The organism is Alloyangia pacifica (assembly GCF_003111685.1).
GTDB lineage: Bacteria > Pseudomonadota > Alphaproteobacteria > Rhodobacterales > Rhodobacteraceae > Salipiger > Salipiger pacificus_A.
Genome location: NZ_CP022189.1, coordinates 1,170,897 through 1,281,269 on the forward strand (window position 1 = coordinate 1,170,897; position 110,373 = coordinate 1,281,269).

Below are 110,373 nucleotides of genomic sequence, written 5' to 3' on the forward strand. Positions count from 1 at the left end.
GCTGACCGAGCTCGCGACGGCCTCGAGCCCCGAGATCGCCGACCGTGCCGAGCGCGATCTCTTCAACGAGTGGTCGAAATCCGGCTCGCCGGCGATGGACCTGCTGCTCAAGCGTGGCCGCGATGCGCTGGAGGTGAGCGACTTCGAGACCGCCATCGAGCATCTCACCGCGCTCACCGACCATGCGCCGGACTTCGCCGAGGGCTGGAGCACGCTGGCGCTGGCCTATTACGCCACCGACTCGCTCGGCCCGGCGATGGATGCGCTGGAGCATACGCTGGCGCTCAACCCCAACCATTTCGGTGCGTTGCAGGGGGTGGGGGCGATCCACGAGGAACTCGGCGATCTTGACCTTGCCTATCGCGCCTATTCCCGGGTAGTTGAACTTCGGCCCTTCGATAGCGATGTTACCGAGGCCATCGAACGGCTCGAAACGCGGGTGAACGGCGTTTCTCTCTGAGGTACCGGAACTGGTCTCCGGCGGGGTGATCCGCCACAGACCAGACGACGGAAGAGGAAAGACAAGGCCCCCCTCCCATGGCCCAACGCGCTCGGATCGCGGCCGTTCTCGGCCCGACCAACACAGGCAAAACCCATTACGCCATCGAACGGATGCTGGCGCACAGGACCGGCATGATCGGCCTGCCGCTGCGGCTTCTGGCGCGCGAGGTCTACGACAAGGTCGTGGCCGCCCGCGGCCCCTCGGTGGCGGCGCTGGTGACCGGCGAAGAGCGGATCGTGCCGCCGCGCGCGCAATACTGGATCTGCACCGTCGAGGCGATGCCCGAAGGCATGGGCTGCGACTTCGTGGCCATCGACGAGATCCAGCTCTGCGCCGACCCCGAGCGCGGCCATGTCTTCACCGACCGGCTGCTGCGCATGCGCGGCCTTCACGAGACGCTGTTCCTCGGCGCGGACACCATGCGCGGGCCGATCTCGCAGCTGGTCAAGGGCGTGGAGTTCATGCGCCGCGACCGGATGAGCCAGCTGATGTACTCGGGCTCGAAAAAGATCAGCCGCATGCAGCCGCGCAGCGCCATCGTCGGCTTCTCGGTGGACAACGTCTATGCCATCGCCGAGCTCTTGCGACGCACCAAGGGCGGGGCGGCGGTGGTGATGGGCGCGCTCAGCCCGCGCACCCGCAACGCGCAGGTCGATCTCTACCAGAACGGCGATGTCGATTACCTCGTGGCCACCGATGCCATCGGCATGGGGCTCAACCTCGATGTCGATCACGTGGCGTTTTCCGCGCTGTGGAAGTTCGACGGGCGGCGGATGCGCGAGCTTCAGCCGAACGAGCTGGCGCAGATCGCCGGCCGCGCGGGGCGGGGCATGCGCGACGGCACCTTCGGCACCACCGGCGAAGCCGGGCAGATCCCGGAGGACTGGGTCGAGGCGATCACCAGCCACAGCTTCACGCCGCTCAGGAAGCTCAACTGGCGGAATCCCCAGCTGAATTTCGGTTCGCCCGAGGCGCTGATCGCCTCTCTCGAGAAGGCGCCGGACGACCCCAGCCTGGTCAAGGCGCGCGAAGCCGACGACCTGATGTCGCTCAAATCGCTCAACTCGCAGGCGGAGGTCCGCGCGCGCGCGTCCGATCCCGCTTCGGTCAAGTTGCTCTGGGACGTCTGCCGTATTCCCGATTTCCGCGGGATCAGCCATAATGAACACGCGGCGCTTTTGCAGGTGATTTACCAGCACCTGCACGAGCGCGGAGAAATCCCGCGAGACTTCATGGCGCGGCAGGTGAAACGCATAGATCGAACCGATGGGGACATTGATGCGTTGTCGAAACGTCTGGCATTTATCCGCACTTGGACTTACGTGGCGCAACGCAAAGGTTGGGTCGATGACGAAAGCCATTGGCGCGAGGCAACCCGCGCGGTAGAAGATGCCCTGTCCGACGCGCTCCACGCGCGTCTTACGCAAAGATTTGTTGACCGGCGCACGTCAGTGCTGATGCGGCGGTTGAAGCAGAAGGAGGCCCTCTTGGCCGAGGTGAACGAGAACGGAGAAGTGACCGTCGAAGGCGAATTCGTCGGTCGGCTCGAAGGGTTCCGCTTCCGGCAGGATGCCGGCGCGACGGGACAGGAAGCGAAGACGCTGAAGACGGCGTCGCTGCAGGCGCTCGCGCCGCATTTCCACCTGCGGGCGGATCGCTTCTATAACGCGCCCGATACCGAGATCGACTTCACCGAGCAGGGTGGCCTCATGTGGGGCGACCAGGCCGTGGGCAAGCTGGTCAAGGGTGACGACGCTCTTAAGCCGCGCGTCGCGGTCTTCGTCGATGACGAGGCCGGTGCGGATGTGGCGCAGAAGGTCGAACGCCGCCTGCAGCATTTCATTGATCGCAAGATCGCCGCGCTCTTCGAGCCGCTGGTGAACATGCAGAACGACGAGGCGCTGACCGGGCTCGCCCGCGGCTTCGCCTTCCGTCTGGTCGAATCGATGGGCGTCATCCCGCGCGGCCAGGTGGCCGACGAGGTGAAGCAGCTCGATCAGGACGCCCGCGGCGCGCTGCGCAAGCACGGCGTGCGCTTCGGTCAGTATACGATCTTCATGCCGCTGCTGCTCAAGCCCGCACCGACGCGCCTGCGTCTGGTGCTGTGGTCGCTGGCCAACGATCTCGACAGCTTCCCCGAGGCGCCGCCGCCGGGTCTGGTGACCGTGCCCAACATGCGCGAAGTGCCGATGGCGCATTACACCCTGTCGGGCTACCGCCCCGCCGGTGAGCGCGCGATCCGCATCGACATGCTCGAGCGTCTCGCCGACATGCTGCGGAGCGAGGACAGCCGCGGTGGCTTCGAGGCCAAGGCCGACATGCTGTCGATCACCGGCATGACGCTCGAACAGTTCTCGGACCTGATGCAGGGCCTCGGATACCGCGCCGAAAAGGGCGAGCGCACCAAGGTGCGCGCGGCCGACAAGGTGGTGACCGAGACATCCGATCCTTCGGGCGTCCCGGGCGAGGATACGCCGGTCTTCGACGCCGCGCAGGAAGAAGAGGCGACCCCCGCCGCGATGGCCGATCCGGCCGAAGCGCCCGAGGCCGCCGATCTTGTTGCCGGTAGCGAGTCGATCGACGACGAGGGCGTGGCACCGATCGCCGAGACGCCGGCGGCGGTGGACGTCGACGACCACATTCCCGAGGCCTCGGAAACCGAGCTGCTGCCGGGCGATGCCCCGGACGCGGCGCTGGCCGGTCCCGAGACCGAGGTGTTCTACACCTTCACATGGGGTGGCAACCGCGGCGCACGCGGCGGCCGTCAGGGTGGCCGCGACGATGCCCGTGAGGGCACTCGCGAGGGTGGTCACGGAGGCCGCGAAGGCGGTCGCCAGGCGCGCGGCAAGGGCGGCCCCAAGGCCGGCGGCAAGCCCCGCGGCAAGGGCGGCCCCAAAGGTGGACCGAAGGGCGCTCCGAAAGGGCCCAAGACCTTCGAGTCGCGCCCCGAGAAGAAGGACCGGATCGATCCGGACAACCCCTTCGCGGCGGCGCTCATGGGCTTCAACAAGGGCAAGTCCTGAGGCGCACCGCGCGTGGCTGATCCGGCTCTGAAGCTCCGTATCGACAAATGGCTCTGGCAGGCCCGCTTCTTCAAGACGCGGGGCCTGTCGGCCAAGGCGGTCTCCGCTGGGGTCCGGGTCAACGGGCTCAACGTGTCGAAGCCGGCCTTCAACGTGGGGCCGGGGGACGTTCTGACCTTCAGCCAGGCGCGTCAGGTGCGCGTGATCAAGGTCGTGGCGCTCGGCGAGCGCCGCGGCCCGGCGCCCGAGGCGCAGCAGCTCTACGAGGATCTTGATCCTCCGCAGCCCAGATCCGAGGATGACGTTCCGCCGGTCCAGCGCCTCGAAGGCAATTCTCGTCCCACCAAGCGCGACCGCAGGAAACTCGATCTTGATCGCGGCCGGGCGCTTGAATGATCGCGTTTGCTGGTCTAGCTAAGCGCCTATCAGCCTTTGAGAGACAGCAATGACCTACGTCGTCACCGAAAATTGTATCGCCTGCAAATACACCGATTGCGTGGAAGTCTGCCCGGTGGACTGTTTCTACGAGGGCGAGAACACGCTGGTGATCCATCCCGACGAATGCATCGACTGCGGCGTCTGCGAGCCGGAGTGCCCGGCTGACGCGATCCGCCCGGACACTGAACCGGACATGGAGAAATGGGTCGAGTTCAACCGCAAGTACGCGGAACTCTGGCCGGTGATCATCACCAAGAAAGACCCGCTGCCGGAAGCCGAAGAGCGCGACGGCGAAGCGGACAAGATGACCAAGTACTTCTCGGAAGCACCCGGCGAGGGCGACTGAGAGGGGCCAAATTCCGCTCGGCGCGGGGCGCGATTCGTGCCTGCCGCGCCGAGAGCCGCTCACAGGGGCGTGTTCGCGCCCGTAACGCATTGTGATAAAACAACTTCTTTCCAGGGCGGGCGCTCCTAGGAAAGACGTTCATTTTGTGCTATGTTCTGCGCCACTCATGTTGAAACCATGCACACTTGACCGGGCCGATCTGCACCCCGGGGGTTAAGCTTTTCGCGTAAAACCAGACGAACGGAATGCACCTCCTAGCATCCCGTCCGTCTTCGTGTCGCGTGTGCGCAAGTTTCGCTGCTAAGGACGCTGTTGGATGACCAAGACCAAGAAGAACGAATTCCGCCCGAATGACTACGTGGTCTACCCGGCCCATGGCGTGGGTCAGATCATGTCGATCGAGGAGCAGGAAATCGCCGGCCTCAAGCTGGAGCTTTTCGTGATCTCCTTTGAGAAGGACAAGATGACGCTGCGGGTCCCGACCCACAAGGCGACCGAGATCGGCATGCGCTCGCTGTCCTCGCCGGATGTCGTGAGCCAGGCGATGAAGACGCTCAAGGGCAAGGCCAAGGTCAAGCGCGCCATGTGGTCCCGCCGTGCGCAGGAATACGAACAGAAGATCAACTCGGGTGACCTGATCGCGATTGCCGAAGTGGTGCGCGACCTGCACCGTGCCGATGACCAGCGCGAGCAGAGCTACTCCGAGCGTCAGCTTTACGAAGCCGCGCTCGAGCGCCTGACCCGCGAAGTGGCCGCCGTCTCGGGCGGCGACGAAGTGGCTGCAGCCCGCCAGGTGGACGAGGTTCTCGGCCTGCGTGCCGCCTGAGCGCGCCTCCTTCCCGACGAATAGGAAAGGGCTGTCCCCGCGGGGACAGCCCTTTTTCATTGGCGCTGTCCGGGCTTGCTCAGTGCAGCTTCAGCTTGGGGCGAATGCGGCTCGAGGCGCCGCCGAGCAGGGAGCCCATGGTGGCGCGCCAGGGGCCCAGCACCGACTTGCGGTGCAGGAAATGCAGCGAACGGTAGGCGCGCCGCGCCAGCCAGCCCTCGATGGTGATCGTGCCGATCGCCTTGCCCATCAGAGAGCCCACTGCGCCCTCGTTGCTGATCGCCACCAGCGAGCCGTGGTCGGCGTAGGAGAAGTCCCTGAGCGGCTTGCCGGCGACCTGCGCGACGATCTGGCGCTCCATGAACTCGGCCTGCTGGGTGGCAACCTGGGCACGTGGCGGCAGCGAGGTCTCCTTTGCGGGCCAGGCGCAATCGGCGCAATCGCCGAGCGCGTAAATGCTCTCGTCAGCGAAGGTCTGCAGGGTGGGGCGCACCTTGAGACGGCCGAGGCTGCCGGTCTCGAATCCGTCGAGTTGTCCGATCACCTCGGGCGCGCGCACCCCCGCTGCCCAGACGGTCAGGTTGGAGCTGAGCGTGGTGCCGTCGGCGAGCGCCACCGAGCCGGGCTCGATCCGGGCCACCCGGGCGCCGGTCATCACGTCGATGTGCAACTCGCGCAGGTGGCGGGCGACCTTGGCCGAGATGGTCTCGGGCAGGGCGCTCAGCACGCGCGGTGCCGCCTCGATCAGGCGGATGGTCACCGCGTCGGGGCGGCGCACCTTGTGGATGCCGTTGCGGGCAAACTGCCCGGCGGCCTCGCGCAGTTCGGCGGCCAGCTCGACGCCGGTTGCCCCCGCGCCGATGATGGTCAGCTCGAGCTTCTCGGCTGTGCCGAGCGCGCCGGTCTGGAAGCGCAGGAAGAGGTTCAGCAGCTCGGCCTGCAGGCGCTTGGCCTGCGCCGGTGTGTCAAGCATCATGCAGTTCTCAGCGACGCCCGGCGTGCGGAAGTCGTTTGAGCGGCTGCCGATGGCGAGCACGAGGATGTCATAGGGCAGGGCGCGCTTGGGGGCGAGTGGGCGGTTGCTGGGGTCGTTCACCGCCTGCAGCTCCACAAGCCGCTTCTCGCGGTCGATGCCGGTGAACCGGCCGAGGCGGAAGTTGTACTCGTTTCGGTGGGAATGCTCGAGCAGGCTGATCTCCTCGTCGAACCCCTTGGTCCCTGCGGCGAACTCGTGCAGCGACGGCTTCCACATGTGCGAGAGGTTCTCGTCGACGAGGGTGATCTCGGCCTTGCCGGCCTGGCCGAGGCGTCGGCTGAGGCGGGTGGCGAGGTTCAGGCCGGCGGTGCCGGCACCGACGATGACGATCTGGGGGGGCTTGGAGGATTGGGGCATGTCGAGGCTATTCGCATCTGAGATACCGAAGGGCGGGACGTGGCCGGCGCCGCGTGCGCGGGTCTTGGTCCACCTCCGGCGCGGCCCGAATAGCCCAATGCTGCAGTTGCAGCATCCGCGAAATGCCTGCAGGCAATGACAATCCCGCGAGCACCGTGTCGCACGCGGCGATGTGCCTCAAATTTCAGCTAATCACCTGTGAGGGAAGGGGAATTTCCGATATCTGTATGCCGTGGAATACCTTTTGGCCAGGTCAGGCCGCGTCGTGCCGCTCGGCCTCGAGCGCGCTGAACAGCGCCGTTTCGAGATCCTTCTCGAGCTCGCGCGCGCGCCGCACGTAGGCCGGGTTCTGCGATGGCGGTGTGCCTGGCTCCCAGAGCGTGGCCAGCTCGCGCATGGTCTCGCGGTCGTGGTGATAGAAGGTTTCCTCGGCGATGGCGGCCTCGTATTCGGTCAGCCCCACCTGCTCGAGCACGTAGCGCCCGGCGCGCAGCGAGCTGTCGAACATCTCGCGCACGATCTTGTCCGCCCCAGCCTGGTAGAGCTCGTAGACATGGGTGCGGTCGCGGGCGCGGGCGATGATGAAGATCTCGGGCCGGATGCGCTTGGCGAAGCGTACGAGCTTGGTGGTGGCCTTGGGATCGTCGAGCGCGGCCACCAGAACCTTGGCCTTGGAGATGCCCGCCGCGTGCAGCAGCTCGGGGCGGGTGGGGTCGCCGAAGAAACCCTTGACACCGAATTGCCGCATCAGCTCGATGGTCTGCATGTCGTGATCGATCACGACCGTCTTGTAGCCCGAACTTTGCACCAGCCGGTTGACGATCTGCCCGAAGCGCCCGATCCCGGCGAGGATGATCGGCCCCTCGCGGTCGATCCTGTCATCCGGGCGGCTGTCTGACTTGTCCTCGAGCTTGGCCGAGAGCTTGTCATAGAGGATAAAGAGCGCCGGGGTGATTAGCATCGACAGCGCCACCACCATCAGCAGGCGCTGGCCGAAGGCCTCGGTCATCACGCTCTGTTGCAGCGCAAAGGAGATCAGCACGAAACCGAACTCGCCTGCCTGCGCCAGCGACAGGGTGAAGAGCATGCGGTCGCGCCCGCGCAGGTGGAAGAGCCCGCCCAGCACGTAGAGGATTGCACCCTTGACGAGGATCAGCCCCAACGTGATGCCCAGCAGCACGAAGGGTTCGCGCAGGAAGTCGGCGAAGCTCAGCCCCGCGCCCACGGTGATGAAGAAGAGCCCCAGAAGCAGCCCCTTGAAGGGCTCGATATCGCTTTCCAGCTGGTGACGGAATTCCGAGTTCGCCAGCACCACGCCGGCAAGGAAGGTGCCGAGCGCCGGCGAGAGGCCGACCTGCCCCATGAGGAAGGCGATGCCGACCACGATCAGCAGTGCCACGGCGGTGAACATCTCGGGCAGGTGCGACGCATTGATGTGCCGGAAGAGCGGCCGCGCGCCATAGATGCCCGCGAGGATGATCAGCGCCACCGCGCCGAGGGTCACAAGCGCCACGGCCCAGCCGGGCAGGCCGGCGACCAACGACATGCCATGCGCGCCATGATCGCCCTCGGGCAGCTGGATCGCGCCGTCGGCGCCGAGCGAGGCCGCCACGGGCGCGCCAAGCAGCGGCAACAGGATCAGCATCGGGATCACCGCGATGTCCTGTGTCAGCAGCACGGAAAAGGCAGAGCGCCCGCCGGCGGTCTGCATCAGCCCTTTTTCCGAGAGCGTCTGCAGCACGATGGCGGTGGACGACAGGGCAAAGACCATGCCCGCTGCGAGGGCGGTGGTCCAGGCCGTGCCAAGCCCCATGACCACCGCCGTGATCGCCGCCATGGTCAGCAGGATCTGCAGCCCGCCGAGCCCGATCAGCCGGTGCCGCATGTCCCAGAGCGCGCGCGGCTCGAGCTCGAGCCCTATGATGAAAAGCATCATGACCACGCCGAACTCGGCGAAATGGCGCAGGTCGTCGGTGTGCGAGACGAGGTGCAGGCCCGGTCCGATGATGATCCCCGCCAGCAGGTAGCCCAGCACCGAGCCGAGCCCCAGGCGCGTTGCGATCGGCACGGCGATCACCGCTGCCGCGAGATAGATGGAGGCCTGAAAAAGCGCGCTTTCCATGTCTGTCCGTGCCTGCTTCGTGACTGCCCTGACATCCGCATGATGCGGGGCGAGCACGGGGAATGACAAGCACCCCTGCGCGGCGACGCGCGGGCCGTGACATTCAATCGCAGCGCGGCCTGCCTTCGCCGCGCTTGACCGAAAGACATCGGCGGCGTATTTCGGCGCCGTGGCGATTTGTTGACGGATTGCGGGCCACGTAAAACATGCCGCTAAAAGGTCGGACGAGAGAGCCCCTTTCGCTTGACCGCGAGTGGGGCTTTTTCATTTCCGGCGCAAAAGGATCGTCCGGGCACAGAAAGGTGGAAGATCATGGCAGAATTCAAGAAGGCATCGCGGACCGAGCTGGTCCATGGCGGCACCAAGCGCAGCCAGTGGGGAGAGTTGAGCGAGGCCATCTTCCTCACCCAGGGCTTTGCCTATGACAGCGCCGAGCAGGCCGAGGCGCGCTTCATCAAGACCGAGCCGGACGAATTTATCTACGCCCGCTACGGCAACCCCACCGTCGCCATGTTCGAAGAGCGCATCGCGCTCTTGGAAGGCGCCGAGGATGCCTTTGCCACTGCCTCGGGCATGGCTGCCGTATCTGGCGCGCTGACGGCGATGTTGAAGGCCGGCGACCGCGTCGTCGCGGCGCGCGCGCTCTTCGGCTCGTGCCTTTACGTGCTCGAAACGATCCTGACCCGCTTCGGCGTCGAGGTGGCCTTTGTCGACGGGGCCGATCTGGAACAATGGCAAGAGGCGCTGAAGCCGGGCGCCGATCTGGTCTTCTTCGAGAGCATGTCCAACCCGACGCTGGAACTGGTCGATATCGAGGCCGTGGCCAAGCTGGCCCATGCGGCCGGCGCCAAGGTGGTTGTCGACAACGTCTTCTCGACCCCGGTCTACAGCCGCGCCATCGAGCAGGGCGCCGATGTGGTGGTCTATTCCGCCACCAAGCACATCGACGGCCAGGGCCGGGCGCTTGGCGGGGTGATCCTCGGCTCGCGCGAGATCATCCGTGGCGTGATCGAGCCCTACATGAAGCACACCGGCGGCTCGATGAGCCCCTTCACCGCCTGGATCATGCTCAAGGGTCTCGAGACGATCGACCTGCGGGTGCGTGCCCAGACGGCCTCTGCCGAGGCGATCGCCAAAGCGGTCATCACCCACCCCAAGGTGGCCCGTGTGAGCTACCCTGGGCTGGAGAGCCACCCGCAGAACGCCCTGGCGCTGCGTCAGCTTGGCGCAGGGGGCACGATGGTCGCCTTTGAGATTGAAGGCGGAAAAGAGGCAGCCTTCCGCTTCTGCAACGCGCTCAAGGTGATCCTGATTTCGAACAACTTGGGGGACGCGAAATCCATCGCCACGCACCCCGCAACGACGACCCACCAGCGCCTGTCCCCCGAGCAGCGTCAAGGACTTGGGATCGCGGACGGGCTGATCCGGCTCTCGGTCGGCATCGAGGATACCGGCGATCTTGTTGCAGATATTCAACAAGCTCTGGATGTTGCGTAAGAATTGTGCGGCCGAGGAAATTAACATTTGCTCGGCCACATTTTTGCCCGCAATAGATGATCCATAAGAATAGGTGCGCCCGTATAAGGGTCGTAAATAGTGGAAATTTCGGTAAAACATCCTAAGTACGTTGGAACGAACCCCCGCCTCGGAGGGCAGGACATGAATGTGTATTCGCCGGTAGTAGACCGCAACCCAAGCCGTGACGACGCAGAAGCCGCACTGGCCCTTCTCCGTCAGTGGACCCAAGTAGCCGACGACAGTGAAATTACCGATCTCGACCCCGCGCTTCTGAAACTCCTCGGCGCCGCGCAGGACTATCCGATCTTCTCGCGCCAGTACCCCGAGGGGTTCTCGGTCGACGACGCATACAAAACGTCCTTGCCTGACCTGCAAAACGGTCCGGCCTCGCTCATTCGTGGCGAAAATGTGCGCATTCAGCACGTCGGCATTTCGAATTTCCGCCTGCCCATCAGTTACCGGCTGAAGAATGGCTCGTCGCTCATGCTCGAGACCTCGGTCACTGGCACGGTCAGCCTCGAGGCCGACAAGAAGGGCATCAACATGTCGCGCATCATGCGCAGCTTCTACATCCACGCCGAAAAGAGCTTCAGCTTCGGCGTGATCGAGGCGGCGCTGAGTGACTACATGTCGGATCTCGAGAGCTTCGACGCGCGCATCCAGATGCGCTTCTCCTTCCCGATGACGGTGACGAGCCTGCGCTCGGGCCTGTCGGGCTACCAATACTACGACCTGGCATTGGAACTGGTGGAGCAGAACGGCGTGCGCCAGCGCATCGCCCATCTCGATTACGTCTACAGCTCGACCTGCCCCTGCTCGCTGGAGCTTTCGGAGCATGCTCGCCAGTTCCGTGGCCAGCTGGCCACGCCGCACTCGCAGCGCTCGGTGGCGCGCGTGTCGGTGGTGCTCGAGGACGACAGCGACGATTGCCTGTGGTTCGAGGACCTCGTGGGCCTGTGCCGCGGCGCGGTGCCGACCGAGACCCAGGTCATGGTCAAGCGCGAAGACGAGCAGGCCTTTGCCGAGCTCAACGCCGCCAACCCGATCTTCGTCGAGGATGCGGCGCGGCTCTTCGCCGAGGCGATGGCCGGGGATGCCCGGATCGGCGATTTCCGCGTTATGTGCAGTCACCAGGAGAGCCTGCACTCGCATGACGCGGTGGCGCTGCTGACTCAGGGGCCGACCTTTGCCCAGACCAGCCTCGATCCGACGCTCTTCCCGAGCCTGATCCACCGGGGGTGATCTTTCCCGCGGCGCTTGCCGCGCTGCCACATGTTTCGGCACTCACGTAATGCCGCCGGTCACTCCGGCGGCATTTTTCTGCGTTGCGGCAATTATCCCGTGACCGGTCATGAATTTCCAAGGCGAAAGGGCGCAAGCTCTTGGCGGGAGGGCAGGCAACCCACCGGAGGTCTCGGCATGGCGACGAGCAGCGGCGCAGACAATGTCACCATCGGACTGGGACGCGGTTCGCTGCGTGCCAAGATCGATGCCTATTTTGCGGGCCTCGGACAGGGCATCAACGCCTATGGGCTGCGCCGGGCAAGGATGCATGAGATCCTCGTGCTGGAAAGCCAGAGCGATGAGCGCCTTGCCGAGATGGGGCTGACGCGCGAGCGAATCCTGCCGCACGTCTTTCGCGACCTTTTCGGCGACTGACCGGCTGCCGTAGCGCGGCGCTTGACAGGCACGCATGGCCGAGCGAAGGCTCGCGCATGTTCGATGTCCGCCCCGTTGCCTACGTTCTCGGCCTGCTCGTCACGACGCTCGGCGGCTGCATGCTGGTTCCGTTCCTCGTCGATGTTGTCGAGGGGCGCGAACATTGGCCCGTCTTTCTCGAAAGTGCGCTGATCACCATGCTTTGCGGCGGGCTGGTGAGCCTTGCCTGCGCCAATGCCGGGCGGCAGGGGTTGACCCTGCAGCAGACCTTCCTGCTGACCGTCGGGGCCTGGGTGGTGCTGCCGCTTTTCGGGGGCATCCCCTTCATGCTGGGGGCGACCGAGGCGCGCATCGTCGATGCCTTTTTCGAGGCCATGTCGGGCATCACCACCACTGGATCGACGGTCTTCACCGGGCTCGACGCGCTGCCCAAGGGAATCCTGCTGTGGCGCGGGATCCTGCAATGGCTGGGAGGCATCGGGATCATCGTTGTCGCCATGGTCTTCCTGCCCGAGCTGCGGGTGGGCGGCATGCAGATCTTCCGGTCCGAGGCCTTTGAGACCATGGGCAAGATCCTGCCCCGCGCCACCGAAATCGCCTCGTCCATCTCCACGATCTACGTTGGAATGACGCTGGCCTGTGCCGCCGCCTACATGTTCTGCGGGATGGATGCCTTTGACGCCACGGTGCACGCGCTGACCACGCTCTCGACCGGGGGCTTCGCCAACTACGATTCCTCTTTCGGCGGTTTCCAGGGGCCGGCGGAATATGTCGCTGCCTTCTTCATGCTCGCCGCCGCGCTGCCCTTTGTGCGCTACGTGCAGATGCTGAACGGTCACCACACGGCGCTGTGGCGCGACAGCCAGGTGCGCGCCTTCTTCGGAACCATCCTCGCGCTGGTGGCGGTGATGAGCGTCACGCTTCTCGCGCTCTTCCCGCACCACCCAGAGCAGGCGATCCGCGAGTCGCTGTTCAACATCAGCTCGATCATCTCGGGCACGGGCTATGCCTCGGTGGACTACATGGGCTGGGGGCCGTTTCTGATCACGCTGTTCTTCTTCATCGGCCTCATCGGCGGCTGTGCCGGCTCGACCGCCTGCTCGGTGAAGATCTTCCGCTATCAGCTGCTCTTTGCCTCGATCCGGGTGCAGCTCAAGCGCATCAGGGCGCCGCATGGCGTCTTCACCCCACGCTTCGACGGCCGCCCGGTGGCCGATGACGTGCTGAGCTCGGTGATGGCCTATTTCGTCTTCTTCGTGGTCTCGCTCGGGGTGCTGTCGGTGGCGCTCGGCTTCACCGGGCTCGACTTCGTGACCTCGGTCTCGGGCGCGGCGACGGCGCTGGCCAATGTCGGGCCGGGGCTGGGCGAGATCATCGGTCCGGCGGGCAACTTCGCGACGCTCAACGACACCGCGAAATGGCTGCTGTCCTTCGCCATGCTGGTCGGTCGGCTCGAGATCATGGCGGTCTTCGTGCTGTTCACCGTGCGGTTCTGGCGCGGCTGAACGCTCCCATCTGCAGCGAAAAGGCCGGGTCCATGGGGAGCCGGCCTTTCGCATTTCAGTTCTGAGGCACCAGCTTTCCGGGGTTCATGATGTTCTGCGGATCGAGCGCGCGCTTGATCTCGCCCATCACGTGCCAGCCGTCCCCGTGCTCCTCTTGCATGTAGGCCAGCTTGCCGTGCCCCACACCGTGCTCGCCGGTGCAGGTGCCGCCCATGCGCAGGGCACGCTCTGCCATGCGGTGCGACAGGCGCTTGGCCTCGGTGAGCTCCTCGGGCGTGTCTGGGTCGACCAGAAGGATGGCGTGGAAGTTGCCGTCGCCGACGTGGCCGAGGATCGGGCCGGGGATGCCGCTTTGCGCGATGTCGGCCTGCGTCTCCTCCACCGCCTCGGCGAGGCGCGAGATCGGCACGCAGATGTCGGTCACCACGGCCCGCGCGCCCTTGCGCGAGGCGAGGATGGCGTAATAGCCGTTGTGGCGCAGCGCCCAGAGCGCGCGCCGCTCCTCTTCGCGGGCGGACCACTCGAAGGGGCTGCCGCCGTTGTCGGCGACGATCTCGGCGAAGCGCTCGGCGTCCTGCTTGACGCTCTCGGGCGAGCCGTTGAACTCCACAAGCAGGTGCGGGTTCTCGGCCATGGCCATGCCCGAATAGCTGGAAAAGGCGCGTGCGGTGGCGGCGTCGACAAATTCTATCCGCGCCATGGGGATGCCCATCTGGATCGTCTCCATCACCGCGGTGACCGCGCTGCCCATGTCGGGGAAGGCGCAGATGCCCGCCGAGACCGCCTCGGGGATGCCGTGCAGCCGCAGCGTCAGCTCGGTGACGAGGCCGAGCGTGCCCTCGGACCCGACGAAGAGCGCGGTGAGGTCATAGCCCGCCGCCGACTTGCGGGCGCGGGTGCCGGTCTCGAGGGTGCGCCCGTCGGCGAGCACCGCCTTCAGACCCAGAACGTTGTCGCGCATGGAGCCGTAGCGCACCGTGGTGGTGCCCGAGGCGCGGGTCATCGCCATGCCGCCGAGCGTCGCATTGGCACCGGGATCGACCGGGAAGAAGAGGCCCGTGGCGCGCAGCTCCTCGTTCAGCGCCTCGCGGGTGACGCCGGGCTGGATGGTCACGTCCATGTCGGCGGGGCGAATTTCCAGCACCTTGTTCATGCGGGTGAAATCGACAACCACGCCGCCCTTCACCGCTTGGCCGTGGCCCTCGAGCGAGCTGCCGGCACCCCAGCCGATCACCGGGCAGGCGTGCTCGGCGCAGATCTGCACGATGCGCTGCACCTCCTCGGCGGTCTCGGGGTAGGCGACACCATCGGGCGGGGTGAGGGGGAAATAGGACTCGGAACGGCCATGCTGCTCCAGTTCGGACTTGGAGCGGGTGAATCGTTCGCCTAGGAAGGCATCAAGAGCCTTCAGGGCTTCGGCGACGGGCATAGAGAAACCTCCGTGGAAAATCGGGGCGACCTTAGCCGCCGCGCGCGCCCTGCGAAAGCCATGGGACCGAGGAATGCCGCAGCAGATTGCCGATCAGTGGCGCGAGACACGCGCGCTTTGCAGCCGGGGCTGGGACACGCTGCGCCACAAGGGGCCGGGGCAGGTCACCTTCTGGGTGATCGCGCTGCTGGTGGGGGTCGCCGCGGGCTTTGCCGCGCTGCTCTTCCGGCTGGCCATCCACCGGCTGCAGGCCTTCGTCTACGGCACCGAGGACGTGAACCTGCTGGCCAGCTTCGCCGAGACGCTGCCTTGGGTCTACGTGCTGCTGATCCCGGTGGCGGGCGGCGCGGTGGTCGGGCTCATCTTGCAGAAGTTCACCCCCGACGGGCGGGTGCGCAGCGTGTCGGACGTGATCGAGGGCGCGGCGCTGAACGACGGGCGGGTCGAGAAGAAGGCGGGCATCGCCTCGGCGCTCTGCTCGTGGATCACGCTCTCGACCGGCGGATCGACCGGCCGAGAGGGTCCGGTGGTGCATATCGCCGCGATGATCGCCTCGTCGGTATCGAACCTCTTGCGCGTCGACGGCATCACCGGGCGCGACCTGCTGGGATGTGCCGTGGCGGCGGCGGTCTCGGCGAGCTTCAACGCGCCTATCGCAGGGGCGCTCTTCGGGCTCGAGGTGATCCTGCGCCACTTCGCCCTGCACGCCTTTGCCCCGATCGTCGTCGCCAGCGCCGCGGGCACGGTGATCAACCGGCTCTACTTCGGCGACGTGACCGAGTTCGTCCTGCCCGGCACGACCACGGTGGAGTTCTACCTCGAACTGCCGGCGTTTTTCCTCATGGGGCTGGTCTGCGGGCTGGTGGCGGTGCTGATGATCAAGGCGCTGTTCTGGTCAGACGAGCTTGGCACGGCGATCCAAAAGCGTCTCGGCCTGCCGCATTGGCTGCGTCCGGCGGTCGCGGGCCTGCTGCTCGGGGCCATCGCCATCGCCTTCCCGCATATCATCGGCGTCGGCTATGAAACTACGTCGCGTGCGCTGTCGGGGCAGCTGACGCTGAGCCAGGCCTTCGTCTTCGCGGCGGTGAAGGTGGCGGCGGTGTCGATCACCATGGCCGGGCGCATGGGCGGCGGGGTGTTTTCACCTTCATTGATGGTGGGCGCGCTGACCGGGCTCACCTTTGGCCACATCGCCACCGGGCTCTTTCCCGAGCAGAGCTCGGTCTTCACGCTCTACGCGCTGGCGGGCATGGGCGCGGTGGCGGCGGCGGTGCTCGGCGCGCCGATCTCGACCACGCTCATCGTCTTCGAACTCACCGGCGACTGGCAGACCGGGCTCGCGGTGATGGTCTCGGTCTCGATGTCCACAGCGGTGGCCTCTCGGCTCGTCGACCGCAGCTTCTTCCTGTCGCAGCTGGCGCGGCGCAACGTCCAGCTAGCTGCCGGGCCGCAAGCCTACCTCTTGGCGATGTTCCGGGTGCAGGGGGTCATGCGCAAGCCCACAGACGAGGGGGCCGCGGACGAGGAAGCCTGCCTGCGGATGATCGAGCAGGGGCTCTACGTGACCGCGCAGGCGACGCTGGAGGCAGCGCTGCCGCTCTTTGACAAGTCGGGCGTGGCCTACCTGCCGGTGGTGACCCGCAGCGGACCCGACGAGGCGCCGGTGCTGCAGGGCGCGCTGTTCCACGTCGATGCGCTCAAGGCCTACAACCGTGCCCTGGCGGCGACGGCGGAGGAAGAGCACAGCTGAGAAGGCGACCCGGAGCAATGCGCTTCGGGCTGCCTGTCCGGGGAGCCGCTTCTCTAGGCCAGCTCGAGGTCAACCTCGATATTGCCGCGCGTGGCGTTCGAATAGGGGCAGACCTCATGCGCGCGCTTGAGGATGCTCTCGGCCACATCCCTTTCCAGCCCCGGCATCTTGGCGACCAGCTTCACGGTCAGGCCGAAGCCGCCCGCGGGCAGGGCGCCGATCCCCACATGCGCATCGACCGTGGTCTCGTCAGGGACGTTGCCCAGCTTCTCGGCCTGCGCGACGAAGCGCATGGCGCTGAGGAAGCAGGCGGCATAGCCCATGGCGAAGAGCTCTTCTGGGTTGTGTCCCTTGCCCGAGCCGCCCAGTTCCTTGGGGCTGTTCATCGTGACCGTGAGCATGCCCGAGGCGAGCTTGGTCACACCGTCGCGACCGCTTCCGGAGGCCTGCGCTTCGGTCCAGTATTTCACGTCGAGATCGGTCTGGGGCATGGGTGACTCCTTTGTTGTCGATTATATCGTGCACGATAGATATGCGGCGCCTAGCAGAAGTCAATCGCTTGAGAATGGATCGTGCGCGATTTATATGGGACAGATGACCGACGCAGCCCAACCCATCGATCCGCAGTCCGAAAGCCAGTCCGAAAGCCAGCGCGATCCGCAGACCTCCGCGCTCTCGCCGCAGGACATGGTCTGCTTTTCGCTCTACTCGGCGGTGCACGCGATGACGCAAGCCTATCGCCCGCATCTCGAGGCTCTTGGGCTGACCTATCCCCAATACCTCGTGATGAGCGCGCTCTGGTCCGCCGCCGATGCGCCGACCGTGGGCACGCTTTCGCGCCAGCTGCAGCTCGAGTCGAGCACGCTGACGCCGCTGTTGAAGCGTCTCGAGACCACGGGCCTGCTGACCCGGCGACGCGATGCCGAGGACGAGCGGCAGGTGCGCATCGCGCTCACCGAGGAAGGGCAGGCGCTCCGGGGCCACACCGCGCATATCGCGAGCTGCATCGCCGAGCAGAGCGGCATGAGCGTCGACGACCTGCTGGCCCTGCGCGATCAGGTCAGCCGTCTGCGGGACAATCTGCGCAAGGGCTGAGGCGCCGTCCCGCATCTGGAAAGCAAAAGGCCGGCCTCTTGGGCCGGCCTTTGTGTCTGCGCGGTTTTCCGGCTCAGACCTGTTCGACAGCCACGCCATCTTGCATGTCGAAGGCCAGGTAGCCCTTGATCCCTGCGGCGTCCGGCTTGGGGTCGAGGTACGAAAACACCGCGTTGGCGTAGGTGCGGCTCTTCGAGGCGATATGGTAATGCTCTGCGTCGCCAAGCGCCGCGCTGGTGCTGCGGTAGGCGCTCGGCTCAAGGAAGGCCATGGCCACGTCCTCGCGCGGGAAGAAGATGGTCAGAGGCTTGTCGCCCTCGGTCAACTCGAGGGCGCGGCTGCTTTCGCCAAGCACGGCGCCACCGGCGCGGATGACCCAAGTGCCCGAGGCCGGGCGGACGGCAATCTGTTTCAACATCATGTCTCTCCCCTTATCCGCCCATCATATATCAACGCCTTTGCGACAGTCCTGTGTCAAAGCGGCGCGCAGGCCGTCTCGAGCCAGTCCCGCACGGCGCCCGTGACAAGCGGAGCGATGCGTTCGAAAACCCCTTCGTGGTAGGCGTTCAGCCAGTCACGTTCCGCAGCGGTCAGCAGCCCCGTCTCGATCAAGCGCCGGTCGATCGGCACCCAGGTCAGTGTTTCGAAACGCAGCATCTTGGCTACGGTCTGGCCGGGAAGGGGGGGCGCGGGTTCCACCGCGATGAGGTTCTCGATGCGGATACCATAGGATCCCTCGCGATAGAAGCCCGGCTCGTTGGACAGGATCATCCCGGCCTCGAGCGGGACGGTGCCGGTGCGGGCGATACGCTGCGGCCCCTCGTGCACCGACAGGTAGGCGCCGACGCCGTGGCCGGTGCCGTGCCCATAGTCGAGCCCCGCCTCCCAGAGCGCAGCACGCGCGAGCACGTCGATGTCGCGTCCGGCGAGCCCCGCCGGAAAACGCAGCCGCGACAGCGCGATCATCCCCTTCAGCACGCGGGTGAAGGCGTCCTTCTCCTCGGAGCCGGCCTCGCCCAGAACCATGGTGCGGGTGATGTCGGTGGTGCCGTCGACATATTGCCCGCCACTATCGATCAGCAGCAGCTCGTTCGGCTGGGTTGTGCGGTTTGTCGCCTCGGTCACCCGGTAGTGCACGATGGCGCCGTTCGGCCCGGCGCCCGAGATGGTTTCGAAGGAAATGTCGCGCAATGCATTGGTGGCGCGGCGCTCCTCTTCGAGGGCGACAACGGCGTCGATCTCGGTAAAGGCGCCCGGCGTCTGGCTGTCGAGCCAATGCAGGAAACGGACCATGGCGGCGCCGTCGCGCAGATGCGCCTCGCGCGCGCCGGCAAGCTCGGCGGCATTCTTGCGGGCCTTGGGCAGCAGGCAGGGATCGGTCGCCTCGACGATCTCGCAGCCCCTGAGCGCGGTCTGCACCGCGACCGGGCAGGTCGCGGGATCAATTTGCACCGTGCCACCCAGGGCTTCCAGCGCGGGCACGAAGTCCTCGGGTGTCTTCACCTCGACCTGCGGGCCGAGATGATCGCCCAGCCCTTCGAGCTTCTGCGCCGCCATGAAAAGCGACACCCGGCCCGTCCCGTGCACGATTGCAAAGCCATGCGGTACCGGGTTGCGGGCCACGTCCGAGCCGCGGATGTTGAGCAGCCAGGCAAGGCTGTCGGGCAGGGTGATCACGCAGGCATCCGCCGCGCCGAGCCCCTTTGCGAGCCGGGCGATCTTGTCGCCATGCGCCTCGCCGGCGAGCTCCACCGGCTGGGCAAAGACCGCGCCCATCGGCGGGGCGGGCTGATCTTTCCAAACGCGGTCCACGAGGTTGTCGCAGAGCCGCAGCGCCACTGCGCCGAGGCCGCGCTCGAGGCCGCGCATCTGTTCGACCGAGAAGAGCCAGGGGTCGAGCCCCACGGTGCCGCCGCCGGGCAGCGCCTCGGCGATCCACTCGGCAAGCCCGACCTCGGGCCAGTCCACCGGTGTGAACTCCTCGGCCACCTGCGACTTGACCTGCACCCGGTAGCGCCCGTCAACGAAAACCCCGGCCTTGTCCATCAGCGCCACGCAATTGCCCGCCGAGCCGGTGAAGCCGGTGAGCCAGGCCAGCCGGTCGTCATGCGGCGCGACGTATTCGCCCTGGTGCGCGTCGGCGCGCGGCACGAGAAAGCCGTCGAGCCCCTCGGTGGCAAGCTCGGCGCGCAGCGCCGCGAGCCGCGGCGGGCCCTGTTCGGGGGAAGCGCTCTGCTCGAATGTCTGGAACATGCGGAGGTCTCCTGAAATCGTGTCGAAGGGGGCAGGGGCGTTGCCCCGCTTGCCGCGTCGCGGCACTGCACCCCGGGGTGTTTACCCCTGGAAATTTGCCCCTGGAAGAAGCGAGGCCAACCTGCGCTCTTCTTCCAGGCCGGACCAACCCGGGGAGCCCGAGGACCTGTCCCTCGGCCCCGTGGTCTTAACCGCTGCGGCGGATGCCCATGACCCGGGCGCGTGCCCGCGGGTCGGAGTCGAAGAGCGCCGCGAGTTGCTCGGTCATTGCGCCCGCCAGCTGCTCGACGTCGGTGATCGTCACCGCGCGCTCGTAGTAGCGGGTCACGTCGTGGCCGATGCCGATCGCCAGCAGCTCGACCTGCTTCTTGCGCTCGACCATGGCGATGACGTCGCGCAGGTGCTTCTCGAGGTAGTTGGCCGGGTTCACCGAGAGCGTGGAATCGTCCACCGGCGCGCCGTCGGAGATCACCATGAGGATCTTGCGGGCCTCGGGGCGGGCGGCCATGCGGCGGTGCGCCCACTCCAGCGCCTCGCCGTCGATGTTCTCCTTCAGCAGGCCCTCTTTCATCATCAGCCCGAGATTGTCGCGCACCCGGCGCCAGGGCGAGTCGGCGCTCTTGTAGATGATGTGGCGCAGATCGTTGAGGCGCCCCGGCTGCTGCTCGCGGCCCTCGGCGAGCCATTTCTCGCGCGCAAGCCCGCCCTTCCAGGCGCGGGTGGTGAAGCCGAGGATCTCGACCTTCACCGAGCAGCGTTCCAGCGTGCGCGCCAGTACGTCGGCGCAGATCGCCGCGATCGAGATCGGCCGGCCGCGCATCGAGCCCGAGTTGTCGATCAGCAGCGTCACCACGGTGTCGCGGAACTCGGTGTCCTTCTCGACCTTGAACGAGAGCGGCGTGGTGGGGTTGGCGACGACCCGGGCGAGGCGGCCGGCATCCAGCACGCCCTCTTCCTTGTCGAATTCCCAGCTGCGGTTTTGCTGCGCCTGCAGGCGGCGCTGCAGCTTGTTGGCAAGCCGCGAGACCGCGCCCTTCAGCGGCTCGAGCTGCTGGTCGAGATAGGCGCGCAGGCGCTCCAGCTCCTGCGGCTCGGCCAGCTCCTCGGCGAGGATTTCCTCGTCGTGGGTGGAATCGTAGACCTTGTAGCCCGGGTCGGCCTCGGAGACGGGGGCGGGGGGCGGCGGGTCCATCGGCGCGTCGCCCTCGGGCAGCTCGGCCTCCTCGCCCATCTCCTGGTCGGCCATGTCGTCGGCCGAGACCTGCGCCTGGCTCTGGTCCTGGGTCTGCTCCTGCGACTGTTCGGGCGAGGCTTCGGCCTCATCCTGGTCCTGGTCGTCCTGGCCGGTCGAATCGGGCTCCTGCTCGTCCTCGGTGCCGGGCTCTGCCTCGTCCTGCGCCTCGTCATCGAGCTGGTCGGGATCCTCGCCCAGCTGGTCGCCGTAGCCGAGGTCGGTGATGATCTGCCGCGCGAAGCGGGCAAAGGCGGACTGGTCCGCCAGTTTCGTCTGCAGATCCTCAAGCGTGCCGCCGGCCTGCTCCTCGATGAAGCCGCGCCAGAGTTCCATCACGTGGGCGGCGTCCTTGGGCAGGTCGCGCCCGGTGGCGAGGTGGCGGATCATGTAGCCCGCGGCCACCGGCAGCGGCGCCTCGGAGGCCTGGGTGATCTGGCCATAACCGCGGCGCGCCGCCTCGTGGCCGATCTTGGCGTCGATGTTGCCGGCGGTGCCGGGCATGTCGCGCGCGCCCATTGCCTCGCAGCGGGCGGTTTCCATGGCCTCGTAGAGTTCGCGCGCCATCTCGCCCTGCGGCGCATAGCGGGCGTGGGTGGCGCCGTCGTGGTAGCGGCGGTATAGGGCCAGCGCGTCGGCGGTGCCGCGGGCCAGCAGCACCTCGTCGCGGGTCATGCGGCGCGACACTTGCGGCAGGCGCATGATGTCACCGGAGACGCCGGAGGGGTCGACGGAATAGTTGACCGTGAGCTCGGAGTCGTCGGCCATGACCTTGGTGGCCTCGGCCAAAGCCTTCTTGAACGGATCTGCGGGGTTGTCGGTGTCGCGTGCCATGGCCACAGGTTTCGCGCCGTGGCGGGGAATTGGCAAGAGGGGATGCGCGTGCCGGACCGAGAGTCTTGCGCGCCGCCGCCGCGGCAGCCGGGATCAGCTTCCGCGCAGCAGGCTCGCGCATTCCGCGGAGCGGCGTTCGAAGAGTGCGCGGCTCTGCGCATCCTCGGCGATGACGCCACGATAGAGCAGCCGGTAATCGGGCAGGGCCTCCAGGATCGCGCTGCGCAGCGGCTGGCCGGTGAGGCCCGCGGCGGCGGCGCCCAGGCTGAACTGCCTGGCGAGCAGGCTGGCGCTGTCCGGCGAGCCCCCGAGGCTGGGGTTGTCCGCGGCCTCGAGCGCGACGCCCTGCCAGAGTGCGGCGCAATCGGCGGCGGCTTCGCCGTCGGCCGTCGCGGTGCCGGCGGCGAGGATCAGGGCGGCGAGCAGCGGGGTCACAGCGAGGCCCTCCCGGTGGCAAGCCGCGCCAGCAGATCGACATGCACGTCGAGCGCGTCGATCACCCGGTAGCCGGGATCATGGGCGCCGTCGAAGGCGAGGTTGAGATCGGTGCCAGCAAGCACGATGGCCTCTGCGCCCATCTGCTCGACCATTCTCCGTCCCGCATCGAAGAAGGCAGCGCGGTCCGCCTCCGAGCAGGTTCCGGCCACCGCCATCTCCTGATAACGCTGGCCCAGGGCCTCGGTCTCGGCATCCAGCGCCACCGCTTCGGTGCGCGCGAGCTGGCCGTAGAGACGCGTGCGCATCACCACGCGGGTGCCGAGCAGGCCGACGCGGCGCAGCCCCTCGGCGGCGAAAAACGCATCGAGGGGGGCCACTGCGGAGACCAGCGGCAGCGCGGCGCGCGCCTCGGTCTCGTCGAAACAGAAATGCCCGCCGAGCGAGGTGATCGCGGCGCAGTCGCAGCCCGCCGCCGCCAGCCGGTCGATCAGCCGGGCGTAGACCTCGGCCTGCGCCTCGCGATTGTCGGCGAGGTTGTTGCGGATCAGCTCCTGCACGTCCGCCTGTACGATCGTCAGCTCAAGCGGCGCGCCAAATGCGCTCACGGCGGCGCAGAGCCGCTGGTAGTAGACCAGCGTCGCCGCGACCCCGATGCCGCCGATCAGCCCGATATGCAGGGACTTAGCCATAGTTGGTCCTCCCGAAACCTATTACCCCACCCCTCTACCCCAAGGGGGCGCGGTCCGTAGCGGACCGCGCCCCCTTGGTCATTTATTCGTTGATACCCCGGGGGCGGCGGTGCTGTCGACGGGCGCGGAGCCCCTCTGGCGTGCCGATGGTGCCGCGCCAGGCTGCGGTCCATCCCGGTCGATCTTCCTGCGCTTGATCAGGCCAGCGACAGCGAGGCGGCGCTTTCCGGCAGTTCCTCGTCGAAGCAACGCTGGTAGAACTCGGCCACGGTCTGCCGCTCGAGCTCGTCGCACTTGTTGAGGAACGACAGGCGGAAGGCATAGCCCACGTTGCGGAAGATCTCGGCGTTGGCGGCCCAGGCGATCACCGTCCGGGGCGACATCACGGTCGAGAGCTCGCCGTTCATGAAGGCGCGGCGGGTGAAGTCCGCGACGGTGACCATCTGGCGGATGGTCTTGCGGCCCTTCTCGTTGTTGTAATGCGGCGCCTTCGACAGGACGATGTTCACCTCGGCGTCGATGCTGAGGTAGTTCAGCGTCGCGACCAGGCTCCAGCGGTCCATCTGGCCTTGGTTGATCTGCTGGGTGCCATGATAGAGACCCGTGGTGTCGCCGAGTCCGACGGTGTTCGCCGTGGCGAAGATGCGGAAGTACTTGTGCGGCGTGATCACCTGGTTCTGGTCGAGCAGGGTCAGCTTGCCGTCGGTCTCCAGCACGCGCTGGATCACGAACATCACGTCGGCGCGGCCCGCGTCGTACTCGTCGAAGACGATGGCGGTGGGGTTGCGCAGCGCCCAGGGCAGGATGCCTTCCTGGAACTGGGTGACTTGCTTGCCGTCGACCAGCTTGATGGCGTCCTTGCCGATCAGGTCGATCCGGGAGATGTGGCTGTCGAGGTTGACGCGCACGCAGGGCCAGTTGAGGCGCGAGGCGACCTGCTCGATGTGGGTCGACTTGCCGGTGCCGTGGTAGCCCTGGATCATCACCCGGCGGTTGTTGCGGAAGCCCGCGAGGATCGCCAGCGTGGTGTCGGGGTCGAACTTGTAGGTGCTGTCGAGATCCGGCACGCGGTCGGTGCGGTCGGGGAAGCCGTGCACCACCATGTCCGTGTCGATGCCGAACACCTCGCGGACCGAGATTTCCTCGGTGGGTTTCGCATTGATGTCGATCGTGCCATCCGCCATGGTCGTGCCCCTGTCCGGTCGTTAGAAATTCTCGTGGACCGTCGTGCCCCATATCGCGGGCAAGGGCAAGGGGGCGGCGGCGGGCTTTGTCGCGGGCCCGGCAGGGCGTCGCGGGCGCCGCGCGGGCGAAGGTGAAATTGCCACGGTTTGTGTTTGCGCCGCCGCCGCATCGGGCACTACTCTATGAACAGTACGGAAAAAAGGCAGGCGCGGTACGTGGCGAGTTCCCCCCATTCCGATCTCGAGGATCTGATCGCGCGCGTCGCCATGGCCGACCGTGCCGCCTTTGCACGGCTCTACGAGCGCACCTCGGCGAAGCTCTTCGGCGTCTGCCTCCGGGTGCTGCAGGATCGGACCCAGGCCGAGGAGGCGCTGCAGGACACCTACGTGAAGCTCTGGAACAATGCCGGCAGCTACCGGGTGAACGGCTATTCGCCGATGACCTGGCTGATCACGATGGCGCGCAACGCCGCCGTCGACCGCCGCCGCCGCAGCGACGTTGAGCGGGCGGTGCAGCCGATCGAGCTTGACGAGCGGCTTGCCAATCCGGCGCCGGGCCCCGCCGAGCAGGCCGAGGCGCGGGCGGAGGCGGCGGCGCTGGCGCTCTGCATGGAGGAACTGCCGCCCGATCGCGCCGAGATGGTCCGCCGCGCTTATCTCGAGGGGGCCACCTATGCCGAGCTGTCCGAGGCCTCCGGGGTCAAGCTCAACACCGTCAGGACCTGGCTGCGGCGCAGTCTGATGGCCCTGCGGGATTGCCTGAGCCGATGAGCGGCCCGCCGCAGCCGGACCCGCCCGAGGGCGTGGAGGCGAGTGCGGCGGAATACGTGCTGGGTCTGCTGCCCGAGCCCGAGCGTCGGGATTTCGAGGGACTGCTGGCGCGCGACGCCGGGCTCCGCCGGGAGGTGGCCAGTTGGCAGGCCTGCTTCGCCGCGCTCACCGCCGATATCGCCGAGGTCACGCCGCCTGAACACCTCTGGCCGCAGATCGAAGCGCGGACCCATGGTCCGCCCCGTGCGGCGCTCTGGCGGCAGGTGCTGCCCTACCTTCTCGGGGCCGTGGCGGCGGCGGGGATCGCCTGGGCGGCGCTGGTTTCGGGCGTATTGACGCCGGGCAGCGCCGGGCCCGAGCTGCAGGCCCGGCTGGTCGCGGAGGCGCAGGGGATCGCGTTGCGGGCCGACTACGCGCCTCGGGACCAGAGCCTGACGGTGACGCGCGAGACCGGCGAGGCTCCATTGGACCGGGCGTTGGAACTGTGGCTCCTGTCGGACAGCGCAGGCGCGCCGGTCTCTCTGGGGGTGCTCGGGGCCGAGGCGGTGACGTCGCTTTCGGTGGCGCCGACGCTTCGGAGCCAGCTCCCCGGGGCCACGATTGCACTCTCCGAGGAGCCCCCGGGGGGGTCTGCCACGGGGCGTCCCACCGGCCCGGTCATCGCGCTGGGGCAGCTCTCGCCCCGGTGAGGGCGGTGTCACGGCGGTGTGACAGCCCGCGGCTTGACCGCGGTCGGGTCGGAGGCGCATCTCTGGAAATGGAGGAAGAGGAGAGGAGACCATGAGACGCAGAGGAGTCCTCGCGGGTCTCGCGGCGACGTTGGCATGGCGCGGGCGGGCCCGCGCCGAAGCGCGTTTCGAGATCACCCGTAGCCCCGAGGAATGGCGCAGCCGCCTGACACGCGCAGAGTACAAGGTGCTGCGCGAGGCGGGCACCGAGCGCGCTTTCAGCTCGCCGCTCGACAAGGAAAAGCGCGCCGGGCTGTTTCACTGCAAGGGCTGCGATCTGCCGCTCTACAGCTCGGAGGCGAAATTCGACAGCGGCACCGGCTGGCCTTCTTTCTACGAGGCGCTGCCGGACGCGGTGGGGCTGAGGGCCGACCGCTCGTTCTTCATGACGCGTACCGAGTGCCACTGCCGCCGCTGCGGCTCGCACATGGGGCATGTCTTCGACGATGGTCCGCCGCCCACGGGAAAACGGCACTGCATCAACGGCATCGCGCTGCATTTCGTGCCGGGTAAGACAGCACAAGGGCAGGGCTAGACACGGCGAACAGGCGGCGTTTCCGTGATGGATCCCGACCCGGCCGGGTGCGCCGGTCGGGTCGGGTGCGGAGGCTGCGGGGACTCGCGTCCCAAGGGGCCTGCACAACCAGGGGGAGCGGTGTGCAGGCCGACTTGGTCCGTGAGTGGACACGACAGGGAGCTCGCGTCGCCTTCAATCGGCCGCGAAAAGCGTCCGACACGAGGAGGCTAGCACAACCTTGGGGCATGTGTCGAGAATTTCACACCAATAGGTTGTGCATTTGGGTTGTGCATTTGGGGGCGGCGTTCGAGGGCTCCTTCGGAGCGCCATCAGCGGCGCAGCGCAGGGTCCGCGACCTTGCAGGGCAGCCCTCGCGAAAACGGGCCCCGCGGGGCCCGTAAATCACTTGAAGTTCCGGCTGTCCTTGATCTGGTCCCAGGCCCAGACCACTTCCTGCAACTGCTCTTCCTGAGAGCGGTCGCCGCCGTTCATGTCCGGGTGCAGCACCTTGATCAGCTTCTTGTACGCCTTGCGCACGTCGGCCTTGGTCTCGGCGCTCTCGACCTCGAGGATCTCGAGCGCGCGCTTCTCGGTCGGCGGCAGTCGCCGGCCGCCGCCCGGCGCCTTGCGGCCGGGGTTGCGCGTGGCATTGGCGCCCAGCACCTGATGCGCGTCCTCGATGCCGAGGCGGGCCCAGGCCCGCTGCTCGGGGTCGCGGTAGTCCTTGGTCTTGCGCTCCCACACCTTGTCCGACGTGGCCTGAGCGTTCATCTCGGCCTCGGTCTTGCCGTGGAAGAAGTTCCACTGGTTGTTGTATTCGCGCACGTGATCCTTGCAGAACCACTTGAATTCATCGAGCACGTCCGGCGCCTTGGGCGCCCGGAACTTGCCCGGTTCCTCACAGCCTTCGTGCTCGCACACGCGGGTGGAGGTCTCCTGTTCGCCGGTCATGCCGCGCCGGCCACGCGGGTTCTTTTTCTTAGCCGACTTAATCGACATGTCGAAACCGAAGGGGTCGGGTCTGCTCATGGTCTCACCTTTTCGACTCGGACGAGGGAGTTTAGACAATCCTGACCGAGTTTGAAGAGGCAGGAGCCAAAAATGTCGCGAGCGAACGAGATCGAAACCCGGCTGCGAGGGGCCTTCCACCCATCGGAACTGGAGGTTCTCGACGAAAGTCAAAAGCATGTGGGCCATGCCGGCTACCAAGAGGGCGGCGAGAGCCATTTTCACGTGCGCATGCGCGCGGCGGAGCTGGCCGACATGAGCCGCATCCAGAGACACCGCGCCGTGCATGCCGCGCTGGGAAGCGACCTGGTGGGCGCGATCCACGCGCTGTCGCTGGACCTGCAGGGCTGAGCCGCGCGCGGCGCGACCGGCCGGGTCGTGTCAGTTCACCTTGTCGGCGTCGCTCTTTGCGGGCCTGTCGGAGGCCTCCTCCTCGGCGAGAGGCTCGGGCGCAACCGGCTCGGGGGCCGTCACCTCGGGCGCGGCGGGCAGGGGCGCGGCCGGCGGCGGCGCGACCGCGGCGACCACCGGCTCGTGCCGGAAGGGCGTGACCGCAGCAGCCTGCGGCACCGGCCGTCGGAAGACCAGCAGCGTGCGCCAGACCGTCTGGGTCGAGGTCAGCCCGCTGCGCTCTTCGCTGGGAAGGATGTCGGCGCGGATGTACTCCCAGCCCTGCTCGGCCATCTCGTTGAGCAGCCGCGACATGGACACGGCGAAGCGGCCCTCGGGGCCCTTGGCGGCCTTGGCCTTTTCTCCCTTGGTGGGGGCGGGGATCACCTTGTACTCATGGGTTTTCATCGTGACGCGCCCCTTTCCCTTTTCGCTGAACCGCAATGTTCAACAATTGGGTAAGGCGCAGGGGGCGGCAAGTAAAGACCGGGTTAAAGACCGGGAGCACGCCGAAGCGCATCTCCCGGTTGCGTCATGAAATCGGGAAGAATAGCCCGAAACAAATGACTTTCCCCGTGACCCCGAACAATGCTGGGGGCGGGATCGCGGCCTCACGGTGCCCCGACAGCGACTCGAGCTAAGCACTTTTCGCGGCATTGAAAGGGGCGGCGCGCATTTTGCAACCGAGGCGATAACCCGCAGCGAATGTTCAGCTTTTCCGATGCCGCACCGCAAGCACGATACCGCCCAGCACCAGCCCCCAGACCGCCGCGCCCAGCCCCCAGAGGGTGATGCCCGAGGCGGTTACGAGGAAGGTCACCGCGGCGCCCTCGCGGCTCTGCTCGGCCTGCAGCGCGCCGCTTGCCGAACTCGCAAAGACCGGCAACAGCGCCACGCCCGCGAGCACCTGTAGCGTCATTGGCGGGGCAAGCGCGGCGACGGCGGTCACCGCCACGGCGAAGAACCCGAAAAGGCTGTAGAAAACCCCGGCCATCACCGCCGACCAATAGCGCCGGGAGGGATCGGGATGGCTGTCGGCATTGGCGCACATGCTGGCAGTGATCGCCGCGAGGCAGGTCGCCGGGTTGCCGAAGGGTGCGGTCAGCAGCGAGATCCCGCCGACCCCCGCCAGCAGGGGGCCCGGGGGCGGCGTGTAGCCGAAGCTGCGCAGCACCGCGACGGCAGGGATGTTCTGCGTGGCCATGGTGACGACGAAGAGCGGGACCCCGAGGCTCAAGACGGCCTCGAGCGAGAAGACAGGGGCGACCCACACCGGGTGGCTCATCCAGCCTCCGGTCATCGGCAACGAGAAGTCATGCGCCCAGAGCGTCACCCCAAACGCCGCCAATACCGCGGCAGGCACTGCGAGGATGCGCTTCACCCGCCCGACGACGAACCAGCTCAACAGGATCGGCAGCGCCACCTCGGGCGCTTCGGCAAGCCCGCGGAAAGGCGCCATGCAGAGCCCTGCCAGCACGCCAGCGAGCATCGCCTGCGCCAGCGCCGTCGGCACCGAGGTCACCAGCCGCGCCAGCGCCGGCCAGAGCCCGGCCAACGTGATCAGCCCGCCCGCCACGATGAAGGCCGCCACCGCCCCGGCGAAACCGTCCGCGAGCGGCTGCGAGACGGCGAGCAGCGCCACGGCAGGGGTCGACCAGGCGCAGGAGACGGGCTCGCGGCGCCACCAGGCCAGCACGATGCCCGCGATCGCCATCGAGATCGCCGCCGCCGCCAGCCCGGCCCCGGCCTGTTCGGGACTCGCGCCCACTGCCGTCAGCCCCTGCAGCACGATCGGGAACGAGCTGAACACCCCGACGATCGCCACCATGGCCCCGGTCGTCACGTTCTGCAGGTCGGGCCCGGGTCGTCCGGAGGGTCGTGCCATGGTCGGTCCTTAACGTTGCGTCTTTAACGCCTTAGGCAGGGCGCCGCCGATTGGCAAGCCGGGGGCAGGGTTGCAAGCGGCGCCGGGGGTGAGGTATTTGAAACGTTATAACGTAACGAATCAGGAGCGCCCGCCCATGTCCACCCCTGCCGTCGATCCGCGCCTTCCCGTCACCGTGCTCTCGGGCTTTCTGGGGGCGGGCAAGACGACGCTGCTGAACCAGGTGCTGAACAACCGCGAGGGCCGCCGCGTCGCGGTCATCGTCAACGACATGTCCGAGGTGAACATCGACGCCGATCTCGTGCGCGAGGGCGGGGCGGATCTGTCGCAGACCGAAGAGACGCTGGTCGAGATGACCAATGGCTGCATCTGCTGCACCCTGCGGGACGACTTGCTGACCGAGGTCCGCCGGCTCGCCGCCGAGAAGCGCTTCGATTACCTCTTGATCGAAAGCACCGGGATTTCCGAGCCGCTGCCTGTCGCCGCCACCTTCGAGTTCCGCGACGAGGCGGGCGAAAGCCTGTCGGACATCGCCCGGCTCGACACGATGGTGACGGTGGTCGATGCCGCCAATCTGCTGCGCGATTATTCCAGCCACGACTTCCTTGCCGACCGCGGCGAGAGCCTCGGCGAGACGGATGAGCGCAGGCTGGTCGATCTGCTGGTCGATCAGATCGAGTTCGCCGACGTGGTGGTGCTCAACAAGGTCGCGACTGCGGGCGAGGATGCGCGGGCTGCGGCGCGGCTCATCATCACCGCGCTCAACCCCGATGCCGAGATCGTCGAGGCCGACTATGGCCGCGTTGACCCCAGCCGCATCATGGGCACCGGGCGTTTCGATTTCGAGACGGCACACGCGCACCCGCTCTGGGCCAAGGAACTCTACGGGTTCGCCGACCACGTGCCCGAGACCGAGGAATACGGCGTGTCCTCCTTCGTCTACAGGGCGCGGCGGCCCTTCGTGCCCGAGAAGATCCACGCGGTGCTGAACGGGCCGCTGCCGGGGGTGATCCGGGCCAAGGGGCATTTCTGGATCGCCACGCGGCCCGACTGGCTGGCGGAATTCTCGCTCGCTGGCGCGCTCAGCTCGGTGCGCCCGATGGGGCGCTGGTGGGCCAGTGTCCCGGCGGAGCGGATGCCCGAACATGCCGCCTTCCGCGACTATCTGGGCCAGCACTGGCAAGAGCCCTACGGCGACCGGCGGCAGGAGCTGGTGTTCATCGGCGCTGGGGTGGACCGGGAGAAGATCACGGAGGCGCTCGATGCGGCGCTGGTGCCCGAGAAGAGCTTTGAGCCCCTCCGCTGGGAAGGGCTGGCCGATCCCTTCCCGCTGTGGCGCGAGGCGCGGGCGGCATGAGCGCGGGCGGACAGCGCAACCTTGGGGCCGCGCCGACCCGTCGCCGCGAAGGGGATGTCATGTCTGCCTACGACCGGCTGCCGCCCGACCTGCGTGCCTGGCTGGCGCAGGCAGCACTGCCCTGGTCGCCGCGCTCGGCCCTGCGCGCCTGGCGCGGGGCGCTTGCCCGGACGGGCTGCGCGGACGCCGCGGCGGCCCGGCTGAGCGCGATCGAGGCCGGGCAGCTCGAGCGGCTGGCAGGCGGGCCGGGGCGCCTCTGACCCCGGCCCGCTACGCCCTCAGGCTGCCGTGGCGCCCTTTTTCTCCCAGGCGAACTTCTGCATCACCTGGTCGACCGGGGTGTTCGCAAGGTGGTTTGTGTAATTCGACATGACCTTCTGTGCGACAGCGAGGATCACCTCGAGGATTTGCCGCTGCGTGTAGCCCGCGTCGAGGAAGGCCTGCACCTGCGGCTCGTCCAGCGCGCCGCGCTGGCGCACCACCTGCAGGGTGAAGTCGCGCAGCGCCTCGAGCCGGGCGTTGGGCAGCGGGGTCTCGTCGCGCAGCGCGTTTGTGATGGCGTCATCCACCTGCATCATCTTGGCGATGCCGGTGTGTGCTGGCACGCAATAGTGGCATGCGTGCTCGACGTTGATCGTCTGCCAGACCACGGTGATCTCGTCCTTGTCGAAGCTGGTTTCCTCGGCAAACAGCCGGTGCAGCTGCTTGTAGCCGTCGAGCAGTGCCGGCGCCTCGGCCATCACCGCGTGCAGGCCGGGCAGGCGGCCGAAGGCTTTCTGCGACTGCTCCAGCAGCGGGCGGCTTGCCTCGGGGGCGGTGTCGAGCGTGTGGCGGGTGAACTCGGTCATCTGGATCTCTCCCTCTGATTCTTGAGCGATTGCTCAATTTGCATATGGAGGGGTAGCTTTACTTGAGTGCTTGCTCAAGTTATATCTCATTGCTTGGTCCAGCCCGGCGAGATCCGGCCGCGACGAACGGCCGGGTGAGACGGGAACGGGAGACGGATACGCGCATGGCCAGACAGGCACGACACGACAGGCAAGACGTGCTGGGCAAGGCGCTCGAGCTCTTTTGGGCCAAGGGCTACCACGCCACCTCGCTCAAGGATCTCGAGGTGGCGCTCGACATGCGGCCGGGCTCGATCTACGCGGCTTTCGGCTCGAAAGAAGCTCTGTTTTCCGAGACCTTGGCGCTTTATGCCGAGCTGTCGCGCACGCAGTTCCTCGAGACCCTCGCGGCTGCGCCGAGCCGCCTTCAGGGGCTCGCAAACCACGTCCGGCGCCTTGGCTGCGCTGGTGACTCCGGTCCGTCGCGCGCCTGCATGCTGGTCAAGACCCTGCTCGAGACACCCGACGACGATGCCACGCTGCGGGTCCAGACCGAGACGCTGATGCGGGGCATGGAGGCGATGTTTGCCCGCGCCTTCCGCGAGGCGCAGGAGCGCGGCGAGATCGCGCCGGAAGCCGACCCGCAGCAGCTCGCCAGCCGGCTGCAGGTCGATATCTTTGGCCTGCGCGCCTATGCGCAGCGCACTGACTCGCGGGCGAGGGTGGCGCAGCTTGCCGAGGAGATCGCCCGCGGTCTCGAGGCCCGCGCGCTGGCGTGAGCCGCAGGGCCCGCGAGTGACGTCCATTTGACGTAACGGCGTCAAATCGGCAAAGCCTCGCCCATCCCGGGAAAATGCAATTGCTGCGACGCGGAAAAGTGCCAAATTTGCTCAGGAATGACAGTTTCTCGGAGACCCGCATGTCCGCTGACCTGCTCGACCGCCGCGCTTTCCTTGCCTCCGCTCTTGCCAGCGGCGCCTTCAGCCTGCTGCCCGAGTTTGCCCGTGCACAGAGCGGCGCCATCGCCTCGGGTATCCCGCTTGGCCCGCCCAAGCCCTTTTCCTTCGACACGCTCCGCGAGCTGGCGGCGAGTCTCGCCAAGGAGGCGTTCACCCCGATGGCGGTGCCCGACGCCGAGATCCTGCAGCAGATCGACTATGACGCCCACGGCGCGATCAGCTTCCGCGAAGATCGCGCGCTCTGGGCCGACCAGGGCACGGCGCAGCCGGTGCGCTTCTTCTTCCCGGGCCGCTACTTCCCCGAGCCGGTACATGTCTACGCGCTCGAGGAAGGCACCGCGCGCGAGGTGCCCTTTTCGCGCGATCTCTTCGAGATCCCGCAGGGCAACCCGGCCAACCGGCTGGAGAAGACCGAGGGCTTCGCCGGTTTTGCCGTGCAGGATCCGCAGACGAGGCTCGACTGGATGGCCTTCCTCGGCGCGTCTTACTGGCGCACGGCGGGGTATTCGGGTCAGTTCGGCCTGTCGGTGCGCGGGCTCGCCATGGACACGGCGATCCCCGACGGCCCCGAGGAATTCCCGCGCTTCACCCGTTTCTGGCTCGAGCAGGGCGAGGGCGGCGAGATGACCACCTACGCGCTGCTGGAGAGCCCGCGCGCCACCGGCGCCTACCGCATCGCTTCGCGGCGCGACAACGGGGTGATCCAGGACGTCTCGGCCGAGATCTTCCTGCGCGGCGACGTCGAACGGCTGGGGATCGCGCCGCTCACCTCGATGTTCTGGTTCGGCAAGCACAACCGCCATGTCGCCGCCGACTGGCGCCCCGAGGTGCATGACAGCGACGGGCTCGAGATCCATACCGGCAGCGGCGAGCGCATCTGGCGCCCGCTCAACAACCCGCCACGGGCGATGGCCAACGCCTTTGGCGCCACCGATCCGGCCGGTTTCGGGCTGATGCAGCGCGAGCGCAACTTCGGCGAATACGAGGATGACGGCGTGTTCTACGAGCGCCGTGCCTCGGCCTGGATCAAGCCGCAGGAGGGCTGGGGAGAGGGCGCCGTGACGCTTGTCGAGCTGCCGACGGATGACGAGATCCACGACAATATCGTCGCCTTCTGGACACCGGCCGAGCCGGCGGCGGCGGGCAGCTCCTACAGCCTGAACTACCAGCTCACCTGGCTCGAGGATTGCCCGGTGCCGCCGCAGGCGGCGCGCTTCATCGCCGTGCGCATGGGCAGGGGGGGCATCCCCGGGCAGCCGCGCCCGGCGGACACCGTCAAGATCGTCTGCGACTTCGACGGGCTGGGCATGGAGGCGCTGGACCGCAGCTCCGGCGCGCTCCCGGTGGTCACCGCCTCGCGCGGGGAAATCTCGGGCGAGGTCGCCTACCCGGTGGTCAGCACCAAGAACTGGCGGGCGATGTTCGATCTCGATTTCTCGGCCATCGCGGCAGAGGACGATGAGCCGATCGACCTGCGGACCTATGTCTCCTACGAGGGCGAGGCGATGTCGGAGACGCTGATCCTGCAGCTCTTCCCGAGCCAGTTGCGCGCGCTGCTCGCGGCGCGGGGGTAGTAGAGGAAGTGAGGCGGTAGCCGGGTGCGCGCCTGCCCGTGGGGTGGCGCTGCCACAATCGTGGTCTGCGCTTTATCCCAGCGAAATCCGGAATACCTACGAGCGCAGTACTATGATGGCAAAGCGCCAGCCCGCCGGGACGGGCAGGCGCTCGCCCGGCGGCTTCGCCTTGATTCCGGGCCGGTGGGTGCTTCTAGGAATTTCAAAAAAAGGCCGCCCAACCGGGCGGCCTTTCCAATTCCACGCAGCCTAGCCCTCAGAGTCCGAGCTTGGCCGCGACGATGTCGTTGACCGCTTTGGGGTTGGCCTTGCCGCCGGTGCTCTTCATCACCTGGCCGACGAACCAGCCCGCCAGCTTGGGGTTCTGCTTGGCCTTCTCGACCTGCGCCGGGTTGGCCGCGATCACCTCGTCGACGGCGGCCTCGATGGCGCCGGTGTCGGTGACCTGCTTGAGGCCCTTTTCTTCGACGATCTTCGCCGGGTCGCCACCCTCGGTGTAGACGATCTCGAAGACGTCCTTGCCGATCTTGCCCGAGATGTCGCCCTTCTTGATGAGCGAGACGATCCCCGCGAGCTGCGCTGGCGAGACCGGGCTCTCGGTGATGTCATGGCCTTCCTTCTTGAGGCGGCCGAAAAGCTCGTTGATCACCCAGTTGGCGGCCAGCTTGCCGTCGTCGCAGCCTTTCAGCACCTCTTCGAAATAGGCCGAGTTGACCACTTCCGCGGTTAGCACGCCGGCATCGTATTCCGACAGGCCGAACTCCTTGACGAAGCGCGCCTTCTTCTCGTCGGGCAGCTCCGGCAGCGAGGCGGCGATGTCATCCACCCAGGCCTGCTCGATCTCGAGCGGCAGCAGATCGGGATCGGGGAAGTAGCGGTAATCGTGCGCCTCTTCCTTGGAGCGCATCGAGCGGGTCTCGCCCTTGTCCGGATCGTAAAGACGTGTCTCCTGATCCACCGAGCCGCCGTTCTCGAGGATGGCGATCTGGCGCCGCGCCTCGTAGTCGATGGCCTGCTGGATGAAGCGCATGGAGTTCATGTTCTTGATCTCGCAGCGCGTTCCGAGGTGGCTGAAGTCCTGCGTCTCCTGGTACTTCTCGTACTGGCCGGGACGGCAGACCGAGACGTTCACGTCCGCCCGCAGGTTGCCGTTCTGCATGTTGCCGTCGCAGGTGCCGAGATAGCGCAGGATCTGCCGAAGCTTGACCACATAGGCCGCCGCTTCCTCGGGGCCGCGGATGTCGGGGCGCGAGACGATCTCCATCAGCGCGACGCCGGTGCGGTTGAGGTCGACGAAGGACATCGACGGGTCCATGTCGTGGATCGACTTGCCGGCGTCCTGCTCGACGTGGATGCGCTCGATGCGCACCTTGCGCGCGATGCCGGGCTCCATGTCGACGATCACCTCACCCTCGCCGACAAGCGGATGGTAAAGCTGGGAAATCTGGTAGCCCTGCGGCAGGTCGGGGTAGAAGTAGTTCTTGCGGTCGAAGGCGGACTTCAGGTTGATCTCGGCCTTGAGGCCAAGCCCGGTGCGCACGGCCTGCTCGATGCAATACTCGTTGATCACCGGCAGCATGCCGGGCATGGCCGCGTCCACGAAGGCCACGTTGGAGTTGGGCTCGGCGCCGAATTTGGTCGAGGCGCCGGAGAACAGCTTCGCCTCGGTGGAAATCTGGGCGTGGATTTCCATCCCGATCACCAGCTCCCAATCGTATTTGGCGCCGGCGATGACCTTGGGTTTGGGGGGCTCGAAGCTCAGGTCAAGCATGGGGGGTCCTCGTCTCTCAGGTTGTGACGGGGATACGCCAGAGCGGCACAGGGGGCAAGGGTGCAGGACGCGCAGCCTGAGGGCTGCAGCGCGAGTCCCCGCTCGGTGAAAATCACCTGGCGCCCGCGGCTGAGCTGATGGTCGAAAAGCGTCTTCAATATCTCCTGCGCGCGGGCATGCCCCGCCTCGCGCTGCGCCGCCTCGTCCGGCGCAGGACCATCCGGCAGAGGCGGTGCCCAGAGCAGGGGGTGAAGCTCGCAGAGGCGATCCTCGACGATCCATCTAAGAGAGCCGGAGATGCGGGTGGCGGCCCCGCCGTCCCGCCCGGGGGCCAGCGCGGCGCAATGGGCGGCGAGCAGGTTGGCCATGTGCTGATCCGGCCAGGCCTGCGGCGGATGCGGCTGCAGAAGATCGTGCAGACCGGCGGTGAAAAGCTCTCCGTCGACATGGTCCAGCCCCTCGGGCTGCGTCGCCAACACGTCGAGCCAGACCCAGCAGTAGCCGCCGCTGCCCCAGATCTTTGCGGTGCGCATCGCCATGCGCCGCGCGGCCCGGTCCAATTCGGGCCAGGTGCCGAACCTCTGCGGGGACAGATCGCGGCCATAGGCGCGCAGATGATCGGGGCAGGCGGGCTGCATGGCGATCAGCGCCTCGTGGTTTCGCTCGACATGCTCCGCAGGGGCCGGCAGCACCTCTAGCACGGCGCAGCAGGCCGATTGCAGCGCGGGCGAGCCAAGCGCACGTGGGTCATGCGGGCGCAGCAAAAGATGCGCGGTCTCTAGGTGATGCCGCGCCAATGACGCGCGCGCCGCCGCCGAGAGCGGCGCGGTGCCCGCGCGCCACAGCCGGGCGGCCCCTATCTGCGGCCAGGCGGCGAGCAGCGCGCGCAGGGGCGCTTCGGGTGTCGGGCCGAGCGCCTCCGAATGGCCCTGCAGCGCCCGGCCCACCGCCTCGGCATCGCCGCGGGCCACCGCCTCGGCGACGCCAAGGAGAACGTCCTGCACCGCGCCGTCGCAGAGCAACCGGGCGACGGGGGTGCCCTGGGGCGTGAGCGCGGCGGAATGGTCCGCCTCGGCCAACGCCTCCTCGAGCGCCCTCCAGCGTTCCTGGCGGGCAAGGCGCAACCCGCGGTGGGTGATCTCGGCGCGGGCCTCCTCTGCCTCGGTGGTCTCGCGGACGGGGATCTTCACGCTTGGCGGGCCGAACCCTGGCGTGCATCGGGTCTCGGCTCGGGTTGCGGCGCCCCGATAGCCGTTTTCACCGACCTTTGGTGCGCAGCCCTGCCTTTGCCCGGCAGCGTAGCCCGGGGTATGCCGCGCCAAAAGGCGCCGGGTGAGGGCGGGCAGGCGGGGCCGAAATCGGAGAACGTGCTGTGCCATGCGGCGCAGGCTGGAGGGGGATTCGGGCCGAACCGGGGCGCAGGCACGATCAGCCCGGGGCGCACAATGGGCGCATCGGCGGCAAATTGTTCAAACGCTATAGATCAGAATCCAACGAAAATCGGCAGGATTCCAGTCATGTCTGTGCGCCGTCGGCGATCCGCCGCGCATAATACCGCGTCAGGCTTGCCGGGATTGTTCTTCGTGGGCAAGTTCCCCGCCATGCTGAACCGTTTCATTCCTGCCCTTGCGGCGCTCATGATAGCGCCGATGGCCCAAGCGAATACCGGCCCTGCACCCGTCACGCAGGCCGCCTTCGCGGTTGCGGCCCCAACGATGCCCCTGGTCTCGCGCGACGCGATGTCGGGGACCCCGGAGTCGCTGCTGGCAGTGTCCGCCTCGCCCCGCCCGCTGGCCCGGCGCATGTCCATCCCCAAGGCCCGTTGGGGCACCACGGGAGGGCGCAGCACCTGGTCGCTCGCGGTACTCTCGTCGCTGCGTGGCCATGCCAACGCACTCCCAGACGTGGTGCCGGCGGACATCGACACATGGTGCCCGGCCTACGAGAGTGGATCGCGCGAGCAGCGCGAGGCCTTCTGGCTGGGCCTCGTCTCGGCGCTGGTCAAGCACGAGAGCACCTTCAGGCCCACCGCCGTGGGCGGCGGCGGCAAGTGGATCGGCCTCATGCAGATCCTGCCCTCGACCGCGCGGCTCTACGGCTGCCAGGCAACCACGGTGGATGGTCTCAAGGACCCGCGGGCCAATCTCTCCTGCGGTCTGCGCATCATGGCGCGCACCGTCGCCCGCGATGGCGTGGTCAGCGCCAACATGCGGGGCGTGGCCGCCGACTGGGGGCCGTTCCACTCGCGCAAGAAGCGCGAGGACATGATCGCCTGGACCCGCGCGCAGGGCTATTGCACTGGCATGGGCCGCTCGCTGCGCCCGGTCGGGCGTCCGGCGAGCCTTCTGCCCGGCATCATGGCCTCGAACGAGCTCGGCGCGGCCACTCGCCCGCTGGCCCGCTCGCGCGCGCTCGATGCGAGCTATGCCAACACCTTCATCTCCACCAAGGGGCAACTGCTGGAGAGCGACGGCTGATCTGCTGAAGATCGTTTCAATGTATGAACGGGCGGGACCAAGGTTGGTTCCGCCCGTTATCGATTCCAGAGGGTTAGGGGCCTCAACGCCCACCGCCGACGTCGAGGATGCTGCGCGTAACATATCCCGCGCGCCCCGACAGCAGCCACAGGATGCTCTCGGCGACCTCCTCGGCAGAGCCAGCGCGGCCCAGCGGCGGGGTGTGGCCGATGCGGGCGAGCCGGTCGGGCTCGCCGCCCTTGGCATGGATAGCGGTTTCGATCAGCCCGGGACGCACCGCGTTCACCCTTATGCCCTCGGAGGCCAGCTCGTCGGCGAGACCCAGCGTGAAGGTGTCGATCGCACCCTTGGAGGCGGCGTAATCCATGTATTGCCGCGCCGATCCCAGCCGGGCCGCTACCGACGAGACGTTGACCACGCCGCCGCCCGCGTGGGCGCGCATGTAGGCCACCGCCTGCCGGGCGACCTCGATGGCGCCAAAGACGTTGACCTCGAACACCCGCCGGACCCGCTCGGGGGTCAGATCGGCGAGCGATGCCGTGGGCGCGACGATCCCGGCGTTGTTGACCAGGTCGAGCGGCCCCGGCGCCAGCGCGGTCAGCTCGGCAAAAAGCTCGGCCACCTGCGCGGGATCGGAGACATCCGCGCCGATGACATGCGCCTCGGCGCCCTCGGCGCGGACCTCCTCGGCTACCGCTTCGGCGCCGTCCCGGTCACGGCCAAAGTGGACCACGACGCGCTCCCAACCACGGGCGGGGGCGAGGCGGCAGGTTGCCGCCCCGATGCCGGCGCTGCCGCCGGTGACCAGCAGCAGCCGGCTCATGACAGCAGCCGGGTGACCATCTCGGTCACGTCGCGCGAGAGACCGGGCTTGGCGGCGATCTTCTCGAGTTCGGCCTGCATCATGCCGCGGCGGGTCTCATCATAGCGCTTCCAAGTCTGGAAAGCCGAGCACATGCGCGCGGTGGTCTGCGGGTTCTTCTCGTCCAGCCTGATGAGCCAGTCGGCGAGCAGCCGGTAGCCGGCGCCGTCTATGCGGTGGAAGCCGGCGTGGTTCATCGCCAGACCGCCCATCACCGCGCGGAAGCGGTTGGGGTTCTTCCAGTCGAAGTCCGGATCCTCGGTCAGAGCCTTGGCGCGGTCTGCGGTCTCGGAGGGGCCAGAGGCGGCGACCTGCAGGGCGAACCACTTGTCCATCACCAGCCGGTCGCCATTCCACTGGGCGCGGAACTTCGCGAGCGCGTCCTCGCCCGCACCCGCCTGCACGAGGAAGGCCAGCGCCGAGAGCTGCAGGGTCATGTTGTCGGCGCTCTCGAACTGCGCCTTGGCCGCGTCGCCGCCATCGAGACGCGAGGTCAGCGCCAGCACCGCGCCGCCAAGGGCGCGCTTGCCGGATTGCTCGGCATCGGGCTGGTACGGCTCGGTGACCTTGGCTTCCTCGGCGAGCTGCGGCAGCAGCTGCGACCAGCGCTCGGCGCGGGTCTTCTTGAGCACTTCGGTGGCGGTCCAGATCGCGTCGGGGTCCGGCGTCACGCCGCGCTGGTGCAGCACCTGCGCCAGTTCGGATTGCGTCGGCGTGCCCAGCATCAGCGCGCGATAGGCCGGATCGAGCGCGCTGTCGCGGATCACCGCTTCGAGCCCGTCGAGCCAGGCGGTGTCGGGCTCGGCGCCCTCGGTGATCATCGCCACGAGGCACTCGCGCGCCAGATCGCGGTTGGCTTCCCAGCGGTTGAAGCTGTCGGTGTCATGGGCGAGCAGGAAGGCGCGTTCCTCGCGGCTCGTCTCTCGGTCCAGCACCACCGGGGCCGAGAAGCCGCGCAGGATCGAGGGCACGGGTTTGGCGCTGAGGCCGTCGAAGGTGAAGCTCTGCTCCGCCTCTGTCAGCTCAAGCACGGTGGTCGGCTGCACCTCGTCGCCGTTGGGCGAGAGCAGGCCGACAGCCACCGGGATCACCTGCGGCGCCTTGTCGGGCTGGCCGGGGGTGGGGGGCGTGTGCTGCTTGAGGGTCAGCGTGTAAGTGCCGTCCGCGAAGGCCTCGGAGACCGCCACATGCGGGGTGCCCGCCTGCGAGTACCAGCGCTTGAACTGGGTCAGGTCGCGTCCGGTGGCATCCTCGAAGACCTTCAGCCAGTCCTCGATGGTGGCGGCATCGCCGTCGTGGCGTTCGAAGTAAAGGTCGAGCGCCTTGGCGTAAGCCTCGTCCCCGACCAGCGTCTTGAGCATGCCGATCACCTCGGCACCCTTCTCGTAGACGGTGGCGGTGTAGAAGTTGTTGATCTCCTGGAAGCTCTCGGGGCGCACCGGGTGCGAGAGCGGCCCCTGGTCCTCGGGGAACTGGCGGCCGCGCAGGTCGATCACGTCCGAGATGCGCTTGACCTCCTCGCCGCGCATGTCGGAGGTGAACTGCGCGTCGCGGAACACCGTCAGCCCCTCTTTCAGGCACAGCTGGAACCAGTCGCGGCAGGTGATGCGGTTGCCGGTCCAGTTGTGGAAATACTCATGCGCGATGATCGCCTCGATGCGCTCGAAATTGGCATCGGTGGCGGTCTCGGGCGAGGCGAGCACGGCGGAGGAGTTGAAGATGTTCAGCCCCTTGTTCTCCATCGCGCCCATGTTGAAATCGTCGACGGCGACGATGTTGAAGATGTCGAGGTCGTACTCGCGGCCATAGACCTCCTCATCCCACTTCATCGACTTCTTCAGCGCCTCCATGCCGAAGGCGCATTTGCCCTCGTCGCCAGGGCGCACCCAGAGGTTCAGCTCGACCTCGCGGCCCGACAGGGTGGTGAAGCTGCCGGGATGGTTGACCAGATCGCCGGCCACGAGCGCGAAAAGATACGCGGGCTTCGGCCACGGATCGTGCCACTCGGCCCACCCCTCGCCGGAACCCTGCGGATTGCCGTTCGACAATTTGACCCTTTCGTCGCCCTCGATGCGCACGGTGAAGACCGACATCACGTCGGGACGGTCGGGGTAGTAGGTGATCTTGCGAAAGCCCTCTGCCTCGCATTGCGTGCAATACATGCCGTTCGACATGTAGAGACCTTCCAGCGCAAAGTTCTCGACCGGCGCGATCTCGACCTCGGATTCCCAGGTAAAGGCACCCTCGGGCACGGCGCAGGTGAGGCCGGTGTCGGTGACCTCGGGGGTGACCGGGGCGCCGTCGATGGCGAAGGAGATCGGCTTGATCTGCTCACCGTGCAGGAAGAAATCCTGCTTCGGCGCGTCGGGGTTGGGTGCAAAGCGGATGCGCGAGCGCACGCGGGTCGCCGAGGGCGCAAGCACGAAGGTCAGATGCACCTCTTCGGCGGTCCAGCCGAAGGGGGTGTAATCCTTGAGGTAGATGGTCTGTGGGCTTGCGTCCTTCATGGGCGTCTCCTTGCCTGAAGTGGAGGGCTGGCGCCTGCCGGAACCGGCGCGCCAGCGGGACGTTATGCTCATGAGAGACGCGCGGCAACCGCTGCGCCGGTGAAATGCCAGTGGCGCGCGGCATGGCGTCGAGGAAGGCGGGAGCAGAGGCTCCGGCATGCCTCTCGTGAGCAATGCCGCGCAAGGGAGGAAAGAAATGTCCGCACCCGATACCAACACGAAGACGCAGAAGAACGAACACCGCTGGCCCCTGATGGCGATCTGGGGCGCGCTGGTCGTCGTGGCGCTGCTGCTGGTCTGGTGGCTGGTCTACGCGACAAATGGCGAAGCGCCCGAGCCCGGTCAGGCCGCCGCTCCGGCTGCAGAGGCGCAAGAGGGCGCGGCAACGCCCGCCGACTGACGCAGCCCGGCGCCTTAATCGCAGCGCACCACGCCATCCTCGTCCGTCACGCAATTGCGCTGCGCCCGCCGCGTCGTGTCGGGCGGGCGCGTCGCGCTGAGCGCGCCGCCGCGGTCCGCCGTCGGGTCGCCCGGCGCGATGAAGCTGCCGCCATCGGTTGTGTCACGCACGATGCCGTTCCTGTCAGTGGTCTGGGGTGCGCTTCGACGCTCGCGGGTGATCCCCAGATGATCGGTCGAAAAGGTCGAAGGGCCGGGGCAGCGGGTGATCCCGTTCGGGTCCGGCGCGCAGCCCTTGAGCTGCGCGGCGAGCGGGCCGGGCACGGCGGCGGTTGCGGTGACAAGGGCCAGGGCGGCGAGCAGGGACTTCATGGCAGGTCTCCCGTTGGGGAAAGCACCGGGCGTTGGTGCTCCCCCTCGATATAGGAAGCGATGACTATAGCGCCAATTCCCGGCGCCGCACCGTGCCGCGTTATTCGGCCGCGCGCATGGTCGTGTTCGCGCCCGGCCTGCCACTGCCCTCGGCGTCGGGATCGTCCCAGAGGATCAGCGGGGCCTTCACCTTGCGGGCCTCGCGCTGGAGGGCCCAGTCCCGCGCCGCGCGGCTGCCGCGCCCGAAGGAGGCGATGGCCAACAGCCGCGCGATCCAATGGGCGTAGGTCGAGAGCCACACCCGCAGCGCCAGCATGGCGGGGGTGAAGACCAGCGTCAGTACCGTGGCCACCGACAGGCCGAAGACCACCGCCGAGGCCAGCGGCTTCCACCACAGCGAGGTCGGCGCGTTGATCGAATAGCCGCCGCCGAAGAAGTCGAGGCTGAGACCGATCATCATCGGGAAGAGGCCTGCGATGGTGGTGATCGTCGTCAAAAGCACCGGGCGGATGCGGTCCTCGGCGGTGCGCACGATGGCTTCGAGCCGCGGCATGTAGCGCGAATAGTCCTGGAAGGTGTCGATCAGCACGATGTTGTTGTTCACCACGATCCCGGCGAGCGCCACGACCCCCGTGCCGGACATGATGATCGAGAAGGTCTGGTCGAGCACGATCATCCCGAGGAACACCCCGGCGGTCGAAAGCACCACTGCAAGCAGCACCAGCACCGAATTGTAGAAGCTGTTGAACTGCGCCAGCAGGATGATGAACATCAGCCCCAGCGCGGCGGCGAAGGCCTGGGTCAGGAAAGCCTGGCTTTCCGCCTCCTCCTCCTGGTCGCCGGTCCATTCCCAGCTGATGCCCGGGGGGAACTCGGTGCTTTCCAGAAGGCTCGAGAGGGTGGCGATGCGCTCGTTTGGCGTGACCGGCACCGTCGAAAGCGCGCCGCTTGCGGCGGCCTCGCGGATGGCATCGCCGCTGGTGCCGTCCTCCGTGCGGGTGATCTCATAGGCCGTGCCATGCAGCGTCAGCGCGCCGTCACCGGTCTCGCGCCCGTAGCCGAGCGTCTGGCCGCCCAAGGTGAATTTCACCAGCCCATCGGCCACACCCGCCTTGACGTCAAAGTAGCGCTTGCGGCCCTCGCGGTTGATCTCGGCGAGCTTGGGCACCGGGGTACGGGTGATGAAATGCGACAGCGGGATCAGCCCGTCGCTGGTCCGGACGCGCAGGGTGTCGAGGGTCGAGAGCACCCGGTCCTGCTCGGGAAGGCGCACGCGGATGTCGATTTCTTCGTCCGAACTGTCCACCGGCATGGTGTCGAGCGTCACCCCGCGGGTGACGAGCTGCACCATTGCGCCGACGGTGGCGACATCGGCGCCGTAGCGCCCGGCCTCTTCCACGTCGACGTCGATCTGCCAGTCGATGCCGGGCAGGGGGCGGGTGTCCTCGATCAGCCGCAGGCCTTCCATGGCGTCGAACTCGGCCCGCGCCGTTTCGGTCGCGGCCAGCAGGTCGTCCCAGTTGTCGCCTTTCAGCCGAAGATGCACCGGCTTGGCCGAGGCGGGCCCCATGGCGAGGTTGAGGATCTCGGTCTGGATGCCGGGAATGGTGGCGAGTTGCTCGCTCAACTCGGCCAGTACGAGATCGCCGTCGAGCTCGGGCCGGTCGCGGCGGTCCTCCCATGGCACCACCTCGAGCTGGATCTGCCCGATCGTGTCGGTGGGCGGCTGTGCGCCGCCGGTGTTCGATTCAAGCCCACCATCGCCGGCAAAGGCAAAGGCGGTCTCGATGCCCGGATGCTGCAGGACGATGGTTTCCGCCCGTTTGACCAGGGCGTCCTTCTCGGCCAGCGACAGGTTGCCACGGGCGCGGACGTAGACGATGGCCTGCTCGGGCTCGCTCTCGGTGAAGAACTCGGTGCCGTTGTTGTTCTGCCCGTAGTAGCCGAAGACCGAGATCACGAAGAAGATCACCCCGCCGATTGTCACCAGCGGCATCACCGGGTTGCCGGTGACAAAATGGATCAAACGCCCGAAGAACGTCCGGCGGTAGGTCTTGCGGACCTTGTTGCGTTTGCGCTCGATCTGCGCCGCATCAAGGGTGATCGAGGCCATCACGGCAAAGAGCAGGAAGATCACGATCCCCGGCACCCGGGCGCCGCGCCCCTCGATCAGCGTGACCCCGAGGAAGGAGGGGTTCAGCACCAGCAGCGCGCCGAGCAGCATCCCGGCCAGCGCCACCGGCACCAGCGCCGCGCGGGCCGGCCAGCCCTCGACGCGCTTGCGCAGCGTCAGCGAGGCGTTGTGCAGCGCGCGCGAGAACCGGCCCGAGACGCCGCCCATCACCGGCAGGTAGACCAGCGCCACGATCAGCGAGGCCGAGAGCACAAAGATCAGCGTCACCGGCAGCATGCCCATGAACTCGCCCGCGACCCCGGGCCAGAACAGCATCGGCAGGAAGGCGCAAAGGGTGGTCGCGGTCGAGCTGACGACGGGCCAGAACATCCGCTTGGCCGCCTCGACATAGGCGTGCATCGGCCCGACGCCGTCCGAGATGCGCTTGTCGGCGTATTCGACCACCACGATGGCGCCGTCGACCAGCATGCCGACGGCAAGGATCAGGCCGAACATGACGATGTTGGACACGCTGATGCCCATGATTGCCAGCAGCACGAAGCAGAGCAGGAACGACGTCGGGATGGCGAAGCCCACCAGCAGCGCCGCGCGGGTGCCGAGCGAGCCCAGCACCACGATCATCACCAGCGCGATGGCGGTCAGCACCGCGCCCTCGAGCTGGCTGACCATGGAATCGACGATGCGCGACTGGTCGTTGCTCTCTTCGACCGCCACCGTTGCCTGCAGCTCTTCAGGCCAGCCCTTCTGGGCCTCGGCCACGGTCGCGCGCACGGCGCTGGCGGTGTCGATGAGGTTGTAGCCCTTGCGCTTGACCACCTGCAGCGCCACCGCGGTGTCGCCGTTGAAACGCGCGGTGCCGGTGCGGTCCTCGAAGGTGAGGCGGATGTCCGCCAGATCGCCCAGCGTCACCACCCGGTCGCCATTCACCTTGATCGGCAGGTCGAAGATGTCTTGCGGCTCGCGGAAGCTCGAGGGGATCTTCACCGAGAAGGTGCCGCGCTCGGAGCGCACCTCGCCCGCGGCGATGAGCTGGTTGTTGTTCTGGACGGTCTGGATCAGCTCGCTGGCGGTGACATTGTAGCTTTCCAGCTTCAGCGGGTCGATCACCACCTCGACCATCTCGTCGCGGTTGCCGGCGATCCCGGCTTCCAGCACCGAATCCAGCGCCTCGACCCGGTCCTGCAGGTCCTTGGCGACCCGCGCCATGGTGCGCTCGGGCAGGGGGCCGGTGAGCGAGACGATGATGATCGGGAACTCCGAGAAGTTGATCTCGGAGATGGTGTATTGCTCGGCGCCCTCGGGGAACTTGGCCTGCGCCTTGGTCATCGCGTCGCGGACCTCGGCCATGGTCTCGGTGCGGTTCCAGCCGAATTCGAACTCCATGGCGACCCCGGCGTAGCCTTCCGAGGCGACGCCGCTGATCTTGTCGAGCCCGTCGATGTCCGAAAGCTCGGTCTCCATCGGCTTGACCATCAGCGTCTCGGCGTCCTCGGCCGAGATGCCGGGGAAGGGGACCGACACGAAAAGCGCCGGGATCTCGATGTCGGGCTCGCCCTCCTTGGGCAGGGTGAGATAGGCGAAGGCCCCCGCGACAATCGACAGGACGATGAAGGCCAGCACCATGCGGGCGCGCTCTGCCGCCCAGTCGACGATGCCGGTCACTGGAGGATCTCCTGATAGCTCGGCGCGACCGGCACGCCGTCGGTGACGTATTCCTGCCCGAGGGTGATGACGTCGACGCTGTCCGGCAGCCCGGCGATCCAGACCCCCTCGGGCGAGTCGCGCAGGATGCTCACCGGCACGAATTGCGCGGTCTGCTCGGCGCTCACCGTGCGCAGGCCCATGCGCCCCTCGTCGTTCAGCGTGAGCGCGCTCTGCGGCAGCAGGTGCGCCATCGCGCCGTCGGCCTCGATGAGGATGCGCGCGGTCTGCCCGGCGCGCAGCGTCAGGTCGGGGTTCTCGAGCGTGACCTCGATGCGGAAGGTGCGGGTGGTCTCGTCAGCCTGCCGCGAGACGAAGGTGACCTTGCCCACCCGTGTCTCGCCGCCGGTCAGCTGCGCCGCGGCACGCGCGCCGAGGTGGATGCGGGCGACATCGGCCTCGGGCGCGTAGCCCACCAGCCGGATCGGGTCGAGCTGCAGGATATGCGCGCAACTGGCGTTGGAGGAGGGGTTCATCAGCAGGCCGAGCTCGGCGGTGTCGCTTTCCAGCACGCCGCCGAAGGGCGCGGTGATGGTCAGGTTCCCGACCGCCTTGCGGGCGCTTGCGACGGCGGCCTCGGCGCTCTGGATCGAGGCCTCGAGGCTGTCGGTTCCGGCGCGGGCGGCTTCCAGCCCGGCCTCGGCGCTGCGCACGCTGGCCTCGGCGGCGCGCATCTTGGCCTCGGCAGAGGCGACGGAGGTGCGCGAGGAATAGCCACCCTGCGACAGCTCGCGGGCGGCGGTGAGGTTGATCTCGGCCTCGGCCACATCGGCTTCGGCCTGCGCCAGCAGCGCCTCGGCTTCCGGCAGCGAGGCCTCGACCTGCGGGCGCTGCGCCCGGGCCTCGGCCAGACGGGCTTCGGCCTCGATCAGCGCGGCGCCGGTGGTGCCGGGGTCGAGCTTGCAGAGCACCTCGCCTTCCTCGACCAGCGTGCCCTTGCGCAGCGGCGCCGAGATCACCCGGCCGGCGGCTTCCGAGAGCACCTCGACCTCGCGCGAGGGCTGGGTCTCGCCGCGCAGCAGCACGGCGTCGTCGATCTGCTGGGCCCGCGAATGGCGGGCCATGACCGAGACGGCCCCGGGGAGGGAGCTATCGGCGGCGGGGGCCTCGGTCGCGGCGGGTGCGGCGGCGGTCTCGGTCGCCATATCCTCCGGCTCCTCCTTCGCGCCGCCGCGGGCCCAGCCCATCAGCCGCTCGCGGTCGAGCACCACCGCGTAAAGGGCTGCCGCGACGATGACGGCGGTGAGGATCGAAATCAGTTTCATGCTGGCCTTCCCAGGTTCTTGGCCCAAGCCCGGCGATAAATACGCACAGCCCGCGCTGCCGGATCAGCCCGAGACAAGACCGAAGCCGGTCCTGATACAGAGGGGCAAAGCCGGGAGCGCGCGGAGACGTGACTAAACTCTTCAGTTCAGAATAGAGGATTTGGGAAACCGATCAAGCGGACTTATGCCCGTTCAAATGGGCCGATCGGCGCAGAAGGGATCAGGCAATGCTGCCGCGGGCTTGGCCTTGGCAGCCTGCGCCTCCCGCGTTAAGAGAGGGCAACAATCGAAAGGTGAGGCAGCCCCGTGAGCAATACCGACAGTTTCATCGACGAGGTGACCGAGGAGGTCCGCCGCGACAAGCTCTTCGCACTGCTCAAGCGCTACGGTTGGATCGGCGTTGTGGCGGTGCTTGCCATCGTCGGCGGCGCCGCCTGGCGCGAATACAGCGCGGTGCAGCGTCAGGCGCAGGCCGAGGCCTTCGGCGATGCACTGCGCGGCGCGCTCGAGGCAGATGCCCCGGCGGAGCGCGCCGCGGCACTCACCGACGTGACCGCCCCCGGCGCCGAGGCGAGGGTGGTGACTGATCTTCTGGCGGCAAGCGAGCTGGCCTCCGCCGAGGAGGGCGCTGCCGCGACCAAGCTGCTCGACGATGCGGCTGCCAACGGCGATCTGCCCGAGATCTACCGCGAGATTGCCGCCTTCAAGGCGGTGAGCCGCACCGACTCGGGCCTTTCGGACGACGAGCGCCGTATCCGGCTCGAGGCCCTCGCGGTGCCCGGCAAGCCGCTGCGGCTGCTCGCCGAGGAGCAACTCGCGCTGCTCGACATCAAGGCCGGCGACACCGAGGCCGCTCTGGAAAAGCTGCAACGCATTCTTGAAGATGCAGAAATCACCGCGGGCTTGCGCCAGCGTGCGACACAAGTGATTGTGGCCCTCGGCGGCACGCCCGATGCGGGCTGACCGAACGCCCGAGGCCGCGGCAAGGATCAAGAACGACGGGGGCAGTGTTTTGCGCATCACCACGATTTCCGCAGCGCTTCTGGGGCTGACGGCGCTTGCCGCCTGCGAGCGTCCCGAGGCGGTGCTGACCGGCGAGCGCCTCGGCGCCCGGGAAATTCTCGAGAACGGCGGGGCAGAGGAGTTCACCCCGGCCAACCGCGCGCAGGCGATCTCGCTCGGGGCGGCGGCGAACGGCGCTGCCACGCAGAGCCCGGTCTCGCCCTTCGCCCGCACCATCCACGCGGCGCTCTCCTTGCCGCTGCAGCCGGTCTTCGCGACCGACATCGGCAAGGGCGACACGCGGCGGAACCGGCTCAACGTCGATCCGGTCTCGGACGGCAGCCGCATCTACACGATGGATTCCGCGCACACGGTGAGCGCGGTCAGCACCTCTGGCCAGGTGATCTGGCGGAAGAGCATGGTCGCCCCGCGCGATCAGGCGAGCCAGGCGCAGGGCGGCGGGCTCGCGGTCGAGGGCGGGCGGCTCTATGTCACCTCGGGCTTCGGCACGCTCACCGCGCTTGACGCCGCCACCGGCGCCGAGGTCTGGAGCCAGAAACTCGGCGGTACCGCCACCGGCGCGCCCACGGTGCGCGGCGGGCTGGCCTATGTGACCTCGTCGGATTCCACCGGCTGGGCGATCGAGACCGCCACGGGCCGGATCCGCTGGCGCATCGACTACCCCGAGGATTACAACAACGTCGCCGGCGCTCCGGCCCCGGCCACCGATGGCGAGATGGTCGTCTTCGCCTTTGGCTCCGGTGCGCTGCAGGCGGCGTTCAAGCAGGGCGGCCTGCGCCGCTGGACCGCCGACGTGGTGGGCAGCCGCAACGGCAAGGCGCTGGCCACGGTCACCGACATCACCGGCGATCCGCTGATTTCGAACGGCGTGGTCTACGCGGGCAACCATTCGGGCCGTGTGGTGGCGCTGTCGCTCTCGGGCGGCGAGCGGCTGTGGACCGCGCGCATGGGCGCGCTGGATCCGGTCTGGCCGGCGGGGGACTCGGTGTTCCTCGTCTCCGACCTCAACCAGTTGGTGCGGCTCGACGCCCGCACCGGCGCGCAGATCTGGGCGGTGGACCTGCCGGGATACAAGCCGGTGCGCACGCCGCAGAAGCGTCGCGACAGTGCCTTCGTGAACCATGGCCCGATCCTTGCGGGCGGGCGGTTGATCGTTGCCTCCTCGGACGGTCTGATCCGCGCCTTCGACCCGGCCTCGGGTCAGCTCGTCGGCACCACAGCGATTGCGGGCGGGGCGACGACCCGGCCGATCGTGGTCAATGGCACGCTCTACGTGATCTCTTCGGAGGGCGTGCTGCACGCCTATCGCTGAGCCAGGCGCCGATCGGCAGCGATCCGGACCGGAACCAGCCAGTCATCAACGAAACGGGCGGCACCGCGCAAGCGGTCCGCCCGTTTCTCGTTAGGCGGGGCACGCGCGCCGCGCCGGGGTCGCGGTTTACCCCTCCGCGCCGGGCCGTTCGCGGCGGCGGCAGCGGTCGAGCAGCTGCGGCAGGATGCTGCGAAGCTCCTGGCTGTCGGGTGTGTGGCGATACTCGAAGGCGCTCTGACCCGGCGCCAGCCGCGCCGCGAGGTAATCCGCGCCGGTGGCGTAGATCAGCACATCAGCCTCGGCGATCTGCGTGCGGGCCGCCTCGCTCTCGTCGCCGCGGACCACCATCGACAGACGGCTCACATGCGGCGCATAGCGCATCACGTTGGCCTTCATCATCGACACGTAGGTAGGGAAGTAGGAGTAGCCGACCACCGAGGCCTCGGGCGGGATCGCCGCCAGGGCGACGCGGGTCGCCTCGTTGGGGATGACGGTCAGCCCCACCACCTCGGCCTGCGGAAACAGCGCGCGCGCCTGCGGCAGCAGCGTCCGCGGCGAGAGCACGATGTCGAAATCCTGGGGCGGGGCACCCGCGACCTCGTCGATCAGCATCGGCTCGATGCTGTCGCCGGGCGCGAGATGCGGGCGCACGTCGGCGGCATAGGCGCGGGTGGCCTCGGCGAAATTGCCCAGCATCAACACCCGCACGGCGCGGGTGTTGCGGGGGCGGTCCATGCCGATGCGCGTGGCGAGGTCGGCCCGGTCGATGCCGCAATCACGGGCGAGGGCGATGAGGTTGGTGATCGCCCGTTCCAGCGTGTGAAACTTCTCGGGGTCCGCGACCTGGGCGTTGGGGCTGACGAAGGTGCCCGAGCCGACCCGCCCCTCGACATGTCCGGCGGACTGCAGCGCGGCGTAGACATTGCTCACCGTGACCGGCGAGAGGTTGAGCTGTCGCGCCAGCGCCCGCACCGAAGGCAACCGGGCGCCGATCGGCAGCTCGCCGGAGGCGATGCCGAATTCCAGCGCGCCGCGCAGCTGCTGGGGGATGCCGACGCTCGAGCACGGGTCGATTGCATCCGCAATGCGGGCCAGTGCCTCGTCGAGTTGTGCCTGTCTGGATGTCATGGCGTGTCAATGATGAAAAGCGCTGCGAGCTACAAGATATTGAAACACGAATATGGCTATTTGAATACAAATTACGCTGTCCTGACACAGCATAGCACGGCGGTCAGCACCGGCAGGCGGGATCTTTGGCGAGGGCTCCGCGCATTGGTCGAGCGGGGGCCGGGAGGCGATGGGCTTTGGCAGAAAGGCGGGCGCCGTGCAGCCGCCAGCCGGGCAAGCAAAAGGGCGCCCCGCGGGGCGCCCTTGGTACGTCATGGAAAGGGGAGGTTCAGACCAGACCTTCGTCCTGCACCCATTCCCAACCGCGGTCCAGCGCCCGGCCGAGGCGGGCAAGGATCTGGTCGATGTCGTCCTCGGTGACGATCAGCGGCGGGCAGAGGGCAACGGTCTCATAGACCGCGCGCAGGATCAGGCCCTCTTCGGCGCAGAACTTCACAACCTGAGGCGCGACCTTGCCCGCGGGCTCGAAGCTGAGCCGCTTCGCCTTGTCCTTGGCCAGTTCGACGCCGCCGATGAGACCAACGCCGCGCACCTCGCCGACCAGCGGATGATCGGCGAATTTACGCAGTCCCTCCTGGAGCTTAGCCTCGAGCCGGGCGGCGTTGCCCATCAGGTCCTGTTCCTCGATGATCTTGAGGTTTTCAAGACCCACGGCGCAGGCGACGGGGTGGCCCGAGCCGGTGAAGCCGTGGCCGAAGGTGCCGAGCTTGGCGGTGTGATCGGCGATGGTGTTATAGACCTTGTCGTTCACGATTATCGCCGCGAGCGGCATGTAGGAGGAGGTGAGCTGCTTCGAGGTCACCATGATGTCCGGGGTGAAGCCGTACTTCTCGCAGCCGAAGGGGGTGCCGCAGCGGCCGAAGCCGTTGATCACCTCGTCCGAGACCAGCAGGATGTCGTACTTGTCGCACAGCGCGCGGATGCCCGGCCAGTAGCCCTCGGGCGGGGTCATCACGCCGCCGGCGCCCATCACCGGCTCGCCGATGAAGCCGGCGATGGTCTCGGGGCCCTCGGAGAGGATGGTGTCCTCGGCCTCCTTCAGCAGGCGCGCGGTGAACTCGGCCTCGGTCTCGCCCTCTTCGGCCCACTTCCAGTAGTGCGGGCAGGTCAGGTGGGTGACCGGGATCGCCGGCAGGTCGAAGTCCTTGTGGTTCGCCGGCAGGCCGGTGAGCGAGCCCGAGGCGATGGTGATGCCGTGATAGCCCTTGTTGCGAGCGAGGAACTTCTTCTTCTCCGGACGGCCAAGCGCGTTGTTGTAGAACCAGACCATCTTGATGACGGTGTCGTTCGCCTCGGAGCCCGAGTTGGTGAAGAACACGCGGTCCAGACCCTCGGGGGTCATTTCGGCCAGCTTCTCGGCGAGGCGGATCGACGGCTCATGCGCCTTGTGCGCGAAGCTGTGGTAATAGGGCAGCTCGGCCATTTGCTTGGCCGCCGCCTCGACGAGGCGCGGCTGCGAGAAGCCGACGGCCACCGACCACAGGCCCGCGAGCCCCTCGATGTATTCCTTGCCCTCGGAATCGTAGACGTGGACACCCTCGCCACGGGTGATGATCATCGGCCCCTGCTCCTCGTGGAGGCGCATGTTGGTGTAGGGGTGCATGCTGTGTGCAATGTCCGAGGCATGCAGCGAGTTGGGGATCTTGTTCATCTGGTACTCCGAGTTCCTGTCTTACACGCCATCAGGCTGCGCGCGGGTCCTTGCCGAGAAAGCCTCCGAGGAAGGAGGCCAGCGACGTTGCGAGGTCGGGCGAGAGATAGCCGCCTTCCTGCACGATCACTGTGGGGAGCCCCGCCTCGGCAATCCGGCGGCCCGCTTCGGCGAAACCATCGAAGCTCACCTTCATGCCGTCAAGGGGGTCATTTTCATGGGCGTCGAGCCCAAGGCTCACCACCAGCGCGCCCGGCGCGTAGGCTTTGATGCGCTCGATGCCGTGATCGAGGGCGGCAAGCCAGCCGGGGGTCGTGGTGCTGCGCGGCAGCGGCAGGTTGAGATTGAAGCCCTGGCCAGCGCCGTTGCCCGTTTCATGGGCATAGCCGGTATAGAACGGGTAGTAGTCGTGGGTCTCGGCATGAACCGAGACCATCAGCACGTCGGCGCGGTCGTAGAAGATTGCCTGCGTGCCGTTGCCATGGTGCACGTCGATGTCGAGCACCGCCACGTGGCTGTGCGCCCCGAGCAGGTGCTGCGCGGCAATGGCGGTGACATTCATCAGGCAATGCCCCCCCGCGACATCGGCGGTGGTATGATGCCCCGGCGGGCGGCAGAGCGCATAGGCGGCGAGATCGCCGGCCATCACCGCCTCGGCGGCGGCCACGGCGCAATCGGCGGCGCGACGGGTCGCCAGCCAGCTCTTCGGACCGATCGGGGCAGAGGTGTCGGACATGTGCCAGCCGGCGCGGGCGACGATGGACTCGGGGTATGTGCTCACCGGCCCGCGCGGAAAGACGTTGGCCACCACCTCTGGCCCGGCGTTCGGCAGCTCCTGCCACGCGTCCCAGCCGGTCTCGAGAAAGTGCAGGAACTCCGGCGTATGCACCGCCTCCAGCGCGGTGCGGGGTGCCTCGGGCGGGCTCTCGGTGCCGAGACCGAGCCGACCGAGCCCCTCGAGCAGCAGCATCGCGCGCTCGGCCCGCTCGGCGTTGCGTACCACGGTGCCATGGGTGAGGCGGAACTGGGGGTCGTGCCCCTCGCTTTCGGGGGCGTAGAAACATTTCATCGGGCGCGACCTCCATGTTGCCTTGGCGTTCTGTCGAAAGTGGTAGCGGCTGGCCCCGCGCTTGTCGATGGAGCGGCCCGGGATCAGGGACGGGGCGCACGCCGGATGCCTGCTTGGCGGGCAGGGCGAAGGCTTTGGCCCGCCAACCCTTTCCTTGGAACTCGCCACGCTCTAGATTGGGCGCATGAGCCTCGCCGACATCGTCGCCTCCGAGCTGCCGCCGCAGATCACCCCGGCCCTCCCGCCGCCCGCCTTCACCGCGGAGCAGGCAGAGGGGCTCATTGCCTGCCCGCTCTGCGATACCCTGCACGAGGAACGCGAGATCGCCACCGGCGAGACCGCTCGCTGCGCGCGCTGCCACGAAGTGCTGGAATCCCCGCGCAGCCTGGCGATGACCCGGATCATCATGCTCGCGCTCTCGGCGCTGGTGCTGATGATGGCGGCGATGTTCTTTCCGTTCCTCGAGCTGTCCGTTGCGGGGCGGGTGCAGCGCAGTTCGCTGCTCGACACGATTCTCGCCTTCTCGAGCGGGATGACGGCGCCGCTGACCATCGCCATGGCCTCGTTGATCGTCATTCTGCCGTCGATCCGCTTTTTGTCGCTGGTCTACGTGCTGGCGCCCATGGCCTTCGGCCACCGCCCGGCGCGCCACGCCGAGTTCTTTTTCCGCCTCGCCGATCACCTGCGCCCCTGGGCCATGGCCGAGGTGTTCATCGTCGGCGTCGCCGTGGCGCTGGTCAAGGTTGCGGGCCTTGCGCATCTGTCGATCGGCCCGGCCTTCTGGGCCTTCGTTGCCCTGGTGATCGTCAACGTGCTCAAGGATACCTTCATGTGCAGGGTGACCGTATGGAAGACGCTGGAGGAGCGCCGCCAATGAGCCGCCCGACAGACAATGCGCAGCCCGTGCTCACGGCCCGGCGCGCAGGCATGATCGCCTGCACTGAATGCGGCAAGGTCCACGTGCCCGGCCCCGAGCGCTGCACGCGCTGCGGATCGCACCTGTCCAGCCGCGACGACACTTCGCTGCAGCGGGTCTGGGCCTGGCTGGGGGCGGGACTGGTCGTCTACGTGCCGGCCAATGTCTACCCGATGCTGAAGACCACGCTGCTCGGCAAGACCACCAACAGCACGATCTTCGGCGGCGTGGTGGACCTCATGCACCACGGATCCTACGGCATCGCCGGGATTGTCTTCTTCGCCTCGATCATGATCCCGGTCGCCAAGTTCATCGCAATCGCCTATCTCGCGCTGAGCGTGACGCACCGGGTGAAACTCTCGCCGGTGAAGCGCCAGCATCTCTACGAGGTGGTGGAATTTGTCGGCCGCTGGTCGATGATCGACGTCTTCGTAGTGGCCATTCTTGCATCTCTGGTGCAATTGGATTTCGCGGCTGCAATCAATCCCGGGATTGCAGCAATCAGCTTTGCGCTTTCTGTTGCATTCACAATGCTTTCGGCACAGAGCTTCGATCCGAGGTTGATCTGGGATGCGAGTGAGGAACCCGTGCAATGAGTGAGCCCAAGCCCGCGAAGATGGAGATCGAGCCCAAGCGCCGCTCCGTCTGGCGCAACCTCTCGCTGGTCTGGCTCGTGCCGCTCGCCGCCATCGCGGTCACCGTCTTCATCGCCTGGCAAAGTCTTGCCGAACGCGGCGCGCTGATCGAGATCACCTTCGAGAACGCCGCCGGCATCACGGCAGATGATACCACCATCCGCTACCGTGACGTGATCGTCGGCACCGTCGAGGAGGTCGTCTTTTCGGAAGATCTGGCCGAGGTGCGGGTGAGCGCACGGATCGACCGCAATGTCGCTGACTCCCTGCCAGCTGACGCACAGTTCTGGGTGGTGCGCCCCGAGGTTTCCACCTCGGGCATCACCGGGCTCTCGACGGTGCTGTCGGGCGTCTACATCGAAGCCGGATTCGCCCCGCAAGAGGGCGCCGCAGCGCGCAAGTTCCGCGGCCTCGACCAGACGCCGCTGGTGCGCCCCGGGGTCAAGGGCACGCGCATCACCATCCGCGCCGACGACGGCACGCAGCTTTCGGCGGGCGCACCGATCTTCTACCAGGGCATCGAGGTCGGCCGGATCGAGACGCCGCGGCTGCTCGAGCGCGGCAACGGCGTGGTGGTCGATGCCTTCATCGAGGCCCCCAACGACCGCCGCATCACCACGGCGACGCGCTTCTGGGACACCTCGGGTTTCTCGGTCAACATCGGTCCCTCGGGCGTCAACCTGTCGGTCGGTTCGGTCGCGGCGCTGATCCGCGGCGGCATCGCCTTTGACACCGTGGTCTCGGGCGGCAATGCGGTGCCTGCGGGCTATGCCTTCGATCTTTACGACGACGAGGCTTCGGCACGCGACAGCCTGTTCTCCGAAACCATCTCGAACGCCGTCGAGCTGACCGCGGAATTCGACGAATCCGTGCGCGGGCTCGAGGTCGGCTCCTCTGTCACCTACCGCGGCCTGAGGGTGGGCCGGGTCACCGCCATCGGCGCCTTCATCGACGGCGAGGGCGAGGCCCAGACCGTCCGGCTGCGCACCACGCTCTCGATCGACCCGCGCGCGCTGGGTCTCGAGGAAGATGCGCCGCAGTCCGAGACCATCGCCTTCCTGTCGAACGCGGTGAAGAACGGGCTGCGCGCGCGGCTGGCCTCGCAGAACCTCTTCAGCCAGTCGCTGGTGGTCGAGCTGGCCGAGATCCCCGACGCCGAGCCCGCCACCTTCGGCATTTTCGCGCAGGACGCGCCGTTGATCCCTTCGGTCGAGTCGGACCTGCCGGACATCACTGCCACCGCCGAGGGCCTCTTCCAGAGGATCAACGACCTGCCGGTCGAGGACCTGCTCGACCAGGCCATCGACACGCTCGCCTCGATCGAGAACTTTACCGCCAACCCGCGGCTGCGTGACGCGCCCGACGCGGTCATCGGCCTGCTCGAGGACGCCCGTGGGCTGATCGGCAGCGACGAGATCAAGGCGATCCCCGGCGAGCTGCGCGGCACCGTTGCCGAGCTGCGCGGGGTGATCGAGGACATGCGCGCCGCCGGCGCGGTGCAGCAGCTTGTCTCGACCCTCGAGGCGGCGGAGGCCGCGGCCGCGGAAGTGACGGACGTCGCAGGCTCGGTCGACGAGAGCATGGCCGGCGTGCCAGACCTGCTGGCCGATCTGCGCGCGCTCACCCAGAAGGCCACCGCGCTGGACCTCGAGAGCTTCTTGGCCGACGCCGGGAACTTCCTCGATGGCGCGGGCAAGCTCGTCGATCAGGACAGCACCCGCCAGCTGCCCGCCGATCTGTCGGCCATGCTGCAGGAGGCGCAGGGTGCGCTCTCCGAGCTGCGCACTGGCGGGGTGATCGAGAACACCAATGCCACGCTCGCCTCGGCGCGCGATGCCGCTGCCGCGGTGGAAGAGGCGGCGGCCACGCTGCCCGAGCTTTCGACGCGCATCCAGCGGCTGGTGGCAGAGGCAGAATCCGTTATCTCGGGCTATGATGGCAATTCCGCTTTCAACCGCCAGACCGTCTCGGCGCTGCGCGAGGTGCAGACTGCCGCCGAGGCGCTGAACAAGCTCGCCCGCTCGATCGAACGCAACCCCAACTCGCTGCTCTTCGGCCGCTGACAGGAGATCACGTATGCGCCTCAAGACCACCCTTCCGATCCTGCTGCTGCCGCTCTTCGCCGCCGCCTGCGGCTCCGAGCCGCGCTACCGGATGGACAGCATGCCCCCGGCCTCCTCGGTGCGCCTTGCCGTCTCCACGCTGGAGGTGCGCGAGGTCTCGCTGCCGGCCTATGCCGACGCCTCGGAAATCCTGCTCGAGGACGCCACCGGCGCGATGACCCAAATCGAGGGCGCGCTCTGGGCTGACGACCCGCGCCGCGCCATGACGCAGGCGCTCGCCGAGCGTCTCGGCACGATCAGCGGCGCCACCGTCGCCTCGGAGCCCTGGCCGCTGGAAGAGCCGGCGCAGGCGGCGGTACACGTGCGCATCTCCGAGGCGGTGGCCAATGAGACCGGCTATTTCCGTCTCAAGGGGCAATACGCGCTCTCCTCCTACGACCGGGTGATCCGCGAGCGGGTGAACCGTTTCGAAATCACCGTGCCGCTGCAGGCCGCCACGCCGGGCGGCATCGCCGCCGCAGCGGGCAGCGCGACGGCCCAGCTCGCCGACCGCATCGCGGCAGACCTGTCGCGCTGACCGAGCGGCCGCGCCCGCTGCCGGCGGCGCGGTCGCGTATTAGGAAGGAGAAGCAGTGCGAAACCCTCCTTCGCTTCGAAAATGCGCCGGCGGACACCCGCAGGGTGGGGGATGGAGCCCCCTGATCCGCCGGGTCCCCGCGCGTGCCATTGCACCGGCGCCCGCGATGGGATTTATGTCCGCTGATGACCCTCTCCACGCTCTCTCTGCGCATGATCTTCACCACCGGCTGCCTGCTGATCGCTGGCGGGATCGGGGGATGGCTCGCGCAGCATGCCCATCTTCCAATGCCCTACATGCTGGGCTCGCTCTTCACCTCGGGCGTCGCCGTCGCCCTGTTCCAGAAGCGCGCCCTCGCCGACTATGCCTACCCGATGAAGTTCCGCACGCTCTTCATCGGGCTCATCGGGGTGATGATCGGCACGCAGGTGACGCCCGAGATCTTTGCGCTGCTGCCCGAGCTGCCGCTGACCCTGTCGATGCTGGTGGTCTTCGTGGTGCTGGCGCAGGGCGGTAACTTCCTGATCTTCCACCGCATCGGAGGCTATGACCGGGCCACGGCCTTTTACGCCGGCGCGCCGGGAGGTCTGATGGAGAGCCTTGTGCTCGGCGAGAAGGCGGGGGCGGATCTGCGGCTGCTGACGGCGCAGCAGTTCCTGCGCATCATCCTCGTCATCTCGATCCTGCCCTCGGCGCTGTCGCTCTGGATCGGCCACCCGGTGGGCAGCGCCGCGGGACAGAGCGTCATGCCCACGGGGCCGGCCACTGTCGCCGAGCTGCTCTTGGTCGTGCTGGCGGCCATCGCGGGGCTCTTTGTCGCCTCGCGGATCAAGCTGCCGGCGGGGCAGATCACCGGGCCGCTGCTGCTGTCGGCGGGGCTGACCCTGTCGGGTCTGGTGGACATGCATCTGCCGTTCTGGCTGATCGCCGCGGCGCAGGTTGTGGTGGGCAGCTCGCTCGGTGTGCGCTTTACCGGGATGACCGGCGCCATGCTGCGCCGCTCGCTGGGGCTCAGCGTGCTGTCGGTGAGCTGGATGCTGGCGGTGGGCGGGGCCTTTGCGCTGGGGCTGGCCGCGGCGACGCAGATCCCCTTCCTGCACCTGATGATTTCCTACGCGCCCGGGGGCGTGACCGAGATGTCGATCATCGCGCTCTCGCTCGCCGCCAACCCGGCGCTGGTCAGCCTGCACCACGTGGTACGCATCCTGCTGACCGTGGGGGTGATGGTGATCGCCGAGAAACGCCTGCCGCTGCGGCAGCCGGGGGAGTAGGGCGCCAGCGCCTGGGAAGGCGCTGGAACATCGCTTCGAAGAGAGCCGGTCTCGGGTCGGGACCGACGGGCGTCAGCCCGCCGCTTCGGCCTTTTCCGCCAGTTCCAGCCATTCCTCCTCGGCCGCGGCGAGCTTCTCTTGCCGCTCGCTGAGTGCCTCGGTGGCCTTCTTGAACTTCACCGGCTCGCGGGTGAAGAGCGCGGGATCGGCCAGCAGCCCCTCGAGCTTGCCGATCTCTGCGCCGAGCCGGTCGATCAGCCCGGGCAACTCGTCCAGACGGTGCTTGTCCTTGAAGCTGAGGCCCTTGGCAGCGGCCTTGGGCTTCGCGGCGGCAAGCTCCTTGGCGGGCTTGGCGGCGGGTTTTTCCTTGGGCGCTGCCTCCGCCTCGGCTTCGGCCTTCTGTGCCTGGTAGTCGCTCCAGCCGCCGGCATAGGCAATCGCCTGACCGTCGCCTTCCATGGCGATGGTCGTGCTGGCCACCCGGTCGAGGAAGTCGCGGTCGTGGCTGATCAGCAGCACCGTGCCATCATACTCGCCCAGCAGGTCCTGCAAGAGATCGAGCGTCTCCACGTCGAGATCGTTGGTCGGCTCGTCGAGCACCAGCATGTTGCTTTCGCTGGCCATGATCTTGGCCAGCAGCAGCCGCGCCTTCTCGCCGCCCGACAGGGACCGCACGGGCGCGCGCGCCTGACGCTCGTCGAAGAGGAACTCTTTGAGGTAGCCGACCACGTGTTTCGGCTGGCCACGCACCAACACCTGGTCGGCCTTGCCGGACACCCGCATTTCGGGATCGCCGGTGAGGCTTTCCCAGAGCGTCATCTCGGGATCGAGCCGGGCGCGGGTCTGGTCGAAGATCGCGGGCAGGAGGTTGGTGCCGAGCTTGACGCTGCCCGCGTCGGGCGCGATCTCACCCATCAGCATGCGGATGAGGGTGGTCTTGCCGACGCCGTTCGGGCCGACAAAGGCGACGCGGTCGCCGCGCATGACGGTCAGCGAGAAATCCTTGACGATCTGCTTGTCGCCGAAGTCCTTGGCCAGCCCCACTGCCTCGATCACCTTCTTGCCCGAGGTCGGACCCGAGGAAAGCTCCATCGCCGCGGTGCCCTGGCGGCGGATCTGCGAGGCGCGGTCGGCGCGCAGCGCCTGGAGCGCGCGCACCCGGCCCTGGTTGCGGGTGCGGCGGGCCGAGATGCCCTCGACCGCCCATTTCGCCTCGGCCTTGATCTTGCGGTCGAGCTTGTGGCGGGCCTCGTCCTCCTCGGCCCAGGTCTTGTCGCGCCAGGCCTCGAAGCCGGCAAAGCCCTGTTCCTGCCGGCGCACCGCGCCGCGGTCGATCCAGAGTGTCGCGCGCGTGAGGTTCTCAAGGAAGCGCCGGTCGTGGGAGATCAGGACAAAGGCCTTGCGGGTGCGCTTCAGCTCGTCCTCGAGCCAGCCGATGGCATTGATGTCGAGGTGGTTGGTCGGCTCGTCGAGAAGCATGACGTCGGGGTCCTGCGCCATCAGCTTCGCGAGCGCGGCGCGGCGGCGCTCGCCGCCCGAAGCGGTGGCGACGGGGCGGGCGGGATCGAAGCCGAGCCCTTCGCCCGCCGCCTCGACCTTGTACATTTCCGCCGGGCCAAGCCCCTCGGCGGCATAGTCGCCCAGCGTCTCGAAGCCCGACAGATCCGGCTCCTGTTCCATGTAGCCCACCGAGAAGCCCGGTGGCACGATGCGGTCGCCGGTGTCGGGCTCGACCTGGCCCGCCATGACCTTCATCAGGGTGGATTTGCCCGAGCCGTTGCGGCCAACCAGCGCGACGCGGTCGCCGGGCTGGACGTTGAGCGAGAGGCCGGAAAAGACCGGCTCGCCGCCGAAGGTGAGCGAGATGTCGGAGAGCTGGAGAAGGGGTGCCTGTGCCATGCGCAGAGCGCTAGGGCCGCGCCGGGGAAAGGTCAAGTGGGCGCGTAGGGGGCGACTGCGGCGGAGCATCGTTAACCCCGTCTTCAAGGGCACCGCGCTAGGGGGGGCATGGATCCGCTTTGCCTCGCCCGCTTCTCCCTGCTTGGCAACCCGCTGCGCTTGCGGGTGGTGCGGCTGCTGGTGCGCCTACCGGTCGGCGCCGCTCCGCGGGAGGCGGTTCAGGCGGCGCTCGACAGTCTCAGTTCAGGTCTTCCAGAAGTTGCCCGTGCTGCCGCGTCTGCGCCAGAACCTCGCCGAAAGTGGTCATCCCCTGCGCTTCGAGCATCGGCAGCATCCTGACCAGCACCTCGGCGGTGGCCCGCGCGTCGCCGAGCGCGGTGTGCCGCAGGGCGGGCGGGATGGTCACGCCGAGCCTCTCGCACAGCGCGTCGAGCGTGTGCGTCTGGCTCGCCCCGAAGAGCACCGCCGAGAGCAGTACGGTGTCGAGGATCGGGTTCGTCCACTCGACGCCCATGCGCGACTGGTGGCGGCGTAGGAAGGCCATGTCGAAGGGCGCGTTATGCGCCACGATCACCGCGCCGCGGGCGAAGTGGTGAAAGCGCCGACCGGCCTCGGCGATGCCCGGCTGGCCGTGCACCATGGCGTCGGTCACCCGGTGCACCCTTGTCGAGGAGTGGGGGATCGGAATGCCGGGGTCGACCAGCAAATCCATCTGCTCGCCGGGCACGATCTTGCCGCTCACCACGCGCACCGCGCCGATCTGCACGACCTCGTCCTTGTGCGGCAGAAGCCCGGTCGTCTCGGTGTCGAAGACCACATAAGTCAGCGCGCGCAGCGGCGTCTCCTCGATCGCGGCGGGCGCGGGGGCGGTGAGCAGCGAGAAGTCAAAGACCATGGGGCGCTCGGCCTGCGGCGCAATCCGCGTCTCGGCGTCTTCGATGATCAGCAGGTAGCCGCCCGCGTCGAGCGGCTTCATCCGGCCATGGTAGCTTTGCGCTTCGTCGACGGAGCGCAGGGTGAGCGTGACCTCGCGGCCGGTGCGGTGCAGCTCACGCACCGCTGCCTCGACCCCGGCGGCAAGGAAATAATCGGTCACCGGCGCATTGAGCCGCGGCACGTGGATCTGGCTCAGCACCTCGGCAGCCTGACCGTCATAGAGCACGATGCGGCCCTTGGGGCTGACCATGATCGTGGCCACGGGGATCTCGGTGAGCAGGGCGGTCAGCCGTTCCTTGTCGGCGGCCAATTGCGCCGTTTCTTCGGCCACCAGCTGCGCCGAGGCCAGAGCGGTTTCCGACAGCTTCGCCGAGACCGCCTCGGCGGCATGCGCCAGATCACCGAGGTAACGTGCGCCCTCAAGGTCGACCTGCTTGGCCACGCCCGCATGGGCGCGCACCCGCATATCGGCGGCGATGCGCTCCACCGGCTTGGCGATGTTCTCGTCGAAGAGCAGCCAGACCCCGGCGCTGAGTGCCACGATGCCGAAGACAGCGAGGACGCCGGCGAAGAAAAAGCCGTTCGCCGGGGTGGTGTCGAGCGCGCGCCCGTAGCCGAGCCAAAGCGCCAGCGCCGTGATCCCCGCGCCGCCGACCGCAATCAGGACGAAGAAGAGGAACACGCGCAGGCGCAGGCTCAGCTGGGTCATATGCGCGCCTCCGAGCAGACCGCGGCAACGATGCTGTCCTCGGGGCCGACCTCGCGCCAGCGCGGCTCGCCGCCATCGCCTCCCATGGGATCGGCGCGGCGCCCGCCGGGACAATCGACCATGACCTCGACCACCTGCGTCGGCTGCCAGCGCGTGAAGAAATAGAGATCGGCGAGATAGAGCCCGGGCGTCTGCGCATTCTCGCGCCGCCCCCCGGCATCGACGGCGATGAAGCGGTCGGTCATCGGCCAGGCGTAGGTCCAGGGGCGCCAGAGCGCCTTGGAGGCATGGGTTTCGACCACCTCGACGCCGTTGGGCAGGGATCCTGCGGCGCTGCCGTACCAGCCGTATTCATTGGCGATCGAGGTTGCGATCATCGCCGCGCCCGCGCCCACCGGGATCAGCCAGCGCGGAAGGCGCCCGCCGGTCGTCTTGCTCAGCAGCATCACCACGCCGGCCCCGGCAAGCCCGGCCACCAGCACGGCGATCAATTCGTAGAACATCTTTCCCCCCTCGTTGTCCTTAGCCCAGCATGCCGCGCCCGTGGCCGATCGCCGATTGCATCGACTTGATCACCACGAAGGCGTCGCGCAGGTGGCTGCGCTCGAAGTCCGACAGGTCGGATGGCGCCAGATAGTTGTCGGGCTTTTCGCCGCGCTTGACCAGACCCGCCTGGTGCTCAAGCCGGGTTTCGGCAATCAGGTCATAAGCATCGAGCAAATCCTGCCCGCCGGTGCCCGAGACGACACCGGCGGCGATGGCCGCTTCGAGCCGGGCGCGGGTGCTGACCTCGGGCAGGCGCCCCTGCAGGGCGTAGACCCGCGCGAGATCGACCACCGGCACCACCCCGTTGTGCTTGAGATCGACGGTGTTCTTGTGCTCGCCCGAGCGGATCGTGGCAAAGCCTCGCAGAAGCCCCAGCGGCGGGGTGTGCTTTAGCGAATTGGAGACCATGTGGGCGACGAAGATCGAGTTCTTGGAGGCCGCTTCGAGCGTTTCGTGTTGCAGCTCTTCGAAGAGCGACTTGGTGCCCCCGATGGGCCGCAGGTCGAACATGACCGACGCCAGCATCTGCGCCTCGGGAACCGGCTTGTCGATCCAGTTCCGGAAGTAGCCGCGCCACTTCGACAGCGGCTGCAGCCAGCGCGGGTTGGTTGCCATCATCTCACCGGGGCAATTGAAATACCCAACCTTATCAAGGCCATCACAGACGAACTTCGCCATCTCGGTGAAGTATTCCATGTCCCGGTCTGTGGCGCTGTCGTCGAGGATCATGCAATTGTCCTGGTCAGACACGCCGGTCTGCTCCTGCCGCCCCTGCGAGCCGCAGGCCAGCCAGAGCCAGGGCACCGGCGCCGAGCCGAGGTCCTCCTCGGCCAGCGCCAGAAGGCGCCGGGTGACGGTGTCGGCGACGTCGGTGATCAGCCGGGTGGTGACCTCGTGGCGGTTGCCGCCGGCCACGAGCTGCGCCAGAAGCTGCGGGATGCGGGCGGTGGTCTCGGCCATCTGCTCGGGGGTGCGGGCGCGGGCGATGGCGGCAACCAGTTCGGCCGAGCTGATCGCCTGGAAGCGGGTGAGGTCTGTCTGGGTGACGATCCCCACAAGCTGCCCGGCATCGGTGATCGGCACATGGCCAATGCCGCGTTCGACCATCGTGTGCAGCACATCCGAGCCGATCGCCGAAGGCGGCAGGGTCACCGGCGCATGGGTCATGATCTCGGACACGGGGATGTTGGTGTCCATGCCCCCGGCGACGACCTTGGCCGAGATGTCCCGGATGGTGACGATGCCAATGAGGTCGCGCCCCTCGGTGACGCAGAGCGAGGAGACAGCTTCTTCGCGCATCATCAGCGCAGCCTGCTGGGCCGGGGTCTCGGGCGGGATGGTGAGCGGGGCGCGGGCCATCAGCGTCTCGACCCGGCTGTGCGCGAGGTCGGATTTGCGCGGCCGCGCAGCGCGCGAGCGGTCAAAGAAGCGGCGGGCGGCGGCATGTTCGGCGACCAGCTCGCGGAAGGCATACGCGGGCAGCAGCAGCAGCACTGTTTCGTCAAGCGCGCTGGCGGTGGTGGCGGCCAGCCCTTCGCGCATCAGCCCGCGCTCGCCAAAGGAGTTGCGCGGCCCCAGCAAGGAGACGGCGACGCCGTTCTCGTCGCGAATCTCCACCTGCCCGGTGTGGACGAGATAGAGCCCCTCGAGCTGCGCGCCGACGGCGTAGATTTCTTCGCCCGGCTTGTAGCTGCGGGTCAGGAACTGCGGCACCACCACGTCGAGCGCGTCGGATTCCAGCGCGTCATAGGGGTGCACCGAGGTCAGGAAACGGCGCAGGTCGTCTGGCTCAATCGGCATCGTGGCGCTCCGGTGGTGCGATAAGGGGCAATCGCGGAAGAAAAAATCCCGCCCCGGCATAGCGCGGGACGGGAGTTTTGCCTAGGGCGGGGGCGCCGAGGCGCCCCCGCGCGCGATCACCGGTCAGTGATCCTGGGCTGCGCCCGCGCCGCGCGGAATGCGCACGCTTTCCACCAGCTCCGAGATTTCCTGCGGGATCGGCTTGGTCATCGCCGAGACGGTGAAGGCCACCACGAAGTTCACCAGAGCCCCGACCGCGCCGAACGAGGTCGACTTGATGGTGCCGAGCAGCGGATCGGCGTCCGAGTAGCTCGCGGTGTCGGGGATGAAGAACCAGCCCTTGTGCAGGAAGATGTAGATCAGCGTGACGATCAGGCCCGAAAGCATGCCCGCCACGGCACCCTTGTTGTTCACCTTCGAGAAGATGCCCATCATCAGCGCCGGGAAGATCGAGGCTGCGGCAAGGCCGAAGGCCAGGGCCACGGTCTGCGCCGCGAAGCCCGGGGGGTTGAGCCCCAGCCAGGTGGCAACGGCAATGGCCACCGCCATGGCGATCCGGGCGGACAGAAGCTCGCCCTTTTCGCTGATCGCGGGGTTGATCTGGCCCTTGATCAGGTCGTGGCTGACCGCCGAAGAGATGGCGAGTAGCAGGCCGGCGGCGGTCGACAGCGCGGCGGCAAGACCGCCGGCGGCGACGAGGCCGATCACCCAGCCCGGAAGGTTGGCGATCTCGGGGTTGGCGAGCACGAGGATGTCGTTGTTGAAGTTGGTCAGCTCGTTGCCGGTCCAGCCTTCCGCGGTTGCCTTCTCCTGCATCGCGGCGTTCTTGTCGTTGTAGTACTGGATGCGGCCGTCGCCGTTCAGGTCTTCCCAGCCCAGAAGGCCGGTCTGCTGCCAGGTGGCCATCCAGTCATAGGCCGGATCGTTCTCGATCTGCTCGAGCGAAACGGCCTGGCCTGCAGTGCCTTCCGGCCAGAACTGCTGGGTGATGTTGAGACGTGCCATCGCGCCCACGGCCGGGGCCGTCAGGTAGAGCAGGGCGATGAAGACCAGCGCCCAGCCCGCGGACCAGCGTGCGTCCGAGACCTTGGGCACGGTGAAGAACCGCATGATGACGTGCGGCAGACCGGCGGTGCCGATCATCAGCGACAGGGTGAAGAGCACCATGTTGAGCGTGTCGCCGTTGTGGGCGGTGTACTCGCCAAAGCCCAGCTCGCGGACGATCTGGTCGAGCTTGGCCAGCAGCGGCTCGCCCGAGGCCTGGTCGGTGCCGAAGAGGCCGAGGCCCGGGATCGGGTTGCCGGTCAGCTGCAGCGAGATGAAGATCGCCGGGATGGTGTAGGCGAGGATCAGCACAATGTACTGCGCCACCTGCGTGTAGGTCACGCCCTTCATGCCGCCGAACACGGCGTAGGCAAAGACGATCACAGCGCCGATCAGCAGGCCGGTGGTGCTGGACACTTCGAGGAAGCGGCCGAAGGCCACGCCGACGCCGGTCATCTGGCCGATCACGTAGGTGGTCGAGGCGATGATCAGGCAGATCACCGCGACAAGGCGCGCGGTCGGCGAGTAGAAGCGGTCGCCGATGAACTCCGACACGGTGAACTTGCCGAACTTGCGCAGGTAGGGCGCGAGCAGCAGCGCCAGCAGCACGTAGCCGCCGGTCCAGCCCATCAGGTAGGCCGAGTTGTCATAGCCGGTGAAGGCGATGAGGCCCGCCATCGACAGGAAGGAGGCCGCGGACATCCAGTCCGCCGCCGTGGCCATGCCGTTGGTGACCGGGTGCACGCCGCGACCGGCGGCATAGAATTCCGACGTGGAGCCCGCGCGGGCCCAGATCGCGATGCCGATGTAGAGCGCAAAGGACGCGCCCACGAACAGCAGGTTGATGGTGAACTGATCCATGACGCCTTACTCCTCGTCCACGCCGTATTCACGGTCGAGCTTGTTCATCCGCCAGGCGTAGAAGAAGATCAGCGCCAGGAAGACGATGATGCTGCCTTGCTGGGCGAACCAGAACCCGAGGTCCGAGCCGCCGACCGAGATGCCCGAGAGCATCGGGCGCAGCAGGATGCCGAAACCGAAGCTGCAGAGCGCCCAGATGATCAGGCTGATGAAGATGAGGCGCAGGTTGGCCGACCAGTAGGCCTTGCCGGCCTCCTCGGCGCTATGCGCATGGTGCGTTGATTGATCCGCCATGGCGGTTCCTCCTCCAGAAAATGCGGCCGCCCCTCCTTTGAGCGGCCTCCGACGGGTCAGCCCGTCGCTTTTTCGACGATCGCGCCGAGCCCGGCGGCGATCTCCTCGATCTTGCCCATCGCGTCGATGCGGCTCAGGGCGCCTTTGTCTTCGTAGTAGCCGATGAGCGGGGCGGTCTGGGCGTGGTAGGCCTCGAGCCGCGAGGCCACCGTCTCCGCCTTGTCGTCGGCGCGGCGCTTCATGTCGGTCCCGCCGCAGGTGTCGCAGACGCCGCTCTCCTTCGGCGTCTTGAACGTGTCGTGATAGCCCTCGCCGCAGGCGGCGCAGGTGTAGCGGCCCGAGATCCGGTCCACCATGGCGGCATCATCCACCTCGAGGCTGATCGCCGCATTGATCTTCTGCCCGCTCTCGGCCAGCAGCGCGTCGAGCGCCTCGGCCTGCACCGTGGTGCGCGGGAAGCCGTCGAGGATGACGCCAGCGGCGCAATCGGGCTCCTTGATGCGGTCGCGCAGGATGGCAATGACGATGTCGTCGCTCACCAATTCGCCCGCTTCCATCACCGCCTTGGCCTGCTTGCCGGCTTCGGTGCCCTGCGCCACGGCAGCGCGCAGCAGGTCGCCGGTCGAGAGTTGCACCAGCCCGTATTTGTCCTCGAGCTTGCGCGCCTGGGTGCCCTTCCCGGCCCCCGGAGGGCCGAGAAGGATGAGCACGGGGGCGCGGGTCACAGTTGTCGCATCCATCTGTGTCACCCCTTGTTCGCGCGGTTCTCGATGAGGTCGTCGACGACCGAGGGGTCGGCGAGGGTGGAGGTGTCGCCGAGGGCGCCGTAGTCGTTCTCGGCGATCTTGCGCAGGATGCGGCGCATGATCTTGCCCGAGCGGGTCTTCGGCAGGCCGGGGGCCCATTGGATGAGATCGGGGCTGGCGATCGGGCCGATTTCCGTCCGCACCCAGCTGCGCAGCTCCTTCTTCAGCTCCTCCGAGGGCTCGATGCCGTTCATCAGCGTCACGTAGCAGTAGATGCCCTGGCCCTTGACGCTGTGCGGGTAGCCGACGACCGCGGCCTCGGCGACCTTGGCATGGGCGACGAGGGCGCTTTCGACCTCGGCGGTGCCCATGCGATGGCCCGAGACGTTGATCACGTCATCGACCCGGCCGGTGATCCAGTAGTCGCCGTCCTCGTCGGCGCGGCAGCCGTCGCCCGAGAAGTAATAGCCCTTGTACTGCTGGAAATAGGTCTGCTCGAAGCGCTCGTGATCGCCCCAGACGGTGCGCATCTGCCCCGGCCAGCTGTCCTTGATCGCCAGCACGCCCTCGGTCGGCCGCTCGGAGATCTCGACGCCCGAGGTCGGCTCGAGCACCACCGGCACGATGCCGAAGAAGGGCTTCATCGCCGCGCCCGGCTTGGTGGCATGGGCGCCGGGCAGCGGGGTCATCAGGTGGCCGCCGGTCTCGGTCTGCCACCAGGTGTCGACGATCGGGCAATTTCCCTTGCCGATCTTGTCGTTGTACCAGGTCCAGGCCTCGGGGTTGATCGGCTCGCCGACGGTGCCGAGCAGCTTCAGCGACGACAGATCGCAGCCGTCGACAAAGCTGTCGCCCTGGCCCATCAGCGCGCGGATCGCGGTGGGGGCGGTGTAGAACTGGTTCACCTTGTGCTTCTCGCAGACCTGCCAGAAGCGGCTGGCGTCGGGCCAGGTCGGCACGCCCTCGAACATCAGCGTGGTGGCGCCATTGGCCAGCGGGCCGTAGACGATGTAGCTGTGGCCGGTGACCCAGCCGACGTCGGCGGTGCACCAGTAGACGTCGCCCTCGTGGTAGTCGAAGACCACCTCGTGGGTGAGGGCGGCGTAAAGCAAATATCCACCACTCGAATGTACAACCCCCTTGGGCTTGCCGGTCGAGCCCGAGGTGTAGAGGATGAACAGGGGGTCTTCGGCATTCATCGGCCGCGGCGGGCAATCCGGCGCGGCGGTTTCCATCAGCGCTTTCACGTCGACATCGCGGCCGTCGATCCAGCTGGTCTGGTCGCCGGTGTGCTTGACCACGAGGCAGCGCACCTTGTCCGAGCAGTGCAGCAGCGCGGCGTCGGTGTTGGACTTGAGCGCGGTGCGGCGGCCGCCACGCGGGGCGGTGTCGGCGGTGATGACGATCTTGGCGCCGCAATCGTTGATGCGGTTGGCCAGCGCGTCGGGTGAGAAGCCGGCGAAGACGATGGAATGGATCGCGCCGATGCGGGCGCAGGCGAGCATGGCATAGGCCGCCTCGGGGATCATCGGCAGGTAGATGACCACCCGGTCGCCGCGCATGACGCCCTGCGAGAGCAGCACGTTGGCCATGCGGTTCACCTTGTCGTAGAGCTCGGCATAGGTGATGTGCTGGGCGGGATCCTCGGGGCTATCCGGCTCGAAGATGATCGCGGTCTGCTCGGCGCGGGCGGGCAGGTGGCGGTCGATGCAGTTGTAGGCGACGTTCAGCACGCCGTCCTCGAACCACTTGATCGAGACGTTGCCGAAGTCGAAGCAGCTGTCCTTGATCTTCGTCGGACGGGCCATCCAGTCGAGCCGCTGCGCCTGCTCGCCCCAGAAGCCTTCCGGGTCCGAGATCGAGCGCGCGTACATCTCGTCATAGCGCGCGGCATCAATATGGGCCTTGGCCACGAAATCCGCGGACGGGGCGTAGCTCCCGGCGCTCGCAGTCTGGGCGTCGTCTTTCATGATGTCCTCCCTGAGGTCGCGGGCGGGGTCTTTCGACCAAGCCCTGGACCGTTCCAATTTTCTCCACAGTCGCGCGGCGACCTTGTCCATCCCTGACGCCATCATACCGCAGTTCGCAAAGAATTAAATAAGCCTCGGTAAACTATGATTTTATTTGTAAATCATTTGCCCTGCGCCGCAGCATTTTGTAAATATCTTTGCCTATTGGAAAGAAAGGCGATGGTTTCCAATGTGTTTACGTAACGTCACGACCCACGTCGAACCGCGCGCACCCCTGCAATTGCAAGCAGGCCGGTCTGTGACAGTTTGATGCACCGGCTGATGCACAGGCCGGGGGCGCCCCGTGTTCGCGCCTCTCGTCCTGGCGTTTCGGTTCGCGCTGCGCCGAGTCGGACAGGGCGGCAGATCGCGGCAGTTTGACCGCGCGGAACCTTTTTCTTCATAGCGTGTTTTTGACATGAGACGGGACGGCGAGGCGCAAGATGCGTTCCCCGTGCCGACATCATCAAACTGATCGGATCGCGCGGGAGCTCTCCCGCGGCGCCGGGGGCTTGCCGCCGGCCCGGGGGAGACGTGCGCTCCGGAACGACACCACAGTCGCGACCGAAGGAGGGTTCGCCATGGAATTCGCTGGAATCGGGGGGTTCATCATCCTCGTGCTCGACATCTGGGCCATCGTCTCGGTGCTCGGTTCGAGGGCCAGCACCGGTGCAAAGGTGCTCTGGACGCTGCTCATCATCGTGCTCCCGCTGCTTGGCTTCATCATCTGGCTGATTGCTGGTCCCAAATCCTCGCGCGCCACGGTCTGATCTCTGGCTGATCTCTGGCCGGCTAACACAACTTTCTAAATCATCGGAGAAACGACAATGCTTTACTGGGCACTTCTGTTTTTCGTCGTGGCCATCGTGGCCGCAATCTTCGGCTTCGGCGGCATCGCATCCGCTTCGGCAGGCATCGCTCAGGTGCTGTTCTTCATCTTCCTGGTGCTCTTCGTGGTCACGCTGATCATGCGCTTCGTGCGCAAGGCCTGACAGGGGCGGGGGCGGCCGACGGGGCCGCCCCACCAAAGGCCCGCTGCTTCATGAGCTGCGCAATTCAACCAACGGGCGCGCAAGGATCGAGGCAAAGAAAAAACCCCGCCTGTGGCGGGGTTTTTCATAGCTCCATCTCCGCAAGGCGCGGGTGAACTGTCAGACCTTCAGGGTCTCGGTCGAAGAGAAGAACATTGCCTGGCTCACGGCCGAGCGCACCTGCTCCTCGGAGTAGGGCTTGGAGATCAGGAAGGCCGGTTCGGGGCGTTCGCCGGTCAGCAGGCGCTCGGGGAAAGCGGTGATGAAGATCACCGGCCGATCGCCGAGTGCGCCGAGAATGTCGTTCACCGCGTCGATGCCCGAGGAGTTATCGGCCAGCTGGATGTCGGCCAGAACCAGATCGGGTGTTTCCTTCGAGGCAAGATCGACGGCCCCCGCGCGGGTGCGGGCGACGCCGGTAACCCGGTGACCCAGATCGGCGACAATGCTCTCGAGGTCCATGGCGATGATCGCCTCGTCCTCGATGATCAGCACGCGTCCAGTGACCGCATCGGCCATCTCGCGGCGGGCGAGGGTGACGAGTTCGCTGGCCTCGGTCTCGGCGATCTGCATGATCTCGGAGACTTCAGCGAGACTGAACTCTTCGATGGTGTGCAGAAGCAGCGCCTCGCGGCTGTTGGCGGTGAGGGTCTTCAGCCGCGCCTGCGCGGTGGCGCGGGGGCCTTCGTCCTCTTCGGTGATCGGCGCGCCGGTGCTGGCCCAGATGCCGTGGAAGACGTGGAACAGCCCCACCTTAGGCGAGGATGCGCCGGTGAGGCCGCTTCGGTCGGCAAGGATCGCTTCAAGGGTCGCTGCCGCGTAATTGTCGCCCGAGGTCTGACTGCCGGTGAGCGCGCGCGCGTAACGGCGGAGGTAGGGAAGGACCGCGCCAATGGTTTGGCCCAAATCACCCTGTGTCATGAATACGTCCTTTTTTCGCTTTTCTCGGGAACCAAACGCAGCTCCTCGGCATTGGTTCCCTGATACGGCAAAGATATATGCAGAAATTGCGTACTGCAAAGGCAAGGATCATACGGCGGCAATGGTACAATCGGGGCGGAATTCAAAAGAGGCAGAGGCGATCGACGAGAACCTCAAGCGTGTCTACCAAGACATGCTTGAAGAACAGGTACCCGATCGGTTTCTCGACCTGATCGCGCAGCTGCGCGCGCAGGATGACCAGAGCGGCGCCGGTGGCGACGATACGGGCGGGGCCAGTGCATGAGCGCGGATCCTCGTGACGAGATCGTCACCCATCTTCCCGCACTGCGGGCGTTCGCCTTCTCGCTGACGCGCAATTTCGCGCTGGCAGACGACATGGTTCAGGACACGCTCGTCAAGGCGTGGACCAAGATCAACACCTTTGAGCAGGGCACGAACATGCGCGCCTGGCTCTTCACCATCCTGCGCAACACCTATTATTCGAACCGTCGCAAGGCCGGGCGCGAGGTCTCGGACGCGGAAGGCATCTTCACCGAGAGCCTGTCCGAGAAGCCTGCCCACGACGGTCGGCTCCAGATGAACGACTTCCGCCGGGCCTTTGTCCAGCTTACCGACGAACAGCGCGAAGCTCTGATCCTTGTCGGCGCGCAGGGGTTCTCTTACGAAGAGGCAGCAGAGACCTGCGGCGTGGCCGTCGGGACGATCAAGAGCCGGGTTAACCGGGCGCGGGCGCGGCTTGCCGAGCTGCTCGAACTCGACGAGCACGACAAGCTCGAGATGACCGACCAGGCGACCATGGCCGTCGTGTCGGGCGCGCGGCCCAGTGGCGCCCTTGGCTGAGGCCGGGGGCGGCGGCGCGGGGAAGAAGTGACGAAGGGCGTCCCTCGGGGCGTTGGAAATGACCCGGAACATGGCAGGGCGCGCATCCTGCCGGTCCGGCAGGCGGGCAGATCGGATAGAGGTGTCATGAAAACAGTCGCGGGCGTTTGGCGGCAAAGGCCCACCGGTCTGGCCGCGCGGATCATCCTGTTTCTGTCGCTGGCGCTCGTGCCGATCGGGGTGGTCGCATATTTCCAGACCAGCAAGCTTGCCGAAGAAACCCGCCTGCGCTCCCAGCTCAGCCTGGTCGCTCTGACCGAGGCCGCAGCCCTCGGCGAACGCGAGACCGTGCTGCGCGCGCAGGGTGGGGCGCAGGCGATCGGCGCGACGCTGGGCCAAAAGCGCGAAGATCCCGAACGCTGCTCGGACCAGCTCGCGGGCTACCTCGGCGCATCGCCGGGCTACAGCTTTGCGGGTATCATGACCCTGGACGGCGATGTCTCATGCAACTCGCGCGGGGTCGAGATGAACGCCCGCGATTTCCCGCGGCTGCTCAGCATCGTCGACCAGCCGGGGGCCACGGCTTGGCTCAATCGCCGCGGGCCGATCAGCGAACGCTCGGTGATCGTCGTGGCGCAACCCTATTTCATCGGCGGCGAATTGGCGGGCCACGTGCTGCTCTCGGTGCCCTCGGTGCTGCTGCCGCGCGGCCATGACGCGCCCGGACCCAACGATTTCCACGATCTCATCACCATCAACGAGCAGGGCGAGATCCTGACCTCGCGCGGCGAAATCGACCAGGTTGCGAACATCCTGCCTGCCGATCTCGATCTCAAGAGCCTCGTCGGTCCCAAATCGCAAAGCTTCGCCGCCCGCAGCGCCGATGGCGAGACGCGGGTCTATGCCGCTGCGCCGCTGGTGCCGGGGATGATCCATGCGGTCGGCATCTGGAGCCGCGAGAACGCGGAGGCGCAGGCGATCAGTGTCAACGGGCTCGCCTTCGTTGCTGCCGCTTTGCCCTTCATGATGTGGGCGGCCTCGGTGATCGTCGCCTTCCTCGCCGTCAACCGGCTGGTCATCCGCCACATCAAGCGCCTGTCGCGTCGGATGCGCGCCTTTGCGCTCTCGCGCCGGGTGCCGGCGGTGCGCGACGAGGCGATGCCCGCCGAGCTTGCGGACATGGAGGACGACTTCCTCGACATGGCGGATGCGATCCTGCGCGACGAGGCGCAGCAGGAGAACGCGCTGCGTGAGAAGACCATCCTGCTCAAGGAGGTCCACCACCGGGTGAAGAACAATCTGCAGCTCATCTCTTCGATCATGAACATGCAGATCCGCCAGTCCCGCAACGACGAGACCCGCGCCATCCTGCAGCGGCTGCAGGACCGGGTGCGCAGCCTCGCCACCATCCACCGAAACCTCTACCAGACCGAGGACCTGGGCCATGTGAACGCCGGGCACCTGCTCAAGGACCTCGTCGGGCAGATGGAGCAGATGTCCGAGGTGAGCGGGCGAAGGGTGAACCTGACCATCGCCGCCGACGACATAGAAGCAGTGCCCGACCAGGCGGTGCCGCTGTCGCTGCTGACCGCCGAGGCCATGACCAACGCGATGAAATACGCCGGGCCGGGTCCCGACGGGGTGACCCGCGTGTCGATCCGCCTGGCGCGGCTGACCGGCGGCCGGGCCGAACTCGAGGTGATCAACTCCGCCCGCAGGGAGGTGCCTGGCGAGACCAATGCGCCGCGTGACCCGGGCGAGATCGCCGGGCTCGGCTCCAAGCTCATGCAGGCCTTTTCAAGCCAGCTGGGCGGCACGCTCGAACAGGATTGGACTGAGACGGGCGATTATCGCGTGCACATCATCTTTGCGCTGGTGGAATTCACTCCCGACCCGACAACCCCAGAGGCGATCCCCAATGTCCCGGATTTCTGATCTCGACACGCCGCAGCCGCTGCCCCGACCCAAGACCGCCGAGGGCAAGCCGCGGCGCGTGGGCGTCGAAATCGAATTCTCTGGCCTCACCGAGGCGCAGGTGGCCCGTATCCTTGCCAAGGAATTCGGCGGTTCGACCCGAGAGGAAAGGCGCGGCCATTGGACGGTGAGCGGCGGCGGCATGGGGGATTTCGAGGTCTATCTCGACAGCCAGCCGCTCGAACGGCTCGATCATGACGGGGTCGGCGGGCAAATCCGCGATCTCGCCCGTGCCGTGGTGCCGGTCGAGATCGTGAGCGACCCGATCGAGGTGTCGCAGATCGCCGAGTTCGACCGCGCCATTGTCGCGCTGCGCAAGGCGGGGGCCGAAGGCACGGGAACCGGCGTGCTCTCGGCCTTCGGGGTACATTTCAACCCAGAGGCGGTGTCGCTGGGGTACGCCGACATCATGCCGGTGGTGACCGCCCATGCGCTGCTCGAGGACTATCTCAAGCGCGCCGCCGGCACCGATTTCTCGCGTCGGGTGATGACCTGGGTCGCGCCCTATCCGCGGGCGCTGGTCGACCGGCTCGCCGCCGAGACCCCGCCTGCCACGATGACCGAGCTGATCGACACCTACCTCGCGGTCGCGCCGTCGCGGAACCATGGTCTCGACATGCTCTGCCTTTTCGCGCAGATCGACGAGCCGCGGGTCGCCGAGGCGGTAGACATGGAGCTGGTCTCGCCACGCCCGACCTTTCACTGGCGCCTGCCGGACTGCCGCATCGACGAGCCCGGCTGGACGCTGGCGCAGGAGTGGAACCGATGGGTGCTGGTTGAGACAGTGGCCGGGGACGCCGATCTGCTGCAACGGCTCTGCGCGGCCTGGCGCGACCACCGCCAGTCGATCACCTCGATCCGCATGGACTGGTCGTTCCGGGTGGAGCGCATGCTTCAGGGGGCGGGGCTGTGCGGCCTCTGATCGGGGTCACGGTCTCGCGCCGCTCGGGATGGCGCGTATTTCCCTTCATGGCCTTCGCCGTCTGGCTCGCCGGGGGCAGGGCGCTGCGCTGGCAGACCGGCCACCGCGAGGTCGACCTCGAGTCGGTGCACGGCGTGGTGATCGGCGGCGGCGACGACATCGAGCCGACGCTCTACGGCGGCGAGCTGCAACTCGATGTCCGGCTCGACCCGGACCGCGACGCGCTCGAGCAGCACGTGCTGCGCGGGGCCTTCGAACGCAACCTGCCGATCCTCGGCATCTGCCGCGGCGCGCAGATGCTCAACGTGGTGCTTGGCGGCTCGCTGCACGGCGACGCCTATGCGGTGCATCCCTCGCGCCGCTACCGGACCGTCCTGCCGCGCAAGAAGGTGGACGTTCTGCAGGGCACGCTGCTCGCGCATACTGCCCGCTCGGCCTGCCTGAGGGTCAATGCTCTGCATTCACAGGCGGTGGACCGCCTGGGCGAGGGCCTGCGGGTGGCCGGTCGCGACGATGGCGGCATGGTGCAGGCGGTCGAGCGGCTGACGGACCCCTTCGCGCTCGGCGTGCAGTGGCACCCCGAGTACCTTGTCTACCGCCGCGCGCACCGGCGCCTGTTTCGCGCGCTGGTCGCCGCCGCCCGGGCGCGTCGCGACGCCATCTGCCAGCTCGAGGCCGCCGAGGCGGATGCGGCGCTGCCCGGCTTCATGAACCGCTGAGGCGTCTCAGGCGTCCATCTCAGGCGTCTCAGGCGGCGACCATGTCGGCGACCTTGGGCGCGGTCTCGACCTGCACCAGCGAGAGATCCAGAACGATGTGCCCGCCATGGGCCTCATCCGCATGGGTGACCATCTCGAACATTGGCACCACCCGCCGCTCGTGATGGAAGAACTTGCCGTTGTCGACCACGATATGGCTGAGCCGGCCGCGCGCGGCATCATAGAGCAGGTCGCTCACCCGCCCCGCCTCGCCGTCACGGGCAAAGACCGGCTTCCCGATCCAATCGGCGAGACTCTCGTAGCGCTCCAGCGCTGCCTGCCAGCGCGGATCGGTCTGCGCCTCTTGCGCGTCCAGATGCAGCGGCGCATAGGGCGAGCCGAAAGGTCCGACCACCATCGGCGGCATGGTCGCCATCAGCGCCAACATCTCCTCGCGCCCGCCCAGCATGTGCGGCGCGCGCTGCAGTTCCTCCTCGGTGACATAAAGCGGGAGGCTGCGATCCTCGGCCTCGGGCAGGCCGAGCGAGGAGGCGGTGACCAGCAGCCGCTCCGCCGCGGTGAAACCCGCCGGTGCGACGATCGCCCAGGCCAGCTTGCGCCCGTCGGGATCGAAGAGCAGGTCCTGCAGTACAAAGTCCCGCTCACCACCGGTGAGGCGCCAGGTCAGCAGGTCCGAGAGCGAGATGAGCATGATCTTGCCTTTCGTCCGTTTACGGGAGCTTAACACGAAACTGCGACATTCCGTTCCGGAACCGCTCGGTGGATGCGGCGTTCCAATCCCAAGCACTGAAGGAGGCTGCCATGACCATCGATATCTTTATCGTCGGGTTGGCCGCTCTTATCGTGATCGCGATCCTGATCCTCGCCGTTACAGACACAACGGGGGAAGACAGGAACCCGCGCTAGCCCGAGCGACCAGTTTCGGCCAAGGCCGGGGACGATCTGTCTGAACGAACACGTCGGGGACCCCGCCTTGCGGGCACACCCCTTTTGGACAACGACCCGTGCCAGCAAAGACCAGCGCGGCTTCCCCCGGGAGCCGCGCTGCTTGCTTCTGAGAGCCGTGACTGGCGCGCAAGGGGGTGCCTTGATGCCAGCGGATCGGGACCCGGCCACGCAGGGGAGCCCTCCGTTTGCCAACTCGCCGCAGCCGCCGGAGCGCAAAGCAGCCCGGGGGCCGGGGAGCCTGTTCGAGAGCGCGACGAGGTCGCGCATGGAAGAAAGTCGGCGAGAAGACCGTTTCCCGGGCGGTTGCGGGAAACCGCCCTTGACGTCCATCGCACCGAGACTGGTATACCATCTGAGAATCCACGCCGAGCCCCTCCCGGGCGACGACAGCACAAAGGACATTCCGATGCTCGACAAATCCGTCTTCACCCCGCACGGCAAACACCTGATCGCAGGCACCTGGGTGGCTGGCGAGACCAGCTTCACCTCCGAGCCGGCGCATGGCCCGAGCCACGACTTCTCGGTCGGCACGCCTGCGCTGGTCGATCAGGCCTGCAAGGCCGCCGAAGAGGCCTTCTGGACCTATGGCTACACCACCCGCGAGGCGCGCGCCGAGTTCCTGAACGCCATCGCCGACGAGATCGAGGCCCGCGCCGAGGCGATCACCGAGATCGGCACGCAGGAAACCGGCCTGCCCGAGGCGCGCCTGCAGGGCGAGCGTGGCCGCACCACCGGTCAGCTGCGGCTCTTCGCCAGCCACATCCTCAAGGGTGACTACCTCGACCGCCGCCACGACGAGGCGCTGCCCGACCGCCAGCCGCTGCCGCGCCCCGACATCAAGATGGTGATGCGCCCGATCGGGCCGGTCGCGGTCTTTGGCGCCTCGAACTTCCCGCTCGCCTTCTCCACCGCCGGCGGCGATACCGCCGCGGCGCTGGCCGCCGGCTGCCCGGTGGTGGTCAAGGGGCACGGCGCGCACCCCGGCACCGGCGAGATCGTCGCCGAGGCGATCCTCGCCGCCATTGATAAGACCGGCATGCCCAAGGGCGTCTTCTCGCTGGTTCAGGGCGGCAAGCGCGACGTCGGCCAGGCGCTGGTGCAGCACCCGCTGATCAACGCCGTGGGCTTCACCGGCTCGCTTGGCGGCGGCCGCGCCCTGTTTGACCTCTGCGCACAGCGCGAGGTGCCGATCCCCTTCTTCGGCGAGCTGGGCTCGGTCAACCCGATGTTCCTCCTTCCCGAGGCCGTGAAAGCGCGCGGTGCCGAGCTCGGCACCGGCTGGGCGGGCTCCCTGACGATGGGCGCCGGCCAGTTCTGCACCAACCCCGGAATCGCCGTGGTGGAGACGGGCCCCGAGGGCGACGCCTTTGTCGCCGCTGCCGCCGAGGCGCTGAAGGGCGCGTCCGCCCAATGCATGCTCACCGAGGGTATCGCGCAGGCGTATAAGGATGGTAAATCCCGCTTTGACGGTCGCAATGCGGTGAAACCGGTGCTGACCAGCGACAGCGAGGGGCGCAGCGCGCTGCCCAACCTCTTCGAGACCGACGCCGAGAATTACCTGCAGGATCATGCGCTTGGCGAAGAGGTCTTCGGCCCGCTCGGCCTCGTGGTGCGGGTCTCGGGCGCCGACGAGATGGAGGCGCTCGCCCGCGGCTTCGAGGGCCAGCTGACCGCGACGATCCACATGGACGAGGGCGACACGGCGCTGGCGCAGCGGCTGATGCCGGTGCTCGAGCGCAAGGCCGGCCGGCTGCTGGTCAACGGGTTCCCCACGGGCGTCGAGGTCTGCGACGCGATGGTCCACGGCGGGCCTTACCCGGCCTCGACCAACTTCGGCGCCACCTCGGTGGGCACGCTCTCGATCCGCCGCTTCCTGCGCCCGGTGAGCTACCAGAACCTGCCCGACGCGCTGCTGCCCGGCGATCTGACGTAAGCCGCGCCGCACCCGAGACGCGCCCGCGCTGCCCGACCGGCGGCGCGGGCGTTTGCGTCTGGGCAGGCGTATTTTGCAAGGGGCGCGGGGCCGGGGCGGGCTGTCCTCTCTTCAGGGACCGATTGTCCCGGCAGCGCCCATAAGCGGCGCTACGTTCGAGATCCCTTTCTCCCGCCCGAGCTTTGCGCTAAAGGCGGGGTTTGAATCCGCAAGAGGTGCGTGCCATGACATTCTCCCTCGCCATCGTCGGCCGCCCCAACGTTGGCAAGTCCACCCTGTTCAACCGCCTGGTCGGCAAGCGGCTCGCGCTGGTCGACGACCAGCCCGGCGTCACCCGCGACCTGCGCGAGGGCGAGGGCAAGCTCGGCGACCTGCGCTTCACCGTCATCGATACGGCGGGTCTCGAGGAGGCCACCGACGAGTCGCTGCAGGGCCGCATGCGCAAGCTCACCGAGCGCGCGGTGGACATGGCCGACATCTGCCTCTTCATGATCGATGCGCGCGTCGGCGTGACCCCGACCGACGAGGTCTTCGCCGAGATCCTGCGCAAGCGCTCGGCGCATGTGATCCTTGCCGCCAACAAGGGCGAGGGCTCGGCCGCCGACGCCGGTGTGATCGAGGCCTACAGCCTTGGCCTCGGCGAGCCGATCCGGCTCTCGGCCGAGCATGGCGAGGGTCTGCCCGAGCTCTACAGCGCGCTGATGCCGCTTGCCGATGCCTTTGCCGAGCGGGCTGCCGAGGAGGCACCCGAGACCGAGCTGGAGCTCGACGAGGACGAGCTGGGCGACGATGAGGACGGTGTGGCCAAGCTGGTCATGCCGACCGCGGGCAAGCCGATGCAGATCGCCGTGGTCGGCCGCCCGAACGCTGGCAAGTCGACGCTGATCAACAAGATCCTCGGCGAGGACCGGCTGCTGACCGGCCCCGAGGCGGGGATCACCCGCGACGCCATCTCGGTCCGGCTGGACTGGGAAGGCGTGCCGATGCGGATCTTCGACACCGCTGGCATGCGCAAGCGTGCCAAGGTGCAGGAAAAGCTCGAGAAGCTCTCGGTCTCGGACGGTCTGCGCGCGGTCAAGTTCGCCGAGGTCGTGGTGGTGCTGCTCGATGCCGCCATCCCCTTCGAGCAGCAGGACCTGCGCATCGCGGACCTTGCCGAGCGTGAAGGCCGGGCGGTGGTGGTCGCGGTCAACAAGTGGGACGTCGAAGAGCACAAGCAGGAGAAGCTGCGCGACCTCAAGGAGGCCTTCGACCGGCTGCTGCCGCAGCTGCGCGGCGCGCCGCTGGTCACCGTCTCGGCCAAGACCGGGCGCGGGCTCGACCGTCTCAACGCGGCGATCATGAAGGCCTGGACCACTTGGAACCGGCGGGTTTCGACCGGCCAGCTCAACCGCTGGCTCGAGGGCATGGTGTCGAGCCACCCGCCGCCCGCACCGCAGGGCCGCCGTATCAAGCTGCGCTACATGACCCAGGCCAAGACCCGGCCGCCGGGCTTCGTGGTGATGTGCTCGCGGCCGCAGGACATGCCCGACAGCTACACGCGCTACCTGGTCAACGGCCTGCGCGAGGCCTTCGACATGCCGGGCACGCCGATCCGCCTGACGCTGCGCGGGCAGGGCGACAAGAACCCCTACAAGGGCCGCCGCGAGAAGAACGCCGGCGCGCTCAAGAAGCACCTCGGCAAGCTTCCCAAGCAGAAGGGTTGAGCCGACCCCGTGACGCGGGCAAGCGCCGGAGCAGATGCTCCGGCGCTTTTGCGTTTGGGCGGGACGCCCGGCATTGCCGGTGGCAATCCCGAGATGTTCACCCTTTACGAGAAGATTTCCCGCGAAGATTGCGCGCCCGCGGCTTGGTTTATCTTCGGTACCTGAGCTTCAACATAAGGTTGCAAGGATAAGTGACGCTAGGTAAAGTTCGATTCACTTTGATTTGGAGTATTTGACATGAAATTGACTCATCTTTCCGCCATCGCAGCCGTGGTCGCCCTGTCCTCGACTGCGGCTTTCGCCAACGTCAAGCAGGTGAAATGCCAGGGTTTCATCATCGCGGTCGAAGAGGAAATCGTCGCCGCGGCCGAAGAAAAGGCGGGGTCCGCAACCGAGGCAGAGGCGAATATCTGCGAAGCGGCAACGCAGATCTCGGTTTCGGGCGACGATCCCGAAGTGCATGAGATTGTAATCCTGCCCTACGAGATCCGCACCACAGTGGTCATGATCCCGACCGACTGACAGCAGCCCTCGCCGAAGGGGAGGCCATGGCCGATTGGGGGGGAGATTTCGATACTCCTGATCGTTGCGGCTCTGGATGATCTACGGGTCGATCTTTCGACATCCTCCGTCACCTCCGCGGGTCGCTCCGCGGAGGTGATCGCTTTTGGATGGCGAAGAGCCGCCTACTCCGTGTCGGTGCCGCGCAGCGCGAGGATCGCGAAGATGCCCGCCGCAGCGAGCGCGGCTACCGCGAAGTTGAGCGGGCTAGCGTTGGCGACGATCACCGCGATGAGCGCCCAGATCACCGTAATCCCGTAAAGCGGCGCGCGGTGCAGCCGGTATTGCGCGATGACCGAGATCGCCAGCGCCAGGGTCAGCGCCAGCAGCGCCGCAGGGGTCTCGGGCAGCAGCCCGTAGCCTGCCAGCAAGAGCCCCACGGAGACGCAGGAGGCCGCCGTCAGCCAGCCCGCGTAGATCGCGATGGGTGCGATCTGCCACCAGCGGTCCATGTCGCCGGCGCGGAAGAGCGCCAGAAGGGCGGTCACCAGCATGACCCAGATCATCGCGGTGGCAGCGATCGGAGAAACCTGCGCCACCGGAAGCCAGAAGATGCCCACCGCAAGGCTGATCAGCAGCGGGTCGCGATGGTCCATCCAGTCGTAATCGTCCGAGCGGCGAAAGAGGCCGAATCCGGTGCCGGCGATGAGCCACAGATAGATCAGGCCCCAGATCGCGAAAGCGTAGCCCGCGGGCTGCACCGGCGGGTCGACCTGCGGGACCGGAAAGGCGTCCGGCGCGAATCCGGTGAACCCGGGGAACACCAGCGGCGAGGCCGCGAAGGCGATCGCCGCGAGAAACAGCAAGAGCGGCCGGACCCAGATCATCTTGGTTCCCGCCCCCTCAGACCAGCGTGCCGTCGGCGGCGATGCGGGTCTTGCCGCGCAGCCACGGATGCAGCGCCTCGGGCAGATCGACCGAGCCGTCCGCCTGCTGGCCGTTCTCCAGCACCGCGATCAGGCAGCGCCCGACGGCCAGCCCCGAGCCGTTCAGCGTGTGCAGGAACTCCGGCTTGCCACCCCCTTCGGGCTTGAAGCGGGCGTTCATCCGACGCGCCTGAAAATCGCCGCAGACCGAGACCGAGCTGATCTCGCGGTACTGATTCTGGCCGGGCAGCCAGACCTCGATGTCATGCGTGCGGCGCGCGCCGAAGCCCATGTCGCCGGTGCACAGAACCACGGTGCGATAGGGCAGGCCGAGTTTCTCGAGAATGCCCTCGGCGCATTTCGTCATCCGGTCGTGCTCGTCGCGGCTTTTCTCGGGATGGGTGATCGAGACCATCTCGACCTTCTCGAACTGATGCTGGCGCAGCATGCCCGCGGTGTCCCGGCCGGCCGAGCCCGCCTCGGAGCGGAAACATTGCGTGTGCGCCACGTAGCGGCGGGGCAGGTAGCCTTCCTCGACCGTCGCGCCGTTGACTATATTGGTCAGCGTCACCTCGGCGGTGGGCACCAGCCACCAGCCCTCGCGGGTCTGGTAGCTGTCCTCGCCGAACTTCGGCAGCTGGCCGGTGCCGTACATCATCTCGTCGAGCACCAGCACCGGGGTCCAGGTTTCCGACAGGCCGTTCTCCTCGACGTGGGTGTCGAGCATGAACTGCGCCAGCGCACGGTGCACGCGGGCCACGGCGCCCGAGAGCAGCACGAAGCGCGAGCCGGAGAGCTTGGCCGCGGTCTCGAAGTCCATGCCGGGGACCACCGAGGGCAGTTCGTAGTGCTCCTTGGGGGTGAAGTCGAAGCTCTTCGGCGTGCCCCAGCGGCGGATCTCGACGTTGTCGTCCTCGTCGGCGCCGTCGGGCGTGTCGTCATAGGGCAGGTTGGGGATGCCCATCAGCATGTCGGTCAGCTGCGCGTCGAGCTCCTTGGCCCGGCCCTGCATCTGGGCGACTTCGGCCTTCTTCTCGGCGACCAGCGCGCGCAGGCGCTCGAATTCGGCCTCGTCGCCGCTGGCCTTTGCCTTGCCGACGTCCTTGGAGGCGGCGTTCTGCGCGGCCTGCGCGGTCTCGGCGGCATGGATCGCGGCGCGGCGCTCTTCGTCCAGCGCCAGCACGGGGGCCGAGGCATTCTCCACACCCCGGCGCGAGAGCGCCGCATCGAAGGCGGCGGGGTTTTCGCGAATGGCGCGGATGTCGTGCATCGGTCTCGTCCTCTTTATGTGCGACTCGCGCGGGTTATGCCCTGAAAAGCTCAGGGAGTGTAGGGGGAGCCGCGCGTAAGACGCGACCGGAGCCAGTCATCCACCGGCACGGCGAGCGTGCTGCGCGCGTTGGTGGCGCTGACAACGCCAATGACGCGCCATGGGGCATCGGGAGCACCGGGCTCGCGCGCCAGCACCGGCCCACCGGAATTGCCGGGCCGCACCGGGCAGCCGAGGCGCAGCAGGGCATGCTCGCGCGCCCCGTCGCAATCAAAGCGCGCCGAGAGCCGGTTGGGCTGCGTGTCATGGTAGCCGAGAAGCGCGAAGGGTGGGGCGGATGTGCTGCCGAGCGTCAGCGGGGCCACCGTCAGCGGGCGGGCGAGGGTGAGCACGGCAAGGTCGTGCTCGATGTCGAGCCGGTGGCCCCTGTAGGCCTCGGGGTGCGCCTCGTAGGAGGCCACCTGCGCGTGATCGGCGTAGGCGCCGTCCAGCCACCCGGCGACAAAATGCAGCCGTGCGGGGTCCACCGGGTCGCCCTCGGGGCCGGCCACGCAATGCGCCGCGGTAAGCACGAGGGCAGGCGCGACAAGCGTGCCCGAACACATGCCGCGCCGGTTGTAGCCGTGGGTGTTGACCCGGCCGATCGCCTGCCACCCGGCGTGGTCTTCGGGCGGCAGCGGCAGGGGGGCCTGCGCTGCGGCTGGCAGGGCGAGGAAGAGACGGGCGAGGAAGAGAAGGGCGAGGAAGAGAAGGGCGGTAAGGAGGCGCGGGAGCCGCGCTTTGCGGGATCGTGTCATCGGAGCATGGGCGTCTTCCGCTGGCGGCGCAGCGGAAGGTAGAGGTCCGACGGGAACACGTCCATCACGCACACGTGTGTGCATGGCGCGCGCATCGCCCGCGCATGCGGTGCGCCCCGTCCCATCGCGCCTTGCATCGGCGGAGGATCGCACATAGGTTCCGGCCAAATTTTGCGGGGGGTGTCCCCCATATAACACCAAGAGGAGCCCGCCCATGGATGGCAGCGCAGTCGCCCAGTTCGTCCCCCTGATCCTGATCTTCGGCATCATGTATTTCCTGCTGATCCGTCCGCAGCAGAAGAAAGTGAAAGAGCACCAGAAGATGGTCAGCGCCCTGCGTCGCGGCGATCAGATTGTCACCCAAGGCGGCCTCATCGGCAAGGTGGTGAAGGTCAAGGAAGGCGGCGAGGTCGAGGTCGAGATCGCCGAGGGCGTCAAGGTCCGCGTGATCCAGAGCACAGTTGCTCAGGTCCTGTCGAAGACCGAGCCCGCCGAGTCCTGATTCCAACGCGAAAGCGCCCCAGACAATGCTTCAGATCGATCTTTGGAAACGCCTGACCATCTGGGCGCTCGTGATCGTAGGGCTGGCCTTGGCCAGCCCTAACCTGTTCTACAACAGGGTAGAATCCCACAATGACGCGGTTGCCGCCATCGAAAAGTCGGGTGCCACGCCCGAGCGCGAGGCGGCCGCCGCGAGCTGGCCAAGCTGGCTGCCCTCCGGGTTGGTCAACCTCGGCCTCGACCTCCGCGGCGGGGCCCATCTGCTCGCTGAGGTAAAGGTTGCCGACGTCTACGCCTCGCGGCTCGAGGCGCTCTGGCCCGACGTGCGCGACATCCTGCGCCCCGAGCGCGATAGGGTCGGCACCATCCGCCTGCAGCCCTCACCGGCCGGCGAGCTGCGCGTGCGCATCTCCAACCCCGACGGCATGGCCCGCGCGCTGGAGCTGGTGCGCGGTCTCGCGCGTCCGGTGACCTCGCTCACTGGCGCCGGCTCCAACGACCTCGAGGTCAGCGGGCAGGGCGACGAGATCGTCGTGACCCTTTCGGAGGCCGAGAAACAGGCCACCGACGAGCGCACCATGCAGCAGTCGCTGGAAATCATCCGCCGCCGGATCGATGAGGTTGGCACCCGCGAGCCGACGATCCAGCGGCAGGGCAGCGACCGCATCCTGATCCAGGTGCCGGGAATCGGCTCGGCCGCCGAGCTCAAGGACATCATCGGCACCACCGCCCAGCTGACCTTCCAGCCGGTCGTCAGCCGCACCACCAACGCCGACACCACCCCCGGCGTGGGCAACGAGCTCTTGCCCGCGATGAACGAGGAGGGGGTCTACTACGTGCTCGAGCAGGCGCCCGTCGTCACCGGCGAGGAGCTGACCGACAGCCAGCCGAGCTTCGACCAGAACGGCCGGCCGGCGGTGACCTTCCGCTTCAACCCGAGCGGCGCGCGCAAGTTCGGCGATTACACCGCCGCCAACATCGGCTCGCCCTTCGCCATCGTTCTCGACGACGAGGTGATCTCGGCCCCGGTGATCCAGAGCCACATCCCCGGCGGCTCGGGCATCATCACCGGCCAGTTCTCGGTTGAGGAATCCACAAACCTCGCCGTGCTGCTGCGCGCCGGGGCGCTGCCCGCCGGGCTCGACTTCCTCGAGGAGCGGACCATCGGTCCGGAACTGGGGCAGGACAGCATCGAAGCGGGCAAGCTGGCGACAGGCGTGGCCTTCGTCGCGGTGCTCGGCTTCATGTGGGCGAGCTACGGGCTCTTCGGCATCTTCGCAAATATCGCGCTCATCGTGAACGTCGGGCTGATCTTCGGCCTGCTGTCGATGATCGGCGCGACGCTGACGCTGCCCGGCATCGCCGGCATCGTGCTGACCGTCGGTATGGCGGTGGACGCCAACGTGCTGATCTTCGAGCGTATCCGCGAGGAACTGAAGACCGCGCGCGGTCCGGCCCGGGCCATCGAGCTTGGCTATGAAAAGGCGCTGTCGGCCATCGTCGACGCCAACATCACCACCATCATCACGGCGATCATCCTCTATGTCATGGGCTCGGGTCCGGTGCGCGGTTTCGCCATCACCCTCGGCCTCGGCATCGTCACCTCGGTCTTCACCGCGATCTATGTCACCCGGCTGCTGATCTCGATGTGGTTCGAACGCCGCCGTCCCAAAACCATCGAGGTCTGAGCCATGCGTCTTCGTGTCATTCCCGACAATACGAGCTTCGACTTCTTCAAGCGCTGGAAGCTGTGGTTCGGCATCTCCGGCCTGATGATCGTGCTGGCGCTGGTCAGCTTCGGCGTGCGCGGCCTGAACTACGGCATCGACTTCCGCGGCGGCACCACCATCCGCACGCAGAGCGCCGAGGTGGTGGACGTTGGCGCCTACCGCGACGCGCTCGGCGCGCTGGGGCTGGGCGACGTGGTGATCTCCGAGGTATTCGACCCGTCCTTCGGACCGGATCAGAACGTCGCCATGGTCCGCATCCAGGCGCAGGACGAGGAAGAGGCCGTCACCCCCGAGACCATCGCTCAGGTCGAGGCGGCGCTGCAGGGCGTTGCACCGGACATCGAGTTCGTCTCGGTGGAATCCGTCGGCCCCAAGGTGTCGGGCGAGTTGATCTGGACCGCGGTCGAGGCGGTGGTTCTGGCCATCGGCGCGGTGCTGATCTACATCTGGCTGCGCTTCGAATGGCAGTTCGCGCTCGGCGCGGTGCTGGCGCTGGTGCACGACGTGGTGCTGACGATCGGCGTCTTCTCCGAGCTTCAGATGAAGTTCGACCTGACCACCATCGCGGCGCTGCTGACCATCGTCGGCTATTCGCTCAACGACACCGTCGTGGTCTTCGACCGTGTCCGCGAGAACCTCATCAAGTACAAGAAAACCGAGCTCAAGGAGGTGCTGAACCTCTCGATTAACGAGACTCTCAGCCGGACCTTCATGACCTCCTTCACCACGCTGCTGGCGCTCTTCGCGCTCTTCGCGCTGGGGGGGGACGTTATCCGCGGATTCGTCTTCGCGATGATCTGGGGCGTCTTCGTGGGGACTTACTCCTCGGTCTTCGTCGCCTCGACCGTGCTGCTCTGGCTCGGCGTCAAACGCGACTGGAGCAAGACCGAGGCAGAGGCCGAGGCCAAGAAGACCGGCAGCAGCGTCTGAGCCGGCCTGCGGGGCCGGGAGACCGGCCACGGCGCGCCCCGAGACGTGCAATCTCGGGCCGGACTGCCGGTTTTTGCGCCGGTGCGCGAGCAAAGCCCTAGACTTTGGTCTAGGGCTTTGTCGCTTTCGTATATCCCCGCTATGCTTGCCCTCCACCTGCGCCGCCCGCTGCCCGCCCCAAGCAGTGGGGCAATGGTCGCGCGGGGTAATTAGCTTTGATTTTTCATGTTTCGGCCTTATGCTGCCGCAGCGCGGCATGATCATGCTTCGTGCATCGTTTCGGGAGGGGTGCACAGCGGGATCGGCGCGATCACAGGGACCGCGGTCCGCTTCGGGCCGCCTGTATGGGACCAGGGGAAGAACCATGCGGATGAATGAAATCAACTTCAGCGACGCGATGCCGGTCGAAGGCTACGGCCCGGGATTTTTCCGCATTGGCGGGCGTCCTGTCGACGGCGGCGTCTGCCTCTCTCCCGATGGCATGAAGCCTTGGGCGGGACTGTCGGACGAGGACACGCTGGTCTCGCTCGCGGGCAAGATCGACGTGCTCTTCGTCGGCACGGGGGGCGACATCGCGTTGCTGCCCAAGACGCTGTCGAGCCGGCTCGAAGAAGCGGGCGTCGGGGTCGAGGTGATGAACTCTCCCTCGGCCTGCCGCACCTACAACGTGCTGCTGGGCGAGGGACGCCGGGTGGCCTTGGCGGCCATGCCCGTCTGACCTGGCATCTTCAGAGCCTTAGCCAATCCGGCCGCGCCCGCGGCGCCTGTGCCGGACCAGCCATGACCTTGCAACAGCTTGTCACGGCGCGGCTTTCGCGCTTTCCCGGGCCATTCGGCTGGGGTAAGCCCGTGGCATGACCCTGCCCATGACCCTGACTGTTCGCGATCTGGCCGTCGCCCGGGGCGGCGTGCCCGTGCTGGAGCGGCTGAGCTTCACGCTCTCCTCCGGGCGCGCACTCGTGCTGCGCGGGCCGAACGGCTCGGGCAAGACCACCTTGCTGCGCACCATCGCCGGGCTGCAACCGGCCTTCGAGGGCAAGATCGAGGGGGCGGGCGAACGCATCGCCTATGCCGCTCATTCCGATGGTCTGAAATCCATGCTCTCGGTCACCGAGAACCTGCGCTTCTGGGCGCAGGTCTTTGCGCAGACCGACATCGAGGCCGCTCTCGAGGCCTTCGACCTGCGCGGGCTCGAGGAGCGCATGGCCGGGACGCTTTCTGCCGGGCAGAAGCGCCGCTTGGGCCTGGCCCGGCTGATGGTGACCGGGCGCCCGGTCTGGGTGCTGGACGAGCCGACGGTCTCGCTCGACACGGCCTCGGTGGCGCGCTTTGCCGAGGCGGTGCGCGGCCATCTCGCAGCGGGCGGCTCGGCGCTGCTGGCAACCCATATCGATCTGGGACTCGACGAGGCAGAGGTCCTTGACGTCACCCCCTTCAAGGCCGCGCCCCGGGTGTCTCTGGAAGATGAGGCCTTCTTGTGATTGCGCTTCTTCTCAGGGACTTGCGGCTCGCGGTTCGCGCGGGTGGGGGCTTTGGCCTCGGACTTGCCTTTTTCCTCGTCGTCACCGTCCTCATCCCCTTCGGCGTCGGCCCCGAGACCGGCCTGCTGAGCCGCATTGCGCCGGGCGTCTTGTGGATCGGCGCGCTGCTGGCCTGCCTGCTGTCGCTCGACCGCATCTTCGCGCTCGACTGGGAGGACGGCTCGCTCGACCTTCTGGCCACGGCGCCGCTGCCGCTGGAGGGAATCGTCACGATCAAGGCGCTGGCCCATTGGATCACCACCGGCCTGCCCCTTGTGCTTGCCGCGCCCGCGCTCGGCGTGTTGCTGAGCCTGCCGCCCTCGGGATACCTCTGGGTGCTGGTCTCGCTGGCACTCGGCACACCGGCGCTTTCAGTCATCGGCACCTTCGGCGCGGCGCTGACCGTAGGGCTGAAACGGGGCGGGCTGCTGCTGTCGATCCTCGTGCTGCCGCTTTATGTGCCGACGCTGATCTTCGGCGCAGAGGTCGCGCGACGCGGGGCCGAGGGGCTGGCGGTGCAGACGCCACTGCTGATGCTGGCCGGGATCAGCTTCGGCACATTGGCGCTGTTGCCTTTCGCCAGCGCCGCGGTGCTGAGGATCAACCTGCGCTGAGAGGTCACAGGGCGCCGGCAAGCATTGCCGCTGCCGAATATTTGAAGTGTAAAGAGGCGCGAGCTGGGCTAGGGGAGCCGCATGTCGATCTGGGAATACGCCAATCCGGTGAAGTTCATCCGCACCACCGACCGCATCCTGCCCTGGGTGTCGGTCGCGGCAGTGGTTTGCCTCGGGGTGGGGCTGGTCTGGGGTTATTTCTTCACGCCAGACGACTACCGGCAGGGCGCCACGGTCAAGATCATCTACCTGCACGTGCCCGCCGCGCTGATGGCGATCAATGCCTGGATCATGATGCTGGCCGCCTCGCTGATCTGGATCGTTCGCCGCCACCACGTCTCGGCGCTGGCGGCGCGCGCCGCCGCACCGATCGGGGCAACCTTCACCGTCATCGCGCTGGCCACCGGCGCGCTCTGGGGACAGCCGATGTGGGGGACCTGGTGGGCCTGGGACCCGCGGCTCACCTCTTTCCTGATCCTCTTCCTGTTCTACCTTGGCTACATGGCGCTGTGGTCGGCGATCGAGAACGATGACACCGCGGCGGATTTGACCTCGATCCTCTGCCTTGTCGGCTCGGTCTTCGCGCTCTTGTCGCGCTACGCGGTGCTGTTCTGGAACCAGGGACTGCACCAGGGCGCCTCGCTGTCGCTGGACAAGGAAGAGAACGTCGCCGACGTCTTCTGGTATCCGCTGCTGGTCTGCATCGCCGGTTTCGTGTTGCTTTTCGTGGCGCTGGTCTTCCTGCGCACGCAGACCGAAATCCGCGCCCGCCGGTCGCGCGCGCTGCTGGCACGGGAGGGCCGGACATGATGCCCGATCTGGGGAAATACGCCTTTGCCGTGCTCGCCTCCTACGGGGTGAGCCTGGCGCTGATCAGTGCGCTGGTCGCTGTGAGCCTGCGCCGCTCCCGCCGCGTCCGGGCCGAACTCGAAAAGATCGAACAGAGGGTGAAACGCCATGGCTAAGGTCTCGCCCCTGATGGTGATTCCGCCGCTGATCTTCGCCGGATTCGCGGTGATGGCCTATTTCGGCATGCAGCGCGGCGATCCCAACTCACTGCCGTCCACCTTCATCGGCAAGCCGGCTCCGGCCTTGCCCCCGGCAACGCTCGACGGCTTTGCCCCGGTGGCGGATGCGGATCTGCGCACCGGCGAGGTGACCGTGGTGAACTTCTGGGCGAGCTGGTGCCCGCCGTGCCGCGCAGAGCATCCGGTGCTGCTGCACCTGCAGGAGCAGGACGTGCGCATCGTGGGCGTGAACTACAAGGACAAGACCGGGGCCGCCTCGGGCTACCTGACCGAAGACGGCTCGCCCTTTATCGGTGTGCCTTTTGATCCGCAGGGCCGCGCGGCGATCGAATGGGGGGTAACCGGCCCGCCCGAGACCTTCATCCTCGGCGGCGACGGCACGGTGCTGCACAAGCACGTCGGCCCTCTGGCCGGCACGCTCTACACCGAGGACTTCCTGCCTGCGCTGGAACAGGCGCTGGGGCGTGACCTCGAGCCCTGAGCGCGTGGACCATGGAGACAATGACAGGGCCGGGGGCATCGCTTCCGGCCTTGGCGCGCAAGGAGCGAAAATGACCGATCTGCCGTGGACCATGGATCTGCGCGACGCGCGCGACCGGCAGAACTGGGCGGCGCTCGGGGCGCTGATGACGCGCGGGGCCGATCCTTATGCCCGAGACCCGATGGAGGATCACGTCACCGGCTCGGGCTTCGTGGTCTCTCCCTGCCGGGGCTTCACGCTTCTGATGCATCACGCCAAGCTGGGCCGCTGGCTGCAGCCCGGCGGACATTGCGACGGCGATCCGGACGTGGCGGGGGTGGCCGCGCGCGAGATCGTCGAAGAGACCGGTTTGTCCCCTCGCCTGCTATCGCCGCGACTTTTCGACATCGACATCCACGAGATCCCCGCCCGCGCTGATGAGCCCGCACATTTTCACTACGATTTGCGGTTTCTCTTCGAGGCTGACCCTGCGAACCCCTTGCATGGGAACGCGGAATCACACGACCTTCGCTGGGTGGCTCTGGATGATCTGCCGCGCTACGCGCCGCAGCGCTCTGTCTGCGTGCTGCGCGAGAAGCTGCCCCTCTGGAGGGCCGAGAGCGGAGAATGACGTGATGATCGTGCAGGCACGGATTCCCCATGACCTGACTCAGATGAAGCCACTGCCAGGGATCGCTCCGCTCGATCCGGCGGCCTGGCTGCAGGTCGACGATGCCTATGCCGCGCAGATGGCGGAACGCGAGCGCCTGCTGGCGACGCAGCGCGCGGCGGTTCTGGCGATCGAGCCCGACGCGATGCCCGCCGCGCAGGAACTGCTCGAGGTGGTTCTGGCGCATCTGCCCGCGTCCTTCACGCGCAAAGGCGAGGTGGTGACCCGGCCCGACGGCGTCGAGGTGGCGCTCGACCGGAACGACCCCATGGGCACGCTCGGCGTGCTGGTTCAGGAAGACCTGTGCCTGCTGCAGAAACGCGGCGACGAACATGTTCTGACAGGGGCGGCGCTCTGCTTCCCGGCGGGCTGGCGGCTGGCGGATAAGATCTCGCGTCCGCTCAGTGTCATCCACGTTCCGATTCCCGAGTATGATGACAACATCGGCCGCCGGGTGCAGAGGCTCTTCGACGGGGTGGGCCCGGGTAAACCGCTGGTGCGTTTCAACCGGCTGTTTCACGACGATCCCACGCTGTTCCAGCCGGGGCCGCGGCGCAGCAACACGGACCGGGCCAACCCCGCGACCGCGCCCTATCTGCGCTCGGAGCGTCAGTGCCTCGTGCGGCTGCCCGAAACGGAGGCGGTGGTCTTCTCGATCCACACCTTCGTCGTCGAGCGCGGGCCCGACACGCCTTAGAGCGTCAGGTTCAGCAGTCCGGCATTGTCGAGGAAGACCCCGAGGACGGTGAAGCTGAGGAATTGCGTCGCGAGGCGAATGTCCATCCCGCGTGTTAGAGCGACGGCGGCCAGCACCAAGGCGACGGGCAGGTTGATCATCGCCAGAAGCCCGGTCATCGCCCAGGCGGCCAGCGACAGCCGCGTCTGCGCCGGATCGGACACCGCAACGACCATGGGCAGCCCCGAGGCCCTGGGAATGGTCGGCTCGGCGGGATCGGTCAGCGTCTCGGCCATGGCGTCTCGGATTCCCTCGGCCAGCAGCTTCTCGGCTGCGGGGTCGATCGGCGCAAGTCGCTTGCGCGGCGGGCGGGTGAGTTGGTCGGGCAAGGTCTCTGGCGAGAGCCGGGTCCGGGGAGAGAGCCACTCGATCTCGGTTGCCGCACACAGCGGCGAGAGCCGGCGCACCGCCTCGAGCAGCAGCGCGATGGCCTTGGGGCCGCTGGCGAGACCGCCTTCGCGGCAGAGCACCCGCAGCACGATGCGCGGCGTGCCGCGCGTTCCGTCGAAATGGGTCAGGCAGAGCCCCATGCGGTCGCCCATCAGCGCCAGACGTCGGCGCGAGACGAGAAGCGGGCGGCCCGAGGAATTGTCATGCGCAAGCAGGGTTTTACCCGCCATTTTCAGCAACTGGACAAGATCCGGGCGTGCCGTGTCGGGCAGGTAGAGGGCCGCGTAGGGGGCTTTGCCCGTCATCCACATGTTCCTTCTCAAGGGTCTTAGACGCCAGTTTTGCGCGCCAAATGAGGAAGAACTTTGTCTCAAACAGGTCCCGGGGAGGACGATTTGAGAAAAATCGGACCACCCCGGGTTGCGTAAATGTAAACTAGCCGACTTTCTGCGCAACCAAGGCAATGGCCTGCTGGTAGACGGTCGCGGCGTTCCATTCGTTCAGCACGCGGAAGTTCGCTGTGCCCTCGCCAAAGGGCTGACCGGGCTGCCAGCCTTTCTGGCGCAAGAAATTGGCGGTGGAGGCCAGCGCGTCGTACTGGTTGTAGAAATCGACCCGCCCGTCGCCATTTCCGTCGACCCCGTAGCGCAGCGCATTGCCCGGCAGGAACTGGGTATGGCCAAGCTCACCATGGGCGGCGCCCTGTTGGCTGGGCGAGAGCATCCCGCGGTCGACCATCTGCAGCGCCGCGATCGCGTGCGGGGTGAAGAAGGCCGAGCGGCGGCAGTCGTAGGCCACGGTGGTGATCGAGGAGACGACCGGCACGTTGCCCATGGTCCGGCCGAACCCGGTTTCCATGCCGTGGATCGCCAGCAGGATGCCGGCGGGCACGCCGTAGCGCTGCTCAAGGGCATTGTAGAACTGCCGGTTCTGGTCGCGGCGCTTGCGGACCTGCGCCGCGAAACCATCAACCGAGCCGAGGCGGATTCGGATGAACTCGTCGAGCGGGTATTTGACGCCCTTCTGGCTGCGGTCGACCTTGATCGTGTAGCTCGAGTAGGGGGCGCCCATCAGCGCCTGAATGCCGCGTTCGCCGACGCCCGCGCGCTGCGCCTCGGCGGCGAATTCGCGTTTCCACGCATCGAAGCCCGAGGCGGTGTTGCCGCAGCTCGCCGCGATGGCGGCTCCGGCCGAGAGGGACAGCGAGGCGGCTGCGAGGATATTCATAAAGGTGCGGCGCATTCTTGGGACTCCGAACAAACGCATGTGCCGCAGCAACCTAGTGCGTGGCCCCGGCTGCGGAAAGGGATGCAGCCCAGACTTGGGGTCACAAGGCGGGAGTTTGCCCAGCCGCCCCCGCGCGTCGGGTGCGTCAGAGCGATGCGATCTCCATCGCGCGGGTGATGATCATACCGGCGAGGCTCAGCAGCGTGACAAGGCTGAAGCTCAGCAAGACCAGCCGCTGGACGCGCCGCCTTCGGGCGCGGGCGTCGTCTTCGGGGTAGGCGGCGAACGGCGTTCCCGGCTCGGCGGCGAAGTTCCGCACCGCGTTTGGCCGCGAGGCTGTTTCGGAGCGCCCGGCGAAATCCTTGTTCATGCTGAAAAGTCCTCTGTGTCTCGCGAGGTAGAAATTCCCTCGTCGCCCACACTCCTAAGGCAATCTGGAGAATGCAGGGCAGAATTTCGGCATGAAAAAGGCGCCCCGTGGGGCGCCTTTCCGTGCGGTCCGTGAAAGTTGGATCAGCAGCTGTAGTACAGTGCGAATTCCACCGGGTGCGGCGTCATTTCATAGGCTTCGAGCTCTTCCATCTTCAGCGCGATGTAGCCTTCGACCTGGCTCTTGGTGAACACGTCGCCGGCCAGCAGGAAGTCCATGTCGGCTTCCAGCTCGGTGAGCGCTTCGCGCAGCGAGCCGCAGACGGTCGGGATCTCTGCGAGCTCTTCCGGCGGAAGGTCGTAGAGGTTCTTGTCCATGGCTTCGCCCGGATCGATCTTGTTCTTGATGCCGTCGAGGCCAGCCATCAGCAGAGCCGCGAAGCAAAGATAGGGGTTTGCCGAGGGGTCGGGGAAGCGAGCTTCCACACGCTTTGCCTTCGGCGATTCGGTCCACGGAATACGGACGCAGCCCGAGCGGTTGCGTGCGGAGTAGGCGCGCAGAACCGGCGCTTCGTAGCCCGGAACCAGACGCTTGTAGGAGTTGGTCGCCGGGTTGGTGAAGGCGTTGAGGGCCTTCGCGTGCTTCAGGATGCCGCCGATGAAGTACAGCGCTTCCTGCGACAGGTCAGCGTATTTGTCGCCTGCGAAGAGCGGCTTGCCGTCCTTCCAGATCGACATGTTCACGTGCATGCCCGAGCCGTTGTCGCCCTTGATCGGCTTCGGCATGAAGGTCGCCGAACGGCCGTAGGCCTGTGCCACGTTGTGGATGATGTACTTGTACTTCTGCAGCTCGTCGGCCTGCTTGGTCAGCGTGCCGAAGATCAGGCCCAGCTCGTGCTGCGAGGTCGCAACTTCGTGGTGGTGCTTGTCGACCTTCATGCCCAGACGCTTCATGGTCGAGAGCATCTCGGAACGGATGTCCTGGCCGTCGTCCATCGGGTTCACCGGGAAGTAGCCGCCCTTGTAGGTCGGACGGTGGCCCAGGTTGCCCATCTCGAAGTCGGCGTCGGTGTTCCAGGCAGCGTGGTCTGCGTCGACCTCGTAGGACACCTTGTTCGGGGCGACCGAGTACTTCACGTCGTCGAACAGGAAGAATTCAGCTTCCGGGCCGAAGTAGGCCGCATCGCCGATGCCCGAGGAGATCAGGTAGGCTTCTGCCTTGGCTGCGGTGCCGCGCGGGTCGCGGTCATAGGCTTCGCCGGTGTCGGGTTCGACGACCGAGCAGTGCAGGCAGAGCGTTTTCTCGGCGTAGAACGGGTCGATGTAGGCGCTTTCGGTGTCGGGCATGAGCTTCATGTCGGAAGCTTCAATCGACTTCCAGCCGGCGATGGACGAGCCGTCGAACATGAAGCCTTCGTCGAGGAAGTCTTCGTCGACGAGGTCGGCGATGACGGTCACGTGCTGGAGCTTGCCGCGCGGGTCGGTAAAGCGGATGTCGACGTAGGCTACGTCCTCATCCTTAATAAGCTTGAGAACTGCGTCCTTGCTCATTCCCTTCTTCCCTTTCTGTACTTGGGTCCGGTGTGTTCTGATGGTTTCAGCTCGCCGCGCGTCCGGTGGCGCGCGGGAGATGACGCAGGGCGGTTTCGACTCAGAGCGCGTCGGAGCCGGATTCGCCGGTGCGGATACGGATGGCCTGCTCGATGGGGCTGACGAAGATCTTGCCGTCACCGATCTTGTCGGTTTTCGCGGCAGAGATGATCGCCTCGATCGCGGCGTCGACCTGATCGTCGTCCAAGACGACTTCGATCTTCACCTTCGGAAGAAAATCAACCACATACTCCGCGCCCCGGTAGAGCTCGGTGTGGCCTTTCTGACGACCGAAACCTTTCACTTCGAGCACGGAGAGGCCTTGGATGCCTGCGTCCTGCAACGCTTCCTTAACCTCGTCGAGCTTGAACGGCTTGATGATCGCCTCGACCTTCTTCATGGCCCTGTCTCCTCGTTTTCCCGTGTCGGACCCTGCCAGACCACTTCTCATCGACCGCGACAATCGGATAGGGTTTCCGGGCAAGGAAATATGAGGCGATTTTTGGCATGTGGTTATTTTTTGCGCAAGTCGCTTGTGAAATGAGCAGAATTGAATCGCGCATGAGCGCCGCATGAGCGTCCTTTTGACGGCTGCACAAATGCGCAGCGCCGAGCGGACAGGAATGGCCCGCGGGGCTGGCAGTGGCGCCGATCTGATGGAGCGGGCGGGGCAGGGCGTGGTCGCGGCGCTGCTGGCAAGATGGCCCCAGCTTGCCATTGCTCCTGCACATGCGCTGGTGCTCTGCGGACCGGGCAACAACGGCGGCGACGGCTTCGTCATCGCGCGGCTTCTGGCCGGGCTCGGCTGGCAGGTGGAGGTCTTTCTGCTGGGCGATGCCGAGCGCCTGCCGCCGGATGCGCGGCTCAACCACGACCGCTGGTCGGCGCTCGGTCCGGTGGGCCGGCTGCCCTTCGACGCGCCGCCCGTGGCCGCCGGACCCAAGGGGGTTCTGATCGACGCGCTCTTCGGCACGGGGCTCACCCGCGGGCTCGGACCGGAGGTGGCGCAGGTATTCTCCTGTTTGGACGCGCCGGGATTCGCTGGCTGGCAGCGGGTGGCGGTGGATCTGCCCTCGGGGCTCTGCGCGGATTCCGGGCGGCGCATCGGCGGTGACGATGCCGCGGTCTTCGGCGCGGACCTCACGGTCAGTTTCCACGCCGCCAAGCTGGGGCATTACCTTGGGGAGGGGCCCGCGCTCTGCGGCGCGCTGGAGGTGGCAGAGATCGGCCTGCCGGACGGGCTGGTGGCAGATCCCGCGGCGCTGATCGAGGCGCCGACCTTCCCGCTCGCCAAGCGCGCAGGGCATAAGTACGGACATGGTCACGCGCTGGTGCTGGGGGGCGGCTTCGGGCGTACCGGCGCCGCGCGTCTGGCCGCGCGTGCGGCACTGCGGATCGGCGCGGGGCTGGTGACGCTCGCCGTGCCGGGCGCGGCGCAGATGGAGGTCGCGGCGCAGATCACCGCGCTGATGCTGCGCCGGGTGGAGGCGGGGGAAGACCTCAGCGCAGTCCTCGAGGACGGGCGTCTCAACGCGCTCTGCCTCGGGCCCGGCCTTGGGATCGAGCGCGCGCGCGACCTGGTGCCCGTCGCGCTTGCGGCAGGCCGGGCGACCGTGCTGGATGCGGACGCGCTGAGCGCCTATTCGGACGCCCCCGAAACGCTCTTTTCCCAGTTGCATCCGGCCGTCGTTCTCACCCCGCATGATGGCGAGTTTGCCAGGCTCTTCCCGGACCTTGCCGCGCGCCTGTCTGCGCCTGCGCAGCATGGGCCGGCCTTTTCGCGGGTCGATGCGGCGCGGGCGGCGGCAGAGCGGGCGGGCTGCACCCTGCTCTTGAAGGGCCCGGACACGGTGATCGCCGCTCCGGGAGGTCCGGCTTCGGTCCATGCCGCGGCCTATGGGCGGGCCGCCCCCTGGCTCGCCACCGCCGGGGCCGGCGATGTGCTGGCCGGGCTGACCTGCGGGCTCCTGGCGCGGGGCGCCGCGCCGCTGCAGGCCGCGCAGACCGCCGCCTTCGTGCATGTCGAAGCGGCGCGCCACTTCGGTCCCGGGCTGATCGCCGAGGATCTTGCCGAGGCGCTCCCGTCCGTCCTGCGCGATCTGGGGGCTGGGGGCGCTCCCCCGCCCTAGCGGGCCCCGCATAAAAATGACCGTAGGGGCGCCGCAAGCCTCGGGGCGATTTTTCCTCTCGCGTCGCCCGAGGCACTTTGTTAGATATCCAGCCGATCCGGGTGCCGCGCGCACCTGCGTGCGGGTGTGGCGAAATTGGTAGACGCACCAGATTTAGGTTCTGGCGCCGCAAGGCGTGGGGGTTCAAGTCCCTTCACCCGCACCATTTTTCTCGACCTTCAGGCATGAGCGGCCAGCGTGACGGCTCTGTGGATCATCTCCGCAGGTGTCGGGTGGCGCGTTAAGAAAATATTCTTCTTCCTTCTGCCAAAGATGGATCCGGCGGTGTTCGATATCGGCGGCAGGTGCATTTGCGCCGTCCGGCGGGCGCAGGGATCCGGGGCTTGTGGCAGTCCACGCCGCGCTTTGGTGCCCACCGCCCGGCGATCGAATGGCGAAAGAGGTTTATGTGTTACGACAGAGGATCCCAACGATCGCCGACCGCGCTGCGGGCCGCGACAACAACTTCAATCTCCTGAGGATGTTGGCCGCGATCGGGGTGCTCATTTCGCATGCCTATCCGATCAGCCTCGGCCCCGGCGCCGAAGAGCCCCTGGCGCTCGCGCTGAGAGGGTGGTCCTTGGGCAGCCTCTGCGTGATGATCTTCTTTGCGATCTCAGGGTTCTTTATCGCGCGCAGTTTTGCCACGAAGGCGTCGGTCAGCGATTTCCTGCGGGCCCGGGCGCTGCGGCTCTTTCCGGCGCTGATTGTGGTGCTGGCCCTGACGGTTCTTGCTTGCGCAGGGCTGAGCCAGGTTCCGGTCGACGTCTACCTGGCTGCCACGCCGGGCTATGTCCTGCGCAACTTGACGCTGGTCTTCCCTCACTATGACTTGCCGGGCGTCTTCGTGGCCAATCCCTACGGGCCGGCAATCAACGGCTCGCTCTGGACGCTCAACTACGAAGTCCTGTGCTACCTCGGAGTCGTCTTCTGTGGCCTTCTGGGGCTGCTCGTGCGCCCGGGTCTGTTCGGCCTCGCATGCGTCAGCCTCAGCGTGGCCTGGGCCGTGACCGAGGCGAGTGACCTGCATCCACGTCTGGCGGCGCTGGCGAAACTGGCGCTGCCCTTCGCCGCCGGAATGTCGCTATGGGTCTATCGCGAGAAAATTCCGCTTTCGCCGTGGCACGCAGCATTCGGCGGCGTGATCGCCGCGGCGTCCTGGTCGACGCCGCTGTTCCACCCGCTTCTCATCTTGGCGGTGAGCTATGCGATCTTCGTCCTTGGCTACGCGCGGCTGCCATGCCTTCAGATCTACAACCGCCTTGGGGACTATTCCTATGGAACCTATCTCTACGCCTTCCCGGTGCAGCAGTTCCTGGCCTGGGCGGGCCTAACGTGGCCGCTCTGGAACATGGCCTGTGCGCTGCCCATTACGCTCGTCCTTGCGGCGTTGTCTTGGCACCTGATCGAGGCGCCGGCGTTGCGGTGGAAAGGAGGCGCGTCGCGGCGGCTGGCCGCAGCGGGCTGAGGGCCGGGTTTGCCGCGGAGAATCTGTGATCTTGGATCCGGCCAGCGGGGAGACTCCCTTCCGGATCAGAATCGGTGTGTTCGGAGTCAGCGCAGGTCTTGCCTGCTTTGCGAGCGCAGAGCAGGTGGCGGCCTATGCAGAGGCCAAAGCGCCGCCACATCATCTAGTCCTTCGACTTTCCCACGATTGATTCTCGTAGAAATCTCGGCAACCGAGAGGTGAGAACGCTGGACGGAATCACCTACATGACCCAACGTCACATTTGGTCCGTGAGTGGGCTGACATGCCTGACGATCCTGCGGTGCAAAGAGCCGGAATTTCCCGGTGCCGAAGGGGAGGGCGTTACATATACAAAAGTCCTTTTTTAATACCAGTTGCCCCGGGTTTGGAAAATCTTTCCATTTTCCGGGGCTTTTGGTTGGGTCGCTTCCAAGACGAGCTTCAGCTCGGCGGGCCGCCCATCATTCCGCGCTTGGTGACGCTGCGCGGTTCCCGCGAGTTCACCGCAAAGGCCCAGAGTGGTCGCCCGACCCGGCGAAAGATTCAGACCAAGGGGATTTGCTTCATGGGTTTGCCACCATCGGCATGGAAGGCGTCAGGCACAGGCTTTCCTTGGAGTGTGACCTCCGCGACGCTGGCTGCGCTTGCCTTGCTGCCTCGGGAAAAAGACCGGGTGGCGACGTCATCTGGCGGGGGAGGATACCGATAGCTGGCTGGCGTTCGGGCTAGCTCGCTGTCTTGGAGGATGAATAGCCTCCCCTCGGGCGCGGAGCAAGAGGCAAAGCGGAAAAATATCAGGAAATCATATAGTTGATAGTTTTCATCGGGTTCGTTCGGTTGGGGCGCTCCCGGCAATCTCGGGTCTTGGCCCTCCGCGAAGCGCGACCGGATCTGGCGGCTTGTCAAGGACGTGCGCGTCCACGCGCCGCTTGGATCTCGACCGGCCGTCACGCGCAAACGTGGTGCACGGCTGCGCTTTCCGCGACGCCTTCTGCCGCGCCCCCGGCAAAGCTTGCGACGGTCACTGGCGGCTTCGCGTCCGGGAAGTGGTAGACTGCGTTGACGCAGAAGGGACCGCTGCCGGAATGGCCGAGCGCCCGCCCGACAGCGCCGGTCCTTCCGGTCATCAGCCCGAGCGAATATCCGCAATCGGTCCAGGGACGCCCGTCGAGCGCGCCGCCGAGGCGGTGGCGCCGCAGCATCTGTGCCAGCGTGGCAGGCGCAAGCAGGGCGCCGGAGAAGAGCGCCTGCAACAGGCGTGCGGCATCCGCCGCCGTACCGATGAGGCAGCCGTGGTAGACCCAGCCCGGATGGTAGCCCCGCGCCTCGGGCCAGTGGACGCGGGCGAAATCGGCGCGGCGGCTGGCGAGCGCAATGCTCTGCAGGCCGAGTGGCCGGGTAGTGACTTCGGAGAGCAGGGCTGCAAAGGGCTGACCCGCGGCCTCCTCGATGCGCTCGCGCACCAGCATGTAGCCGAGGTTGGAATAGGCCCAACCCTGCCCCGGGGCGAAGCGCGGACCCTGCGCCATGGTGGCCTCGTAGATCTGGTCGCGGGACCAGGCCTCCTCGTCCGAGGCGACTGCAGCGCGATAGGCGGGCAGGGCGCAATACTCAGGCAGCCCTGCGGTGTGGTCCAGAAGCTGGCGCAGGGTGAAGCCCTCGCCGGGGCGGGGCGTGTCGAGGCGCAGCGCCCCGGACTCGACCAGCTTCAGCGCGCAGATCGCCAGGACCGTCTTGGTAAAGCTCCAGTAGGGGAAGACCTCGTCGCCGGTACCGCCGAACACTTCGGCTGTCTCGCCGGTCAGCCGGCAGGTGAAAACGGGCGGATGCGGTTCCATGCGGCGGGCATAGCATGGCGCCGGCACGCGGGACAGCGCCGCGCCAGGGAGACATGTCAGGGAGACAAGACCGGGCCGGGCCCTGGGCACTGGCCCTTGCCCGAAAGACGCTGGGATGCCATATCGCCCGGAACGAGTTACGGAAAAGCAGAGGGGCACGGGCCTTATGTTCGATCTGACGGGAAAAAACGCGCTGATCACCGGCGCTTCGGGCGGCATCGGCGGCGCCATCGCCAAGGCGCTGCACGAGGCGGGGGCCACGGTGGGGCTCTCGGGCACCCGCGAGGCGCCGCTGCAGGAACTGGCCGCGGAGCTCGGCGATCGCGCTTTCGTGCTGCCCTGCAACCTTTCGGATCCCGAGGCCGTGGCGGCGCTGCCGAAACAGGCGGCGGATGCGATGGGCTCGGTCGACATCCTGGTGAACAACGCCGGCATCACCCGTGACAACCTTTTCATGCGCATGTCCGATGACGAATGGCAGCAGGTGCTCGACGTGAACCTCACCGCCACCTTCAAGCTCTGCAAGGGCGTGCTGCGCGGCATGATGAAGGCGCGCTGGGGCCGCATCGTGAACATCTCGTCGATCGTCGGGGCCACCGGCAACCCGGGCCAGGGCAACTATGCCGCGGCCAAGGCGGGCCTTGTCGGGATGACCAAGTCGCTGGCCTATGAGGTCGCCTCTCGCGGGATCACCGCCAATTCCGTGGCGCCCGGTTTCATCGAGACGGCGATGACCGACAAGCTGAACGATGACCAGAAAGCCGGCATCATGGGGCAGATCCCCGCGGGCCGCATGGGCACCGCCGATGAAATTGCCGCTGCGGTGCTCTATCTTTCCAGCCAGGAAGCTGCTTATGTCACAGGCGCGACGCTGCATGTGAACGGCGGTATGGCGATGCTCTGACCCCGCGCCTTCGGGCACGGCGGAAAGCGTTTGCCATCCTGCGTGCTTATGCTATAGGCGCGCAGGAACTTGGATCGGGTCGGCGCAGTCGTGCCGTTCTGGTCTTTCCCGGGTCTTCCGGGGTTACGTTGCCCGGTTCCGGGCGGATTGAGCAGCCACCCCGCTAGGGCAAGGGCAAAGACGGGTCGAGAGACCCAGACACATTGTGAGGACAGAAGAATGAGCGATATCCCTGATCGCGTGCGCAAGATCGTGGTTGAGCACCTGGGCGTTGAAGAAGACAAGGTGACCGAGAGCGCCTCGTTCATCGACGATCTGGGCGCGGACAGCCTCGACACCGTGGAACTGGTTATGGCCTTCGAAGAAGAGTTCGGCATCGAGATCCCCGATGACGCAGCCGAGACCATCCAGACCTTCGGCGACGCGGTGAAGTTCATCAAGGAAGCCTCCTGAGCTTTTCCGACTCCTGACCGGAGTTGTGGACGGCGCCCATTCGGGCGCCGTTCTGCGTTTCTGGTGCCGTGCAAGGCCCGTGGAGGGCCGAAGTGAGGAGCTCTGCCCCTCTCTGCTGCGCGGCTCACCCCGGCGTGTTTTGCAAGAGAAGAAGGGCCCGAGGTGCGACCCGGGCCCTTCTTCTCTTTTCATATACGCAGACCCGGCGGCGGGTCCGCGCGCGCCGCCGGGCAGGAATTGCACGGTCTCAGCCGGCGATGCGCACGTTGAGCAGCGCGCAGCGGCGCTCTTCGCGGATCACCCTCAGCGCCTCGTCGAGGGCAGGGCGGAGCTGCTCGGGGGTCTCGACGGCACGGGCGAAGGCGTTGCTCGCCTCGGCCACCTTGCAGAAGTCGGGGCTGGGCGCGAGACCGGTGAGCGGCATGACGTTGGCCTTGCCCGCGGCGCCCTCGGGATAGAGTCCGGTGACCGAGGCCCGCACAGCGCCCCATTCGGCGTTGTTGAGGATCACGATCAGGATCGGCAGGGCCAGCGCCTCGGCGATCTGGTGACAGGCCACGGGGTTGGCGAACATGTAGCTGCCGTCGCCGAGCGTGGCGACGCAAATGCGCTGCGGCTCGGCGAGCTGCGCACCGAGCGCCGCTGGGAAGGACCAGCCCAGACCACCGGAATGCGGCTCCTGGAACCAGGCGCGATGCGCGCGGCGCGGCAGCGGGCCGAGCATCGTCCCGAGCTCGGAAAAGACCGTGCTGGGGGCGTCCTGCGCGTCGAGGGCCTCGCCGAGGATCCGACTGACGGCGGGCTTGGTGAGTAGGTCTCCCTGCGGCTGGGCCGCCTTGCGCTGCGCCTCGCGGGCCTTTGCCGTGGTCTCGGCAAGCCGGGCGCGGCGGGGGGCGACGTGATCGCCTTTGGGCAGGCCCTCCATGGCGGTGATCAGCGCGGGGAGCGTCCGGGCGTTCTCGCCGGTGATCGACAGGTCCGAGCGGAAGTTGCGCACCGGGAAGCGCGAGAAGATCGGGTCGGGGCCCATGTTGACCACCTTTGCCCCTGGGCGCGGCGCATGGGCGTCGGGCATCCAGGGGGCAAGGCAGTCAAGGATCAGCACCACGTCGGCACCGGCCAGCCATGGGCCGGGATCGGCGCCGACGTGGCAGGGATGGTCGGTGGCGATGGCAAGATGCGTCGCCCACCAGGAGCAGACCGCGATGCCCCAGTCCTCGGCCCATGCCGAGAAGGCTTCGAAGCTTGCCGCGTCGCCGGCGCCACGCTGGGCGATGATCAGCGGGGCTTCCGCCTCGGACAGCCAGCGGGCGAGGGTGGCAATCGCCTCGGGGTTCGGCGCGGTCTCGGAGGCGGCAATGGAAGGGGCCGCGTCGAGGCCCTCGGTCGGCACGGGCTCGCAGAGCACCTCGCGCGGGATGGACAGGTAGACCGGTCCCTTCGGGGTGGAGGTCGCGATGGCATGGGCGCGGTCCAGCAGGCCGGTGACCTGCTCGGGGAACTTCAGCTCATACTCCCATTTGGAGGCCTCGCGCACCAGCGCGGCCTGGTCGCGCATCTCCTGCCCCCAGCCGATCGGCACGGTGCGGGCACCAAAGCGGCCCTCTTCGGTGACCGGGGTGCGGCCCGACATGAGGATCATCGGGATATGCTCGCAGGCGGCGTTGATCGCGCCGATGGCGCCATTCGCCAGCCCGACATTGGTGTGCAGCATCACCGCCTGCGCCTTGCCGGTCATCAGGGTGTAGCCATGCGCCATGCCCATGGCGGCGTGTTCGTGCGGCATGACCAGCGCCTGCGGCAGCTCGATGCCCTCGGCGGCCGCCTGGGCCAGCCCCTCGATGATCGGCGGGAAGTCGGTGCCGGAGTTGGCGAAGACGTAGTCCACGCCAAGCGCCTTCAGCCGGGGGAAGATCGCGCCCCCGGCGGTGACGGTCGATTGGTCTTTCATTGTTCAGCCTCCCAGCAGGGTTGGCAGCCAGAGCGTGAGTGCGGGGAAAGCGAGGATCAGCGCGACCCGCACCAGCTCGGCGCAGAAGAAGGGGGCGACGCCCTTGAAGGTCTCGATCATCGGCGTGTCCTTGGCCAGCGCCGAGATGATGAAGACGTTCATCCCCACCGGCGGGGTGATCAGCCCCAGCTCGGCGACGATGAGGGCTAGGATGCCGAACCAGACCTTGAGATCCTCGGTGCTCATTCCGAATCCCGCGCCGTCAGCCGTGGCGTAGAGTCCGCCGTTCAGCTCGACCAGCATCGGCCAGAAGAAGGGGATTACCAGCAGGATCATCGACATGCTGTCCATCAGGCAGCCGAGCAGGATCAGCGCGATGAGGATCAGCACCATGACCATCATCGGGGCCATGCCGCTCTCGGCGATCCATTGCGCCGCCTGCTGCGGCAGGCCGATGCGGGACATGAAGATCTTCATCAGCTCCGCACCGAGAAGGATCACGTAGATCATCCCCGAGGTGCGGGCGGTGGACTTCAGCGCGACGACCATCTCGGCCAGCCCGACGCGGCGCTTGGCCAGACCGTAGACCCAGACGAGGAAGACGCCGACGGCGGCCGCAGGGGTGGGGTTGAAGAAGCCGCCGTAGATGCCCCCCAGAACAAGGCCGAAGATGACCATGACCGGCAGCAGGCCGAGCGTGGCGGTGACGAACTCGGAACGGCTCGCCGCGCCGCCCGCGGGGCCCGAAGCGGGGCGGATACGCACGTAGATCGCGATGGTCAGGATGAAGAAGAGCACCGCCAAGATGCCTGGAAGCATGGCCGCGGCGAACATGGTGACGATATTGGCCTCGACGATCACCGCGTAGACGATGAGCACCACGGAGGGCGGGATCAGGATGCCCAGAACGCCGCCGGCCGAAAGCGCGCCGGTGGCCAGCGCGCCCGAGTAGTTGTAGCGCTTGAGCTCGGGCAGGGCGACCTTGCCCATGGTCGAGGCGGTGGCCAGCGACGAGCCGCAGACCGCACCGAAGCCGGCGCAACCGGCGATGGCCGCCATGGCGGTGCCGCCGCGCATCCAGCCGAGCCAGGCATTGGCGCCGCGGAAGAGCGCGTGGCTCAGGCCCGCGACCGTGGCCAGCTCGCCCATCAGCACGAACATCGGCACGACCGAGAGGTCGTAGATCGAGAACTGCCCGTAGGCGAGGGTTTTCAGCTGGCTCATCAGCAGCATGGGGCCATTGACCAGCGCGATGCCGACGCCGCCGACGAGGATCATCCCGTAGGCAATGGGAATTCGGATCGCGATCAGCACGATCAGGACGACCAGCGACAGGATGCCGAGAGTGATGGGATCGCTCATGTCCGGGCCTCCTCCAGGCTTTCGCGGAAGGTGACGGCGGCGGCGGCAATGAGCAGCGCCAGCGAGACGAGGATCGGCACGAAGGCCCACCAGATCGGCACCTGTAGGATCGTCGTCGTGTAATTGTAGGCCTTCTGGTCAAGCATCCCGAGGTACATGCGCCAGACGAGGATGCCGGCGAAGCCAAAGGCGATCAGCGAGGCGAGCGCCCGCAGCACCGCCAGCATCGGGCGGGGGGCGTTCGCGGTGAAGATGTCGGCGGTGACGTTGGCGTCGGTGAGCTGGCAGTAGGGCAGGAAGGCAAAGACCGCCACCGCCACGCCCATCTCGGTGAGCTCGAAATCGCCGGGAAAGGGTTTGAGCACCACGGCACCGACGACCGAGGCGACGTTGATCAGCACGATCACCAGCAACAGCGCGCCGCCCAGCAGCGCCCAGAAGGTGACAAGCCGTGCGACCGCAGCGGAAACTCCGCTGCGGTTCTGAACTTCTGCGGCGAACATCAGTTGCTCATGCTCTCTTCGGCATTGGCCTTGATCCGCTCGCGGGCCATGGCGACCATGGCGGCGCCGTCGATGCCCTTGGCCGAGACATCCTCGACCCAGCGGTCGACCACCGGCTCGAGCGCGGTCTCGAAGGCTGCGGTCTCTTCCTCGGTGAGCGTCACATGGGTGTTGCTAGCGTCGGTCGCGACCTTGATGCCGCGCTCGTCGATGTTGCGCCAGATGTTGCCGACCTCGATCAACCAGTCACGTCCCGACGCGTCGCGGAACGCTTTCTGGATGTCCTCGGGAAGACCGTCCCAGCGCGCCTTGTTCATCGAGACCTGGAAGGTCGTCGTGCCGAAGCGGGTCTTGTCCGCACCCTCGATCTGGTACTCGGTCTGGTCCTGCAGCTTCAGTGCCGGGATGATCTCCCAGGGGATGAAGGCGCCGTCGACGACCTTCTTCGACAGGGCCTGCGGCAGGTCCGGAACCGGCATCGAGACCGGTGTTGCGCCGAGGGCTTCGATCACCCAGGCACCTGTGCGGGTGGGAATGCGCATCTTGAGCCCTGCGAGGTCCTCCGGCTTGCGGATTTCCTTGTCGACCGTGTGGATGGCCTGGCCCGCGTGGACGTGCAGGAACATCGGCTCGACGCCTGCGTAGTCATCCTTGAGATACGCGTCGTACATGTCGAGCATCGCGAGGTTCGTGGCCACCGGGTCGTTGATGAAGACGTTGGGCAGCTCCATCACCTCGGTGCGCGGGAACAGGCCCGGCGTGTAGCCGTTCACCGTCCAGATGAGATCCACTACGCCATCGCGCACTTGGTTGATCAGCTCGGGCGGGCGCCCGCCGAGGGTCATCGAGGGATAGATCTCGATCTTCACCTTGCCGCCCGAGTTCTCCTCGACCGCCTTCGCCCAGGGCTCGAGCATGTCGGTCTGCGCCGGGGCCTTGGCCCCCAGGAAATGGTGCAGCTTGAAGGTGTAGTCCTGCGCCCATGCGCCGCCGGCGGCGACGCTCAGGGCCAGGGCCGCGACTGCGGTTCTTGCCAGTTTGGTTTTCATGACGGTTCCTCCCGTTTAAGTCGATCCGATCGCGTCCATTTAGATCGGGTAGTGCAGATCGCCGTCCTGCGTGGTGAGCCAGCGCAATTCGGTAAACTCGGCGACTCCCCACGTGCCGCCGAAGCGACCGTAGCCTGAATCCTTCACCCCGCCGAAGGGCATTTGCGCCTCGTCGTGCACGGTCGGGCCGTTGACGTGACAGATCCCGCTTTCGATGCGCCGCGCGACCGCCATGGCGCGGGCCTGATCGCGGCCGAAGACCGCCGCGGACAGGCCGAACTCGCTTTCGTTGGCCACGCGCACCGCCTCGTCGACCGAGCCTACGCGGATGATCGAGGACACCGGGCCGAAGCTTTCCTCGGAATAGAGACGCATCTGCGGGGTCACGCCATCCAGCGCCGCGGCGTTGAGAATGGTGCCCTCGCCGCCGCCGCCGATCAGCCGCGCGCCCTTTTGCACGGCGTCCTCGATGAGGTCGCGGATGCGGTCGGCGGCGCCGATGTTGACGAGGCTGCCGAGGGGGGCCTTGCCCTCGGTCGGGTCGCCCGCGGTGAGGCTCTCGACCTTCTCGGCAAAGGCCGCGACGAAGGCGTCGGCGATCTCGTCCATGACGATGATGCGCTCGGTCGACATGCAGATCTGGCCCTGGTTCATGTAGGCGCCGAAACCGGCAGCCGCGACGGCGGCGGGGATGTCGGCGTCATCGAGGACGATGAAGGGCGCCTTGCCGCCCAGTTCGAGCAGGGACGGCTTGAGGTGCCGTGCCGAGAGCTCGGCGACGATCCGGCCGACGCGGGTGGAGCCGGTGAAGTTCACCCGGCGCACGGCGGGGTGGGCGATCAGCGTCTCGACCAGTTCGGGCGCATCCTCGGGCGCGTTGGAGATGGCGTTGACCACGCCCTTGGGCAGGCCCGCTTCGGACACGGCCTCGAGGATCAGCGCATGGGTGCGCGGGCAGAGCTCCGAGGTCTTCATCACCACGGTGTTGCCGCAGGCCAGCGGCGTCGCGATCGAGCGCACGCCAAGGATCACCGGCGCGTTCCAGGGCGCCATGGCGAGCACCACGCCTGCGGGCTGGCGCACCGCGTAGGCAGTCGATCCGGGGCGGTTCGAGGGCACGATCTCGCCCTTGATTTGGGTGGTCAGGCTGGCCGCTTCCAGCAGCATGTCTGCGGCGAGCATGACGTTGAACCGGGCCCAGGCCTCGGTCGCGCCGATCTCGGCCTTCATCGCGGCGACGATGTCGTCGCCACGCGCGGTCAGTGCTTCCGAGGCCTTGATCAGCAGCTTGCGGCGCTGGCCGGGGGCGACGGCGGCCCACTCGGGGAAGGCCGCGGCAGCGGCATCCACCGCGCGGATCGCGTCGGCCTTGCTGGCCGCTGCGGCACGCGTGGCGACTTCGCCCGACACCGGGTTGGCGCGTTCGAACTCGCGGCTGTCTTCGGCGGGTACGTGCTCGCCGTCGATAAAGAGGTTCAGGCTGTCCATGACTTCGTGTCTCCTTGGTCAGGTCAATTCGGTTTCAAGCGGCTCTGTCGCGCCGCCGAGGAAAGCGCGCTGCACCGCCGGATCACTGCGCATCGCGTCGGCACTGCCGTCGCCCACCACGCGCCCGGCTTCCCAGGAGGTAGCCGCAGGGGGCAAGCGCCGAAGGCATTGCAAGCGGCAGAGCGCGCAACAGGGCGCGCCGGGTGTTTTGTGTCATGTTGTCCTCCCGGTCGATGCCTTCGAAGCATCCTGTCGCGCCACGGGCAGCCCTCTCCCCGAGGCGTCCTGTGGCGGGTGATGAAGAAACTATCCGAAAAATCTGTTGATAAAATGCACGTATGCGGGGATGAATTGCACTCATCAGTCACTTCGCGCGCACAAATCATGAGCACGATGAAAACCTTCCCGCTTCGGCCCTCGGCGCATCACGGCATCACCGCGCATGAGATCCGCAGCCCTCTGGCCGAAACGACCTATGGGCTGCGCGCCGGAAACGCCTGTTTGCTGGCGCTGCAATCGGGGCGCGGCCGGGTGCTGATCGGCGCGCGCGACATGGAGATAGAGGCGCCACGATTCGTCTGGCTGGCCCCGGGGCGGGACGGGGCGTTGAAGCTCTCGCCGGGCAGCCGCGGCGAGCTGGTGACCTTGTCGAAGGGGGCGCTGGCGCGGGTGCTGCCCGGCTCTGCCTTCGATGACGAGTTGAGCCAA

Annotated in this window: 102 protein-coding genes, 1 tRNA gene and 1 riboswitch (2 of these 104 running past the window's edge); of the genes, 55 read left to right on the forward strand and 48 right to left on the reverse strand. The window is 67.2% G+C overall.

Annotated elements, in window-relative coordinates:
- The 5 genes from CEW88_RS05645 to CEW88_RS05665 all read left to right on the forward strand — a co-directional run.
- Window positions 1-460: the 3' portion of a tetratricopeptide repeat protein gene (locus CEW88_RS05645; RefSeq protein ID WP_254694447.1), read on the forward strand. It extends 23 nt beyond the left edge of the window; only the last 460 of its 483 coding nucleotides appear in the window; its start codon lies off the left edge, out of view; the stop codon is at window positions 458-460.
- A gap of 77 nt (window positions 461-537) precedes the next feature.
- Window positions 538-3,525 carry a helicase-related protein gene (locus tag CEW88_RS05650; protein WP_108965079.1) on the forward strand — a complete coding sequence of 996 codons (2,988 nt, stop codon included), beginning with the start codon at window positions 538-540 and terminating at the stop codon, window positions 3,523-3,525.
- A gap of 12 nt (window positions 3,526-3,537) precedes the next feature.
- A complete protein-coding gene (locus CEW88_RS05655; protein ID WP_108965080.1) occupies window positions 3,538-3,921 on the forward strand; it encodes an RNA-binding S4 domain-containing protein in 384 nt (127 codons plus the stop codon).
- Window positions 3,922-3,970: 49 nt separating this feature from the next.
- Window positions 3,971-4,309 carry a ferredoxin FdxA gene (gene fdxA / locus CEW88_RS05660; RefSeq protein ID WP_092430094.1) on the forward strand — a complete coding sequence of 113 codons (339 nt, stop codon included), beginning with the start codon at window positions 3,971-3,973 and terminating at the stop codon, window positions 4,307-4,309.
- A gap of 316 nt (window positions 4,310-4,625) precedes the next feature.
- Entirely contained in the window at window positions 4,626-5,135 is a 510-nt protein-coding gene (locus CEW88_RS05665) for a CarD family transcriptional regulator (RefSeq protein ID WP_066105780.1), read from the forward strand.
- 79 nt (window positions 5,136-5,214) lie between these two features.
- Here CEW88_RS05665 and CEW88_RS05670 read toward each other — a convergent pair whose 3' ends face one another.
- Together CEW88_RS05670 and CEW88_RS05675 are read right to left on the reverse strand one after the other, a co-directional pair.
- Window positions 5,215-6,528, reverse strand: a complete 1,314-nt coding sequence (locus CEW88_RS05670) for an NAD(P)/FAD-dependent oxidoreductase (protein WP_108965081.1) — start codon at window positions 6,526-6,528, stop codon at window positions 5,215-5,217.
- 253 nt (window positions 6,529-6,781) lie between these two features.
- Entirely contained in the window at window positions 6,782-8,650 is a 1,869-nt protein-coding gene (locus CEW88_RS05675) for a monovalent cation:proton antiporter-2 (CPA2) family protein (protein ID WP_108965082.1), read from the reverse strand.
- A gap of 159 nt (window positions 8,651-8,809) precedes the next feature.
- Window positions 8,810-8,886, forward strand: a riboswitch (SAM riboswitch).
- Between the two features lie 76 nt (window positions 8,887-8,962).
- Between CEW88_RS05675 and metZ the strand changes: the two genes are divergently transcribed.
- The 4 genes from metZ (at window position 8,963) to CEW88_RS05695 (ending at window position 13,332) form a co-directional block, all read left to right on the forward strand.
- Window positions 8,963-10,147: an O-succinylhomoserine sulfhydrylase gene (metZ, locus tag CEW88_RS05680; protein WP_108965083.1), complete on the forward strand. Its 1,185-nt coding sequence runs from the start codon at window positions 8,963-8,965 to the stop codon at window positions 10,145-10,147.
- A 162-nt stretch (window positions 10,148-10,309) separates the two neighbouring features.
- Window positions 10,310-11,410, forward strand: a complete 1,101-nt coding sequence (folE2, locus tag CEW88_RS05685) for a GTP cyclohydrolase FolE2 (RefSeq protein ID WP_108965084.1) — start codon at window positions 10,310-10,312, stop codon at window positions 11,408-11,410.
- Window positions 11,411-11,587: 177 nt separating this feature from the next.
- Window positions 11,588-11,827: a hypothetical protein gene (locus tag CEW88_RS05690; protein WP_108965085.1), complete on the forward strand. Its 240-nt coding sequence runs from the start codon at window positions 11,588-11,590 to the stop codon at window positions 11,825-11,827.
- Between the two features lie 56 nt (window positions 11,828-11,883).
- Window positions 11,884-13,332, forward strand: coding sequence for a TrkH family potassium uptake protein (locus CEW88_RS05695; RefSeq protein ID WP_108965086.1), 1,449 nt, complete (start codon window positions 11,884-11,886; stop codon window positions 13,330-13,332).
- 55 nt (window positions 13,333-13,387) lie between these two features.
- Here the strand turns inward: CEW88_RS05695 and CEW88_RS05700 are convergent, their stop codons facing one another.
- Window positions 13,388-14,761, reverse strand: a complete 1,374-nt coding sequence (locus CEW88_RS05700; RefSeq protein ID WP_108965087.1) for an FAD-binding oxidoreductase — start codon at window positions 14,759-14,761, stop codon at window positions 13,388-13,390.
- A gap of 73 nt (window positions 14,762-14,834) precedes the next feature.
- Here CEW88_RS05700 and CEW88_RS05705 point away from each other — a divergent pair, with 73 nt between their 5' ends.
- On the forward strand, window positions 14,835-16,511 hold the full coding sequence (locus CEW88_RS05705) for a chloride channel protein (RefSeq protein ID WP_108965088.1): 1,677 nt from the start codon (window positions 14,835-14,837) through the stop codon (window positions 16,509-16,511).
- Between the two features lie 53 nt (window positions 16,512-16,564).
- On the opposite strand, the gene CEW88_RS05710 is transcribed toward CEW88_RS05705, so the two are convergent.
- Entirely contained in the window at window positions 16,565-17,002 is a 438-nt protein-coding gene (locus CEW88_RS05710; RefSeq protein WP_108965089.1) for an organic hydroperoxide resistance protein, read from the reverse strand.
- Window positions 17,003-17,105: 103 nt separating this feature from the next.
- Between CEW88_RS05710 and CEW88_RS05715 the strand changes: the two genes are divergently transcribed.
- Entirely contained in the window at window positions 17,106-17,606 is a 501-nt protein-coding gene (locus CEW88_RS05715) for a MarR family winged helix-turn-helix transcriptional regulator (protein WP_254694448.1), read from the forward strand.
- Between the two features lie 73 nt (window positions 17,607-17,679).
- On the opposite strand, the gene CEW88_RS05720 is transcribed toward CEW88_RS05715, so the two are convergent.
- The 6 genes from CEW88_RS05720 to cobS all read right to left on the reverse strand — a co-directional run bounded on the left by CEW88_RS05720 (window position 17,680) and on the right by cobS (window position 24,235).
- Complete coding sequence (locus CEW88_RS05720; protein ID WP_108965090.1) at window positions 17,680-18,024, reverse strand: DUF427 domain-containing protein; 345 nt, start codon at window positions 18,022-18,024, stop codon at window positions 17,680-17,682.
- A 56-nt stretch (window positions 18,025-18,080) separates the two neighbouring features.
- Window positions 18,081-19,859 (reverse strand): aminopeptidase P family protein, encoded by a 1,779-nt coding sequence (locus CEW88_RS05725; protein ID WP_108965091.1) that lies wholly within the window; start codon window positions 19,857-19,859, stop codon window positions 18,081-18,083.
- A 187-nt stretch (window positions 19,860-20,046) separates the two neighbouring features.
- Window positions 20,047-21,924 carry a cobaltochelatase subunit CobT gene (gene cobT, locus CEW88_RS05730; protein WP_108965092.1) on the reverse strand — a complete coding sequence of 626 codons (1,878 nt, stop codon included), beginning with the start codon at window positions 21,922-21,924 and terminating at the stop codon, window positions 20,047-20,049.
- A 93-nt stretch (window positions 21,925-22,017) separates the two neighbouring features.
- Window positions 22,018-22,359: a hypothetical protein gene (locus CEW88_RS05735; protein ID WP_108965093.1), complete on the reverse strand. Its 342-nt coding sequence runs from the start codon at window positions 22,357-22,359 to the stop codon at window positions 22,018-22,020.
- Window positions 22,356-23,051, reverse strand: a complete 696-nt coding sequence (locus CEW88_RS05740; RefSeq protein WP_254694449.1) for an aspartate/glutamate racemase family protein — start codon at window positions 23,049-23,051, stop codon at window positions 22,356-22,358. The genes CEW88_RS05735 and CEW88_RS05740 overlap by 4 nt, the downstream gene beginning before the upstream one ends.
- A gap of 197 nt (window positions 23,052-23,248) precedes the next feature.
- Window positions 23,249-24,235 carry a cobaltochelatase subunit CobS gene (cobS, locus tag CEW88_RS05745; protein WP_108965094.1) on the reverse strand — a complete coding sequence of 329 codons (987 nt, stop codon included), beginning with the start codon at window positions 24,233-24,235 and terminating at the stop codon, window positions 23,249-23,251.
- A gap of 267 nt (window positions 24,236-24,502) precedes the next feature.
- On the opposite strand from cobS, the gene CEW88_RS05750 reads away from it, so the two are divergent.
- The 3 genes from CEW88_RS05750 to msrB all read left to right on the forward strand — a co-directional run bounded on the left by CEW88_RS05750 (window position 24,503) and on the right by msrB (window position 26,269).
- Window positions 24,503-25,006 (forward strand): sigma-70 family RNA polymerase sigma factor, encoded by a 504-nt coding sequence (locus CEW88_RS05750; RefSeq protein ID WP_108967576.1) that lies wholly within the window; start codon window positions 24,503-24,505, stop codon window positions 25,004-25,006.
- On the forward strand, window positions 25,003-25,695 hold the full coding sequence (locus tag CEW88_RS05755) for an anti-sigma factor (protein WP_108965095.1): 693 nt from the start codon (window positions 25,003-25,005) through the stop codon (window positions 25,693-25,695). Before CEW88_RS05750 ends, CEW88_RS05755 begins: the two co-directional genes overlap by 4 nt.
- A gap of 91 nt (window positions 25,696-25,786) precedes the next feature.
- Window positions 25,787-26,269 (forward strand): peptide-methionine (R)-S-oxide reductase MsrB, encoded by a 483-nt coding sequence (msrB, locus tag CEW88_RS05760; protein ID WP_108965096.1) that lies wholly within the window; start codon window positions 25,787-25,789, stop codon window positions 26,267-26,269.
- A gap of 384 nt (window positions 26,270-26,653) precedes the next feature.
- Here the strand turns inward: msrB and CEW88_RS05765 are convergent, their stop codons facing one another.
- Window positions 26,654-27,280, reverse strand: coding sequence for a DnaJ domain-containing protein (locus tag CEW88_RS05765; protein WP_108965097.1), 627 nt, complete (start codon window positions 27,278-27,280; stop codon window positions 26,654-26,656).
- 72 nt (window positions 27,281-27,352) lie between these two features.
- Here CEW88_RS05765 and CEW88_RS05770 point away from each other — a divergent pair, with 72 nt between their 5' ends.
- Window positions 27,353-27,610 (forward strand): BolA family protein, encoded by a 258-nt coding sequence (locus tag CEW88_RS05770; RefSeq protein WP_108965098.1) that lies wholly within the window; start codon window positions 27,353-27,355, stop codon window positions 27,608-27,610.
- A 30-nt stretch (window positions 27,611-27,640) separates the two neighbouring features.
- On the opposite strand, the gene CEW88_RS05775 is transcribed toward CEW88_RS05770, so the two are convergent.
- Window positions 27,641-28,057, reverse strand: a complete 417-nt coding sequence (locus tag CEW88_RS05775; protein WP_108965099.1) for a DUF4177 domain-containing protein — start codon at window positions 28,055-28,057, stop codon at window positions 27,641-27,643.
- A gap of 301 nt (window positions 28,058-28,358) precedes the next feature.
- Window positions 28,359-29,534, reverse strand: a complete 1,176-nt coding sequence (locus CEW88_RS05780; RefSeq protein WP_108965100.1) for a benzoate/H(+) symporter BenE family transporter — start codon at window positions 29,532-29,534, stop codon at window positions 28,359-28,361.
- Window positions 29,535-29,670: 136 nt separating this feature from the next.
- Here CEW88_RS05780 and CEW88_RS05785 point away from each other — a divergent pair, with 136 nt between their 5' ends.
- Both CEW88_RS05785 and CEW88_RS05790 read left to right on the forward strand, forming a co-directional pair.
- On the forward strand, window positions 29,671-30,891 hold the full coding sequence (locus CEW88_RS05785; RefSeq protein ID WP_108965101.1) for a GTP-binding protein: 1,221 nt from the start codon (window positions 29,671-29,673) through the stop codon (window positions 30,889-30,891).
- Complete coding sequence (locus CEW88_RS05790; protein WP_108965102.1) at window positions 30,888-31,151, forward strand: DUF6525 family protein; 264 nt, start codon at window positions 30,888-30,890, stop codon at window positions 31,149-31,151. The genes CEW88_RS05785 and CEW88_RS05790 overlap by 4 nt, the downstream gene beginning before the upstream one ends.
- An 18-nt stretch (window positions 31,152-31,169) precedes the next feature.
- Here CEW88_RS05790 and CEW88_RS05795 read toward each other — a convergent pair whose 3' ends face one another.
- Window positions 31,170-31,739 (reverse strand): carboxymuconolactone decarboxylase family protein, encoded by a 570-nt coding sequence (locus tag CEW88_RS05795; RefSeq protein WP_108965103.1) that lies wholly within the window; start codon window positions 31,737-31,739, stop codon window positions 31,170-31,172.
- A gap of 164 nt (window positions 31,740-31,903) precedes the next feature.
- Between CEW88_RS05795 and CEW88_RS05800 the strand changes: the two genes are divergently transcribed.
- On the forward strand, window positions 31,904-32,497 hold the full coding sequence (locus tag CEW88_RS05800; protein ID WP_108965104.1) for a TetR/AcrR family transcriptional regulator: 594 nt from the start codon (window positions 31,904-31,906) through the stop codon (window positions 32,495-32,497).
- Between the two features lie 140 nt (window positions 32,498-32,637).
- Window positions 32,638-34,251 carry a glucan biosynthesis protein gene (locus tag CEW88_RS05805; RefSeq protein WP_108965105.1) on the forward strand — a complete coding sequence of 538 codons (1,614 nt, stop codon included), beginning with the start codon at window positions 32,638-32,640 and terminating at the stop codon, window positions 34,249-34,251.
- Between the two features lie 256 nt (window positions 34,252-34,507).
- Here the strand turns inward: CEW88_RS05805 and gatB are convergent, their stop codons facing one another.
- Both gatB and CEW88_RS05815 read right to left on the reverse strand, forming a co-directional pair.
- On the reverse strand, window positions 34,508-36,022 hold the full coding sequence (gene gatB, locus CEW88_RS05810) for an Asp-tRNA(Asn)/Glu-tRNA(Gln) amidotransferase subunit GatB (protein WP_108965106.1): 1,515 nt from the start codon (window positions 36,020-36,022) through the stop codon (window positions 34,508-34,510).
- Window positions 36,010-37,212, reverse strand: a complete 1,203-nt coding sequence (locus CEW88_RS05815) for a hypothetical protein (protein WP_108965107.1) — start codon at window positions 37,210-37,212, stop codon at window positions 36,010-36,012. Before CEW88_RS05815 ends, gatB begins: the two co-directional genes overlap by 13 nt.
- A gap of 393 nt (window positions 37,213-37,605) precedes the next feature.
- Here CEW88_RS05815 and CEW88_RS05820 point away from each other — a divergent pair, with 393 nt between their 5' ends.
- A complete protein-coding gene (locus CEW88_RS05820; protein ID WP_254694450.1) occupies window positions 37,606-38,499 on the forward strand; it encodes a transglycosylase SLT domain-containing protein in 894 nt (297 codons plus the stop codon).
- Window positions 38,500-38,581: 82 nt separating this feature from the next.
- Here the strand turns inward: CEW88_RS05820 and CEW88_RS05825 are convergent, their stop codons facing one another.
- On the reverse strand, window positions 38,582-39,322 hold the full coding sequence (locus tag CEW88_RS05825; protein WP_108965108.1) for an SDR family oxidoreductase: 741 nt from the start codon (window positions 39,320-39,322) through the stop codon (window positions 38,582-38,584).
- On the reverse strand, window positions 39,319-41,868 hold the full coding sequence (gene pepN, locus CEW88_RS05830) for an aminopeptidase N (RefSeq protein ID WP_108965109.1): 2,550 nt from the start codon (window positions 41,866-41,868) through the stop codon (window positions 39,319-39,321). Before pepN ends, CEW88_RS05825 begins: the two co-directional genes overlap by 4 nt.
- Before the next feature lie 196 nt (window positions 41,869-42,064).
- Here pepN and CEW88_RS05835 point away from each other — a divergent pair, with 196 nt between their 5' ends.
- Window positions 42,065-42,268, forward strand: a complete 204-nt coding sequence (locus CEW88_RS05835; RefSeq protein ID WP_108965110.1) for a hypothetical protein — start codon at window positions 42,065-42,067, stop codon at window positions 42,266-42,268.
- Window positions 42,269-42,282: 14 nt separating this feature from the next.
- On the opposite strand, the gene CEW88_RS05840 is transcribed toward CEW88_RS05835, so the two are convergent.
- The 3 genes from CEW88_RS05840 to CEW88_RS05850 all read right to left on the reverse strand — a co-directional run bounded on the left by CEW88_RS05840 (window position 42,283) and on the right by CEW88_RS05850 (window position 47,739).
- Window positions 42,283-42,639, reverse strand: coding sequence for a hypothetical protein (locus CEW88_RS05840; protein WP_108965111.1), 357 nt, complete (start codon window positions 42,637-42,639; stop codon window positions 42,283-42,285).
- 100 nt (window positions 42,640-42,739) lie between these two features.
- Window positions 42,740-46,435 (reverse strand): efflux RND transporter permease subunit, encoded by a 3,696-nt coding sequence (locus CEW88_RS05845; protein ID WP_108965112.1) that lies wholly within the window; start codon window positions 46,433-46,435, stop codon window positions 42,740-42,742.
- The gene (locus CEW88_RS05850; protein WP_108965113.1) at window positions 46,432-47,739 is read right to left on the reverse strand and encodes an efflux RND transporter periplasmic adaptor subunit; all 1,308 of its coding nucleotides are present in this window, start codon (window positions 47,737-47,739) and stop codon (window positions 46,432-46,434) included. Before CEW88_RS05850 ends, CEW88_RS05845 begins: the two co-directional genes overlap by 4 nt.
- A 306-nt stretch (window positions 47,740-48,045) precedes the next feature.
- On the opposite strand from CEW88_RS05850, the gene CEW88_RS05855 reads away from it, so the two are divergent.
- Window positions 48,046-48,702, forward strand: coding sequence for a hypothetical protein (locus CEW88_RS05855; protein WP_108965114.1), 657 nt, complete (start codon window positions 48,046-48,048; stop codon window positions 48,700-48,702).
- Window positions 48,692-50,074, forward strand: coding sequence for a PQQ-like beta-propeller repeat protein (locus CEW88_RS05860; RefSeq protein ID WP_193989057.1), 1,383 nt, complete (start codon window positions 48,692-48,694; stop codon window positions 50,072-50,074). Before CEW88_RS05855 ends, CEW88_RS05860 begins: the two co-directional genes overlap by 11 nt.
- Window positions 50,075-50,200: 126 nt before the next feature.
- On the opposite strand, the gene CEW88_RS05865 is transcribed toward CEW88_RS05860, so the two are convergent.
- The 3 genes from CEW88_RS05865 to CEW88_RS05875 all read right to left on the reverse strand — a co-directional run bounded on the left by CEW88_RS05865 (window position 50,201) and on the right by CEW88_RS05875 (window position 53,922).
- Entirely contained in the window at window positions 50,201-51,202 is a 1,002-nt protein-coding gene (locus CEW88_RS05865) for a GntR family transcriptional regulator (RefSeq protein WP_108965116.1), read from the reverse strand.
- 268 nt (window positions 51,203-51,470) lie between these two features.
- Complete coding sequence (locus CEW88_RS05870) at window positions 51,471-52,853, reverse strand: aspartate aminotransferase family protein (protein WP_108965117.1); 1,383 nt, start codon at window positions 52,851-52,853, stop codon at window positions 51,471-51,473.
- A 31-nt stretch (window positions 52,854-52,884) separates the two neighbouring features.
- Window positions 52,885-53,922 carry a histone deacetylase family protein gene (locus CEW88_RS05875; RefSeq protein WP_108965118.1) on the reverse strand — a complete coding sequence of 346 codons (1,038 nt, stop codon included), beginning with the start codon at window positions 53,920-53,922 and terminating at the stop codon, window positions 52,885-52,887.
- Between the two features lie 184 nt (window positions 53,923-54,106).
- On the opposite strand from CEW88_RS05875, the gene CEW88_RS05880 reads away from it, so the two are divergent.
- The 5 genes from CEW88_RS05880 to CEW88_RS05900 all read left to right on the forward strand — a co-directional run bounded on the left by CEW88_RS05880 (window position 54,107) and on the right by CEW88_RS05900 (window position 59,384).
- Window positions 54,107-54,799 (forward strand): paraquat-inducible protein A, encoded by a 693-nt coding sequence (locus CEW88_RS05880; protein WP_108965119.1) that lies wholly within the window; start codon window positions 54,107-54,109, stop codon window positions 54,797-54,799.
- Complete coding sequence (locus tag CEW88_RS05885) at window positions 54,796-55,434, forward strand: paraquat-inducible protein A (protein ID WP_108965120.1); 639 nt, start codon at window positions 54,796-54,798, stop codon at window positions 55,432-55,434. Before CEW88_RS05880 ends, CEW88_RS05885 begins: the two co-directional genes overlap by 4 nt.
- On the forward strand, window positions 55,431-57,536 hold the full coding sequence (locus CEW88_RS05890; protein WP_108965121.1) for an MlaD family protein: 2,106 nt from the start codon (window positions 55,431-55,433) through the stop codon (window positions 57,534-57,536). Before CEW88_RS05885 ends, CEW88_RS05890 begins: the two co-directional genes overlap by 4 nt.
- A 13-nt stretch (window positions 57,537-57,549) precedes the next feature.
- Entirely contained in the window at window positions 57,550-58,113 is a 564-nt protein-coding gene (locus tag CEW88_RS05895) for a PqiC family protein (RefSeq protein ID WP_108965122.1), read from the forward strand.
- Between the two features lie 185 nt (window positions 58,114-58,298).
- Window positions 58,299-59,384 carry an AbrB family transcriptional regulator gene (locus tag CEW88_RS05900; RefSeq protein ID WP_108965123.1) on the forward strand — a complete coding sequence of 362 codons (1,086 nt, stop codon included), beginning with the start codon at window positions 58,299-58,301 and terminating at the stop codon, window positions 59,382-59,384.
- 72 nt (window positions 59,385-59,456) lie between these two features.
- Here the strand turns inward: CEW88_RS05900 and CEW88_RS05905 are convergent, their stop codons facing one another.
- The 8 genes from CEW88_RS05905 to acs all read right to left on the reverse strand — a co-directional run bounded on the left by CEW88_RS05905 (window position 59,457) and on the right by acs (window position 70,189).
- A complete protein-coding gene (locus tag CEW88_RS05905; RefSeq protein WP_108965124.1) occupies window positions 59,457-61,283 on the reverse strand; it encodes an ABC-F family ATP-binding cassette domain-containing protein in 1,827 nt (608 codons plus the stop codon).
- Window positions 61,284-61,521: 238 nt separating this feature from the next.
- A complete protein-coding gene (locus CEW88_RS05910; protein WP_108965125.1) occupies window positions 61,522-62,928 on the reverse strand; it encodes a 3'-5' exonuclease in 1,407 nt (468 codons plus the stop codon).
- Window positions 62,925-63,431, reverse strand: coding sequence for a hypothetical protein (locus CEW88_RS05915; protein ID WP_108965126.1), 507 nt, complete (start codon window positions 63,429-63,431; stop codon window positions 62,925-62,927). Before CEW88_RS05915 ends, CEW88_RS05910 begins: the two co-directional genes overlap by 4 nt.
- A gap of 19 nt (window positions 63,432-63,450) precedes the next feature.
- A complete protein-coding gene (locus CEW88_RS05920; RefSeq protein ID WP_108965127.1) occupies window positions 63,451-65,274 on the reverse strand; it encodes a DUF294 nucleotidyltransferase-like domain-containing protein in 1,824 nt (607 codons plus the stop codon).
- 123 nt (window positions 65,275-65,397) lie between these two features.
- The gene (locus CEW88_RS05925; protein ID WP_108965128.1) at window positions 65,398-67,179 is read right to left on the reverse strand and encodes a sodium:solute symporter family protein; all 1,782 of its coding nucleotides are present in this window, start codon (window positions 67,177-67,179) and stop codon (window positions 65,398-65,400) included.
- A 6-nt stretch (window positions 67,180-67,185) separates the two neighbouring features.
- A complete protein-coding gene (locus CEW88_RS05930; RefSeq protein ID WP_108965129.1) occupies window positions 67,186-67,473 on the reverse strand; it encodes a DUF4212 domain-containing protein in 288 nt (95 codons plus the stop codon).
- Window positions 67,474-67,529: 56 nt separating this feature from the next.
- Window positions 67,530-68,213, reverse strand: coding sequence for an adenylate kinase (locus CEW88_RS05935; protein ID WP_108965130.1), 684 nt, complete (start codon window positions 68,211-68,213; stop codon window positions 67,530-67,532).
- Window positions 68,214-68,218: 5 nt separating this feature from the next.
- The gene (acs, locus tag CEW88_RS05940; protein ID WP_108965131.1) at window positions 68,219-70,189 is read right to left on the reverse strand and encodes an acetate--CoA ligase; all 1,971 of its coding nucleotides are present in this window, start codon (window positions 70,187-70,189) and stop codon (window positions 68,219-68,221) included.
- A gap of 620 nt (window positions 70,190-70,809) precedes the next feature.
- Here acs and CEW88_RS05945 point away from each other — a divergent pair.
- Both CEW88_RS05945 and CEW88_RS05950 read left to right on the forward strand, forming a co-directional pair.
- Complete coding sequence (locus tag CEW88_RS05945; RefSeq protein WP_108965132.1) at window positions 70,810-70,998, forward strand: PLD nuclease N-terminal domain-containing protein; 189 nt, start codon at window positions 70,810-70,812, stop codon at window positions 70,996-70,998.
- 57 nt (window positions 70,999-71,055) lie between these two features.
- Window positions 71,056-71,220: a DUF1328 domain-containing protein gene (locus CEW88_RS05950; RefSeq protein ID WP_108965133.1), complete on the forward strand. Its 165-nt coding sequence runs from the start codon at window positions 71,056-71,058 to the stop codon at window positions 71,218-71,220.
- 159 nt (window positions 71,221-71,379) lie between these two features.
- On the opposite strand, the gene CEW88_RS05955 is transcribed toward CEW88_RS05950, so the two are convergent.
- Window positions 71,380-72,180, reverse strand: coding sequence for a response regulator (locus tag CEW88_RS05955; protein ID WP_108965134.1), 801 nt, complete (start codon window positions 72,178-72,180; stop codon window positions 71,380-71,382).
- On the opposite strand from CEW88_RS05955, the gene CEW88_RS25185 reads away from it, so the two are divergent.
- The 5 genes from CEW88_RS25185 (at window position 72,179) to CEW88_RS05980 (ending at window position 76,635) form a co-directional block, all read left to right on the forward strand.
- The gene (locus CEW88_RS25185; protein ID WP_368074602.1) at window positions 72,179-72,484 is read left to right on the forward strand and encodes a NepR family anti-sigma factor; all 306 of its coding nucleotides are present in this window, start codon (window positions 72,179-72,181) and stop codon (window positions 72,482-72,484) included. The genes CEW88_RS05955 and CEW88_RS25185 overlap by 2 nt on opposite strands.
- The gene (locus CEW88_RS05965) at window positions 72,481-73,041 is read left to right on the forward strand and encodes an RNA polymerase sigma factor (RefSeq protein WP_108965136.1); all 561 of its coding nucleotides are present in this window, start codon (window positions 72,481-72,483) and stop codon (window positions 73,039-73,041) included. Before CEW88_RS25185 ends, CEW88_RS05965 begins: the two co-directional genes overlap by 4 nt.
- Window positions 73,042-73,167: 126 nt before the next feature.
- On the forward strand, window positions 73,168-74,955 hold the full coding sequence (locus CEW88_RS05970) for a sensor histidine kinase (protein WP_108965137.1): 1,788 nt from the start codon (window positions 73,168-73,170) through the stop codon (window positions 74,953-74,955).
- Window positions 74,939-75,916, forward strand: a complete 978-nt coding sequence (locus tag CEW88_RS05975) for an amidoligase family protein (protein WP_108965138.1) — start codon at window positions 74,939-74,941, stop codon at window positions 75,914-75,916. Before CEW88_RS05970 ends, CEW88_RS05975 begins: the two co-directional genes overlap by 17 nt.
- Entirely contained in the window at window positions 75,904-76,635 is a 732-nt protein-coding gene (locus CEW88_RS05980; RefSeq protein WP_254694451.1) for a gamma-glutamyl-gamma-aminobutyrate hydrolase family protein, read from the forward strand. Before CEW88_RS05975 ends, CEW88_RS05980 begins: the two co-directional genes overlap by 13 nt.
- Window positions 76,636-76,663: 28 nt before the next feature.
- Here the strand turns inward: CEW88_RS05980 and CEW88_RS05985 are convergent, their stop codons facing one another.
- Entirely contained in the window at window positions 76,664-77,326 is a 663-nt protein-coding gene (locus CEW88_RS05985) for a PRC-barrel domain-containing protein (protein WP_108965139.1), read from the reverse strand.
- Window positions 77,327-77,989: 663 nt separating this feature from the next.
- On the opposite strand from CEW88_RS05985, the gene CEW88_RS05990 reads away from it, so the two are divergent.
- The 3 genes from CEW88_RS05990 to CEW88_RS06000 all read left to right on the forward strand — a co-directional run bounded on the left by CEW88_RS05990 (window position 77,990) and on the right by CEW88_RS06000 (window position 81,744).
- Window positions 77,990-79,516 carry an aldehyde dehydrogenase (NADP(+)) gene (locus CEW88_RS05990; RefSeq protein ID WP_108965140.1) on the forward strand — a complete coding sequence of 509 codons (1,527 nt, stop codon included), beginning with the start codon at window positions 77,990-77,992 and terminating at the stop codon, window positions 79,514-79,516.
- Between the two features lie 224 nt (window positions 79,517-79,740).
- Window positions 79,741-81,222, forward strand: coding sequence for a ribosome biogenesis GTPase Der (der, locus tag CEW88_RS05995; RefSeq protein ID WP_108965141.1), 1,482 nt, complete (start codon window positions 79,741-79,743; stop codon window positions 81,220-81,222).
- Between the two features lie 237 nt (window positions 81,223-81,459).
- A complete protein-coding gene (locus CEW88_RS06000) occupies window positions 81,460-81,744 on the forward strand; it encodes a hypothetical protein (RefSeq protein ID WP_108965142.1) in 285 nt (94 codons plus the stop codon).
- A gap of 164 nt (window positions 81,745-81,908) precedes the next feature.
- Here the strand turns inward: CEW88_RS06000 and CEW88_RS06005 are convergent, their stop codons facing one another.
- The 3 genes from CEW88_RS06005 to CEW88_RS06015 are packed head-to-tail and all read right to left on the reverse strand — an operon-like array spanning window position 81,909 to window position 84,716.
- On the reverse strand, window positions 81,909-82,610 hold the full coding sequence (locus tag CEW88_RS06005; protein WP_108965143.1) for a hypothetical protein: 702 nt from the start codon (window positions 82,608-82,610) through the stop codon (window positions 81,909-81,911).
- A gap of 16 nt (window positions 82,611-82,626) precedes the next feature.
- Window positions 82,627-83,919, reverse strand: coding sequence for a serine--tRNA ligase (gene serS / locus CEW88_RS06010; protein WP_108965144.1), 1,293 nt, complete (start codon window positions 83,917-83,919; stop codon window positions 82,627-82,629).
- 50 nt (window positions 83,920-83,969) lie between these two features.
- Window positions 83,970-84,716: a trypsin-like serine peptidase gene (locus CEW88_RS06015; protein WP_108965145.1), complete on the reverse strand. Its 747-nt coding sequence runs from the start codon at window positions 84,714-84,716 to the stop codon at window positions 83,970-83,972.
- Between the two features lie 214 nt (window positions 84,717-84,930).
- On the opposite strand from CEW88_RS06015, the gene yajC reads away from it, so the two are divergent.
- The 11 genes from yajC (at window position 84,931) to CEW88_RS06070 (ending at window position 92,866) form a co-directional block, all read left to right on the forward strand.
- Window positions 84,931-85,218, forward strand: coding sequence for a preprotein translocase subunit YajC (gene yajC / locus CEW88_RS06020; protein ID WP_092431329.1), 288 nt, complete (start codon window positions 84,931-84,933; stop codon window positions 85,216-85,218).
- Window positions 85,219-85,243: 25 nt separating this feature from the next.
- Window positions 85,244-86,905, forward strand: coding sequence for a protein translocase subunit SecD (gene secD, locus CEW88_RS06025; protein WP_108965146.1), 1,662 nt, complete (start codon window positions 85,244-85,246; stop codon window positions 86,903-86,905).
- 3 nt (window positions 86,906-86,908) lie between these two features.
- The gene (secF, locus tag CEW88_RS06030; RefSeq protein WP_108965147.1) at window positions 86,909-87,877 is read left to right on the forward strand and encodes a protein translocase subunit SecF; all 969 of its coding nucleotides are present in this window, start codon (window positions 86,909-86,911) and stop codon (window positions 87,875-87,877) included.
- Between the two features lie 364 nt (window positions 87,878-88,241).
- Window positions 88,242-88,595, forward strand: coding sequence for an Mth938-like domain-containing protein (locus CEW88_RS06035; protein ID WP_108965148.1), 354 nt, complete (start codon window positions 88,242-88,244; stop codon window positions 88,593-88,595).
- Between the two features lie 148 nt (window positions 88,596-88,743).
- On the forward strand, window positions 88,744-89,358 hold the full coding sequence (gene ccmA, locus CEW88_RS06040) for a heme ABC exporter ATP-binding protein CcmA (RefSeq protein WP_108965149.1): 615 nt from the start codon (window positions 88,744-88,746) through the stop codon (window positions 89,356-89,358).
- Window positions 89,355-90,011 carry a heme exporter protein CcmB gene (gene ccmB, locus CEW88_RS06045; RefSeq protein WP_108965150.1) on the forward strand — a complete coding sequence of 219 codons (657 nt, stop codon included), beginning with the start codon at window positions 89,355-89,357 and terminating at the stop codon, window positions 90,009-90,011. Before ccmA ends, ccmB begins: the two co-directional genes overlap by 4 nt.
- Window positions 90,012-90,092: 81 nt before the next feature.
- Window positions 90,093-90,821, forward strand: coding sequence for a heme ABC transporter permease (locus CEW88_RS06050; RefSeq protein ID WP_108965151.1), 729 nt, complete (start codon window positions 90,093-90,095; stop codon window positions 90,819-90,821).
- Window positions 90,818-90,976: a heme exporter protein CcmD gene (gene ccmD, locus CEW88_RS06055; protein ID WP_108965152.1), complete on the forward strand. Its 159-nt coding sequence runs from the start codon at window positions 90,818-90,820 to the stop codon at window positions 90,974-90,976. The genes CEW88_RS06050 and ccmD overlap by 4 nt, the downstream gene beginning before the upstream one ends.
- A complete protein-coding gene (locus CEW88_RS06060; RefSeq protein WP_254694452.1) occupies window positions 90,969-91,520 on the forward strand; it encodes a DsbE family thiol:disulfide interchange protein in 552 nt (183 codons plus the stop codon). The genes ccmD and CEW88_RS06060 overlap by 8 nt, the downstream gene beginning before the upstream one ends.
- Window positions 91,521-91,590: 70 nt before the next feature.
- Complete coding sequence (locus tag CEW88_RS06065) at window positions 91,591-92,130, forward strand: NUDIX hydrolase (protein ID WP_193989058.1); 540 nt, start codon at window positions 91,591-91,593, stop codon at window positions 92,128-92,130.
- Window positions 92,131-92,134: 4 nt separating this feature from the next.
- On the forward strand, window positions 92,135-92,866 hold the full coding sequence (locus tag CEW88_RS06070; RefSeq protein ID WP_108965153.1) for a heme-dependent oxidative N-demethylase family protein: 732 nt from the start codon (window positions 92,135-92,137) through the stop codon (window positions 92,864-92,866).
- Here the strand turns inward: CEW88_RS06070 and CEW88_RS06075 are convergent.
- The 5 genes from CEW88_RS06075 to CEW88_RS06095 all read right to left on the reverse strand — a co-directional run bounded on the left by CEW88_RS06075 (window position 92,863) and on the right by CEW88_RS06095 (window position 96,881).
- Window positions 92,863-93,600, reverse strand: a complete 738-nt coding sequence (locus CEW88_RS06075) for a hypothetical protein (protein WP_108965154.1) — start codon at window positions 93,598-93,600, stop codon at window positions 92,863-92,865. The two genes, CEW88_RS06070 and CEW88_RS06075, sit on opposite strands and share 4 nt — an antisense overlap.
- A gap of 130 nt (window positions 93,601-93,730) precedes the next feature.
- Window positions 93,731-94,537: a lytic murein transglycosylase gene (locus CEW88_RS06080; protein WP_370457275.1), complete on the reverse strand. Its 807-nt coding sequence runs from the start codon at window positions 94,535-94,537 to the stop codon at window positions 93,731-93,733.
- Window positions 94,538-94,667: 130 nt separating this feature from the next.
- The gene (locus CEW88_RS06085) at window positions 94,668-94,892 is read right to left on the reverse strand and encodes a hypothetical protein (RefSeq protein ID WP_108965155.1); all 225 of its coding nucleotides are present in this window, start codon (window positions 94,890-94,892) and stop codon (window positions 94,668-94,670) included.
- A 143-nt stretch (window positions 94,893-95,035) separates the two neighbouring features.
- Window positions 95,036-96,442: a type I glutamate--ammonia ligase gene (glnA, locus tag CEW88_RS06090; RefSeq protein ID WP_108965156.1), complete on the reverse strand. Its 1,407-nt coding sequence runs from the start codon at window positions 96,440-96,442 to the stop codon at window positions 95,036-95,038.
- A 100-nt stretch (window positions 96,443-96,542) separates the two neighbouring features.
- Window positions 96,543-96,881, reverse strand: coding sequence for a P-II family nitrogen regulator (locus CEW88_RS06095; RefSeq protein WP_108965157.1), 339 nt, complete (start codon window positions 96,879-96,881; stop codon window positions 96,543-96,545).
- 172 nt (window positions 96,882-97,053) lie between these two features.
- On the opposite strand from CEW88_RS06095, the gene CEW88_RS06100 reads away from it, so the two are divergent.
- From CEW88_RS06100 to CEW88_RS06110, 3 genes are all read left to right on the forward strand, one after another.
- The gene (locus CEW88_RS06100; RefSeq protein ID WP_108965158.1) at window positions 97,054-98,610 is read left to right on the forward strand and encodes an NAD(P)H-hydrate dehydratase; all 1,557 of its coding nucleotides are present in this window, start codon (window positions 97,054-97,056) and stop codon (window positions 98,608-98,610) included.
- A gap of 120 nt (window positions 98,611-98,730) precedes the next feature.
- A tRNA-Leu gene (locus CEW88_RS06105) sits at window positions 98,731-98,815 on the forward strand.
- A 225-nt stretch (window positions 98,816-99,040) separates the two neighbouring features.
- Window positions 99,041-100,117 (forward strand): acyltransferase family protein, encoded by a 1,077-nt coding sequence (locus tag CEW88_RS06110; protein ID WP_108965159.1) that lies wholly within the window; start codon window positions 99,041-99,043, stop codon window positions 100,115-100,117.
- A gap of 947 nt (window positions 100,118-101,064) precedes the next feature.
- On the opposite strand, the gene CEW88_RS06115 is transcribed toward CEW88_RS06110, so the two are convergent.
- A complete protein-coding gene (locus CEW88_RS06115; protein ID WP_108965160.1) occupies window positions 101,065-101,955 on the reverse strand; it encodes a serine hydrolase domain-containing protein in 891 nt (296 codons plus the stop codon).
- 166 nt (window positions 101,956-102,121) lie between these two features.
- Between CEW88_RS06115 and fabG the strand changes: the two genes are divergently transcribed.
- Entirely contained in the window at window positions 102,122-102,859 is a 738-nt protein-coding gene (fabG, locus tag CEW88_RS06120; protein WP_108965161.1) for a 3-oxoacyl-[acyl-carrier-protein] reductase, read from the forward strand.
- Window positions 102,860-103,078: 219 nt separating this feature from the next.
- Window positions 103,079-103,312, forward strand: a complete 234-nt coding sequence (locus tag CEW88_RS06125) for an acyl carrier protein (RefSeq protein ID WP_007800270.1) — start codon at window positions 103,079-103,081, stop codon at window positions 103,310-103,312.
- 247 nt (window positions 103,313-103,559) lie between these two features.
- Here CEW88_RS06125 and CEW88_RS06130 read toward each other — a convergent pair whose 3' ends face one another.
- The 5 genes from CEW88_RS06130 to CEW88_RS06150 are packed head-to-tail and all read right to left on the reverse strand — an operon-like array spanning window position 103,560 to window position 109,665.
- Window positions 103,560-105,263, reverse strand: coding sequence for a thiamine pyrophosphate-requiring protein (locus CEW88_RS06130; RefSeq protein ID WP_108965162.1), 1,704 nt, complete (start codon window positions 105,261-105,263; stop codon window positions 103,560-103,562).
- A gap of 3 nt (window positions 105,264-105,266) precedes the next feature.
- Window positions 105,267-106,625: a TRAP transporter large permease gene (locus CEW88_RS06135; RefSeq protein WP_108965163.1), complete on the reverse strand. Its 1,359-nt coding sequence runs from the start codon at window positions 106,623-106,625 to the stop codon at window positions 105,267-105,269.
- A complete protein-coding gene (locus CEW88_RS06140) occupies window positions 106,622-107,128 on the reverse strand; it encodes a TRAP transporter small permease (protein WP_108965164.1) in 507 nt (168 codons plus the stop codon). The genes CEW88_RS06135 and CEW88_RS06140 overlap by 4 nt, the downstream gene beginning before the upstream one ends.
- Complete coding sequence (locus CEW88_RS06145; RefSeq protein WP_108965165.1) at window positions 107,128-108,177, reverse strand: TRAP transporter substrate-binding protein; 1,050 nt, start codon at window positions 108,175-108,177, stop codon at window positions 107,128-107,130. Before CEW88_RS06145 ends, CEW88_RS06140 begins: the two co-directional genes overlap by 1 nt.
- A 39-nt stretch (window positions 108,178-108,216) precedes the next feature.
- A complete protein-coding gene (locus tag CEW88_RS06150) occupies window positions 108,217-109,665 on the reverse strand; it encodes an aldehyde dehydrogenase (protein WP_108965166.1) in 1,449 nt (482 codons plus the stop codon).
- A 384-nt stretch (window positions 109,666-110,049) separates the two neighbouring features.
- Here CEW88_RS06150 and CEW88_RS06160 point away from each other — a divergent pair, with 384 nt between their 5' ends.
- Window positions 110,050-110,373, forward strand: the beginning of a protein-coding gene (locus CEW88_RS06160) for an AraC family transcriptional regulator (RefSeq protein ID WP_159099565.1). Its footprint extends 552 nt past the window's final position; 324 of the gene's 876 nt are visible here — the first part of the coding sequence; the start codon lies at window positions 110,050-110,052; the stop codon falls past the right edge of the window.

What these genes read in the sequence shown, in the direction of transcription:
- der (WP_108965141.1), top strand. Translation starts at nt 79,741, where the DNA reads ATGACATTCTCCCTCGCCATCGTCGGCCGCCCCAACGTTGGCAAGTCC.
- CEW88_RS06000 (WP_108965142.1), top strand. Translation starts at nt 81,460, where the DNA reads ATGAAATTGACTCATCTTTCCGCCATCGCAGCCGTGGTCGCCCTGTCC.
- msrB (WP_108965096.1), top strand. Translation starts at nt 25,787, where the DNA reads ATGAGACGCAGAGGAGTCCTCGCGGGTCTCGCGGCGACGTTGGCATGG.
- CEW88_RS05700 (WP_108965087.1), bottom strand. Translation starts at nt 14,761, where the DNA reads ATGCCCGTCGCCGAAGCCCTGAAGGCTCTTGATGCCTTCCTAGGCGAA.
- folE2 (WP_108965084.1), top strand. Translation starts at nt 10,310, where the DNA reads ATGAATGTGTATTCGCCGGTAGTAGACCGCAACCCAAGCCGTGACGAC.
- CEW88_RS06150 (WP_108965166.1), bottom strand. Translation starts at nt 109,665, where the DNA reads ATGGACAGCCTGAACCTCTTTATCGACGGCGAGCACGTACCCGCCGAA.
- CEW88_RS05880 (WP_108965119.1), top strand. Translation starts at nt 54,107, where the DNA reads ATGAGCCTCGCCGACATCGTCGCCTCCGAGCTGCCGCCGCAGATCACC.
- CEW88_RS05840 (WP_108965111.1), bottom strand. Translation starts at nt 42,639, where the DNA reads ATGAAGTCCCTGCTCGCCGCCCTGGCCCTTGTCACCGCAACCGCCGCC.
- ccmD (WP_108965152.1), top strand. Translation starts at nt 90,818, where the DNA reads ATGATGCCCGATCTGGGGAAATACGCCTTTGCCGTGCTCGCCTCCTAC.
- CEW88_RS05920 (WP_108965127.1), bottom strand. Translation starts at nt 65,274, where the DNA reads ATGCCGATTGAGCCAGACGACCTGCGCCGTTTCCTGACCTCGGTGCAC.
- CEW88_RS05915 (WP_108965126.1), bottom strand. Translation starts at nt 63,431, where the DNA reads ATGTTCTACGAATTGATCGCCGTGCTGGTGGCCGGGCTTGCCGGGGCC.
- CEW88_RS05775 (WP_108965099.1), bottom strand. Translation starts at nt 28,057, where the DNA reads ATGAAAACCCATGAGTACAAGGTGATCCCCGCCCCCACCAAGGGAGAA.
- pepN (WP_108965109.1), bottom strand. Translation starts at nt 41,868, where the DNA reads ATGAAGGACGCAAGCCCACAGACCATCTACCTCAAGGATTACACCCCC.
- CEW88_RS05690 (WP_108965085.1), top strand. Translation starts at nt 11,588, where the DNA reads ATGGCGACGAGCAGCGGCGCAGACAATGTCACCATCGGACTGGGACGC.
- secF (WP_108965147.1), top strand. Translation starts at nt 86,909, where the DNA reads ATGCGTCTTCGTGTCATTCCCGACAATACGAGCTTCGACTTCTTCAAG.
- CEW88_RS05850 (WP_108965113.1), bottom strand. Translation starts at nt 47,739, where the DNA reads ATGAAACTGATTTCGATCCTCACCGCCGTCATCGTCGCGGCAGCCCTT.
- glnA (WP_108965156.1), bottom strand. Translation starts at nt 96,442, where the DNA reads ATGAGCAAGGACGCAGTTCTCAAGCTTATTAAGGATGAGGACGTAGCC.
- CEW88_RS05765 (WP_108965097.1), bottom strand. Translation starts at nt 27,280, where the DNA reads ATGAGCAGACCCGACCCCTTCGGTTTCGACATGTCGATTAAGTCGGCT.
- cobS (WP_108965094.1), bottom strand. Translation starts at nt 24,235, where the DNA reads ATGGCGGATGGCACGATCGACATCAATGCGAAACCCACCGAGGAAATC.
- ccmA (WP_108965149.1), top strand. Translation starts at nt 88,744, where the DNA reads ATGACCCTGACTGTTCGCGATCTGGCCGTCGCCCGGGGCGGCGTGCCC.
- CEW88_RS05750 (WP_108967576.1), top strand. Translation starts at nt 24,503, where the DNA reads ATGGCCGACCGTGCCGCCTTTGCACGGCTCTACGAGCGCACCTCGGCG.
- fdxA (WP_092430094.1), top strand. Translation starts at nt 3,971, where the DNA reads ATGACCTACGTCGTCACCGAAAATTGTATCGCCTGCAAATACACCGAT.
- CEW88_RS06015 (WP_108965145.1), bottom strand. Translation starts at nt 84,716, where the DNA reads ATGACACGATCCCGCAAAGCGCGGCTCCCGCGCCTCCTTACCGCCCTT.
- secD (WP_108965146.1), top strand. Translation starts at nt 85,244, where the DNA reads ATGCTTCAGATCGATCTTTGGAAACGCCTGACCATCTGGGCGCTCGTG.
- CEW88_RS05895 (WP_108965122.1), top strand. Translation starts at nt 57,550, where the DNA reads ATGCGCCTCAAGACCACCCTTCCGATCCTGCTGCTGCCGCTCTTCGCC.
- CEW88_RS05990 (WP_108965140.1), top strand. Translation starts at nt 77,990, where the DNA reads ATGCTCGACAAATCCGTCTTCACCCCGCACGGCAAACACCTGATCGCA.
- CEW88_RS05935 (WP_108965130.1), bottom strand. Translation starts at nt 68,213, where the DNA reads ATGGATGCGACAACTGTGACCCGCGCCCCCGTGCTCATCCTTCTCGGC.
- CEW88_RS05770 (WP_108965098.1), top strand. Translation starts at nt 27,353, where the DNA reads ATGTCGCGAGCGAACGAGATCGAAACCCGGCTGCGAGGGGCCTTCCAC.
- CEW88_RS05650 (WP_108965079.1), top strand. Translation starts at nt 538, where the DNA reads ATGGCCCAACGCGCTCGGATCGCGGCCGTTCTCGGCCCGACCAACACA.
- CEW88_RS06075 (WP_108965154.1), bottom strand. Translation starts at nt 93,600, where the DNA reads ATGACGGGCAAAGCCCCCTACGCGGCCCTCTACCTGCCCGACACGGCA.
- CEW88_RS05665 (WP_066105780.1), top strand. Translation starts at nt 4,626, where the DNA reads ATGACCAAGACCAAGAAGAACGAATTCCGCCCGAATGACTACGTGGTC.
- serS (WP_108965144.1), bottom strand. Translation starts at nt 83,919, where the DNA reads ATGCACGACATCCGCGCCATTCGCGAAAACCCCGCCGCCTTCGATGCG.
- CEW88_RS05695 (WP_108965086.1), top strand. Translation starts at nt 11,884, where the DNA reads ATGTTCGATGTCCGCCCCGTTGCCTACGTTCTCGGCCTGCTCGTCACG.
- CEW88_RS05890 (WP_108965121.1), top strand. Translation starts at nt 55,431, where the DNA reads ATGAGTGAGCCCAAGCCCGCGAAGATGGAGATCGAGCCCAAGCGCCGC.
- CEW88_RS06095 (WP_108965157.1), bottom strand. Translation starts at nt 96,881, where the DNA reads ATGAAGAAGGTCGAGGCGATCATCAAGCCGTTCAAGCTCGACGAGGTT.
- CEW88_RS05805 (WP_108965105.1), top strand. Translation starts at nt 32,638, where the DNA reads ATGTCCGCTGACCTGCTCGACCGCCGCGCTTTCCTTGCCTCCGCTCTT.
- acs (WP_108965131.1), bottom strand. Translation starts at nt 70,189, where the DNA reads ATGAAAGACGACGCCCAGACTGCGAGCGCCGGGAGCTACGCCCCGTCC.
- CEW88_RS05800 (WP_108965104.1), top strand. Translation starts at nt 31,904, where the DNA reads ATGGCCAGACAGGCACGACACGACAGGCAAGACGTGCTGGGCAAGGCG.
- CEW88_RS05780 (WP_108965100.1), bottom strand. Translation starts at nt 29,534, where the DNA reads ATGGCACGACCCTCCGGACGACCCGGGCCCGACCTGCAGAACGTGACG.
- CEW88_RS06130 (WP_108965162.1), bottom strand. Translation starts at nt 105,263, where the DNA reads ATGAAAGACCAATCGACCGTCACCGCCGGGGGCGCGATCTTCCCCCGG.
- cobT (WP_108965092.1), bottom strand. Translation starts at nt 21,924, where the DNA reads ATGGCACGCGACACCGACAACCCCGCAGATCCGTTCAAGAAGGCTTTG.
- CEW88_RS06115 (WP_108965160.1), bottom strand. Translation starts at nt 101,955, where the DNA reads ATGGAACCGCATCCGCCCGTTTTCACCTGCCGGCTGACCGGCGAGACA.
- CEW88_RS05865 (WP_108965116.1), bottom strand. Translation starts at nt 51,202, where the DNA reads ATGACATCCAGACAGGCACAACTCGACGAGGCACTGGCCCGCATTGCG.
- CEW88_RS05710 (WP_108965089.1), bottom strand. Translation starts at nt 17,002, where the DNA reads ATGCCCCAGACCGATCTCGACGTGAAATACTGGACCGAAGCGCAGGCC.
- CEW88_RS06140 (WP_108965164.1), bottom strand. Translation starts at nt 107,128, where the DNA reads ATGTTCGCCGCAGAAGTTCAGAACCGCAGCGGAGTTTCCGCTGCGGTC.
- CEW88_RS05835 (WP_108965110.1), top strand. Translation starts at nt 42,065, where the DNA reads ATGTCCGCACCCGATACCAACACGAAGACGCAGAAGAACGAACACCGC.
- metZ (WP_108965083.1), top strand. Translation starts at nt 8,963, where the DNA reads ATGGCAGAATTCAAGAAGGCATCGCGGACCGAGCTGGTCCATGGCGGC.
- CEW88_RS05670 (WP_108965081.1), bottom strand. Translation starts at nt 6,528, where the DNA reads ATGCCCCAATCCTCCAAGCCCCCCCAGATCGTCATCGTCGGTGCCGGC.
- CEW88_RS05785 (WP_108965101.1), top strand. Translation starts at nt 29,671, where the DNA reads ATGTCCACCCCTGCCGTCGATCCGCGCCTTCCCGTCACCGTGCTCTCG.
- CEW88_RS06135 (WP_108965163.1), bottom strand. Translation starts at nt 106,625, where the DNA reads ATGAGCGATCCCATCACTCTCGGCATCCTGTCGCTGGTCGTCCTGATC.
- CEW88_RS06085 (WP_108965155.1), bottom strand. Translation starts at nt 94,892, where the DNA reads ATGAACAAGGATTTCGCCGGGCGCTCCGAAACAGCCTCGCGGCCAAAC.
- CEW88_RS05955 (WP_108965134.1), bottom strand. Translation starts at nt 72,180, where the DNA reads ATGACACAGGGTGATTTGGGCCAAACCATTGGCGCGGTCCTTCCCTAC.
- CEW88_RS05875 (WP_108965118.1), bottom strand. Translation starts at nt 53,922, where the DNA reads ATGAAATGTTTCTACGCCCCCGAAAGCGAGGGGCACGACCCCCAGTTC.
- CEW88_RS05790 (WP_108965102.1), top strand. Translation starts at nt 30,888, where the DNA reads ATGAGCGCGGGCGGACAGCGCAACCTTGGGGCCGCGCCGACCCGTCGC.
- CEW88_RS05965 (WP_108965136.1), top strand. Translation starts at nt 72,481, where the DNA reads ATGAGCGCGGATCCTCGTGACGAGATCGTCACCCATCTTCCCGCACTG.
- CEW88_RS05975 (WP_108965138.1), top strand. Translation starts at nt 74,939, where the DNA reads ATGTCCCGGATTTCTGATCTCGACACGCCGCAGCCGCTGCCCCGACCC.
- CEW88_RS06100 (WP_108965158.1), top strand. Translation starts at nt 97,054, where the DNA reads ATGAGCGTCCTTTTGACGGCTGCACAAATGCGCAGCGCCGAGCGGACA.
- CEW88_RS05705 (WP_108965088.1), top strand. Translation starts at nt 14,835, where the DNA reads ATGCCGCAGCAGATTGCCGATCAGTGGCGCGAGACACGCGCGCTTTGC.
- CEW88_RS06005 (WP_108965143.1), bottom strand. Translation starts at nt 82,610, where the DNA reads ATGATCTGGGTCCGGCCGCTCTTGCTGTTTCTCGCGGCGATCGCCTTC.
- CEW88_RS05755 (WP_108965095.1), top strand. Translation starts at nt 25,003, where the DNA reads ATGAGCGGCCCGCCGCAGCCGGACCCGCCCGAGGGCGTGGAGGCGAGT.
- CEW88_RS05715 (WP_254694448.1), top strand. Translation starts at nt 17,106, where the DNA reads ATGACCGACGCAGCCCAACCCATCGATCCGCAGTCCGAAAGCCAGTCC.
- CEW88_RS05925 (WP_108965128.1), bottom strand. Translation starts at nt 67,179, where the DNA reads ATGGATCAGTTCACCATCAACCTGCTGTTCGTGGGCGCGTCCTTTGCG.
- yajC (WP_092431329.1), top strand. Translation starts at nt 84,931, where the DNA reads ATGGATGGCAGCGCAGTCGCCCAGTTCGTCCCCCTGATCCTGATCTTC.
- CEW88_RS05675 (WP_108965082.1), bottom strand. Translation starts at nt 8,650, where the DNA reads ATGGAAAGCGCGCTTTTTCAGGCCTCCATCTATCTCGCGGCAGCGGTG.
- CEW88_RS05930 (WP_108965129.1), bottom strand. Translation starts at nt 67,473, where the DNA reads ATGGCGGATCAATCAACGCACCATGCGCATAGCGCCGAGGAGGCCGGC.
- CEW88_RS06050 (WP_108965151.1), top strand. Translation starts at nt 90,093, where the DNA reads ATGTCGATCTGGGAATACGCCAATCCGGTGAAGTTCATCCGCACCACC.
- gatB (WP_108965106.1), bottom strand. Translation starts at nt 36,022, where the DNA reads ATGCTTGACCTGAGCTTCGAGCCCCCCAAACCCAAGGTCATCGCCGGC.
- CEW88_RS06070 (WP_108965153.1), top strand. Translation starts at nt 92,135, where the DNA reads ATGATCGTGCAGGCACGGATTCCCCATGACCTGACTCAGATGAAGCCA.
- CEW88_RS05910 (WP_108965125.1), bottom strand. Translation starts at nt 62,928, where the DNA reads ATGACCCAGCTGAGCCTGCGCCTGCGCGTGTTCCTCTTCTTCGTCCTG.
- CEW88_RS05905 (WP_108965124.1), bottom strand. Translation starts at nt 61,283, where the DNA reads ATGGCACAGGCACCCCTTCTCCAGCTCTCCGACATCTCGCTCACCTTC.
- CEW88_RS05900 (WP_108965123.1), top strand. Translation starts at nt 58,299, where the DNA reads ATGACCCTCTCCACGCTCTCTCTGCGCATGATCTTCACCACCGGCTGC.
- CEW88_RS05795 (WP_108965103.1), bottom strand. Translation starts at nt 31,739, where the DNA reads ATGACCGAGTTCACCCGCCACACGCTCGACACCGCCCCCGAGGCAAGC.
- CEW88_RS05985 (WP_108965139.1), bottom strand. Translation starts at nt 77,326, where the DNA reads ATGCTCATCTCGCTCTCGGACCTGCTGACCTGGCGCCTCACCGGTGGT.
- CEW88_RS06125 (WP_007800270.1), top strand. Translation starts at nt 103,079, where the DNA reads ATGAGCGATATCCCTGATCGCGTGCGCAAGATCGTGGTTGAGCACCTG.
- CEW88_RS05970 (WP_108965137.1), top strand. Translation starts at nt 73,168, where the DNA reads ATGAAAACAGTCGCGGGCGTTTGGCGGCAAAGGCCCACCGGTCTGGCC.
- CEW88_RS06110 (WP_108965159.1), top strand. Translation starts at nt 99,041, where the DNA reads ATGGCGAAAGAGGTTTATGTGTTACGACAGAGGATCCCAACGATCGCC.
- CEW88_RS06035 (WP_108965148.1), top strand. Translation starts at nt 88,242, where the DNA reads ATGCGGATGAATGAAATCAACTTCAGCGACGCGATGCCGGTCGAAGGC.
- CEW88_RS05945 (WP_108965132.1), top strand. Translation starts at nt 70,810, where the DNA reads ATGGAATTCGCTGGAATCGGGGGGTTCATCATCCTCGTGCTCGACATC.
- CEW88_RS06065 (WP_193989058.1), top strand. Translation starts at nt 91,591, where the DNA reads ATGACCGATCTGCCGTGGACCATGGATCTGCGCGACGCGCGCGACCGG.
- CEW88_RS05885 (WP_108965120.1), top strand. Translation starts at nt 54,796, where the DNA reads ATGAGCCGCCCGACAGACAATGCGCAGCCCGTGCTCACGGCCCGGCGC.
- CEW88_RS06145 (WP_108965165.1), bottom strand. Translation starts at nt 108,177, where the DNA reads ATGAAAACCAAACTGGCAAGAACCGCAGTCGCGGCCCTGGCCCTGAGC.
- CEW88_RS05740 (WP_254694449.1), bottom strand. Translation starts at nt 23,051, where the DNA reads ATGGCTAAGTCCCTGCATATCGGGCTGATCGGCGGCATCGGGGTCGCG.
- CEW88_RS05860 (WP_193989057.1), top strand. Translation starts at nt 48,692, where the DNA reads ATGCGGGCTGACCGAACGCCCGAGGCCGCGGCAAGGATCAAGAACGAC.
- CEW88_RS05870 (WP_108965117.1), bottom strand. Translation starts at nt 52,853, where the DNA reads ATGAACAAGATCCCCAACTCGCTGCATGCCTCGGACATTGCACACAGC.
- CEW88_RS06060 (WP_254694452.1), top strand. Translation starts at nt 90,969, where the DNA reads ATGGCTAAGGTCTCGCCCCTGATGGTGATTCCGCCGCTGATCTTCGCC.
- CEW88_RS05825 (WP_108965108.1), bottom strand. Translation starts at nt 39,322, where the DNA reads ATGAGCCGGCTGCTGCTGGTCACCGGCGGCAGCGCCGGCATCGGGGCG.
- CEW88_RS25185 (WP_368074602.1), top strand. Translation starts at nt 72,179, where the DNA reads ATGAATACGTCCTTTTTTCGCTTTTCTCGGGAACCAAACGCAGCTCCT.
- CEW88_RS06080 (WP_370457275.1), bottom strand. Translation starts at nt 94,537, where the DNA reads ATGCGCCGCACCTTTATGAATATCCTCGCAGCCGCCTCGCTGTCCCTC.
- fabG (WP_108965161.1), top strand. Translation starts at nt 102,122, where the DNA reads ATGTTCGATCTGACGGGAAAAAACGCGCTGATCACCGGCGCTTCGGGC.
- CEW88_RS05720 (WP_108965090.1), bottom strand. Translation starts at nt 18,024, where the DNA reads ATGTTGAAACAGATTGCCGTCCGCCCGGCCTCGGGCACTTGGGTCATC.
- CEW88_RS05725 (WP_108965091.1), bottom strand. Translation starts at nt 19,859, where the DNA reads ATGTTCCAGACATTCGAGCAGAGCGCTTCCCCCGAACAGGGCCCGCCG.
- CEW88_RS05950 (WP_108965133.1), top strand. Translation starts at nt 71,056, where the DNA reads ATGCTTTACTGGGCACTTCTGTTTTTCGTCGTGGCCATCGTGGCCGCA.